The organism is Brevibacterium sp. RIT 803 (assembly GCF_016892625.1).
Classification (GTDB): domain Bacteria; phylum Actinomycetota; class Actinomycetes; order Actinomycetales; family Brevibacteriaceae; genus Brevibacterium.
The window spans coordinates 804,438-919,780 of sequence record NZ_JAFEMW010000001.1; the positions used below are offsets into that span (position 1 = coordinate 804,438).

Below are 115,343 nucleotides of genomic sequence, written 5' to 3' on the forward strand. Positions count from 1 at the left end.
TGAGCAGAGATCGCCAGCCGTGTCTCAATATGAATTGTCTTTCTGCTCCCGGACGATCGTCAGCTGGTGACGCGACTGGCCGTCGTCTGGGTCGTTCGCAAAATCCTCACTTCTTCCTCGGACTTCTGTTCTTCAGAAGCCGCAAGCAATCTGCTCTTGGAACCTCAATCTTCCGCGTGATTTCGAATCCGTCAAGAGGGACCCAGATTCTTTAAGGCGGCATTCAGCCCCACCGTGGCCAGAAAATAGATATTGCCTGTTCAAGTACCCCACGAGATAGGAACAAGCCGTCATGTGAGGACATGACTGCCAACTAGCCTGACACTCCGCGCCGGAGGTGCCCCACAGCATGCACCGGTCAAGGTATCGATTCGTCTGTGAACCTGATCAAGTCATCTGTAAGTCATGAATTTCGGGTGTGGCGTCGCCACAACGAGAATTCCCGCATTCGACGGCACCCGTGGACACCGTCGAATGCGGGAATTCAGCCAGCCGTGATCACCCGGCCATGGTCAGTCGGCCAAGGCCGTGGCCGCGTCATAGCGCAGTATCGCTGCTATCCCGTCCTCGACGTCAGCGCTGATGAGGCCGACATCGGCGGATGAGAGAACTGCGTCGGCCAGGATCGCTCCTTCACCTTCAGAACCGGCATCGTAGTCAAGGAGCACTGTTGCCACAGCTCCGCGCTGAACGGCTTGAGAGACCTTTTCCCGTCCTTCCACCGCAAGGTCGTGGGCCTTGCTGTAGGACAGGTTCTCCGTGTCTTCGGTCTGCTTCGCCTGGACGCGATCGGACGCCAGCGATTTCAGGGCATCGTAGAGTGCTTCTTCCCCAGCGTCGTCATCCGTGCCTCCCTGATCGGTTTCCTCGAGGAGTTCGGTAACTTGGGCCGAAAGCTCAGCTTTGACAGCAGTGCGGCCCTGGACCTCGCCAGCCACCACAACGAGGGCTGGTTCACGAGCGCGAACAATCTCATCGACGTGGTCAGCGACTGCCCGAGCGTTGTCTTTGACGATTTCATCGGCGCGACGCCGAATCTGGTTGTGCGACAGCGCGCCCTGACGTGGTGCGTGAATGTCCTCGTCGTTGTCACCGCTGATGCGTGACTCATCCTGCTGCTTCGCCTCATGTTGAGGGGACACCCTCAGCTCACGGATGGTCGCGCCCTCCTGATTGGCGATGACGAGGACCATATCGACCAGACGGCATCCCTCACGGACATAGGCACCCAGCTCGGGGACCTCTCCGTAATGTGCAGAGTCACCGGTGCCCAATGCAGCATCCCAGTGCTCGTCGAGAACAACCCCTTCTGCATTCGCCACGACGATTCGCCCATCGGTCTGCACTTCAGTAATGTCTTCGACGATCAAGGTGTCGTCGAGGTGCTGAAGGATCTCGTCTGCCGCGCCGGCGTCCGTGAGGTTGGCACGAAGCTCGTCCCAACGCAGCCGCACCTGCTTCTCGGCATCGGCACCGGGAGAACGTCCTTCCAGATAGACGGTGGCGAAGGGACTCTGGTTGTCATACACAGTGCGTAGATTCTCGAGGTTCATCATCAGCTCCGTTCGTACTCGGTCCCACATATGTGGGACCTGTCCCCAGGCTTGCACCTCTCACGGATGCTTGTAAACAGCCTGCCCCGATGGAAAACAGAAGATCCAAAGTGAGAATCCTGCGGTGTTCCCCTGCTCAGGTGAGGGCTGCGGTGTCGATGAGATGTTCGGCAATCGCCAGCGCCGAGGTGGCTCCCGGAGAGGGCGCATTCCTGACGAACATCGTGGCTCCCGCACGATCGATGACGAAGTCATCGACCAGGCTGCCGTCCCGGTTCATCGCCTGAGCGCGAATTCCCCTAGTGGCCCGGTGGCCGTCGGCTCCGGAGAGGGCGGGGACGTAGCGGGCGGCCTCGGCGACGAACTTCTCGATCGAGAGGACGCCGCCGATCTCACGTGCGGCCGTTGCCATGTTGCCGGCGGCGAACTTCCAGAATCCCGGATCCGTTGCCACCGCCAGGGAGTCCGGGACGTTGAGGCCGAGACCCCTGTATCCCTCCCGGGAGAAGGAGAGGAAGGCGTTGGGTCCGATCATCAGTCCGCCGTCGATGCGGCGGGTCACGTGGACGCCTAGAAACGGGTACTTCGGGTCTGGGACCGGGTAGATGAGGCCGTTGACGACATCATTGAAGCGCGGCTCGAGGATGAAGTACTGACCGAAGAACGGCACGACGCTGGGGCTCTTGTCTTCGCCTGAGCGTGCTGCGAGTCGGTCCGCCTGCAGGCCGGCGCAGGCGATGACCTGGTCATATTCCTGCGAGTCGATGCCCGAGTGGACCATCGCGGTGGTGCCGGCGCTCCCACTGCGCTGCTCAATCCTCTTCACTTCCGTAGAGAAGCAAACCCGACCGCCGCTACGACGAAAATCGGCGACGAGTGCTTCCGTCAGCCCGCGATAGTCGATGATTCCGGTATGCGGTGAGTGCAGTGCGGCCACGCCCTCAGCATTCGGCTCGACCTCGAGAAGTCCGTCGCGGTCCAGCAGTTCTACGTCAGGGACACCGTTGGCTCTGGCGCGAGCATGGATTCCGTTCAGCCGCTCGACTTCAACATCGTTCGTCGCGACGACGACCTTTCCGCACCCTTCGAATGCAACGTCGTGTCCGCGCGCGAAATCCAGCAGAAGCGAGACGCCTCGACGACAGAGCAGCGCCTTGAGACTTCCAGGCTCATAGTAGAGACCGGCATGGACGACGCCCGAATTGTGCCCCGTCTGATGCGCTGCGGGATGGTCTTCCTTTTCGTACAAGGTGACGTCTGCACCGTCGTGTTTCTGGACCAGACCGCGAGCCACAGCCGCGCCGATGATGCCAGCGCCGATCACAGCAAAACGCTTCTTCACGCCCACACTTCAACCCCTTCGTCTGCTGCTTCGGTTGTGATGACCCTATTGCGGCACTGTGCACCGCGCAAACAGGCCACAGACAGACTTCTCCCAGCCCAGCAGCCGGGGTTCAGGTCTCGAAATGACCGCACTTTCTGCCGATGGTCGCGATACGGTCTCATATCCAACAAACTTGTCATGATTTAAATTACTAGCAAGTCACTTCAGTAGTTACCACAGAATGACAATGCAGCATGACCTTGCCGACTTCTCTCGAGCCACCTCTCGCGAGGAGGCGGCGTCCAGGCGGTATCAATCAAATACGCTATGACCTGGCAAGACGTTCATACGTCCTGACCAGAGCGCCAAGGCCACCTCCAGCAGATGCACCAGAAACTACAGGACTGCAGAACCCTCTGAAGCTGAACTTCATTGGGAATTCACTAACTCAAGCGAGAACGCCCACTTAGGTTTATAACGAGATTGTAACTTTGTTCGTGATTTCGTGATTACTTTTTGGTTACTACGTATTGTTGTGAGGGATCTGCCAGGAGACTGCCTGTTTCCGTCCAGCGGATGTTCAAGTTTCGAACGATGTGGAGAACCATGAAGATGCTCCGAAACCGGCATACGACCGGTCGTAAAATTGCTGTCGGCGGCGTTGCCGCCGCCACAGCGCTAGGGCTCACCCTGCTGACAACGTCACCAGGTAACGCCGAAGAACAGAATCCTGCTGAAGATGCCGAGGCATTTGGTCAGCTGATCGACGCTGACCTGCTCAACGCACAGGCAATCGAGGCTCTCTCTGCGTACAGCAGCTCACCTTCGAGCACTGACGCAGACAGCACCCCTCTGAACCTCGAAGTGCTGCAGACCCTGGGACTCGAACTTCCAGGTATCGGCATCCCTCTCATCAGCGAAGAAGGTGGAGACGGGCTCCTCGATCTCGGCAACGCCGGAGCACTCAACGCTTACGGTCATGCCCCGGCATACAACGAGGCCAAGGCCAGTGCCGGTGCCGTCGGTTCCGATGGTGCTCTCAACCTGGACGACATCAACAACGGAGACTTCGGCAACGCCAACGTCGATCTGACCTCGGTACTTGGCCAGCTCGGTCTGGACGGAATCACCGACCAGATCGTCGACGAACTCAGCCTTGAGCTCGGGGCCATCGCCTCGACAGCTGACAACGACGGAACCACCGACACTTCCGAATATGTTGTCGCTGACGGCATTCTGACTGTCTCCAGCCCTGCAGTTGGAGACATTTCCGGCGCCCTTACTGAACTCGTAGACGGAACCGGCGAAACTCTTCAAGATGTTATCGGCGACGAAGGTCTAGTCAATGCCCTGGCCGGAATCGGTGTCAATGTCAACGTGGGTCTCGCCGCTGTCAACATCGGCGGCGCGGACACGACCGTGTCCGTCGAGGTTCGCGATGCTCTCAACAGCGTCGTCGAGAACGTCATCAACGAAAAGCTCGAAGACGAATCGGGCATCGTCTCGATCGACCTCGCCACAGGCGACATCAAGATCGACCTCGCCAAGGTCGTCAAAGGTGAAGAGGGAACGGACCTCAATGGTCTCGACCCGAATACACAGGTGCTGACCTCTGACACCATCTCAAAGATCACAACAGCGGTGGCTGACGCCCTCGGTACATTGACCGGCAAAGTCACGGAGACTCTGACCGACGCGCTCAACGATGTTCATTTGAAGATCGAGCTGCCAGCGAACATCTCCCTACTTGGCGGCAGCGCGGCTAGCGGCTCGGTGATTGTGGATGCCACTCTTGGTCAGCTGGCCGGGACAGATGACACCGACCCAGTTATCACGACAGAACTCGATCTGCTGGGGATTCCGGTCGGAACACTTCTCAATGCAATTACCGACCCACTGATCACTGCTCTACTCGACATCACAGAACCCCTCATCGGCGGAATCCTCACGGCCACAGTCGAAGAGCTCTCCGCTGGCGTCACCGATATCGTCGATCCTCTGCTTGACACCCTCGACCCCGTCTTCGGAGCGCTCAACCAGGTTGTCGATCTGACGATCAACGAGCAGCCGACGCTGAAGGATCCTGCTCAGGAGAGCCAGGTCAAGGGCAACAACGGTCCCGGCTTCACTGTCAGCGCAGTGAGCCTTGAACTGCTCCCGGCTGCTGAAGCCATCGACATCAACCTTGCTTCTTCATCTGTCCGTGCGACTGATGAAGCACCAGAGGTCCCTGGCGACGAAGATGCGAACACGAACGCTGCAGCTTCGGCAGCAGCCTCGGCAGACGCTGATGACGATTCCAACGCCTCGGCTGAGGTAGCAGCTCAGGCTGCTGCCCAGGCCGATGCAACCACCGACGAGACTGCAGCAGCCGATGCCAGCGCAGAAGCAGCAGCCGAGTCGGCAGCGACCGAAGACGCATCCTCGGAAACCACCGCAGATGCGACCACCGAGACAAACGCCTCGGCGACCGTAGCAGCAGAGGCAGCGTCGAACGCTGACAACACGGACGCAGCCAACGCAGACACAAATGCGGCGGCAGACGCTGACCCGGCAGCAGCCGCCAGCGTTGCTTCGAATGCGGACTCGTCTTCGGAAGCGTCGGCTGCGGCCGCAGCCGACGCAGATGACTCGGCAGTGGCCGACGCCTCCAACGAATCGGACGTCAACGCCAATGCTTCGGCCTCGGCCGCAGCCTCGGCCGACGCTGACAACAACGACAATGCCATCGCAGAGGCAGCCGCACAGGCCGCCGCTACCGCAGACGCTGACACCACTGCTTCTGCAGCCGCGGATATCGACGCTTCGGCAGCAGCCGAATCCGCAGCGACTGAAGATTCCTCTTCGGAAGCCTCAGCAGACGCAACGTCTGATCCGAATGCTTCAGCACAGGCCGCAGCAACCGCGGCTGCTAATGCTGATGACTCAGAGACGGCAAACGCTGACACCACTGCAGCAGCCGACGCCGACCCTGCAGCTGCAGCCTCGGCGGCATCGAACGCCGACTCTTCGGCAGCGGCATCCGCAGAAGCAGCGTCAAGCGCTGACGCGGATGGTGCTGAAGCTGAAACCTCGGCCTCATCAGACGCAGACCCAGAGGCATCTGCCTCAGCTGACGCTGATCCTGAAGGTGCAGAAACCGCTGCAGCAGACGGAGCCGAAGCAGAAGCTACAGCTTCCGCGGACGCCGACGGTGCAGAAGCCAGCGCCTCGTCGGATGACGACGCGGATAAGGCATCTGCATCCGCTGATTCCGATCAGGCAGCCTCGGCTAGCGCCGGAGCATCCTCGGATTCCGAGTCCTCGGCCAGCTCTTCGAGCCAGTCGAACGCTTCTGCTAGCTCAGCCGGTGCCAGCACCAACGCCTCAGGCAGCAGCGACGGCGGAGACCTGCCACGGACAGGCGCCGACGGCGTCCTGACCATGGCTGGCATCGCAGCCCTGCTGATTGCAGGCGGTGCAGCGGCGATCTACGGAACCCGCCGCTACCGCGCCTCGGCAGGTCAGCACTGATACACATAACACTCAGCCACTGAGCTGAGCGCCTAAGCGGCGGGGTCGGAGTGAAAGCTCCGGCCCCGTCGTTTTTGTGACCTGCAACATAAATAGTCGTTACTCATAAGTAATTACCGACACGCCGCTCATGACAATTTCGTCATATTACGCTCTGTGACTCGACCCACAGAAGTCGGACTTTAGTTCGACCAAAAGTATTGCCATTTCACACACTGAGACACAAGGGGCCCTGGCTGCGCGGGCGCGCCGAACGCGATCCCCGACATCTCAAGGAACCACCTCGGCTACACCAAAAAGTGTTCATCCGACACCTCTGAGCATCGTTCATTGATCATTCACTTGTACCCCACCCACCTGCGAGCACACAGGTCCCGTTACAGTTCCGTTACTTTTCACATTACTTTCGCATTATTTGCCAATGACCTTGTAGGGTGAAATCCGTTCGGCCGAAAAGCACCATGTCCCTTGTACGCAAACACCGTCGGTCGATCCTCACAAATGGAAGTGGAGAAGTATGAAGAAGCTCCGTAACGGGCAGCCGCCCGTGCGAAAGATCGCCGTCGGTAGCGCAGCCGCAGTCACCGCCCTGGGGCTGACTGTCATGGTCACCTCACCCAGCGCTGCAGCCATCGAGCAGGACCCAAACGAAGACGCTGAGGCGCTCGGCCAGCTGGTCCAGTCGGATCTCCTCGACGATCAGCTCGTCGATGCTGCTGGTGCATACAGCAGCTTCCCCAGCAATCCTGAGGAAGCCAAGACCCCTCTCAATGCAGAAGCACTGAGCGCCATCGACCTGGATCTGGGTGACGGTATCTCACTGCCAGTCATCAGCCAGCCGGGCGGCGAAGGCCTCCTGAAGCTCGGCGAAGCCGGAGCGCTCAACTCCTACGGCTACGCTCCTTCGGCAGACAGCGCCAAGGCCAGTGCCGGTGCAGTCGGCAAGGATGGCGCCCTCAACGTGGACGACATCAACAACGGTGAGTACGGAAACGCTGAAGTCGACCTCACCCAGCTTCTGGGACAGGCCGGCATCGACGGAGTCACCGACAACATCGTCGACGAGCTCTCGCTCTCCCTCGGCGCGGTTGCTTCGACTGCAGAGGCAAACGGCTCCGAGGACCCCTCCTCTGAATACACCGTCGCCGACGGTGTCCTGACCCTCTCAAGCCCAGCAGTCGGCGGACTCTCCGACTCCCTCAACGAGGTTGTCGACGGAGCCGGCGGAACACTCGAAGACGCCATCGCCAAGGAAGGCCTCGCCGACAAACTGGGCAAGGCCGGCATCGACGTCAAGACAGGCCTTGCCGACGTCAGCCTCGGCGGCGAAGACACCACCGTCAACGTCGAAACCAAGGACGCACTCAACGGCGTCGTCGAAAACGTCGTCAACGAGAAGCTCCAGGACGAGGCGGGAATCGTCTCGATCGACCTCAAGAACGGCGACGTCAAGATTGACCTCGCCAAAGTGGTCAAGGGTGAAAACGGTGAGGACCTCAATGGCCTCGATCCCAACACGCAGGTGTTGACCTCCGAGACCATTGGTAAGATCACCGACGCAGTTGCTGATGCCCTGGGTGCACTCTCAGGCAAGTTCAACGACACCGTCAAGGACGCGCTCAACGATGTCCGCGTCGAGGTCTCCCTGCCGGCCAAGGCCACAGCGGTGGGTATCCCCGCAGCTGATGGCAAGGTCGATATCGATGCGACCCTCGGACAGCTCGCCGGAACCGGCGAAGGCGACCCGAAGATCACAACAGACCTCAAGCTCGCCGGAATCGACATCGGCACACTGCTGAACTCGATCACCGGGCCGCTGCTTGAACAGCTCCTGGCTGTCACCGAACCGGTCATCGGCGGAGTCCTCGACTCCACAGCCGACTCGGTCTCCGGCGGACTCACCGACATCGTCGATCCGATCCTCTCCGGTCTCGATCCCGTCTTCGAGGGCCTCAACCAGATCGTCGACCTGACGATCAACGAGCAGCCCACGAAGCGTGACCCTGCCGAAGACAGCAACGTCAAGGGTGCTGACGAAGACGGCTTCACCGTCAACGCCGTCAGCCTCGAGCTGCTGCCAGGCGGCGTCCCCGCAGCGGGCGGCGCACAGGCCGCTCCTCAGGCAGCCGACGCACTTGCTGACATCAACCTGGCCTCGTCCTCGGTCCGTGCGACCGCAGCCGACGAAGCACCAGGCGATGACGCAAACGCTGATGACACCGCTTCCGCTGATGCCGATGATTCGGCCTCCGCAGATGCAGACGACTCCGCAGCAGCAACAGCTGATGCAGACGATTCTGCAGCAGCAACCGCTGACGCAGACGACTCGGCTTCCGCTACCGCAGATGCTGATGACTCGGCAGCCGCCAACGAAGAGGCCAACACAACGGCTGACGCTGATGACTCGGCTGCTTCCGACGCTGACGTGAACGCATCGGCAAACGCGGACGACTCCGCAGCTGCTACCGATGACGCCAACGCCTCCGCTGACAACAACGACGAGGCAAACGCCTCGGCGAACTCAGCTGATGACGCGAACGCCAGCGACGATGCCAACGCATCGGCTGCCGCTGACGGTGGCGACCTGCCCCGCACCGGTGCCAACGGCACCTTGGCTCTGGGTGGGCTCGCTGCCCTCCTCGTCGCCGGCGGTGGAATCGCGATCTACCTGACGCGCCGCCACCGTGCAGGCCTCTGAGACTGAGTCTCATGGCCGTGTGAACGGTTGATACCACGCGAAAGGCGGGGTCGGAGTGAAAACTCCGGCCCCGCCTTTCGTCTGCCTGAAATCGTTCGTCAGACTGAAAGCGTCAGCACCACGAACGCACGTGCTAGAGTCCGCGTCCGGCCTCCCACGGCTCTTCCGAGGAACCGGTGATCAAAGCGTTGACGGACATGGCCTGCGCATCGGTGAATGAGGCGATGTAGTCCACGACCGCTCTGGCCCTCCCCAACCTGACGATGGCGCTGGCGCCTTCCTCGCCGAGGCTGGACGGATCCCTGTCATAGAGATCCTGGTATTCCTGTGTGGCCGCCTCAACCGAATCGAGGAGGCGCCGAGGAATCGTGGTCGCCTCGTCGGGATCGCGTAGCCATTCGTGGAAACCCTCCACCAGGGAGGCGATGATCCGGGTCTGCCCTCGCTGATACACCGCAAGATCTGAACGTTCGAGTACGAACCTCGAGTGGACGAACTTCAGCACCACCACGTCATGCCAGGCGGTGTCGGACAGACGCACATGCCCGCTGCGGACATGTGGCCGCGCATCGACGACGATGGAGGCCTTGAGCCGATCGATCCACCGCCTGGTGAACGCGGTGACAGCCCGGTCGGCCTCCAGTCCTCCGTCATAGGGCACGGCCAGCAGACCCTCGACAAGATCCCGGTTGACCCGCTGCACCGACTGGCGGAACGCATCCTCATCGGCGATCCACGGGTCCTTCTCCTGAATGTGGCGCCACATCGACTCGAGCGCATGGCCGGGCCTGCGACGATCCAACTCCGTGTCATGCAGCTGCGCCAGCTCACGGCAGTCGCTGAGCCACCGGCCCAGCTCGGCAGAGACGCTGGTGTACTGCAGGATGTTCGACCGGTAGAAATCGTCGAGGTCATGCACCGCATAGGCGATGTCATCGGCGACATCCATCACCGCACACTCCAGCGTCTGCTGGTACCGGCCCATCCGCGGGAACACCGACAGTGCATCGTGCATCTCGGCCGTCTCGGTCGCGTAGGCAGAGAACTTCATCGCCCCCTGCGACACCTCATCACCGACTCCCCTGGGCATCTCGGCCGAGCTCAGTCGCTGATGCTGCGTCCAATCGCTGCGCGCCCACGGGTACTTCAGCACTGCGGCCTTGACCGCCCGAGTGAGGTTGAGCCCACGCGCCGTGGCATCACAGCTGTCAAGAGCTGTGAGAATGCGGAAGGTCTGCGCATTGCCTTCGAAGCCGTCAGGCAGGCGCAGCACCGATCGTGAGACACGGTCAAGCTCCTTCTCGCCGAGGTGGCCGAACGGAGGGTGCCCCATATCGTGGGCTGCGGCGGCAGCCTGAACCACCACCGGATCGCACCCGCCGAGTTCAGCGAGCAATGATCGGGTGCGCTCATCGGAGTTGTTCAAGGTAATGGCGATCGACCGGGCCACGGCAGAGACCTTGAGCGAATGCGTCAGCCTGTTGTGAATGACTGTGCCAGAACCGGCCTGCGGGATCACCTGGGTCACGGCGGCCAGACGTGAGAAGAAGGGGGAGAATCGGATCCGTTCGATATCGACACGGAACTCGTCCTCGCCAGGTTGGCCCGCCTCGGCGACGTCACGCTCGCGTCCACCGTCTTTGTGAAGTTTCAGTCTCTCCGTCATGATGACCCCAGCCTACAGAATCGCTGACCCGACGTTCCGTGCCCTTCCGCTTCTCGTCTTCCTCCCCCTCGGCCTCATCGTCATGATCCACAGGATCTGATGGAGCGGCCTGTATTCGGCCCAGCCGCTCTCAGCCGGTGCGTGTGAAGGAGTTGCGCCCGGTGATCGCCAGCCACATTCCGGCGGCGATCATGGCCACGCTGGTGACCGCCATGATCACGTCGCCGACGTTGGTGAGTCCGTCGCCGCGCAGCACCGTGCCGACTGCGATGAGACCAGCGATGCCGAACACGGCGACTGCAATGCCGACGATCCTCAAAGTCGACGGAGTTCGTCCGCGCGCAAGCATGAACAGGTAGCCGCCCAATAGGCCCAGAGACGCCACGCCGGCGACGGCTTTGACCATGGTTGTGCCGGGTTCATCGTCGAGAGTGACAAGACAGAATACTCCGATGCCGCCGAGGAGAAGGATCGGCAGGGCGAACATCATGATCACCGTTTCGACACCCGAAACGAATGTGAACAGCGGGTCGTTGATTGGGACCGCTGAAGCCGATACCTGGGTCTCAGCGTTGTTCCTGTGGCCCACGATATGTTGCTTCTGCTGATGTTTGAGGCGGCGGTCGTGACGGACGTGGACGACGATCGTGAAGATCGGCCATGCGATGAGAACGAAGAAGCCGACAAATCCCACGCCCAGGGCGAAGCCGGGCAGAGCCGCTGACAACAATCCGCTGACGAAGATGAAACATGCGCCTGGGAAGAACATGCTCACCAGGTGGCCCGTGAACGTCAACCTGAGCTCCACGATTCTCTCGTCCCTACGGCCCTCTGCTGAGCGGCCCGGCACAATCGTAACCGCCGGCCACCTCGGCGGGGCACTCTGGCCACCTCGGCGAAAGCACCGGGAAATGCCTTGAGACTTACGTCACAGTGGCGTAGCGTCATAGGCACGACAGGAGGTGAGTTCAGTGACTGGAGTCAACGAAGATTTCTATCAGCCTGGGACCCATCCCGGCGACATCATCGACGTCTGGGATGAGGAAGCCAGCGAGATGGTCAAGCACATGATCATCCTCGACGAGTTCGGAAACGGCACGAAGACGCGTCCCCTCTACGACGACGAAAAAGAGGAAGCCGCGGAGTAGCCGCCCTTCACCACCACGCGCGCACGGTCTCGGTGGGACCGTCTACTTCCGTGAACCCTGCGTCGACGACCCTCACGGGCCGATCGCTCTTCGCCCATTCCGCCTTCGTGGGTGTGACCACGCGCAGACTGAATTCTGCTTCGCGCCACTGATCGCGAACCTCGGCGGGCATCTGCTCGTAGGCCAACTGTGCACCGTGGCCGCACTGCGCCGCAGCCTTCCCCGTCGTCAGCGTCACCAATGGTGAGAGTTCGATCGTCACGACGGCCATGTCCGCGGTCACTGAGGTGCCTCCCTCATCGGGGAACTCGGTGCCGCCGACCTGCAGCTTCTTCAACTCCTTCGGCAGCGGCTCGACCGGACCCGGAGGGAAGACAAACGCCTCGGCGGGACCGAAGTCATCCGTGCCGCCGAACGTCACCTCAACGCAGCCCAAGGCTCGTGCATCGTCGAGCTTCTGCCCGTCTCCGCGGCGAACGACCTTGCGGATGGCCCCGTCACGCCAGTACTCGACCGCTTCGTGCCAGTCACCTTCCGACTGTGACCGCGGGTCGTCGAGGAAGGCGACGACGGCGCGTGCAGTGGCTTCGACGACGTCGATGTGGCGGGCGATGTTCGTCTTCGACCGCCGGACCACGATCGGCAGTGACCACGGAACCTCGTGGTCGGACTCGTGTCTTCGCATGTGCTCGGTCATGATACCAATCCTAGTCGCCGGCAAGACGGCAATCCGGTGAGCCACCGTCGGCGAGTAGCCTTGAGCTGCGAGATGCTGTCGACGAAAGGCACTGACCATTTCCCCTAAGACCCCTGCCGTCGATCTCACCGCGGCTCTGCTGGCCACAATCCCGACGGACATCGTCGACGCCATGTCTGACCAGATGAAGGACGTGCTCGCAGTCCAAGCCACACGTGCCGAAGCCTGCCGCCAAGTCGGGAAGGATGCCGTGCGTGCGATCACAAACCCGTCGGAAACACCTGCCCGCTTCATCGAATCCCGCGCGGAGTACCGTGCGGAGCGTTCCACCTGGAACGAGGGTGGTCCGACGATGGCCCGCACCGTCGATGACACAATCTCCGCGGCCGGAGTCGACGTACCCGTTCGGATCCACTATCCCCGCGCCGAGGCGGTTGTGCCGGGAATCGTGTTCCTCCACGGTGGCGGGTTCACCGTTGGTGACCTCGACACCCACGATCGGATCATGCGCGTCCTCGCCGAGTCCAGCGGCGCAGCTGTGGTCGGCGTCGACTATTCACTCTCCCCCGAAGTGAAGTTCCCGCAGGCGCTGCATGAGAGCGCCGGCGTCATCGATCACCTCGTCGGCAACGGCAGGTACTTCGGGGTGGACGGCACTCGCCTCGCGATCGCCGGGGACTCGGCAGGTGCCATGCTCACGATTGGTTCTGCGCTGCTGCTGCGCGATGCTCCTGAGGACATCGGGGCATCGCCTGAGAGCTTCTCCTCCATGAAGGCGCTGATGTCGTTCTATGGGGGTCACGGACTCAGCGATTCTGCCAGCCGTCGGAACTTCGGCGGCAGCTGGGACGGTATGGGCACCGACGACCTCGGCAGCATCATGTCCGAGTACTTCGCCTCAGCCAAGGACACCGAGTCGCCCTTCTACAACCACCTCGGCGCCGATCTTGCCGGGCTGCCACCGGTCTTCGTCACCGCAGCTGGACTCGATCCGCTGCGAGATGACAGTCGCGCCCTGGCAATGCGACTGCGACGGGCCGGAAATGACGTGGTCTACGAGGAGTACCCGCAGGTGCTGCACTCATTCCTGCATTTCGGTCGCATCCTCGACGACACCACAGACGTGCTCAACAAGGCTGCATCCTTCGCCGCCGACCGGCTGCAGCTACGGCGCTGACGGCAGCTGCGATGCTTGCTCTCGGCGCACCGGGCGTGGGGTATCCGGGAGTATGAGATGGCTGACATTGAGCAACCCTGTCAAAGCGACACCTCTGAGGCATGTATGCTGGTAATACCTGTGAACCCGTCCTCGGGTTCCCTGCGTCGACAGTACGCCTCGTCTCTGCGGCCGTGAATCAATATCCGGCGCGTGTTTCCGAAGCCGATTCCTCTCGGCGATCGAGAGCGCCAAACGGCGTTCCCACACCTTGTCCGGAACCGGCTCCCATCACCATTTGGTGGCATCGGTGAGTCCTCCGGCATGTCGAAGGGCTATCCCATCACTCCCCCACATGACTCCAGCAACAACGCCGTCTCTTCCTCCACCAGGCAGCGACGACCAGCCACACCGAAGGCCGCAAACCCCGAGTCGGCGAATGCCGTCGCGGACAAGACAGATGCCGCTCCCGTCACTTTCACTGAGCTCGGCGTTCCTTCTATCCTGACCGATCGTCTTCGCGCGGAAGGCAAAACCGAGGCCTTCCCCATCCAGAAGGACACACTTCCGGACACTCTCGCCGGCCGCGATGTGCTGGGCAGAGGCAAGACCGGCTCCGGCAAAACACTCGCCTTCGCCATTCCCATGGTGACGCGCCTGTCGGAGTCCGGAGCTGCCGGCCGGAAGAAGGGCCGCCTTCCACGCGGCCTCATCCTGGCACCCACGCGTGAGCTCGCAACCCAGATCACGAACGTGGTCGATCCCCTGGCCCAGGCCTACGGTATGTCGACGACAACCATCTTCGGCGGCGTCAAGCAGAGGCGCCAGGAAATCGCCCTCAGTGCAGGCGTCGACATCGTCGTGGCCTGCCCGGGACGGCTCGAGGACCTGCTCCAGCAGGGCCTGATCTCCCTGGACGACATCGAGGTCACTGTCCTCGACGAGGCCGACCACATGGCCGATCTGGGCTTCCTGCCCGGTGTCACCCGCATCCTCGCCAAGACCCCGGAGCACGGCCAGCGGATGTTCTTCTCTGCGACTTTGGACAACGGCGTGGACAAACTGGTGCGCCGGTTCCTCCACAACGAGATCCGCCACTCCGTCGACGATCCCAATTCGCACGTCTCCGCCATGACGCACCACGTCTTCGAGGTCGCCGATGAGGACAAGAACGATCTGATCCAGCGGCTCGCATCCGGCACCGGCCGCCGGATCCTCTTCACCCGCACCAAGCACCGGGCGAAGCGATTCACCCGGCAGCTGACCGCGCAGGGCATTCCCGCCGTGGATCTCCACGGCAACCTGTCCCAGGGGGCACGAGATCGCAACCTGGCAGCGTTCAGCGAGGGGAACGTGCGCGTGCTCGTCGCCACAGACGTCGCCGCCCGAGGCGTCCACGTCGACTCCGTCGAACTCGTCGTCCACGTGGATCCGCCGACCGAGCACAAGGCTTACCTGCACCGCTCAGGTCGCACAGCACGTGCCGGCAGCTCCGGCGAAGTTGTGACGATCATGCTGCCAGGTGAGCGCAAGGACACGATGGTGCTGCTGCGCAAGGCAGCCATCAAAGTGACTCCGCAGAAGGTCACAGCGGAATCCCCTGTGGTGACCGACCTGGTGGGCGAAACCGCTGACTATGTCGATCCGCAGATCGCAATCCAGGCCGCGGCAGAGAAGCAGAAGGCTGAGCAGTCGCAGGGCGGACAGCGCTCATCCGGGCGTCGCCGTGGAGGCCGCGGCGGAAACAGCCGACGCAGTGGTGAGAACAGCCGCGGCGGAGACAACAGTCGCAGCGGTGAGAGCGGTCGCGGTGGCCAATCAGGCGGCCGCAACTCCAGAAACGCTTCTGGCGGTCGCACCGCCAGGAACAACTCGCAGGGCAGCCGCTCGGGTGGAAATGCCCAGGAGGGACGGCCCGCGGCGAACGGCCGTGGCAGTCGTTCAGGTGCGGGTGCTTCAGGCAACCGTCGCAGCGAAGGCACCCGCAGCAGCACTCGTGGGAACACCGGCAACCGACGCGGATCCGATAACCGAGGCACGAGTGCCGAGACTCGGGGCCGCCACCGCAGCCAGGGCAGCTCGGGCGGTTCACGCACGGTCTACTCAAGCAACAGCTGAGCCTACTTACACACAGCTGAACAACTCACCTCGGGCAGAGCACATCTCTTGTGCTCTGCCCGAGGTGTCAGCACCTCGGCACATCCGCGATCAGCGGGTGGGTGTACTCATGCTTCGGGATCTCCCCCACCAACACGGCCACGTGTGAACCAGGAGGCGATGCCTGGCCGGAGCAGTGGCTTCTTTCGAGTGTCTACGGCGCTCCTGTTGCAGCTTTTCCTCCAATGCGGTTCGCCAACATGATCGGAATGATCGAGACGATGACGAGGAAGGTCGCAATGACGTTGACGATCGGAGCCTGGCCTGGCCGGAACATGTTGTCGAAGATCCATATCGGCAGGGTCTGCACGCCGGTACCGGCAGTGAACTGCGTGACGATGATTTCATCGAATGACAACCCGAACGCCAGCAGACCACCGGCGAGCAGAGCACTTCTCAACTGAGGGAAGGTCACCAGGCGGAACGTGGTGAAGGAATCGGCCCCGAGGTCCATCGCCGCGTCACGAAGATTCCCGGAGAGTCGGCGCATTCGAGCGAACACATTGTTGTAGATGGTCACAATGCAGAACGTGGCGTGTGCCGTGATCACGGTGAGCAGACCAAGCTTCCACCCCAGCATTGTCGTGAACGCATTATTCAAAGCGATACCGGTGATGATCCCGGGCAGAGCGATCGGCAAGACGATCAGCAGATTCACGCTCTCTTTGCCGAAGAAATCGAACCTGTCGAGAGCCAGGGAAGCCAGGGTGCCCAGGATGAGCGCGATCACCGTCGCACATGCTGCCACTAGAAGGCTCGTTCCCAAAGCCGACAGTGCACCTCGGTCGCTGAATGCCCTGATCCACCATTCGAAGGTGAATGACTTCGGTGGCCAACCCAGCGATTGGCTGGAGTTGAAGGAGTTGATGACGACGATGAGCAGAGGAACATAGACAAAGGCCAGGACCGCACAGACGATGATGCTGAGAACGGCTTTGACCGGCAGGGGAATTCTCATGGAGTGTCCTAAAGATTCTTCAGTGCGCCGGTACGGCGAACAGCGGTCAGATAGATCAGGATGACCGCAATCGGAATGAACGCCGTGGCCGCGGCCAAAGGCATATTGCCACCGGTTCCGACGTTGGAGTAGATCAAGGTTCCCAGAAGCTGCTGCGATCCGCCGACGATCTGCACGGCAATGTAGTCCCCCAGAGTCAGCGAGAACGAGAAGATCGACCCGGCGATGACCGATGGCCACACCAAGGGGATGATCACCGCAGTGAATGTCTTCCACCCCTTTGCCCCCAGGTCACCGGCTGCTTCGATGAGGCTGTTCGGGATCCGTTCGAACCCGGTGTACACCGGCATCACGACATAGGGCAGCCAAATATAGGACATGGTGATGATGGTGGCCGCGATTCCCAGTCCGGGCGAGGCTCCGATCGAGTCGAGCAGACCGTGAGGCGAGACGATTGTGCGCCAGGCATAGGCCTTGACCAGGTACGCGGCCCACAGCGGCATGAGGAACGCGACAACCAGCGCGCCTCGCAGCCGTGGGCCGGCAACCTTCGACATGAAGTACCCGACGGGCAGGGCGATGAGCACGTCGATGACCGTCACCGAGACTGCGATGAGGAGGGTACGCACCGTCACCGCCCTGTACAGGGCCTCGGTGAACACCGCTTGGAAGTTGCTCAATGTCCAGTCCTGGACGACTTGACCAGTGAAGCTGTCGGTCGACCAGAACGCTGTGACGAGGAGCAGGAGCAGCGCAATGATGTAGATGAGAATGAGCCAGGCCAGTGGGGCCGCGAGAAGCACGGTCAGCGACAATCGCTTGTGCGAGCCGAAGAAGCTCGATAGGCGTCGCCCCGCGGTTCTCGGCGGAGGTTGAATTCGGCTGTCTGTATTACTGGACTGGCTCATTCCTGATCATCCTTTGATCTGCTGCCACGCTTTGGTCCACGCGGCGTAGTCTGTGCATTTGACGTCGGTTCGCCCGTCAAGGCACTCACTGATTGGTGTCGTCCAATACCAGATACCCTCGGCGTACTTTTCGTCTCCGGCATGGTAGGTATCGCAGAAGTTCGGATCTTCGGCTTCTTTGCAAGCACCTGGGTTGTTCGGAGCTTCGCCGAAGTACTCAGTTGCCGCTGCCGAACCCTTGGCGCTGGACATGTAGTCGAGCCACTTGTACGAACAGGTGGTGTGCTCGGAATCCGCCGAGACCATCCAGGTGTCGCTCCAGCCGGTGGTCCCCTCATCGGGGATGACGGAACCGAACTTCTTCGGGTCGAGCTCGTTCATCGTCACCTGCCATCCTGTGCCAGCGACAACCGAGCCGTTTTCGAAGCCCTGCAGAGACTTCAGATAATCCGACCAGTACTCCGCCACATTCGGACTCTGCTTCTTCAGCAGTTCGACGGCCGCATCCAGTTGCTTCTCATCAAGCGAGTACGGGTTCTTGATCCCCAGCTCCGGATTGTGATCCATCAGGTAGACCGCGGCATCAGCGATGTAGATCGGCGAATCATAGGCTGTCACTTTGCCCTTATGCTCGTCGGACTTGTCGAAGACGACGTCCCACGAGGTCGGGGCCTTCTTGAACTCCTTCTTGTTGTACATCAGAAGGTTCGCCCCATATCCGTGCGGGACTCCGTAGCTCTTGCCGTCAAGTGAGTTCCAGTCACGGTTCTTCAGGAAGTCGTAGACATCTTTGTAGTTGGGGACGAGATCATTGTTGATCGGCTGCACGTCGTCCGCGGCGATGAGTCGCAGAGAAAGGTCCCCGGAGGCCGCGACAACATCGATCCCACCCTGCTTCATGAGGTTGAACGCTTCATCACTCGTACCGTAGGTCTGGGATTTCACATTGCAGCCGGTCTCCTTTTCGAAAGGAGTCACCCAATCCGCATCGGGATCGTTCGACCCGTCCTCCACATACCCCGGCCATGCCAGGAGCGAGACCTCGCCCTCGGCCTTGCCGAGTTCCTTCAGCTCCGTGGCCCCGGAAGCAGATTTCTCACCTGAGGATGTTCCGCAACCGCTCATCCCGAACGTCAATGCCAGCGCCGCAATGAGGGCCGCGCCTCCTTTGGCGCGCTTTGTCAGTGTCATCTTCACTGTTCTCCTTAATCAAGTGCGACGTGTGCCGCTGATTGTTCGTCCGCCCGGAGTCTCCGAACGTCAGATTCATTGAAATCGAGGCTCACCTGCTCGCCGAGGCTGCGGCTGGGAGAGTCGGCAGGTTCGAGGACAGACACTTCGATGTCGTCGACATCGATGATCGTCCGATGGTTCGCGCCGATGAACATCCGATTGCGAACAGTTCCAGTCAGCCGCCCAGCATGCTCATCTCCTGCCGATGAGACGCGTAGATTCTCCGGTCGGATCGTGTACATTCCGTTCAGTCCCAGCAACCGCTGAGAGTGCTCTTCGTCGAAGAGGTTGGATGTTCCGACGAATGATGCGACGAATTCCGTCGCTGGTGCACGGTAGAGGTTCTCCGGTGTATCAACCTGCTGGATCTTCCCGTCACTGAAGACCGCGATTCGGTCTGAGAGGGTCAGTGCCTCTTCCTGATCATGGGTGACGAAGACGAAGGTGATGCCGAGGTTGCGCTGCAGATCCTTGAGCTCGACCTGCATCTGTTCGCGCAGCTTCTTGTCCAGGGCACCCAAGGGTTCATCCAGCAGGAGAACCTTCGGATCCACGACAATGGCACGGGCGAGGGCAACACGCTGCCGCTGTCCGCCGGAGAGCTCACTTGGCCTGCGACGTTCAAACGCGCCCAATCTCATCCGGTCGAGTGCCTCTCGCGCCAGTTGGCGGCGGCGAGATTTGGACACCTTGCGGATGCGCAGGCCGAATTCGACGTTCTCGATCACGTTGAGATGTGGAAAGAGCGCATAGTCCTGGAACACGGTGTTGACGTCGCGGTCGTAGGACGCGAGGCGTTGGACTGGCTTGCCGGAGAGCTCGATCGTGCCAGCTGTCGGTTCATCGAAGCCAGCGATCAACCGCAGCACCGTGGTCTTACCGGAGCCGGATGGCCCGAGCATCGAGAAGAACTCTCCTTCAGTGATATCCAGATCGACTCCATCGACTGCGGCGACATCACCAAACCGCCGCTCAACACCCCGGAGGGAGATCGCGGTTGCCGCGGTTTCTGTCATGGTGCGCTCCTCAAACCAGGTGATTGTGTCGTAAATCATACAAACACATGAAACCATATGTTTCAAGGTTTTATCAGCTTCCACTCGGATACTGGACATATGGAAGATAGCCGTACACATTCTTCGGTCACTGCGGCCATCTATGCCCCGATCGGAGAGAAAGCGCTGGTTTCCAGGATCCGGCAGCGTCTCGAAGATGCCATTGCGACGGGAGTTCTCGCCCCAGGCGACCGACTCCCCGGGGAGTCGGCTCTGGCATCGCGGTTCCGAGTCTCGCTCGTCACCGTCAGGGAGGCCCTACAGCATCTGAGGGCCACCGATCTCATCTATACCAAGCAGGGACGCGGCGGTGGCAGCTTCGTCGCAGTCGATTCCAGCCACGCACATGCCTTACTGGAACGACGAATCGCTGCGCTCTCCCGTGCAGAGATCACCGATCTGGCAACCTACTACCGAACTATCGTCGATGGTGTGCTGCGGACGATCTCCGCCATGGGTCTCGAACAGAATCTGGGCGCCGTGCGCGAGACCTTTCTTCGTTCAGACCCCACCGACGGCGCTGAAGCTCGGTCAGTACAAGGTGGTTTGGATCTTCGGCTGGCAGGTGAGTCCCAATCAGTTCGTCTGGTTCACGAACAGATCCGAATCCAGAATGATTTCGGGGCGCTTCTGTGGATCGGGTTGGACGATCCAGACCTGCGAAATTCCATCCGCATACTCAATGGGACAATGCTCAATGAGATGATCTCAGGTGACACGGACGCTGCGATCCAGGCCCGTGAGGAAGCTGTTACCATCTCACTCAGATGGCTGTTGTCCAGACGCAATGACGCACAAAGGCACGAACGTGAGAACAATCAGCAAAACGCCTGAAATGACAAGGCTGGTGGATGTTATCACCGCTTGGCAGGCTCAAATTCCAGAGACGATCGAGAGGGTATCGAGTGTCGCAATTGAATCGCTCTCGACCGCTCCTCGAACACTGGAGGCTCGACTGGAGGAGGTCGTCTTCGACGCGCTCAACTCCACGAGCAAATTCGCCGGCGCAGGAATAGTCAGCGTCCACCCTGCTGTGCTTGACCAGTCTCGGTCGCTGCTGTGGTGGGTCACTCAACGCGAGAACGGTCGTGTGGAGCCCTTGCCTCTTGACGCCGATCTCACCGAGCTCGGCACCTATCAGGCCGGCTTGGAGGACATCGAATGGTACCGAGTACCGGCAACGACGAGACGCCCGCACATGACCGGCCCCTTCGTTGACTACATGTGCACGGACCAGTTCGCATTCACCTTCACCGTCCCGCTGGAGATATCCGGCGACTTCTATGGGGTCGCGGGAATCGATATGACGGTCCGCAGCCTCGAGGAAGAAATCGAATCACTCCTCGAAGATGTCAGCGATGAGGCGATCTTGTTGTCCAACAACGACTTGGTCGCCATCAGCCTCGACCCCCGGTTTGCCACCGGCAGCAGGCTGAAGCCCGCTCAACTCGAATCGTATGTGCTCACACCCGTGCCAGGAACTTTCCTCTCCATCGCGGCCCCTCGCTGAGCCTACTTACACACGGCGGAACAGCTCACCTGGGGCAGAGCACATCTCTTGTGCTCTGCCCGAGGTCTCAGAACTTCGGCACGTCCGCGATCAGCGTGCGCGTGTACTCGTGCTTCGGGGTCTCCAGGACCTGGGCGGTCGGCCCGTAGTCGACGATTGTGCCCTTGTTGAGCACAGCGAGGTTGTCCGCGATATGGCGCGAGAGCGCAATGTTGTGCGTGACGAACAGCATCGCCAACTGGTGTTCCTGCCGCAGCGTGCGCAGTAGCCCGATGATCGAGGCCTGCACGCTGACGTCGAGCGCCGAGGTGATCTCATCGCAGACCAGTACCGAAGGCTGGTTGACCAATGCTCTGGCGATCGCGGCTCTCTGCCGCTCACCACCGGAGAGGTCACCTGGCCGACGGTGATAGAAGCTGCGACCCAGACGTACAGAGTCCAGGGCCTCTTCGACCTTCGCCTTCCGGCTCGCGGCAGTGCCCTCACCGCTCATCTCCAGGGGAACGGTCAACGATTGACCGATCGAGCGCCTTGGGTTGAGCGAGGAGAACGGGGACTGGAACACGTACTGAATGCCGACCCGCTGCTCGTTCGTCCGCTTCCGCGTCGACTTCGCCAGCTCCTGACCGCGCAGCCGCACGGCACCGGAGTAGTCATCGTTGAGCCCGGCGACGCACCGGGACAGAGTCGTCTTACCCGACCCTGATTCCCCCAACAGCAGCGTGCAGTCGCCAGGTTCCAGCGTGAGGTTGATCCCGTCGAGGATCTGCGCCTTCCCGTAGGCCAGTGCCACATCCGTGACCTGCAGCAACGGTGCACTCGCCGAGGTGGCTGCACCGCCCGCTGAATCCGCGGACCCCAGCGCCTGCGCACCTTCGCTCGAGTCCTCAGACTTCGGCTCCTTGTCCGAGACCAGAATGTGCGTGGCCTTGGATTCGGGCTCAGGTTCCGCTGCCGCACCTTCGCCGATGGTCTTGCGACCGGCAAGGTCCGGTACTGCAGACATGAGCATCTTCGTGTATTCGTGCTGCGGGTCATGGAGCACGGACTCCACCGGGCCCTCTTCGACGAGGTCACCGCGCAGCATCACTGCCACCCGGTCGGAGATGTCCTTGATCACCGCAAGGTCGTGGGTGATGTAGAGACCGGCGACATTGTTCGCCACAGTCATCTGCCGAATCGTATCGAGGACGACGGCCTGCGTGGACACGTCGAGGCCTGTGGTGGGTTCGTCGAGGATGAGCACGTCGGGGTACATGGCAAAGGCCATGGCGATGCCGATGCGCTGCTGCTGACCGCCGGAGAGCTGGTGCGGCCACCGCTTCTGGTAGGACTTGTCACCGGGCAGTCCGACATCGACGAGAACTGCGGCCACCCGCTCGGTGCGTTCGGCCTCGGAGTTGCCGAATTCGTGGATGTCAAGGACCTCACGGATCTGCTCGCCCACCCGCATCGCAGGGTTGAGCGAGAGCGCAGGGTCCTGGGGGATGTAGGCGATCCGCGACCCGCGCAGGGACCGCACAGCCACCTCGTCGAGCTCGACCACCTCGACGGCGGTGTCATCACCGCGAGGCCACAGGCTCACGGACCCGGAGGCGAACTTCAGCCCCTCCCGGAAGTGGCCCATGCAGGCCAGACCGGCTGTGGTCTTACCCGATCCCGACTCCCCTACGAGGCCGAGGATCTCGCCGCGGCTGAGCGCGAAGTTCACGCCGTGGAGGATCTCACTGCCGGCAGTCGTCGCGATCTTCAGATCGGTCACACGCAGAACGATCTTCTCATTGGGAAGGTTCGCATCATCATGATGGACGGTGGTTGTCTCGGTGGTCATCATGCCTCCACTGACGTCGATGCGGTGGCCCTGGCGAAGGAGTCCGCAAGCAGGTTGGTGCCGATGGTGAGCAGCGCGATGGCGATCACCGGCAGCAGCACACCCCAGGGTTGGATGCTCAGCGCGATCCGGTTCTCGTTGATCATCAGACCCCAGTCAGCCGCGGGCGGCTGCAGGCCGAGTCCCAAGAACGACAGAGACGCGATGTAGCCGATCGAGTAGGTCAGGCGCAGCCCGGCCTCAACACTCAGCGGCCCGGTGATATTGGGCAGCAGCTCACGCAGCAGCACCTTCCACCGCGGCATCGCATACATCTCTGCGGCGAGGATGTAGTCCTCGGTGATGACGCCCAGAGTTGCTGAGCGTGCGACGCGGGCGATGCGCGGGGCATGGGTCACGCCGATGACGGTCACCAGCACCCACCCTTGTGGACCCAGCACGGTGATGGCCAACAGCGCGAACACCAGCTGCGGGACGGCGAGGATGACATCGTTGAGGCGCATGATGATCGCATCGAAGGTCCCGCCCACATAGGCTGCGAGCATGCCGATGATCGCGCCCAGAATCATGCCGAGCGCGGTGGCGAGGACCGAATACACGATGAGGGTGAGTCCACCGGCGAAGAACCGGGAGAGCACATCGCGGCCGAGGTTGTCCGAACCGAAGAGCCCATGTGGGCTGAAGGGTTTGGCGACGAATTCGGTTGCCGTGTTGCCGGTGGCCCAGGGCAGGAGCAGCGGTCCGCAGAAGGCCAGGAGCAGGACGATGATGGTCAGTGTCAGACCGATCTTGCCCTGCTTCTGTGCCAGCACGCGCTTGAAGAACGGCGTGTAGGTGGTCTGTGATTCCTTGGGCACCTCACCACCGTCGACCGCGGCGGATTTGAGGTCGTCGAGGCTATTCGTGTTCGTGCTCATGCTGCACTCCTCAGCTTCGGGTTGGTGAGGATGCCGACGACATCGGCCGCCAGGTTCACCACGACGTAGACAGCGGCGACAAGCATCGAGATCGCCTGCACGACCTGCACATCACGGTAGGTCACCGCATCGATGAGCGCTTGGCCCAGACCCGGATAGCGGAACAGGAACTCCACGACGACGACGCCGCCGGCCAGCCACGCCAGTTGGATCGCCACGACCTGCGCAACCGGTCCCAGAGCGTGGGGCACAGCATGGCGCATGATGACACGCGTCTCGGGTACGCCCTTGAGTCGGGCCATCTCCACAAAACCGGAGTCGAGGACTTCGATCATCGTCGCGCGCATCATCCGCACAATGTAGGGAGTGACGACGAGGATGAGGGTCAAGGTAGGCAGGATGAGCTGCTCGGGTCGACCCCACACGGGTTGGCCCGGCGGAGCCAGGGTCACGGCCGGCAGAATCTGGAAGACGGAAGTCGCGAAGATCGCGATGAGGCCGATGCCGATGACGAACTCCGGCATGGCTGCGAAGACGAGGCTGAGGCCGGTCATGGCCTGATCGCGTCGGCCACCGCGGTGCAGTGCCTGGTAGACACCCAAGCCGATGCCCAGAGGCACTGAGATGATGGCGGCCGCGGCCATGAGGATGAACGAGTTTCCGACTCGCTCACCAAGAAGCTGCGCCACGGAACCGCCGCTGGCCGTCGAGGTGCCGAAGTCGCCGACGAAGAGTCCTCCCAGCCAGGAGAAGTACCGCTGCCAGGCAGGCTGGTTGAGACCCAACTGCTCGTTCAGCGCCGCGATGCGCTCGGGAGTGGCCTGCTGGCCGAGAATGGCTCGGGCCGCGTCGCCGGGCAGCAGCAACGTGGCGCCGAAGACGAGGAGGGAGACTGCGAGGAGGATGAAGGCGGAGAAGATCAGCCTGCGTCCGATGACTTTTCCGAACATGTCACACCTTTCCGATCCATACGCGGTCGAACCGCCAGCCGCCCAGGGGCCGTCCGGTGGAGTTCTTGACCAGCCCGCCGACGTACTTCTGGAAAGCATCGACCTGGTTGGCGAATCCCCACACGATGTAACCGCCTTCGTCGTAGAGCATCTTCTGCAGCTCGTGTTCGCCGTCGCGTCTCTTCTCGACCTCGGGAATGCCGCGGACTTTGTCGAAGACCTTGTTGAAGGCGGGCTCGTCCCAGTGGGTTTCGTTGAACGGCGACTCTTCGAGAGCGCAGGAGATGACCTGCGGCAGGAAATCTCGGGTGTACCAGAAGTCCTGCGCGAAGTCCCACTGCAGATATTCCTCGCCGAAGAACGTCGTCGCGTCGACCCTGCGGATCTTGACCCGGATACCGGCCTCGGCGGCCTGCTGAGCGAAGACCTGAGCAGATTCGACGGCACCGGACTGAATCGGAGCCGTCACCAACTCGACATCGAGACCATCGGGATAGCCCGCCTCGGCGAGGAGCTTCTTGGCTTTCGGAATGTCCTGCTTGCGCTGTGGGAACTCGGGATAGTTCTCGCTCAGCGGCCCGAACATGTCGTTGCCGACGGTGCCGAAGCCGGACAGGACCTGTTCGATCATCTGCTCCCGGTCGACGACGAGGCGGAAGGCCTGGCGCACCTTGACGTCGTCGAAGGGCTTCTTGTCCACCCGCATGGTCAACGGAAGCCACATGCCGGTCTCGGAGTTGAGAATGGCCATGCGTTCATCGGCGGCGATGACCTCGACCAGTGCCACTGGGATCTGCGCGATCGCGTCGACCTGGGTTGAAAGGAGCGCGTTGATGAGTGCATCTGAGTCGTTGAAGTTCAGCAGCTGCACCTCGTCGAGGTACATCTTGTCGTAGTCGAAGTAGTGCTCATTGGGCACGAGCACCGTCGACTGGGCCGGGGTGAACGATTTGAGTTTGAATGGCCCCGAGCACACGGGGTTCTCCGGGTCGTAGCCTTCAGGGACGATCGCCGCGGTGTATTCGGCGACTGCGTCCTTGAACAGTCCGTTGGCCTCGCTGAGGTGGAACTCCACGGTGCGGTCATCCTTGGCGACGACTTTGTCGAGCATGGAGAAGTTCGCTGCCGCGGTCTTGGGATCATCGGGGTCCGTGATCCGCTTGAAGGTGAAGATCACATCGTCCGGGGTGATCGGACTGCCGTCGGAGAACTTGATGCCCTGCTTCAGGGTGCACGTCCACACGGTGGCGTCGGCGTTGGATTCGAAGGACTCTGCCAGCAGCGGCACAACCTGAGAGTCGTCATCCCACCCGTAGAGCGCGTTGTACAGGTTCACGGCGCGGCAGACGTCGCCGCTGTTGACCGGAATGTGGGCATCGACGGTGTCCGCGGAGTTGCCTCCGGTGACTCCCACGCGCAGGCTTCCGCCCTTGATTGGTTTCCCTGCGTCGGCGGCACCGACGGAGCCGCCCCCGCAGGCGCTCAAGCCGGCGAGTGCTGATATCGACAGCCCCGCCCCCAGCGCTTGTCTTCGATTCGGTGTGTTCATGTGCCTTCTTCCTACGACTGCGGTCCGGGTCGTACGGGCGTCAGTGCGTCGTGCCCGTTGTGTTCTGCCGTCGTCCGTTTGTCAGTGACGGCGATGATGTGTGCATTGAGGTAGTCGTCGAGCATCTGGAGCGCCTCATCGTCGGTGATCCCCATCTGTCCCGTGCTCCGTGCAACGCCGAGTCCGTCGATGAAGACGCTCAGGCCCTTGGCCATGAGGATGGTGTCCCCGGCCCGGATGGTGCCGGTGCGCTGCCCTGCGAGGACGACGGAGGCGAAGAGATCGAACCATTCGGCGTAGACATCGGTGAGATTGGTTCGCGCTTCGTCATCGACTGATGCCCTGGACCAGCTCTGCACCCAGATGGACCAGACGCGGCGTATCTTGTCATCGACGCCGGCGTGGACCTGTGCGAATCGGCGCAGCGTGCTCAGAGGGTCATCAGGGTCGATGAGACCGCGTGTGGCGGAGAGGATATCCAAGGTGTAGCGCAGCGTTGCCTGCAGCAGCTGAGCCTTGGTTCGAAAGTGGTAGTTGATGGCCGAGGCACTGAGTCCACATGCATGGGCGACGTCTTCGGTGCGCACATTGTCGATGCCCCGATCAGCGTAGAGCTCCCAGGCAGCGGCGACGATTCGGCGCTGATTGCGTTTGCCCTTCGGCACCCAGTCCTCGCCAGATACCTTCGGCTGGTTCTGCTGCGGAGCTCGCAACTCCGCAGGATCCGCCTCGAGTCGGGCTTCCTCCGGGCTGGGGCGCCCCGCCAGGTTCCGTTCATCCGAGTCGTTCGCAGAGGAGTTCGGAACGATCTTCCGCCGAGGTGGTCGGGCGGTCCGTCCGCTGGTGAGCCAGTCCGTGCTGACGTTTGTCAGGCCCGCGATCCCCGAGATCTCTTCGATCCGAAAGTTGCGTGTTCCGGCCAGGGATTTGGACAGTTTGCTCGGTTCGATACCGATGTTGCGAGCGACTTCGCTGTGGCTGATTCCGGCAGATTTGATGGCACCGCGGACGCGGATCAGCAGGGATTCTCGGCTGTCGCCTGCGCCATCGCTCGTCTCAACCACCTCTACATTCTGCACAGGTGTTGCGATTTTGGCAATACTTACTTGGATTTTGGGTAGTTTTTTGTGACCTCCCGAATTGCCGGCGCCAACTGCGGACGTCGTTTTTGCGGGCATCATTGTTGAGGTTCCTCGGTGCGTTGCCTCAACCTGGCGCATCTCACAGGCTAGAGTGCATCCCAATAGGCAGGGCCTTGCAAGGGTGCATCGACCGGTCTATCCGCAAATTGAGGAGGAGCCCATCTTGTGGTTCTCACCCAGGTCGATCCGATCTGCGATCACACAGCACCTCACCCCTGAGCGCAAACACTGGATCTCCAAATTGCGCCACGGCGAACACGCCTGGCAGCAGATCATCAGCAGCCCACCGGCGAATCAGGCATCCCAGATCAGTGATGTCTACGACGCACGATCGGCCCAGGCTTCGAGCTTGGCCGACGTCCGCCGGGCGCTGTGGTTGGCCGCCGTCGACTTCGTCGAACTGCCCGATACTACCCCTTTTCACCCCACGATCGTCGTCGCCGCCCCTCACGCCTCGGACGCGCTGTCGGCGATCTCGAATCAGCTCTTCGGCTCTCGGACCGACGAATCGTGGAGCATGCACCTTGCCGACGGCAGCGACCGCACAGTCAGTGTCGCTCAAGCGACGAAGAACCCAGACCGCCTGGCTGCCATCCGCTGCCTCCGCCACTGTGTCGCCCCCAACGGCCGGGAGCTGAGCACGGTGAAGGAGACTGTCACCATCGAAATCTGGGAGCACCTGGGGCCAGGCGTCGCTCGCGCTGACGGGGCCGTGCACCTGCCAGGAACTCTGCGACGCAAACAGCCGCAACACGACCTCGTGGTCGACTACATCACCCCGAGCGTCTGGCAGAATGCGCTGACGAACGGCTCGATCCTTCGACTGCCTGCACCACATCTCAAAGCACTGCACCAACCCGTCGACATCGTCTACACCTGGGTCGACGGCGGGGATCCTGCGTGGAGACGACGAATGCATGCTGCACACAAGGAAGTCGATCTCAATTTCACGGAACCGAGCGCGCTCGCGGAATCGCGATTCACCTCACGAGACGAACTGCGTTACTCACTGAGATCCCTGGAGTACTACGCCTCGTGGGCACGACACATATTCATCGTCACCGACAATCAGATACCACCGTGGCTGAACACCGAGCACCCACAGATCACCGTCATCGACCATCGCGAAATCTTCACCGATCCTGAGGTGCTTCCAGTCTTCAACTCGCACGCGATCGAGTCCCAGCTTCACCACATCCCGGGCTTGAGCGACCGATATCTGTACCTCAACGACGACTGTTTCTTCCTGCGCCCCACTGAGCCCGAACTGTTCTATACCGGCAACGGCTTGGCCAAGCATTTCCCCTCAATCGTTCCAGTCGATGTCGACGGGTGGTCGCCACGAGATCTGCCGATAATCTCAGCCGCGAAGCAGGGACGCGACTACTTGCTGGAGAGATACGGGAGGACTGTGACTCACCGTCTCAAGCACACTCCACATGCTCAGCTCAGACCGCTGCTGGAAAAGATGGAACGCGATGCACCGGACATGTTCGCTCAGGTTGCCGCCTCCCGGTTCCGAGCGCCCGATGACTTCTCCATCCCAGCGTCTTTGCACCATTTCGATGCCTATGCGCAGGGCAGATCGGTCGAGGGTAGCATCGGATATCAATTCGTGGATCTCGCGCGAAAAGATCTGACCCTGCAACTGGGTCGTATCGCCCGTCGCACCGATCTCGACGTCTGCTGCATCAATGAGACCGATCTTCCGCAGACCGAGGCAGATCGCGTCGATCGGGAGGTTCGCCGTTTCTTGACCGACCGGTTCCCAGTGCCGTCAAGCTTCGAGCTGACTGCCGGCGATGACTCACCCGTCGTTGCCCGAGCGGTCAATTGCAGCCCGACCACTCATCTGGATCGGCAGAACTACGCATTCACACAGGAGAAAGCAGGTTGATGTGCGAAGTGGTCTAAGCACGACTCTGGTGGGGTTGGTGAAACCGATTGTCATCAGAGTTTCGGGCGAGAACAGGTATCTCAAGCTTCGTCGGTCGGGGCTCGCGAAGCTGCGCCAGCTGAACAAGCGCAGACGCAAGACGAAGCGCCGCCAGTCCGAACGGAACGGGTTCACCCTCGAACATGATGTGGCCCGTCACGCAGACCTTCTGAATCTGCTGGTTCCGGCAATGACACCCGCGCAGGCTGCGCTGGAGAACTTTGAGTATGTGGCCGATGCGCTCGACTCACGAAAGATCGAGTGGTGGCTGGTCGAGGACTATGCTGGCCGCGGCTACCGGATCGGTGTGAGAGAAGAAGCCAAATCACTCGTAGCCGCAGCCCTGATGCGACCGAAGACGAACGTTCCGATCTACGTCAAGACTCCCCAGTCGACTGCAGTCGCCCTCACCGAGGTGGTCGACCTCTGCCAGGACCCCGCCGCCCGAATCATCAATGTCACCGCACCGAAGAAGGTGACCGAGACCAACTGGGCCTTCGGCTTCCGCTATGGCTGCTCGATCGAGTTCTGGACGGAGATCATCTCAGACTCCAGGGTGGTGATCGAAGCTCCTGCGGAGAACCGTGCCGCCAAGCTCATGTCCGACGCTGAGTTCACCCTGGAGAAGACCTCGACCGGCTCAGGACGAGAATGCCGCACCCCTGCGGTGCTCAATCGCACCATGCTCGAAGACATCACGTTTCCGATCGATGCCGTGTACACCTGGGTCGATGGTGCCGACCCCGAGTGGATCGGATCGAAGCGCCGGCTGGAAGCCGATCTCGCAGGCGATGAGTACCACCCGGAGGCTAATCATGAAGCCCGCTTCGAGTCGAAGGACGAACTGAAGTATTCGCTGCGATCGCTGGAGTATTTCGCACCCTGGTTCAGACGGATCTACATCGTCACCTCGGGCCAAGTACCTACCTGGCTTGATGTTGATCATCCGAAGATCCGCATGATCAGCCATGCAGATATCTATGACGATGCAGATCATCTCCCGACGTTCAATAGCAACTCGATCATCTCTCGTCTCCACCACATCCCGGACCTGAGCGAACACTTCATCTACCTCAACGATGATGTGATGCTGGGGAAACCGGTTCGCCCCCACGACTTCTTCCTACCCACCGGCCTGGCAAAAGCGTTCCCATCCAGGAACCATCGACCGTTCGGTGCACCGACGGCAGAGGACGGCCCGCACTTCAACCTCACCAGGAATATCCGACGGCTGCTGGAGTCTGAATTCGGAATCACAGTGACCCATGCAGTCAAACACACACCGTATCCGCTGCTCAAAAGCGTGCTGTTCGAGATGGAGGACAGATTCCCAGACGCATTCGAACACACCTGGTCCAGCCGTTTCCGACACCACGAAGACATCGTTGCCGACCAGCTGTACCACTACTATGCGCAGATCGTCGGTAGAGCCGTGGCCACCTCGATCACCTATCGCTACATCAATATCCGTGACGACAACTACCGCTGGGTGCTGCGAGACACGCTGCGTCTGCGCAACCGTTCAACGATGTGCCTCAACGACGCACCAGTGGATGATGTGGAACCTCTGACTGACGAAGAAGTCGGAGACTTCCTTGAGTCGTATTTCCCCTGCAGAAGCTCCTTCGAGTCCTGACACTGAGCCTGCCCGAAGCGTTCGTCTCTGCCTCACTGGGGTTCCCAGCTGCACTGACCAGGGTCGGGTGAGGGAATTCGCTTATACTCTATGTCCGCTTACACGCTCGCGAATTGAATCCTCAATGGCAGCGATGAACAGACTTGTCGATTCACCTGCAGTAGTCGCGCCGAAATAGTGAGCCTTCAGGCGCCGCCGTGCGTCGAGAAGAGCATCATCACTCAGAGAATCCTCGATCATCTGAGGAAGTCGGTTCAGGTTCGCCTTAGTCAAGGCTCCCAGGCCGGTAGCCAAAGGAGATTTGAGCCCCGGGCTCGCGGCCTCAGTGTGCCGGTCTGTGAGGATCAGCCCTTTATGCGGATGAAGGAACAGGAAGTCGGGGCCGACGCTGGAGACATCGGTGATGAGCACATCAGTATCCACGAACAAGTCAAGGATGCTGCCATCCGTGGAGACGACATGAGCACCACCCCCTTCATCGGCATTGTGGAGCATTGATCGGATTGCCCGGTCCGCGTCCACTACTGCCGCATCGTGCGTCGCCGCAACACGAGGATGCGGTCTGTAGACGACCCTCACATCCAGGGCAGTGAGTGCTTCTACGATCTGAGGGCCGAGCGTATCGACTGACGTGAAGTTGTTGGCTTCGTCCTCGCCTTGCCAGGTCGGTGCATACACCACGGTCCGACGGTTGTCGTGGGGCAGAATCGATTCGAATTTCCCATCAAGCGGTGGTCTTCCAACGGTCACCATCTTGTTCTTGCCCAGCCCCCACAATGCCTGTTCACAACGCGCTATCGCCGCAGATCCAGCAACAAAAACTTTGTCGTAAGCCTTGAGCTGGTTCGATATCGAACTCTTCTTGTCGCTCTCCCCATGATCGACGTGCACATGGACGATGGACGTGTCTGCCATCGATTGGAAGTTCCGCATTCCGTTGTTCACATAGATGGCCAAGCGATAATCATTGTCGGCATACAACTCTGCGAGGTCAGGATAGGAGATCGCGAGCACAGAGGGAATTGATGTCAGTGACTTCGCAGCTTTGAAAGCTGACCGTTGGCGAAAGATCAGAATGACGGGCCTGGATTCGTTCAGTGCCTCCAGCGCAGGGATCCACTGCTGCAACTGGTAGAGCTGGTCGGGCCCATCACCGAAATAGCCGATGACGTCAGCTGAGGAGCGATCTCCTCTGACCTCGATTCCGAATCGGTCTGCCGGTCCACTGCCCCGTAGCCATGATTTGAGAAGCTCTCCCAGAGGTGAGCGCGAGACCCGTCGCGCACAGTTCTGGGCGATTCTTTTGATACTGCTGAATGGGAATCCTGTCATTGAAGCACCACGGCCCCTTCGAAAAGCGGCGATTCCCGCGGCAACCCTGCGTCGCGGGACGACTCCCTGTTCACGGCAATTCTCAGGCCCAGATCAAGCATGTATCTCGCTCCGTCATGCATTGTAATTGGCATCGATCATTCCGCGAGCTGTGCGGAGAAATGTTTCGGCATAGTGCTCTGCCTCGAAATCGCCGAGGTAGTACTTGCGCATGTTGTCGCGGTCACCACGAAGCGGGTCAGTTCCCAGCAATTGGTCGATTGCCTCATCAACGTTCGACAGGTCCCCTTCGATGACGTACGACGCCTTCGATGCTGGGGCCTCTGACTCAAGTTCCTCAGCCGACCTCCCCACAGAGACGATGGACAGTGGTTTACCGGATTGCAGGTAATCACTGACGACCGCGGAGACATCAGAGATCATTGCGTCTGAGATATTGAAGCACTCTTCGAGCGACATCTCCTTCTCGGCAATTGGCCCCCAGACATGTGCTCGCCCAGTGCGCTGAGCATCTGCTTCGAGGAGTTCCTGGATCTCGGCGATGAGGCTGCGCGCCACACTGTATTTATAGTTCAGGCTGTGGGCTCGGAAGATGACGGTGCACCCGCGATCAAGTAGGTTCTGCACGATCTGTTTGCCCCTCGGCAATGAGTACAGTTCTGAGTCCTGGTAGGCGCCTCGCCAGGTCGGCGCGTAGAGAACCGTCTTATCGGCAATATCAGCAATGTCACCGCGTGCAGGTTCAATCTGTTCGACTTGCGGTCGCCCGACGATGGCGAACTTTTTCCTGGGGATTTCAACTCCGTGCCGCGCATAGCGATCAATTCCAGCCTGTCCGGCGGCGTAGATGTAGTCATAGATCGCGTGAACCGGGTTGAAGCAAGCAGGCTTTTCAGAGTCTCCGTGGTTCAGCCATACGTGCGTCATTTCCCGTCGTTCGATGAAATGCGTGTTCTTGCCCGCGTTATTCACGTAGAAGGCCACACCCAGCTTCGGTGTGATGACATCTTCGAGGCTGCGCAGCGTCGGTCGGTTGATGACCGGTGCTTCGGTCATCTGTCCAGCTGTGCGCATCATCTTCAGGCTGCGGGTCACGACGATGTAGCGTCTGCCGATCTGGTCGAAGTAGGGCAGCCACATACCCAGCTGATAGGAGATGCCCATGTTGGAGCCGAAATACACGGCGAATTCGGCTCCGTAGTCATCAAGGATCTGCGGCAGCTGACTGTCGAGACGAAGGCTGCGTAGGCCGCGCTCGATACCAGTGGACAGCAGGGTGACTCCCAGCAGCAATGGCAACAACGAGAGCAGGAATACAACAAGCGGAGCAGATCCGAATATTGCCAACAGCCAACCGATCAGTGTGACAAGAGTTGTTCCCACCGCGACGAATCCCCGACCGATCGGCTGTGTGCCACGTGTGTCGGCATCGGGAAGATTGCGAGCCTCAAGGCCAGTGACCCTCCAGGCTCTCACGAGGCTGGTCTCGAGCACGATAGTCAGCACCACGATTGCTGCAGCAGCTGAGACTGCCCACGAAGGCCCGTAAATCGAGTTCCAATAAGCGGCCAAGGACAACGCAAGCAACGCTCGAGGCGCGTTGGCTCCACGCAGTATTCCAGCGAGTCGGCTGCGTGATTTGAACCTGCGCCTATGGATGAATAGGAAAGCCGCGCTTCCCACAGCTCCGGTGATACCGGTCAATATTGCTGGCGCCTCAACCATGGTCAGGATGAAGACCAGTGACGCGAATCCGGTGGGGAGGAGTGTCCTTCCCCCTAGCTTGCGGTAAATCAACGACAGAGTGTCTTTCGCTGACTTCGTATCCGAAAGGTCGTCATCGTCAGACTGCTCTTCCGAGTCCGCGATTTGTGTTGTCGGTGCCGCATCTGCACCATCTTCCTCAGTGTCATCCGGTCCGACAACGTCGCTGTCGATTTCACCGACGTATTCGTTCTCGACGTTGGAGGCCATTCGAGCGGCCGCTGAGATGAAGTTGCCTGCATACCCATCGGCCGAAAAATCGCCCAGATAGTAACTGCGATAGCGGAGGCGCTCCTGCCGTTTCGGGTCAGAAGTCAGCAACGAATCCATGATCTCGTGGAGATTGCTGAGGTCTCCATTGAGAACATAGGCGGCTCGAGCGATTGGGTACTCCGCGATGAACTCGTCTCCACTTGCGCTGACAGCGGCCATGGCGAATGGCTTGCCGGAGTAGAGGTAGTCGGAGACAACGCTGGAAACGTCGGAGAGCATCGTGTCCGAGAGATTGACGCAGTCGATGATTCCAATTTCAGTTTCCGCCGCTGCGCCGAAGATGTGCGCAGTCCCCGTTTCATCCCTGTCAGCGGCCAGCAAGTCATGAATGATGCCGATCGTTTTCACGTCTTCGGGGAACTCATAACTGAAAGGATGAGGGCGGAAGATCACTCGCAGTTTGCGGCGCAGCAGTTCCCGAATCATCTCGGGCGCGACCGGCAGCGAATACAGCATCGTCTCTTCAACGTGGCCCCGCCATGTCGGGGCGTAGAGCACAGTCTGCTGGACCGATTGCGGCGGGAGCTCAGTGGCTACGTCGACTGCTTCGAGCTGAGGACGCCCGACAATCTCGAATTTGTCCTCTGCAATTGTCACACCATGAGCGACGTAACGTTCGGTTGCCGCTTGACCTGCAGCGAAGATTTTGTCATACATGGCATGCGTCGGGTTGTACGACGGAGGTTTGTCGGAATCGCCGTGGCCCAGATACACATGCGTGTATTCCTGATGTCGGGTCATCGCACCGTTGCCGGACGATGCATTGACGTAGAAGACTGCACCGAGTGACGGAACGAGCATCTTCTCCAGATCTGAAGACTTTCGACAAACAATGACCGGCGCATCTGTGTGCTCAGCCAAGATCCGCGCCGGAGGGTTATTGCGAGTGATGATCGCAAACTTCTTCCCGGTGCGCTCCAGGTACGGAAGCCACATGAGGATCTGGTACGACGCATCGTCTGGCCTCGCCGTATAGATATAGAACTCGGGCGCATACTCCGACACAGCTTCAGCAACCCTTGACTTGGCGTCAGCGTTTCGCCTGATCCGGATGTAGGAAACAACCGCAAGGGCAAGGTAGGCAAAGTCGAGGATCAATGCCAAGGTCAGCCATATTCCGGGAGTTACCTCCGCCCAAGCAAGGATCGCTCCCGTAGCTATGACAGTCGCAGAGAAGGTGACTAAGGGGCGGTCGACACGACCAAGGTCGGAATAGACACGCACTCCGTGAAGGTGAGCAATGAATGGTGCCGAATTGTGAGTGCCCCGGGCCAGAAGACTCTCAAACGAGATGGGCGCGGCAAGCAGGACCCCTGCCATCGCAGCCATCCAGACCACCTCAGGTTCTGAAGTGCCGCTTGCAAAGGCCAGCGCGACAGCAGCAACTGCCAAAGTGCGAACTGCTGCGCGGTGCCCGAGTCGAGAACGTTTCGCCCACAGCCGGTAGGTGTCCCAGAGCAGCACCGCGAGAACACCGCCGAGGAACAGCAGGCTCGGCTGAGCGACCGTCACCAACCCCCCGCAGAGCGCTGCTCCGAGTGCAGAGAGTCCGTAGGAGAAGACTGAACTCAGTGAGGTACGCAGGAAGCGGCTGCGGCGCGGATCCGACTGCGACTCCTGAGTCTGATCACTCTGCATTTTCGGCATAACCGGTAAGGGGGTCCTCGCGACGAACATCGACCACGTGTCCAGTCTTGTCGGCAATGAGTATTTCGAGCGATGCTTTCGCCACTGTCTGCGAATCCAACAACGATCCTGGGTCTTCGGCGCCGAAGGCCTGGGTACGCATCGGAGTGCCGGTCCGCTCCGGATTCACACAATTGACTCGGACATCGTCTGCTGCCCATTCGTCTGCAAGCGCCTGGGTCAAGTTGACGGTCGCAGCCTTTGCCGAACTGTAGAGGCTGTAACTCCCGCGCCCACGCGTGTATGAACTGGAAGTGAAGAGAAGAAGAGATCCGCGGCTCTTTACCAACTCCGGATAGAACGTCTGCGCAAGCAGGATCGGTCCGATGTAGTTGATCTCGGTTGCAGCATAGATCTCGTCGTCTGACGTTTCATCGAGCCGGCCCAGCGGCAGTACACCGGCCGTGTTGACCACGAAATCAATCTGACCAGTTTCAGCCAGAATTTCGTCCCGAGCCTTGATGAGATCGTCTCGCTTATTGATGTGAGTTGAGGTCGTCGACCGGGAGAAGCTCTTGACCGTCGCGCCGTATTTCACGGCAAGTGCGGCTATATCCGCACCGATGCCATAGGAGCCACCGAACACGGCCATTGTCTTGCCGGCCAATGCCGTGCGGAGAACGTCTTCTGTGACTTCATGTTCGCTGCGGCTCGGAAGCTGAAATAATTTGTCCGCAATATAGATGTCGATCGGTTCGGTGACCTTCATATTGCTGTCATCCCCTGCCACTACCGCCACTGGCACTTCTGGGGTGTATCGAAGCACGACAGTGCAGTCATCTGTAGCCACAAAATTGGGGTCCTGAGCCGCTTTGTCATAGGCATTCTGAATAGTGGAGAGTTTGAAAGCCTGCGGTGTCTGTCCACGCCTCAGGTTTGCCCGTGGCGGGACATCTTTGATGACCGGATAAGAGCCGACTCCGTCTTCGACCTCGATGATCGTGTCGGCCGACGGAATCGCCACATCGACTGCATCATTCTTCTCCAGAGCATCAATGACATCGTTGATGATCGACGGAGCGAGCAAGGGGCGAACAGCGTCGTGCAGGATTACGTTGCAGTCCGCGTTGTAGTCTTCAGCAATCGCGCTCAATGCCACTTGCGTAGTTTCATTTCGGGTCCCCGAGCCTTCGAGCACCTGTGTTACCTTTTCGAAGCCGTTCTTGCGCACGATCTCATGTACACGGTCCAAATGTCCCTGCGCCATGAGCACGATGATCTCGTCAATCTGGGGATGCTCGTTAAATATCGACAGCGTGTGTTCCATGATCGGCCTACCAGCGATTTTGATCAGCTGCTTGGGCGTATTGAGACCGATGCGGGTACCGACGCCTCCCGCAAGAACGACTGCAATATTTCGCGTGTTTGTCACTTCACAAGCTCCCAGAATTCATAACAAAGTGGTAGACCCCTCTCGGGGCATTAGGATATTCTAACAGTCAACTCTAGTTGAACTGCGCGCTTTCAGGCGGCGGGCTCACGCCACTACGAAGCTGTTTGATATTCAAGTAATCTTTCGTCAACTGAAGCGGAGAGCCCCACGGTCCACCGCTAATGCAGTCTCCACAATGGCGAGTCTGAGTATCGAGTCCACAGCTCGTCATTTGCCAGAAGACACTGACTGACCAAGTTCCAAGCGTTCATGCTGACTGTGCCCCCGCCATGTATCCTCGATCAAAGTAACTACAAGTTGCCCGCGGAGTCAGGCAACACACTCGGACACGGAACAGCTGAAAAGCTTTCGTACCAGGAAAACACCGCACCGCTTTCATATTTTGGAGCCCCTATTGGCTGAGTCCACCGACACGGACCAAAACGTCGATCGCGATGGTCGGCAGGAGATCGACGTCAGCGTGATCATTCCCGCATACAACTGCGAATCGCTCGTTGAGGAGACGATCCGCTCGGTGACGAGCCAGGAATTCCTCGATCAGCGACTGGAGATCATCGCAGTCGACGACGGCTCGACCGATGCGACATTCTCGGTGCTCAGTCGACTATCTGAACTCATAGACGAGCTGACCGTATTCACCATCCCCAACAGCGGTTCAGCCTCGGCGCCCAGGAACGTTGGGCTCGATCACGCTCGCGGACGATACGTATTCTTCCTCGACGCCGATGACAAGCTGGCGCCAAACGCGCTGAGGCGCCTCGTTACAGTTGCAGACGACACGAATTCCGGTGTCGTGCTCTGCAAACTAGGTGAGTTTGGTTCTCAGAAACGAGCAAGCAATGTTCCCACCCAGGCATTCAAGAAAACTGTCTACGAAGTCGATTACATCGATTCCAAGGCATACACAACGCTGGGCGCTCTCAAGCTGTATCGACGCTCCATATTGCAAGAGAACGACATTCGGTTCCCACTCGGATATACGATCGGCGAAGATCAGCCATTCGCGATGGAAGCCTACTTCCACAGTCCTCATGTATCGATTCTCGCCGACAGGGTCTATTACTGGGCACGCGGACGGGACGACGGAACCAACGTCACTAGCCAAGGGCAGTCGGCCCGAAAACATTATCTGAAGATAAAGACACTCATCGGAGTGATCGCAAACGGACCAGAGACTGGAAGCAGAAGAAGCACACTCCTTCGCCGGCCACTTACTGCGAACGCTGGCGTCCGCACCGTGTTCGGCAAGCCGTGGTTGCTGGATTTCGGCAGGGACGAACGTCAGAAGATGGTTACTGAATTTCAAGAGCTGATTACGCCCCTATGGAATGACGAGCTGCGGGCAAGCGGAACTTTGGAGTCACAGCTCCTCATTGATCAGTTAGCAGCTGGAGACATCGAGTCGCTCGAGGCCATCAGCAATAGCATGGCGAACAACGAACCGATTCCGCTGAAGTTCGATGAGTCGCAATCACAGTTCTTCTACCAATCTGCCCGTGGCTCCCAGTTCGACAATCTCAACCTGAAGCTCAACACACGGGGACAGGCAATCTGGCGCACGGGTTCCGACCTTCACCTACGCGGTTCGCTTGGGATCGACGGCGACTCGCGGGGGCCAGACACCGCACAGATGGTCTGGACTCACCGCCGGGACTCCGTGGACAAGCGTTTCACGGTGGATCTGACACATACCGCCAACATCGGAGAGGGTGGCAGCGTCCAATTCGAAGTTGCGATCCCGATAGACCAGCTGGATCGCCCCGGCGAGTGGGACGCGTTCGTCGAGGCAAGCTGGGGGACATTCACATTGAGCTCGAGGTTCGGCAAATCCAAAGCTCCGTCAATCAACACCAGCCCAACGTTCGTTGGCTCCCCTGTTTGCGCTGCAATCATCTACACGCGATTTGGCAATCTCACCATCGACGTGGGGCCCACACAGAAATACCTTTCTCCAGACAACACGGGAATTGCCGAAGTTGCAGGGAAACTCACGCTATTCAAAAATGAAGTCGCCACACTACGTGGCGATCTTGAATATTTTGCCGGGGCGAAAGTTCAATCGTCCAAAAGAACCCAGTTAATCGATGCTGAATTCGTGAAATACAGTGGCGACTGCGCATCTGTAGTTATTCCACGATCGGTCTTCAAACACGGCCCCTATATAATTTCACTGATCGATGTTGAAGGTAACCTGCACACCATCGACGACTCGTCCAGCAAAAGAATCAGTCTCCGTCAGCTGCGGCACGGAGCCAGTTGATTCACACATGCCTTTCACCCCGACGCCGCGAGTATGAAAAGGATTCTGTCTGAATGAACATAATCTTGACCAAGTCAGCAAAAGCACGTAAGCAGCGCCTTGGCCGTTTGCAGACAGATCTGGAAGCGGCGCTGATGACAGACGAGCAGTTAAGCCGCATATGGTTCTGGAAGAACGAGACGCTGGTGCTGGAGTACTCAACCAGTTACGGAGTGAAATACGCGTTCGACATCAATTGCACGGCTAGCGGCTACAATCTGCAGATCGTCGGAAGAGGCGACCCATCAAGATACGCTGTCAGGCAGAGAATCGGTGTGATCTCCAAAGCGGTCAAGGGGCATCCGAACCGGATCCTGGAAACCTGGCCGTTGACGGTTGACCGCAGAACCCTAGTACTTGAGCTTGTCACCGCGATTCGTCGCGTACAATCACTGATGTCTGTAGTCCAGGAGCATCCCGATCGCTACGTCCCCGGATATTGGTGGGACCAACAGAGCAACTTCGGTGATCAGATCGGTCCGTGGTTGATCGAGATGATCACCGGCAGACCTGCGTTCAATACGATTGCGTTGCCCAATGCCGGACATGCAGTGATGACAGCGGGTTCCATTATCACCGGTATGAATAGGCCCGGTATGTCGGTTTGGGGATCCGGACTCATCGCACCCATTGATTCCGCCACCGCGCAGCGTTTGAAGTCTCGGCGGCCCCACACGATTCGTGCGGTGCGAGGAGAACTCACTCGAACAGAATTGGTTGAGCACTTGGGATGGGATGTCCCTGAGCTGTTCGGGGATCCTGCCCTCCTGCTGTCGACCTTCTATCGGCCACACGCATTGGCCTTGGGAGAGCCTCGACCCGCCGTGGTTCCCCATTACGCGCACAGAAGTCTCTTCGAGGGCCACTCCGAACGGCGCGAGTTCGACATCATCGATGTCAGGAAATCGCCTGAGGCCGTCGTCGCTCAAATTGCGAATGCCTCAACCATTGCATCAACCTCGCTCCATGGACTGATCATTGCCCAGGCCTATGGCGTGCCTTGGATCAGACTTCGGATTTCTGACCAACACCTTGTTGGTCAGGATTTCAAGTTCGAAGATTTTTACTCAACGATCTCCAGGGACCAGGTTGCCGAAATTTCTCTGTCTAAAGATGACGTGTCGAATGCCGATCTGCGTGAAATTCTGAAATCGGCGAGCATTCCCGACTCCAGATACGACGTTGCATCGCTCATTCGCGCATTCCCTTCAACCGATATTCCGCAGCTCCCCGGTGACTACGCGTCATATGGGCCCAGCGCGGTGTGAGCCGCTGGGAATTCACCACCAGCTGACCGTCGGCATGTATTGGACCCGTAGCTCCATCTTCTATTCTAATTGTGTTGGCCTCTCCATCTATAGCGGTGCCGTCTCCGTCGACGTAAGTCAGTGTGTCTGTCGGTCCCCAGCTCACACTGCACCTCCTGATGCGAAGCGTCGATCAGGTTCACATTGAACGAACAGTTCCTCTTGTCTTTGATCCGTATGATGAAGCATGAAAATATTTGCCGGGGTAAGCGATTTACCCGGGGAAGCTACTGGCCCCGTTCCGTTCTTGAAAGGTCCACTGTGAAAAACCTGGTTCGTAAGACAGCTCTGAAGGCTGTGCGGTCGTCTGCATGGAAGAAGACCAGCAAATGGATCAGGGGCACAGAACGCTGGAAGCAGCTGGAGGACGAATACGATGGGAGCTATGTCAAGGGCGACGTCGTCGTCTACTTCGGTGATCGTAAGCCCAAGTTCTACCAGCTCAGTCAGTGGATACCGGTTCTCGAAGAGCTCCACCGGAGGCACAGAGTCGTCCTCGTGCTCCGCAAGCCCTCCTCATTGCTTCAGGCTCGTGAGATCACGCGCCTGCCCATGGTCCTCAAACGTAGATTCGATCCACTCCACACCTTCTACCATGCCAACGATTTCAAGCTTGCACTCTATGTGAACAACGGAATGTCGAACTTCCAGTCCCTCGGGTTCGCACCCATGGTCCACGTTCACGTCAATCATGGTGAGTCCGACAAACTCAGCATGGTCTCCAACCAAGCGAAGTCGTATGACAAGGTCTTCGTAGCTGGCGATGCCGCAATCAACCGGTATCGCAAATCACTTATCGATTTTGATGAGTCCGCTCTGACCAAGATTGGGAGGCCTCAGTTGGACATAGACAGGGTTCCCGAGTTGGAGGCCTCGTCGACGAGGACCATCATGTACGCACCGACGTGGGAGGGCGAGAACGACGCGAACAATTATACGTCCGTCGACCTGTTCGGCCCCAAGATCATTGAAGCCGCACTGGGCCTCGGCGATACTCGTGTCATCTACAAGCCACACCCCCGTGTTGCAGCCTCCAATAAAACCGCCATGGCGGAATCGAATGCACGCATCATAGAACTCATCGAGACCGCCAACGAATCCATCATCGACGAATCTCTGCAGCATCAGATCCTGATGGAAGGTGACATCCTCGCGATGTTCGATGCCGTCGACCTGCTCGTTACGGACATCTCCAGCGTCGGTCTCGACTACCTCTATATGCGCCCGGAGAAGCCTCTGGTGCTGACAGATCGCCGTGACGATACAGCAAAGCTCAACGACGAGGCGCCAGTCAGTCAAGCTACGCCCATTATCGACGGAACGACCGTGAATCAGACAGAGGCTCTGCTGCGAGAGCAGCTGACGAATGACGGGTCGGCCGAGGCCCGCCAGGAGCTACGCCGCCACTACTTCGGTGAAGGAAAGAAGGGCGCGTCGACCGTGCTCTTCGCTGATGCTGTCAGCACGCTGATTGCCAACAGAACGTCGGATATGTCCAGGTATCATTTCGAGAGCACCAACGCCGAGGCTAGCGACGAGTAGCTGTGGCTTCTCGTCTCAGTCCAGAGGCCGGGGACGCACGGAGAAGTTGCCGAGATTCGTCGCGTACCACTCTCGGGCACCGACGTTCTTCGGAGCGTAGTCCTTCGGCGGTCGGATTCTTCGCTTAGCGTTCCATGGATCCTGTGGGCGTCGCAGGCATACATCGAAGGTCTCGCCCTTCGACTCGGAGAATTTGTCAGCATCGATGTCGAATACGATCTTCGTTCCACGCCCAAATGCCCGGCGTTCGACAACCGGCTCAGTGCACAGGAAGTAGTTGTTCCGCTTCCGTCCAACCAGTACGAGCTGCAGGGGAGCTGCGGCCGATTCCTGGATTTGGCCGAACTCGAGTTCGATACGTGAGCCTTGCGCAGATGGGGTAACTCGCAGTGCGTTCGCGTTGATCGCTTGGACGGACTCCCGAGGGCCGATGTTCGGAAGTGACGCAGGTTTAAGCGCTTCAAGCACCGTTTTCCAACGCTGGTAGCCGACTCCTGGAAGATACTCTTCGACCGTCGTCATCGCGGCCCTCCGCATCGCGGCGATGCGTTCCGGGCCGAGCCCTAGGAACGCTTCAATCTGATCGGCCAGTGCCCCGATGTCACCTCGGGGAGTGACGAAGCCGTTGTGTCCCTGCTCCACCAAATCTCTGGGACCGTAGGTGATGTCGTAGACGATGGGCACACATCCGGCACCCATTGATTCCATCATCGCCAGCGGCAGCCCCTCGCTGGTACTGGTCAGAGTGGAGAAGGACGCGGATTGCAGTCGTTCAGGAACGTCGTTGACGTATCCAGGGAGTTCCACGCGGTCCTTGACGCTGAGATCCGCAATGAGCTGTTCGAGCTTTTGACGTTCGCCGCCTTCTCCGAGGACTGTGAGCGTGATGTCCACTCCTCTGTCCTTCAGTAGCGCTACAGCTCTGATCACATGATCAACCCGTTTGAGCGGAATGAGGTTAGCGATCATCACAGCGCTGTTCACTTGGCGGTCCGTCGGTGCTTCGGCCAGAACAGCCCCGGACGGCAACTCACCTGTCAGGAATTTGATGTTCGATCCGCAGATTCCCGTGGCCGTGACCGCCTCAGCTTGCTGTTGAGTCTGAATCCCAACAGCGTCGAAGCGGTCGAAGTTGCGCATAGTCTCCACTCGACGACGAAGAAACTCCCCGTGCGGTCCGTTCCAGGGATGGCGAAGATGAGAGCCGTGCATGAACAGGACCAGCGCGAATGTACGATCCGAAATCTCGTGGACAAACTCACTGATCTTCTTGTCATCGACGATGAGGACGGCAGGCTCGTCAATGATAGTCGCCGTGATCCAGGCATTGTAGAAGTCTCGTGGTCGATTCCATTCAGCGATCGGGTCGCCCGCTGCCGAGTGGAGAACGAAACGACGACCGATCTTGGGATCCTGCACATCAGTGAGCAACAGGCTGTTATCGCCCCGCAGGTAGTCACGACGGACGATACCGCTGGTGCTCGAAGTGCGGAACACATCGTAGAACTCGGTGATGCTCTCAACCTCACCGTCCGCCTGAGGCACGGGGACTGTTGGAGTCTTCCCACCCAATGAGGCCAGCTCAGAATCAGACCGGTCACGTAAGTCCTGCCAGATGTTGACCAGCTCGACGTGCTCGTTTATCCGTCCTTCTGAGAGCAGCCGGGTCCGTGTCGTGTCTACATCCATTCGCGGACTGAAAGTCAACAGCGTCTGCGACAGCGGATGACCATATTCCTGAAAACTGCGGATCCGACGCAGTGCAGCCGTCGTCATCCCTCCGATAGATTCCGGGATTCCCCAAACAGCGTTGTAGACATGCACCGCGTCGGTCCCAATGGGAACCTTGTGGTCGACCGTCTCCCGAGTGACCTCAGGAGCGCCATGGAACAGTCGATTAATCAGGCTCACTGTTTGCTTCCTTCCTCAGTTCCCACTTGTGTCATCCTTGACCACGGCTGGTTTCACGACGGCAGAGCCATATGACCGTGATGACGAACCTGACGTCGCCAGTTCACGATCTTGGGGCTGTTCGCAGTCTCCCAGTGAGCGCGAACGTTCCAATCGGTGTCGAGTTCGATATATCGCCCGCCCACCGAGATCTGGAGTGAGTCAACATAGTTAATGCCAACATTCTTCAACAGGCCGATGACTCTTTCTGCTATGCCCTCGCTGCGAAGACGAGCAAGATTGAGCACGGAAACCTGTGGATCGAACAGTACGAAATCTTCACTCAGCGTGCTGTGACTGGCGAAGACGAAGTCCAGCGCACCCTCGTAATCATCCTTGAATGAGCTGGCTACCCGTCGCATGAGGGTGAGACCGCTGGTCCGAGCCTTCCTCACGTCTCTTTTCGCTGCGAGAAGAGACGTGCCCAAGTCGATACTCGCAAGTTCTGCGATGTCCGCAGTCACCTCAGCCGCGGCTGGAATGACGACAAGCTTCTCATTGTCGGCAAACAGCGTCGGGAGGAGGGCCTGGACCAGCTCGTCTGTCTCGTTGATGCCAGGAATGGACACAGGGTCAAGCACACGGATCGTGCCCTTGGTCAGTTGAGACCGGATGCCATCGGCTCGATCCGCGGTGAGAGCACCCGATGCCACCCACAGCCGATAAGGACCGGAGGCATGATCGTCTATGGACTGTGCAGCCGTGCTCACCAGATGCTCCTCGCCCTTGTTCACCGACAGATAGACATCAGCAGTCCCTGCTTCGGGCAGGGGGCGTTCGGCCGCGCCGGTCGCGGCAGCGATTTCAGCGCTCGTGACGTCGGGCAGATGGGCCGTGGCGAGGTATTCGTCCGCAACGGCCATATCGGCTTCGGTAATCTCAGTCCACTTGGCATAGACCTCGTTCTCCGAGGCTCCAGAGGCGATGAGTGGGATGATCACTGAGAGTTTGTCCAGGATTCCGGTTCGGATCGCATCGAACTCGGCGTCATTGATCCCGTACAGTCCGCCGAACCGAGAGTCCGACTTGTTCTTGGGTTCGAACTCTACCTCGGCACCCACCGAACGCGCAGGAAGGTTGGCGTGCAGCCGCGACGTCAGCACACGCTTGTACTTGTAGGCGTAGTCGCCAACCCAGCTCAGCGCCAACTCGAGGTTCTCCGGGAAAGTCTTGTCTCGGATCGCGGTGACAGTCTGCTTCTTCTTGGGCCCTTTGCCGCCCTTCATCCAGTCGATCCGCAGTGTGCCGGTTCGACGGTCAGGCTCGCGGGCCGGGAACACCGTATCGATGGTCGTGGTCAGACAGCCTGAGAAGAAGGCAGGGACTCCGACGGCCCGCAGCACTGCCACCGACTGCCAGTCCCGGCAGCCCACGGGCCCATACTTCTTCAGATAGGCGATGGCATCTGGGGTGAGCATTTCGGGATACCGGATGAACACCGACAGCAGGATCGGGCGGAGGTTGGGATGGAACGGAATATTGAATGATTTTCCGAATATGTCGTGCATATACCATCCGAAGGAGATATACCACGTGTCTTCTGGGATGTCTTGGTAAACGTTGCCGTCACGATAGACCTCGACCAGGTTGAGCTCAGCCTCGGGGCCCTCGTACTTCCTTTCGGCTTTGACTGATTTCCGCAGCTTCGAGAAGAGCTCCGTCAGCCCGCTGTCTCCCGTGAAGCTCAGATTCTCATATCTCAGGAGGTGTCCAAGTGAAGCCACCGTCTGTATGTAATCACCGATATTGCGTGAGCGGATGCCGGGCTGGTCGTAGCTGAGCACACCGAAGTTGCGCTTCCCAGGTGTCGTCGGAAGAGGCTGCAGGTGCACTCCGCCGGGAAGCCAATCTCGCATCCTCATGAGTTCGTAATGGACGGACGCCTCAAGGTTATCGGCTCCCCATGCGAGGCGACTCTCGATAAGGGTGCGGACATGTTCGAAGGCATCGATGCAGAAGGCGGATTCGGCTGTGCGCAGCACAGCCTTGGAGGTCCATCGCTCAGTGTCGCCCGTCTGGTTAGAACGTTCGATGAGAGGAAGCGCTTCATCACCAAGTGTGTCAATGGCGGTTGGGTAGTACTCCACAGCCGCGGCGGTGATGAGTTCTCGATCCTCAACGCGTTCGAATTCGGCCCAAGCAACGTCCGGATCAGACGAGCGATGGTATGCCATTCCCAATAGGACTCGGCCGATCTGATCGTGTTCGGGCCGACGGCGCAGGTTCAATCCGATCGAAACAGCCTCCCCATGGAGACCAGCGTCGATGAGCGCTCTGCCAGCTTCGACCATTGATCCGCCCAGTGACGACCCGCTGATCAGAGCTTCAGCCAATACTGAATCCGCCTTCAGGCGTGCGAGTTCACGGAGCTTGGCCTCGACTTCCTTCTTCGTCGGTGCGACCGTCCAACCGTCGGTATCATCGGAGGTACGACCTTTGAGACCGGTTGCCAGATTTCGATAAGAACGAGCCGTGTCAGCCGCGATCTGCTTCGAGCCGCCAACGGACTTCGAGGTTCCTTTGGCACCTGCTTCGCCACGCTCTCGAATGTATCTGGTTCCGGAAGCCCTCTCCACAGCAGGAAGAGCACGCCGAGCGATGCCGTGGACCACGGGTTTGACCAGCTCTCTTCCTTTGCTGATGAAACGGTCGGTCGCTTTTCGTTGATTGCTCACTCGCCTAGTCCTTTGCAGAGGTTTCGGTGGTCCGTCGGTTGTCACGATCAATCGGTTTTACACTATCCAATTCGCCTGATGAATCGGCAAGAGATCATTCTGCTGATCATTCAGTCGAAGGTATCCAAGCCGGTCTTACGCAGCCTGTCATTGAACTGAGGAGCCAGAGTCTCCGCATATGTGGCGGTGATGTGCGCCGTGTCGAAATAGGTGATGACCCCGCCGATGACCGGTTCGCACCGCCCGTCCGGACAGAACCAATCTTCGGGATAGATGATTGACATATGCTTCGAGTCGACCTTCTTGGCTGACGCGGCAAGAGGATCCATCCAGTGCCATGATTCGGGAGTTCCCGAGCACTCTTCAAGCTCATCCTCATGCTTGGCAACGCAGTCAGGCACTTGAATATCGTCCCCTCCTGGATAAGGAGTGTCTCTGACGACAACAACATCTAGCTTTGCGTCGACCCAGCTCTGCAATATGTTCTCATGTCCCTCTGGCGCCTTCTTCTCCGTCTCTTCCCACGACATTCCGTCCAGTGGTGTCGACTGACGTTCTGAAGTGACCACCGCGTCGAATCCGCCGCTTGTTGTGCGATCGACTACCCAATCAGAATAGTCTTGGCAGCCCTTGACTCCCTCTGGGGTACCCAGGTCCTGCGGAAGAGTCGAGATGCTGCAGTTCGAGGCCAGGAAGGTAGTGATAGTCCAGTCGTTTTTCTCAGCCAGCCTTTCAAGAGTCGGCAGCCAGTGGCCCGCGTGCGAATTGCCGACTAGTGCGACTTGCTTCTCGCCATCACCATACGTGCATTCGGGGCGATCCGTGTATGGCTCGCTCGCCCAGCACCCGTCTGCATAAGCCTTTGATTTGTCGTTCTTAGCGGCAGCCGGTTCCATTTGCAGAGATTCCGTATCATCACATTTCGGGTTGTTCTTCGCGCTGGGAAGCAATGCTGCCGCGCCCAGACAGGAATTCGGGTCAGACATCGCAATTTCGAGATTGTCTTTATTCTGCTCGACGATCCGGTCCGAGACCCACATCTGGCTGAGGCCGAGCACGCCGACAAGCGCCATGGCCACAACCGCAAACCCAAAGGTTCTTTTCGGGGTGCTCAGGACCGAGGTCTTTCGGAAGCGATTTTCGACCCAGGTCGTGGATGCCCACGCGACAACGATCGAAACGAGAATGATCACTGCCTTGTCCAAGCGGCCGAGGTTCTCCGTAGTTCCGAGCTTCTCTGACAAATAGGGAACTAGGACGATGAGCGGCCAATGCCAGAGATACACAGAGTACGAAATGTCACCCAGGAACTGCACCGGTCGCAACGACAGAAGCGGGAGCACGGAGAAGCGTCCACGCGAATCCGCCAGAATGACCAGCGCTGTCGAGACCACAGGGACTAGGGCGACATAACCGGGGAACGGCATGTCTCCACGGATCAGGAATGTACCTGCGACGATACCTGCCAGTCCGACCCACCCGATCAGTGAGCTGAAGGGGAGCCGCTTCGGCCGAACATAAATGACGAACACTGCCACAAGTCCACCAGTCGCCATCTCCCACATACGAGTCGGAGTGATGAAGTAGGCGATAGCCGGCTGCACGATCGTGTACCAAACTGAGAACGTCAATGAAGCGAGGAAGACGGCGACGACGGTGAAGCCCACGATTTGCTTTGGGCGTCCCACTTTCTTACCGACCAGAAATGCGAGACCGATGAGCATGGGCCAGACGAAGTAGAACTGTTCCTCGACCGACAGCGACCAGAAGTGCTGAATCGGAGATTGAGCGTTGTCTGCCGCAAGGTAGTCAACGCTTGAACTCGCGAAGTCCCAGTTGACCACGTAGAGCGCGGCGGAGAATATCTGTCGTCCGGTATCGACCCAGATCGATTGTGGAGCCACTAGATAAGTAGCCACTCCCACGACGAAGAGCACGAGCAGAGAAGCCGGGAGCAGACGCCGGATCCGTCGAGCCCAAAAGTCAGTGACATCCCGCCAGCTCTTCGGCGGAGACTTGATCAGGTGGCTGGTGATGAGAAAACCGGAGATGACGAAGAATACGTCGACGCCGACGAATCCGCCTACGAAACGATTCGGCCACAGATGGTAGAGCAGGACGATGCCGACGGCCAGGGCACGTAGCCCTTGAATATCGGCACGGAATCCTGACCTGCGCGGCTTAGGGTCAGTGCTCGGTGGTTTTTCAACATGCGTGGATGTCAACTGCATTTATCGCTTCCAAAACGTTTCTCAACCGGTTGGATCGGACCCGGCTGCGGTCACTGTCGTTCCTCATGCCTGCGGAGCGTTGCGCGGCGCTGCGTATCGATTCTGATCGAGTGAAATGAGAATTTCTGCAGAACCCTGTGCAGAACACAGAGATACGCGCGCGTGCTCGGCTCAGATGACGGGAGGGCGTCCGTGTCGCGACATCCTCAACACGCCTCGTTTCGAGAGTTTCCGTCGGTCTTCGTCCTCTGCCCACGGATCAAGTCTCCAACCCGCACGCCACCCTTCCATCCATGCCCGCAGCTGATGTGGCTTGTTCGCCCATTTCAAACACTGCATCAGTGTCCACGAACCGACGTAGGCCCAGCTGAAGGGCCACGGCAGGTTGCGCCGGGCCAACCAGACGCGGTTTCTTGCATTCATGTAGAAGTATTCGTCATGCCGTCTGGGATCGATCACCGGGTGTGCCACTGCCAGGTCACCCATGTACCAGACTATGTAACCCGCGTCCCACACTCTCCAGGCAAGTTCGATGCCCTCGTGGGCGTACCAGAATGGTCCCGGCCAGCCGCCGCATTCGTCGAATGCCTTCCGCTGCATGCAGACGGCGCCTTCCCAGACTGAGAAGACGTTGGAGGAGTGCTCGGCTTCGCCCTTCTTCAGACGCGGGATCCATCGCTTCGGAGCATCCGGCCCGCCAGGCTCTTCTACCCGAGGTTGGATCAGACCAATTCTGGGTTTCGTCCGCATCAGTTGAGCCATGCGCATCAGCGTGGTGTCGTCCGGTAACCATGCATCGTCATCGAGGAAGAATAAGAATTCGCCTTTGACGTGCGGAACTCCAGCATTTCGCCCGGCAGGGATCCCCAAGTTCTCCGGTAATCCGAGAGTCTTGACCTCGGCTGGTATGCCCTCGGGGTCCCAGCCATTGCCTACGCAGACGACGTCGAGTTCGACGCCTTTCTGCGCCAGCAAAGATTCGAATCCGCGGTTGAGGTCGTCCAATCGCTTCCCCTGTGACAGAACGACAACACCGAACGAGTATTTGCGGCTCTCTTCGAAACGCTGTGACAGAATGCGCGAGGTATCGGTCATGACAACCTCCTCGAGGCCATGATCGACATGAAATGTCCGATGACAGATAGGAGACACAAGGGCGCCAGAATAACGACAAGCCAACGCTCACCGAACAGAGGAGCAGCACCAGCCGACGCCGCAATAATGGTGACGATGCTCGCAACCAAGGCGAGGAGCGACATCTCCACAGAATGATAGATGCGATGGAACGGTACGAATCGAGCTGCTCTTTTGAGCTTCGCAACAAACCCCGGGTTCAGCGCGGTCGCCGCTTGTGAGTCCGCGAGTCTGTCCAGACCGTTGAACGCTCTCGAGACATGAACCATGTCATTGAGTGCTTTGTTCAGCAGAACGAATCCAGCCAGGACGGTTCCGGCCAGCAGGTAAGGGTAGGTTCCGGCGGGATCGTCCCCGAGGTTCTTCCACTCCCCCACCGCTCGAACGCCCAGCGCTACAGCGACTAGGCCTTCTGTAGTGTAATGCCCGACTTTGTCGAGAAAAACGCCCTTTGCTCCGCTGGTCCCACGCCATCTGGCCACTTCACCATCGCAGCAGTCGATGTACATCTGAACCTGCGAGAAGAACACCGCCAAGACTGCTCCCCAGATCCCGGGAATCAGCAAGCTGGCGGCAATGCACCAGCCGGCGAGGATCATCAGACCTGTGACTCCGTTTGCGCTGATCCGCGTACGCACGAGAATCATCGTGAAATAGATCGAAAAGTGTCTGAGATAGAGCTGCGCGCTCCAGTGCTCAGCGTTCTTACGGCTGCGGACCTCGATGGGCTGAGCTTTGGCTCGAAGCTCAGACAAGGTCGGGTGCCTCTGCGGTTCCCGTGTAGACACACCCGCTCCTCTCTGCTTCAAGGCAAGTGTTTAATGTTGTGAGGCATTCTACTTTCACCGCATCGGATGCCCGTGAGAATGCGCAAGGGTGAAACGAATAAGGATGGCAACCAAGCGGTCAGGACTTGCCGAGCTCCGTCTTGATCCGAGTCGTGGAAATTTCAGGGGTGCGGGGCAGATACACGACCTCGCATTTATCTTTGAGGAAGTCGAACTTGCCTTCCCAGTCATCGCCCATAACAAAGGTGTCGATATGGTATTTCTCGACGTCCGTGACCTTCTGCTCCCAATTGTCCTCCGGGATGACAAGATCAACGTAGCGAATCGCCTCGAGCATGTGCTTGCGCTCCGCGTAGGAGAAGTAGGACTTCTTATCCTTACCGGCGTTGAACTCGTCGCTGGAGAGTGCCACGACCAAGTAATCACCCTGTTCCTTGCACCGTTGCAGCAAACGGATGTGACCATAGTGGAGCAGGTCGAAGGTGCCATAGGTAATGACTCGGCGCATCAGTCCTCATTTCAATCGTCCAGGAGAGCACAGTCCAGCGTGACTGGACACAGGTACCCAAAGAATTTCATCGTAACTTTACCATTTTGTTACCTGGGGGCTGAATTCACTGCGACGACCAGCCGCTGCTCGGGGCTCCCTCATACGGTGTGTCTCTCAAGGCCTGCCAGTCAGGTTGCGGTTGCGTTCGGCTATGACTTGCTTGGTGGCCGAATAGAATCGGTCGATTTGTGCCCCCTGAACGGTTGAACCCAGATAGTACTCACACAGTTGCGCAGCCGTCTCGACAGAATCCGTCTGGTTGGACAAGAGATCGATGAGGCTATCTTCTGAACCTTTGCCGATAGTGGGAGTGCGTTCGAACAGGCCGCCAGGCAACACCATGGAGTCAGACTGGCAGGGCTTGATCATCACCAGGGGTTTACGAGTTGATAGCCAGTCAAAGGCCACAGATGACATTTCAACCAGGGCGCGATCGGCTACGTCGAACTGCCAGGAAACATCTGATGTGACATCCAAAAGCCCCCTCGGATCCGAGTCAATGATGGCACAGACTTCGTCCAAAGCTTTTTTGAAGTTGCGGTCCCGCACTCCCGTACGCGGGTGTGGGCGGAAGATCACCCGAAATCCTGCAGCCAGCATGTTGGAAACGAGCATGGCCCCATTGTCGGCAAGTGTGCCATAGGCCATCGATGGCGAATCGCCTTCCCACGTCGGCGCATAGAACACGGTCATGCCTGCAGGAGCTTCGGCGTCGAACTCACGCCATGCCTGGGCAGTCTCACGCGGGCGGTCAAGTTGGGGACGACCGACATCGCGTAGACGCTTCGAGTCCAGGCCCACTAGGGAGTGCTCAATCCTCACTCTCGCCGCTTCCCCCGCGGTGAATACATAATCGTAGGCTTTGAGCTGGTTGGAGATCATCGAGATCTTCTCGCTCTCACCGTGGCTGAGATGCACGTGGGCCGGGTTCGGATAACGCAGGGCCTGAAAATTCGGAGTTGACTGGTTGACATAGAAGACGGTCCTCAACGACGAGGACATCATGAACGAGTCAAGGCCCTTCGTGAGACGCGAGAACCGAACTGGGAGTTGGGTGACATTCCTCAAGTGCTTCGCCACCATTGGGCTGCGAACGATGATTCCAAATGGCTGATCACCGTGGCCTGATCGCTTCAACTCGGCTTCCAGCTGCTCGAACGGCCAGAGCCACTGTTCAAGCTGATACACCGAGTCCATCCCGACGCCGAAGTACGCAGCGGCAATGAACTCGTCCGTGTCCTGAGGATAGAAGTCAGCGGAGAGCCTTGACTCGTGAATGCGGTCGCGGAACTTTCGCGCTCCAAGCTTGGCCGCCGATTGGGCGAAATTGGCGCCTTTGACCGCTTGATGCGACAGGTCTTCCGGGAGATTGGTCATAGGACTATTGTGCACGTGCAGATTCGAAGACCCTGAACCGACTCTGCTTTTTTACGCAACGTGACTTGGTATTATCATCAGTCGAGCTGAGCGAAGAGCTGTGCTCGCGGCCTTTCTCGGCAATCTCCGAACTTTTGTCCCGTTCCACCGATTTCAGTGGACCGGGACCAAGAAGATCAGCCGAATATCACTTGGGTGAATTCGTCGACGACCTCTTTATTGTAGGCATCACCGTCGAATGGTGATGCCTGCACTTTCCCATCAAGGTATGCCTGCATCCCATCTGCCAGTGCCGCCTCATCTGTATCGACGATGAGTCCCCCGCTGCCTTCCATCGCGCTGTGCACCGACCCGAACCTAGTTGTCACGATGGGCAGCCCGAGGACTCTCGCCTCTAGGATCACAATTGGCTGTCCTTCATAGTCGCTGGACATGACAAAGCAATCGCACGCGGACATCACCGAGTAGGGATTCCGCAGTCGACCGGTGAACTCCACCGATCCAGCCATACCCAAGGAGACTGTCAACTGTTTAAGCTCTTTTTCCAACGGACCTTCGCCGATGATGACGAGCTTGGCCCCTGACGTCTCTCGTGCGACCAGAGCAAACGCACGAATCAGCCGAGCATGATTCTTTTCAGGCGATAGGCGGCCCACTGTGACAAATGTTGCTCCGGCTCCACTACCGACAAAGCTTGACAGGCTCTGCTGGCGATTGGCCTCAGAGATGATGTCTTCGAACGAATATGACTCTCCCAAAGCCTTGACTGCATCCCCCAGGTTCCTCAACGAACAGTCTCCGGCAGCAGGGTTCTCGATCAAGGTTCCACCGCTGCCAGATCGGATCCGTTCAACATTGATCGTGTTGCGGGCACTGGTGAATTTATCACTGGGGGCATACATACCGAGGTTCGTCCGGTTGATCTCATTGAGGTCCGGCGAAACTGAGACCAAGGCATCGAAATCACGGTAGAGCTTGAAAACTCCAGTCAGGTTCTGGAAATGGGGACGAGACCCGTTCACTTCCCGTTCTGCGTCGGCCTCGAGGTCGTTATGCAGCCAGATTGCCTTCTTTGCGGCCGTTGCATGCGCCACGATTCGCGTCCAGTACGAGGAATATCCACTGAAATCAACCGCTGCATCGAATTCGGCATGACCGAAGATCCGTCGCCATTCCCAATCCCACACTGCTGTGTCTTTGTCGCTGTCCGGCATATCGCCTACCGACGCTTTGTCCAGCTCCTGCATACTGCCCAACAGAGGCAGCTGGAGAATACTCGGATCTCGGATCAGCTGTCTGACATGCCTAGGAATCATTGCAGCATTTTCTTTTCGGTCCCTTTGATTGGACCGATAGAAGAACGCTGTGATGTCGTATTCACTGCTGTCTATACTGTTCAGAAGATTCAACGCAGATGATGTAATCCCATTTGTGATCATCCCGCCGAGATAGATGACGATCTTCTTGCGGCCGTCGCTGAAACCTCTTTTGACGTTGTAGCCAGACTCGCGACCACCGAAGACGATATCGAGAACTCGCATACCAGCTTCCCCGTCGTCGTGGGGAGTCAGTTCTGTTGACAGTTTCGCATAACGTTCGCACTCGTCTGGGAATGCGGATTCGAAACCGCTCTGGTCGCGCAGCTTCGCAACATTTTCGTTGAGTTCTTCAACTGATCGGGAGACAGGGCCTGGCAACTCTGAGGTCTCAAGATATACTCCACGGTCGCTCGCATAACTATCTGAATCCGGAATGTGGAAGGCGACGGGTCGTCCTGTAGCCAGATAGTCAACAAAGATACTCGAATAGTCCGTGATCAACAGATCAGTGATGGCGAGCGCTTCATTTGCCGGCACGTCGTTGTGGATCAGGAAATCGGAGAATTCAGGGTCCTCAACCAACTGATCGAAGATGACTTGATGCGCCTTGAGGAGTATGACCCAGCCGTCGAGCTCCGGGTTCGCACGCAGTGCTGCAAGCGTGGCCTTCAAACGGCTGGCGTCAGCGCTTGGCCTGTAGAACGATTCTCCTCGCCAGGTGGGGGCATAGAGCAGAACCTTCTTCCCCGCTGTCTCGATACCTCGGTCCTTCAACGACTGTCTGGCCACGGCACCGGCATCGGCCTTGAACATACGATCAGACCGAGGATAGCCTTCTTCGATGATGGCACCTGTATACACATTATTCAGCTTGTATGCGTTCAGATACATCTGATTGGTCATAAAGGAGTTCTGGGACAGCAGATAGTCCGCAGACATGAAATTCCGAAGCACGTTCCTCGCACCGTCTGCACCGCCTTCGATGTCATAGCCCATCTTCTTCAGCGGAGTGCCGTGCCACATATTGATGTAGGTCTGATCAGGTCGCTTGACGAACTCGGCTGGGAAGGTCGCGTTGTTGACGAGGTACTGACTACTCTCGAGCTTCTCGAAATAGGCCGTTGACTTGTATCTGACGAAGTTCACCCGCGGATGCTCCGCGAACTTTGCACGGAACTGTGATGACCACGCCTTGTCGGACAGCACCCACGTGTGGTGGAAACGGTCGAAACGCGGGTCCTCAAGCATCTGCCCGAACAGAGCCTCCGGATTGCACAGAGCCCCATTGCCTGAGAACGACTCCCATATGACGGTGTCTCGCTTCAGCGGTCCGACCAGAGCCTTTGAGAACGCCCTAGACCGAACGGCACTCGACACCGATCGCTTGTTCTGGCGCAGCTGACGTGACCACTGAACTCTCTCTTTGCGCAAATAGGCAGACATTGCAGACGGAAAGACGTTCAGAAGAACACGCTTGGTCCGGGGTCCTATTTGCAATTTTCTCCATTCGATAGATATGACCGCGGTCACGGCCTGGGGATTGACGATCGAAGTTTCTGTATTCAGAAGACGCCAAGTATTGTATCGACAGAGCAAACGTACACCGACCAGACACTCCATAGACGCTTCAATTTAACCAACTATTTACGTACGCTCTTGCGCCTGGGTACGGATCTCCATATCCATGCCCGAAGAGTTGATAAAGGGAATCACACGTGTCAGTAGATGAACCAGCCGCACCAAAGAGGCTTCTGCAGCACCGCAAGGTGACGGGCCAAGAGTTCTGGAGAGACAAGATTCGGGACCCAGAAGATGTGAAGACGCGGCAAGCAGAGTACGTGAGCTCCCTACCGACTGATTCCAATGTTGTATTCTACGAGAGCATGTCCGGTGCAAGAATGATGGACTCCCCATACGCTCTCTTCCTCCGCCTTCACAGCGCTCGCGATTTCCGGAAGCTCCATCACGTATGGTCGGTCAGGTCGTCGGACCTGATACCCGATGAGTTCAAGGACGACCCTCGGGTCACCTTCGTCACTCGTGGCACCGATGCTCACCTCTACTTCCTTGCGCTTGCCGGCTACATCATCGGCAACTCGCTCCTGCCCGAATACTTCGTTCGCAAACCCGACCAGAAATACCTCAACACCTGGCATGGAATCGCCTATAAGACTCTCGGGCGTACAGCTGCTTCGCCCCTGGGCGCGGCAGGAAGTGTCTACAATCTCCTTCAAGCGACCCATGTTCTGACTCCTTGCCCTTACATGACCGAGGCCGAGCTAACTCGGTTCTCGCTTAGAGGGGTCTTTTCAGGTTCTATGGCCGAGATCGGCTACCCACGCCAAGATCTGACGTTGAATATGTCCGAACTGAGCGCACAACGACTTCGCGGGAACCTGGGATTGGATCCGACAAAAAAGACCGTTCTCTACGCACCCACCTGGCGCGGGAACAAAGGGTCTGCACGATTCGACGGCGATCAGCTTCAAAGAGATATTGAGGCCCTAGCGAAGCTCAACGCAAATGTCATCTTCCAGGCGCACCACATCATGCTTCGCCACATCAAGAACGTGGACTACGGCAACATCATTGTGCCACCGACCACGATGACTGCGAACGACCTTCTTGCAGTTGCCGACCTGTTGATATCTGACTATTCGAGTATCTTCTTCGACTTCCTGGCGACAGGCAAACCCATCGTCCACTACCTCTACGATTATGCAGAATACGCCGAAGAACGAGGCCTCCTACTCGACCAAGGTGATCTACCCGGCCCAATTGTCGCAACCGCTGACGAATTGATTTCAACGGTCACGAGTCTGATTTCCGAACCGTACCAACCAACGACTCGATATCAGCAGGCCAGAGAGAGATTCTGTCCTCATGACGATGGGCAGGCCACTCTTCGCACCATTCGTTGGTTCATGTTTGGCGACGTTTCAGGCATCAAACAGGTTGACGCACGTCCCCGGCCGACAACCGTCTTCTGGGGTGGACGACTCGACAAAACCAAGAAGACTCAATCCTTCCTAGACGCCTTGGACACTGCGGCGAAGTCGGGCGACAGGGATGTCACGCTCTTCGTGGCACATTCTGTAAAGTCGAACCCTGTCGCGATGGAGCGAATCAGGCACCTGGATCCTTCTGTGTCGATCGTGGCGCGCAATGATTTTGAAATGATCATGACCACACAGGAAAGACAAGCTCGTCAGGGCGCAGACATCGCCCAGATGCCAGAGGACCGAGTGAAGGAGAGCTCTGCATGGACCCGCCTGAAAGGTGCCTTCGCCCGAAAAACCCCGGCGACCGCACCAGAACACGATCTTCTCGAGACGATGTACCAGCGCGAATATCGACGAGTGCTGGGCGACGCGCAGTTCGATGAGTTGGTCGAGTTCGAAGGTCTGTCCGGTTTCTGGAGGAAGCTGGCTCAGCATGCCCTCAAATAGGAAAGTCTCTGAATTCGAGTCTGGTACCGTTCTGCTGTGATCCAGAACATACTGTGGCTGACTCTTGAGACGAGCCCCGACGACATTCCTGCGATGATTACTGAAAATGACGGCTTGCCTCGATACTTTCGCATCGACACATCTCTCGCAGCGAAGCCCGACCACGACCTCATGAAGCTGGCTTTGAAGAACCGGGATGCGAAAGACCTACTGATCCGACTCACCAATCTGGGTTACTCCCTGTATTACAACACTGCAGACGAGAGCAGGTTCATCCGGCACGATCGTATTGTGCACCACTGGCCTGCCGTCAAAGATGAATCGTTCCAGGTCTCTGACGATGGGATCGTGCACCAACTCGAATTCCCGGAGTCAGGGACGATTTCGCGCCTCGTCGTCATCTTCTCACCGATCAATTCCAAACCGCGACTGATCCGCTATTTCCGCCCGTCCTTTGCCACATTGATGAAGTACGTCCCCCGCGACACGGCAATCCTTCGAGTCGCTGATGTCGGAGGTGTCAAAGGAGCCTTCTACTTGGACACCAGCTTCATGCCAGACAACAGCTCCAGAATCCGACGGCTCATACAGAGCACGGTCGCTGAACATGGCATCGAAGCTCCCAATGTCGTTCTCTTCGGCGCTTCCAAGGGTGGCACCGGGGCTCTGTATCACGGGTTGACGGGCGGCTGGAAGTTCGTTTCGGTCGATCCGATCGTCACTGACAGTTGGTATGAGCAGTACGAAAACGATTACCACTTCACTGCGCAGGGAGTCTTCCCTAGGCCGAAACAAGAAGTGTTCACCGAACTCGTCGGACGAATCTCATCTGAACGGCGCGGTGAATCGCTGAACTCGGTGATAGTGACATCGTCGAGATCACCCCAGTACCCCTATACATCCGAGATCATTCATCCCCTTCGAAACAGTCTGAGTGTGCTCGACAGCGGTAATCCGAATATTCTCAAACACCCGGATGTTGCGCCCAAGACCATCTACGCGCAGGTGATGGCCATCAACACACTCTTACTCGGTTTCAGCCTTCCCCTTGGAGAATCGGCGGTTCCCTGAGGATAGTGAGTGCCTTTTACAGCATGCCGGGTCATGGGATTTTGTAGGAGTGAGAGACACCACCTGTTGTGCACCATCGACTCCGATTCTGCGCTCAGCTACGTTTGAGTCTCAGTCGACCGAAAGATTCACCATGGAACGAGTACGCAGACACAAGTCCGAACCGATCTCCAAGCGCAGGCGTAGCATCGTCGCCTTACGCGAATCTGAGAAGCCGGTGCTGCTCAGTCGCCGCATCGTCGACAGCGAGCCCGGCGATCTGTCGACCTCGTCGACCTTCGCCGAAGCCCTTGCCCAGCAGCCGACGGATCGCTCCCCCACTTCGCCATCATTTACGCAGGTCGTCGTCCCCAAGTCCACGCCGGAGCTTCTCGCCGAAATCGCCTCGGTGTGGGAGCTGCACCCGGTCCTCGTCGAAGACCTATTCCATGCAAACCAACGCCCCAAGATCGATCGCTACGACGATGTTCTCTTCGTCGTCCTCAAATCCGCGGTCTACATCGACTCGGCCGAGGAAGTCGAGTTCAAGGAATTCCACCTACTGATGAAGGACGATGTTCTCGTCATCATCTGCCAGGACGATCGGTTCATCGACGGATCACCTATCCCCCAAAGCGTTGAAGACATGCATGCCTATTTCAGGGATGAGAAACGCCAGTGGGCCTCGGACAGGGAGCTTCTCTCTTTGGGTCCCGAGGCGCTTGTCTACCGGCTGCTCGACACCGCGGTCGACACCTATTTCCCTGTCTTGGACGGCCTGCAGGACGACAAAGATGGAATCGAACGACAGGTCTTCAGCGGAGACACCGCGGCAGCGGCACGAATCTATCTGCTCAGTCAAGAGGTCATCGACGTCCTCCATACAACGACGCACCTCAACCGCCTCACCCAGAGACTGGGCAACGGTGCCGCCAAATATTCGATCCCAACCGAGCTGCAGGCTTACCTCGACGACGTCACCGACCACCTGACTCGAGTCCTCGCTGAGGCAGCTGAACTGCGCGAAGCCCTGTCACAGATCCTCAATGTCAACTCCACGCTGGTGGCTCAGCGCCAGAACGAAGATATGAAGAAGATCTCAGGATGGGCCGCAATCCTCTTCGCTCCCACTCTGATCGGAGCGATCTACGGCATGAACTTCGACGATATGCCGGAACTGCATTGGGCCTTCGGCTATCCCATGGCGCTCGGATTGATGGTAGGACTAGGCGTAGTCCTTTACATCGTTTTCAAGGTGAAGAAGTGGATGTGAGGACGAGTCGGAGTTGCACCGAGGCTGGAGAAGCTGACCACTGAGGTTGGCGTGCTTGGTTGTGTACAGGCGGACTGAATCTCCCAGATTGCATATGTTCGAGTTATCGCTCTCTATTCGAGCTCGATTGAAGCTGCGACCAGAGACGAGATCTACTGAAATATCGAGATAACCATTGGGAATAAGCAAGAGGCGACTTGTTGGGATCGTTGCACGAATGACGCCGTGATCAAATTTCGCTTCCACGCGGCCATAGAAGTTTCCGGTACGCGATTTCCAGGAAATGTAGACGCTGTCCGGCTTGTACTCCTCGAGGCTCTCGAGGTCGATGATGACATCGATATCTTCATCAGTCGATGTCGCTTCGGTGAGTGCCGCACGCAGCCGATCAAGATGGACGATGGGCTCGAATGACTGTTCGTTCAACACCTCGCCCCAGCGCCGAATGATGGGGGCCTCATAGAAGTCGGCGGCTCGGTCCATTGCGGCACGCCGCATCTTCTCAACCTCGTCTTCGGGCATGGAGAGGAATCTAAGTATTGCTTGAGCCAGTGCGTCAACGTCTCCGGGTGGAACGAGGAACCCGTTGACACCGTCTTCGATAATGTCGGTTGGTCCGTAGTCGATGGCGTAGCAGATGGGGATACAGCCAGCTGACATGCTTTCGAGGACAACGAGTCCCTGGCCTTCCGAACGACTGGTCAGGAGGCTGTAAGAACTCGTATGGAAGTTCATCTTCGCCCCGGGCGTATGTCCCTGCAGGCGGACAGAGCCTGCGACGCCGACCTCGTCGATCAAGTCTGTCAATGTGGACCGTTCATCTCCCTCGCCGTAGACGTCAAGAGTGACGTTCGGTGTCTGAGCAGACGCCTTGCCGATGGCACGGATAGCGTCATCGACGCGTTTCGGCGAAACCAAGCGCGCAATCATGGCGCCTTGTTCACGGACCCTGGGCGTTGTCGGATCGCCGGTGAGATTCTCCGTCAGGTTCGACACCGTCCTGAGTCGGTTCGATGAGAGTTCGGCCTCGTCCATGTCGTGACGCTGCCGATCGGTGAGCGTCGTGACGACATCAAACGAATCGAGGTGACGCATATAGCGAATCTTTCCGCTTGTCAGCTCACCGAAGTTGCTGCCTGTGGGATCACCGAGGAAATGACTATGTACGACCTGGCAGAGGATGACATTGTCGCGTCGATAGTCGAAGATGAGCCCTCCGGCGAATGACGAATCAGAGATCAGATACGAGGGCTTATCGTCGATGACCTTGTCGAGCCACGCGTGGTACAAGGCACGAGCAGACGGCCATTGGGCGATGACGTTGCCCTTATGGTCGAACAGGCTGATTCGCCTGCCGCCGATTTGCCCACGTTCATTCATATCAAGGCGGTCACTGAGCAGAAGCGCACCACTGTCGTGGTAGCGGTCAACCTGAAGCACCGCCTCATCTGAGTTTTTCCGGAACTCGTTCCAATCCGCTCCGCTGCGGTCAAGTACATCGTCGACTGCTTCATGATCCACCTCAGAGGTGCCGACCATCCGGCGCAGTTTCCGATCAGACCAAGAAGTGAGATCCTGCCAGATATTGCGCACGCGCACACGGCGATCTATTCGCCCCTCATCTCGGAGCTCTCTTTCCCGATCTTGCCCCTTGAGGTCGGCACTGAATGTCAATATATCGACCGATCGATTGTCCTGTCGGGCGAAGGCCGAACTGCGTTCCAGGGCGACCGTCGTCATGCCTCCGAAGTCATACGAGATGCCCCACGTGAGCGTGTAGTAATGCCCTTCGGGAAGGGCGCCTTTGTGTGGAAAACGATGGGGATATGGCTGGTGAAGTGGAGGAGAATTGAGGATGAACTTCATGAATATAACTATAGATGTCGCATATGCAATTCACTCGGATCTGACGAATCTCCTCCAGTGGGCGCGGCGACTTCGAATTCGGTCTCGATGTTCGCCGAGATTGCGGGCAACCAAGGGCTGAACACGCTGGTCATCGACCTGTATATCGCTCACCGAGCAGAAAGTACGGATGTGATCTTCATTACCAATTATCTGCTAACACCGAATTCGCATACTTTTATCGTCGGTAATCGCAATGACGGTCCAACGACCGTGATCGATCGTTAGCCGCCTTTTCTTCTTACCCCCTGCCTCTGTTCACCGGGCGGTCGCCACCCGATCACTTGGCGATCGTAGCGTCTCGAACATGTCTACGACTGAGCCGAAGAATTTCCGTCCCCGTCCGTCATCGATCCTCGCTGCCGCAGTCCTCACCCTGGCTGCAACCGTCAGTACCGGAGTCGTCTCGGCTTCCGCCCTCGGTCTCGGCTCGCCGTCTGAGTCCGCACCGTCAGCACCTGACAAGGTCTCCGAAATCGAATTTCCCGTCACGGTCTCTCACCGCGGCGGCGCCGACGTCTACCCGGAGGAGTCCATGGAAGGATTCACCGCCTCCGCGAAGGATGGATTCCTGCCCGAGATGGACATTCAGTTCCTCGAAGACGGCACCCCGGTCCTCATCCACGACGACACAGCCGATCGCACCCTCAATGGTGTCAGTGGCAAGATCCGCGATCTCAGTCGCGAGGAATGGGACGCTGCAACCATCAAGCACCCACAAGGTGGAGAGCCGGCCCAGACGGTCACCCTCGATGAGGCACTCGACGAACTCGGCGGGGAGGTCGTCATGGTTCCCGAGATCAAGCCAGGGGCCACCTCGGCGGAGGTCGATCAGGTTCTCGACGTCTTCGACGAACGTGGACTCAAGGAATCCCTCATCGTCCAGTCCTTCGACTTCGAAGCGGCGAAGACAATCGCGCAGCGCGGTTACACGTCGCTCTACCTCACCGGAGCAAAGCTGCCGACGGAATCGTTCGATGAGATCTCCGATGCCGGCATCGAATGGGTTGGACCCAGTAAGAATCTGCCGACACGAGACCTGCGCAAACTCGACAAGGCAGGCTTCCACGTTGCGCCCTATACCCTCGCGACGTCGAAGGACGGGCACCGCCTGCCGGGCTGGATCGACGGCTACTTCACCGACGACGCCTGGACGAACTAGCGGGCGATGCCCCGAACCAGCGGGCAACGTCTTCGGCCTCGGAAGGTCAGCAGAGTTCTGTTGACCTTCCGAGGCCGAACTCGTGAGACCCGGGCAAACGACTGAACGCGAACTGAGTCCGCGGAGACACAATATGACGCGTTCATGATGTCCGCGGTGGCGAACCGCTAGAATCGGCTCGTCACCCACTTCTCTCCTGAGGAGTTGCAGTGACGTCCAACGCAGCGATGCCGCACAAGCGACCTTGACGGGCCTCAACAAGGAAGTCGACTCCTCGTCATGCCGCCAGGCCTCCTCTTCACCTCAGTGACCCGACGGCGTATTCACCGATGAAGAACGCCGTTGCACGAGAGAGGACCGCCCGCATCGCCTGCAGCAAACTCCCGTTACAGCTAAGGAGCACAATCGATGAATACCCCCATCAAAGTCGCCGTCACCGGTGCGGCCGGTCAGATCGGCTACAGTCTTCTCTTCCGCATTGCCAGCGGCGCTCTCTTCGGCCCGCAAACTCCAGTTCAGCTGCGCCTGCTGGAAATAACACCAGCACTGACTGCCCTCGAAGGCGTGGTCATGGAACTCGAGGACTGTGCCTTTCCCACTCTCGACTCGGTTGAGATCGGCGATTCGGCCGAGCACATCTTCGACGGCGTCAACCTCGCCCTGCTCGTCGGCGCTCGCCCCAGGTCTCAGGGCATGGAGCGCAGCGACCTCCTTGAGGCCAATGGTGCGATCTTCACTGCCCAGGGCAAGGCCCTCAACTCAGTCGCCGCCGACGATGTCCGCATCGGCGTCACCGGGAATCCGGCCAATACCAATGCGCTGATCGCCTTGCACAATGCGCCCGATATCCCCGCCGAACGTTTCAGCGCACTGACCCGCTTGGACCACAACCGCGCCCTGGCACAGCTGGCCAAAAAGGCCGCAGTATCGGTCGCCGACATATCCAGGATGACGATCTGGGGCAACCACTCAGCCACCCAGTATCCCGACATCTACCACGCAGAGATCGGCGGGGTGAATGCCGCTGAGGTCATCGGCGACCAAGCCTGGATCGAGAACGATCTCATCCCCACGGTTGCCGAGCGCGGTGCCGCCATCATCGAGGCGCGTGGATCTTCCTCTGCGGCCTCTGCTGCCGCGGCGACGATCGACGCCGCCCACGACTGGCTGTACGGCACGCCCGAGAGCGACTGGGCCTCGATGGCGGTGGTCTCCGATGGTTCCTATGGGGTGCCTGAGGGGCTGATCTCCTCCTATCCCGTGACAACTTCGGACGGGAACTGGGAGATCGTGCAGGGACTCGATATCAACGACTTCAGCCGCAGGATGATCGACGCCACCACTGCTGAGCTCGCCGAGGAGCGTGAGACGGTGACCGCTCTCGGTCTGATCTGAGTTCTTCGGCTGGGTGCTGATATTCTCAGCCTCAGATGACCCTGTGACCGAAGGTACCCATGAGCACCGAGAATGTCTCGCCGAATGCGGCTGATCCCAGTGTGGAGTACATGGGTGCGCTCATCCACCAGTTGCGGGGATCGGCGGGAATGACCCTGACCGACCTCAGCCGCGTCGCCGGAGTGAGCCAGGGGTTGCTGAGCCAGATCGAACGTGGTCGTGGCAATCCTGCATATCTCACGCTGCTCAAGATCGCGAGGGCCTTCGATGTGCCCGTCGGCCGGTTCTTCACCCAGGGTGAGGAACCGGCCGACAATCGCGTGGTCCGCGCCGACAAACGTCGTCAGCTGCAGGTCACCGATCGCGGACTCGTCTACGAGCTGCTGACGCCGACGATGAACGGCGCACTGCTGGTGCTCAAAGTGCGGGTCCCATCGGGGTACTCCAACGAGTCGGTGCCCTTCAACCATCACCGCGCCGAAGAGTGCCTGTTCGTCCTCGAGGGAACCTGCTATTTCCAGGTCGGCGATGACGGATACACGCTGGCAGCCGGTGACAGCATCACCTATTGGGGCGATCAGCCGCACTGGTTCCGGATCCTCGGTGACGCCGAGGCGGTTCTCATCGCCACGATGACTCCCCCGGTGTTCTGAGGTCCGTTTCCAGGCGTGGGCGAGACTTCAGTCGCTCTTCTTCGTGCGCCGGCTGCTTTCACGCTCGAGGGCCTCGACGAGTTCCTTCTTGGTCATCGTCGAACGTCCCGGGATCTTCAGCTTGCTTGCCTGCTGGTACAGGTGGTCCTTCGTCGCATTCGCGTCCACCCCACCAGCGGTCGGGCGATCGGTGTTCTTCCCGCCCTTGGCTTGGGCATCTGATGGCCCCGGTGAGGATTTCGGTTCCCATCTGTCACCGACCTTTTCGTGAGTGTGCTTGAGCGCATCGTAGGCCACCTGGTGCGCGCGCTCTTCGTCGCCGTACTCCTCCATTGCGGAATCGTAGGTCTTGGCGAAAGTCCGCTGAGCTTTGGCATCCGAATGTCGCAAGGTTGCTGGAAGCTCTGACTTCTTCGGGACTCCTGAACTGCTCATCTTCGGCATGGTGACCACATCTCCTCACGAACGCGAACGTCACGGTTATCCCGACGGTAACGCAGATCACCCGCCCATGTCAGTACCCGTTCCGCACATCGTCTGCGTCGATATCGCTGCGCAGACTTACATATCGCTGGTGTTCTGTGCCCAGCGGAATTTCCCCGAACCGGTGACTCTTGTCCGCTGTCGGACAGGGGCGTACGTTTGACGCACGAGGACAGTGTCGCGCACGGATGCCAGCGCACCGGCGCAGGAACGGCAGCCGAGCTCGGCTCAGAGCTGCACCGCGGTGCTGCAGAGAGGACCCGTCATGGATGAGGAGTCGTTCGACAACCTGATGGTCTCCGCCGATGCCGGTCTGATTGTCGTGACCACCGCGGCAGAGGGCGAACGGGCGGGCTGCCTGGTGGGTTTCCACTCGCAGGCGAGCATGTCTCCTCAGCAGTACGGTTTCTGGTTGTCGAAGGCCAATCACACCTACCAGGTGAGCCTACGGTCCACGCATTTCGCGGTTCACTTCCTCACTGCCGAGGATCTCGCCATGGCGCAGCGCTTCGGTGCCCGATCTGGTGAGGACACCGACAAGTTCCGCGGACTCGATGTTCACCTCACCGAGCAGGGAGTGCCGGTGCTCAGTGCTCTGCCGAACCGGGTGATCGTTGAGCGCATCACCATGCTCGACGACGGAGGAGACCACGTCGCCATCACCGCTCGGGTGATCTCAAGCGAGACCAGCGGGCCCTTTGCGCCTCTGCGCCTGTCCCACATCGGTGACCTGCCTGCGGGCCGCGACAATGCCGAACGGGCAATTCAGCCCTGATGCCCTCAACGGTCCGGCTGCAGAGGCAGCCTGCATCACGGCAGGGCCGATTCCCACTTCAGACGCTGTCAGTGCGTGGGCTGGCCTCCATTGACGTTGAGGGTCTCACCCAGGACGTAACTCGACTCCGCCGAAGTGAGGAACACATAAGCCGGCGCGAGTTCCGTCGGCTGACCGGCTCGCCCCAAGGGAGTGTTCTTCCCGAATTGGGGCAGTGCTTCCTTCGGCTGACCCTCAGAGACCTGCAGGGGCGTCCAGATCGGGCCGGGTGCGACCGCGTTGACTCGGATGCCGCGTGGAGCCAGCTGAGTGGCCAGTCCTTTTGTGAAGTTGTTGATTGCAGCTTTAGTCGACGCATAGTCCAGCAGGTGGGTAGACGGAGAATATGCTTGCACGGACGTCGAGTTCACAATCGTTGCGCCGGCGGGCAGATAACCCACTGCTGTCTTCGTCACTCGGAACATGGCGCGAATGTTGATCTCGAACGTATTGCCCCATTGCTCGTCGGACAGATCTTCGATCTCCTCGACTGCAATCTGTCGTCCGGCATTGTTCACCAGGGCGTCGAGTCCACCCAAGCCGTCTGCCGCATCATGGACCACCTGCTGGCAGTAGTCGGAATCTGACAAGTCCCCGGGAAGCGGGACCGCTGTACCGCCTGCCTCGCGGATGACGTCGCAGACATGGCGTGCGTCCTCCTCCTCGGCAGGCAGGTACGACAGGGCGACATCTGCTCCTTCTCGGGCGAAGGCGATAGCGACTGCCGAGCCGATGCCGGAATCAGCCCCGGTGATCAGCGCTTTGCGCCCCTTGAGCCGACCGGTGCCGCGATAGCTCTGCTCACCACGGTCTGTCCCTGGAATCAGGTCGACGTCGAGGCCCGGCTCAGGCTGATCTTGTTTGGGCGGGGAGATGTCTGGAAATCGTGTCACCGGATCTTGGAAAGTCAGTTGGTCGCTCATGCGCTTGATCCCCTTTCGGCTGATCCCGCTTACGCAAGGATCAGACTCGTTTCGCTCTCGATCAGCACGGTACTCTGGGAAGCTTCAGCACCGCCCAGTGCCGCCACATTAACAGGATCCGCGGAGTCTCGTAACCCCTGTCGTGACCGACGGTTCTGCGGTGAACATGCTCCACCCCCTCCTCTCTCAGGTGGTGACTTGCTCAGGGCCGATGTCGTCCCGGAGCCCGCGCCATACGGGATGACGCAGCCGACCAGCCTCGGTGATTCCTCCGTATTGGACCTCCCCGACGAGGCTGGGCCGCACCCAGTTCGCATCACGTGACTCGGCGGCAGGAACCTCCAAGGAGGGTGTCTTCCGGCTCAGGCGATCGAGCTGTGCCCGCAGAGCCTGCAGCTGATGGTCATCGAAGCCGGTGCCCACACGACCCAGATAGACCAGGTCTTCCTGATCGTGGGCCGCCAGCAGCAGCGAAGAGAAGGTCTCGGAACGCTCCCCCTTGCCGGTGCGCCACCCGACGATGATCACGTCTCGAGTCGAGGAATGTTTGAGCTTAGCCCAGGTCCGAGTTCGACGGCCCGGAAGATAGGTGCTGCCGATCTGCTTCGCCATGACTCCTTCGAGGTGGAGGTCACGACTGGCCTCCATCGCTTCGTCCACGGTTCCTTCGAAGGCTGCCGGCACATGGATGTGCTCACCCTCGGCGACCACGTCATGGAGACGTTCGCGTCGTTCGAGATACGGGGTCTTCAGCAAGGAAGCGCCGTCAACGCTCAACACGTCGAAGACCATCAGGTACACCGGTGTGCGCTCACGTTCACGTTTGATGTCGCTCTCATGCGTCAGTCCCATTCTGCGCTGCAGCCGCCCGAAATCGGGGCGACTGCCTGGGCCCAGCGCGACGATCTCTGCGTCAAGGATGCAATCAGCGTCCACGCAGTCGGCGAGCTCGATGAGTTCGGGGTAGGCCTTCGTCATATTGTGACCATTGCGGCTGGTCAGCGCGATCGACCCGGACGAATCATCGGTGCCGGCACGCACGGAGGCGAGCGCACGGATGCCGTCCCACTTCATTTCGAATGCCCAGTCGTCGGACTGTCGGCGAACGGAGCGAAGGCTCCCGATACTGGCCAGCATCGGTGCCATGTCAGTGGGCTGGACATCGCTGGAACCGGTGCGTTCGGGGTCGGCGGACCCGTTTCGCTGGGAATCCGGGTGCTCAGTCGAAGGTTTGTCCCGCCGTGGCGAGTTCTTAGATGAGTTCGAAGATGAGTCTTTGGTCAGGTGGATCATCCAATTCTTCTCAGGTTCCTTGTTCGGCCCGTGCTCACCGGTGTTGAACAGTGCGAACCGTCGCTCTCCCCCGAGCCCGCCGTCTTCGGCCCCATGGAGAACAGCGATGATCTCGCGGCCGTCTTTCCATTTCTCGAGTTCGTAAGTCCCGGAGTCCCAGATCGTGACCTCTCCGGCGCCATACTGGCCTTTCTCGATCGTGCCTTCGAAGCGTCCGTATTCACGAGGGTGATCCTCAGTCTGGATGGCCAGGTGATTGTGCTTCGGATCGGTGGGCGGTCCTTTCGGCAGTGCCCACGAAACCAGCACACCCTCGTGCTCGAGTCGGAAGTCCCAGTGCAGGGTGCTGGCGTGATGTTCCTGGATCACGAAGGACAGCTCGTCCCCGCTGGTGCCGTGGCTTTCGGGCACCGGTTCGCTGGTGCGCTTCGGGTCACGCTTGGATCGGTAGATGTCGAGACGATCGCGGGGCGCCGTCGATGAGATCGACGATTCCTTCTTCGAAGCAGCTGCGGGCCGCGCCGAGGTGGGTGCTGGATCTGCGGAATCGCCGGCAGTCTTCGCCAACGGCTCGAGCAGATCGCCGAGGTCGTCGATCCGCTCAAGGACCTCCTCGAAGCGCAGCTGCTCGACAGCGGGCGGGTCGTCGAGTTCGTCCCAGGTCCGCGGTGTCGCCACTGTGGGGGTGAACCGGCCGCGCAGAGAATAGGGGGCCACTGTCGTCTTCGCCGCTGAGTTCTGAGACCAGTCGATGAGCACCTTGTTCTCTCGCAGCGTCTTCTTCATGGCTGAGACGATGAGGTCCTGATGATCGGCTTCGAGGCTGCGCGCCAACTCGTGGGCGACGTCGGAGATCTGCTGGCTGGACGCTGATCCATCGAGCGGTGCATAGAGATGGATCCCCTTGGAACCGCTGGTCACGGGATAGACGTCGAGATCCATCCCAGTCAGAAGCTCCCTCACCAACTGTGCGACCTCGATGCAGTCGGCCAGTTCACGTCCCGGGCCGGGGTCGAGATCGAAGACCATTCGATCAGGATGTCTTGTCGTCGAGTCGATGGTGCCAGGGTCGGACGATCCCTTCGCGACCTGCCATTGGGGGATGTGGATCTCGAGCGAGGCCATCTGGGCAAGGTAGGTCAATGTCGCACGATCCTGGACCAGCGGGTACCTTTTGGATCCGGTGGAATGACGGATGGAACGGGAAGTGATCCACGATGGTGCGGATTCGGGGAGGTTCTTCTCAAAGAAAACGTCACCCGGTTTCTCCTGGGTGCCGACACCGTCGACCCAGCGTTTGCGGGTGGCGATGCGATCATGGGCGTGCCGGGTCATGTGCTCAGAGATGCGAGCGTAGTAGTCGAGCACCTCACCTTTGGTCGTGCCCGTCTCCGGATAGAAGACCTTATCAAGATTGGTCAACGTCAACCGATGCCCGTCGACGGTGACCTTCTGCTCCTTGCGTGGCATGGACACCTCCTGTGGTCTGTACGCTACTCGCTTGCGACGACGGAGACGAGGGAAAGGGCAGGACGACCTCGGCGATGGCGACCTGCGAAGACAGAACGCACAGCAGGAGCGATCTCAGGGGGCGAGCCAATGGGGGTAGCCAAGGTGCTGGGACTGAGTTTCAATGGATGCATGAGAGCCATCTGGACCGGATCGATTGCGTTTGGTCTCGTCAACGTGCCGGTGAAGCTGTACTCGGCCACAGAGAACCACGATGTCAGCATGCACCAGGTGCATGAGAAGGACGGCGGACGCATCCGCAATCAACACCGTTGTCAAGAGTGTGGGAAGGTCGTTGAGTTCGATGACATAGTCAAGGCCTACGACGACGGCGACAACCGCGTGATTCTCACGAAAGACGATTTCGAGGCCCTGCCCGCCGATGAGAATGACGACCTTGACGTCCTCCAGTTCGTCCCCAACGATCAGATCGACCCGATCATGCTGGAGAAGTCGTACTTCCTGGAGCCGACGTCGAAGACACCGAAGGCCTATCTTCTTCTGCGGCAGACGCTCGAAGACACCGACCGCACGGCCATCGTGAAGATCACGCTGCGCACCCGCACTCGACTGGCGATCCTGCGAGTGTGTGGAAAGGTGCTCATGATCCAGACATTGCGCTGGGCCGATGAGATCCGTGACGTCGACTTCAAGGGAGTGAACTCCCAGGCGAAGATCTCTAAGAAGGAACTGGAGATGTCAGCCAAACTTGTCGAATCATATTCGGAGGACTTCACACCTGAGGAGTTCAACGACGACTACCAGGATGAACTGCGCAAGCTCATCGACGCGAAGATCGACAAGGGAGAGACCCTCGACCTGGAGAAGGCCTTCCCTGACGAAGACGAGGACGAGGAGCCCGGCGGCGATGTCATCGATCTGATGGACGCGCTGCGCAAATCCGTCGACACCTCACGCTCATCGAAGAAGGGCTCGAACAGATCCGGTGCGAAGAAGACATCTGGAAAGTCGTCGTCGGGGAAGTCGTCGTCGGGGAAGTCGTCGTCGGGGAAGTCGTCGTCGGGAAAGTCCTCGTTGGGGAAGTCGTCGTCTTCGAAATCAGCTGCCAAGAAGAAGACCGGATGACGCGAAGCAAGAACGGTCAGAGGAGCTCGCACGGCACTCCGTGCGTGCTGACTAATCGTCACCGCCCTGCCCGCACAGCCACGATAGAGCGAAAGGAAGAGCAATGAGCAAAGAGAACTCCCACAAGACCGAAGAATTCAAGGGCAAGGCGAAAGCCGCTGCCGGAAAGGCCACTGATGACGACTCTCTCCAGGCAGAGGGAAAGGCCGACGTGGTCCAGGCCAAAGGCAAGCAGGCCGGCGAGAAAGCCAAGGACGCCGCTCGTGGCGTCGCCAACTCGCTCAAGGACTCCCCCGAGCGCTGAGTTGCAACTGGCCTGAGAATGCGAGCGGCAGTTCAATGCCGCTCCCATTCCTGTGCGTCTCATGCATCGCAGAAAGGACGCCGCGAAAACTGCTTGGGCAGCACGACTGCGGTCAGTTTGGCTGACTGATCACCAACAGGAGCTTTCCATTGGCGAGCTTCGTCTCGAGGCCATCGCACTCTTCTGAATCGAAGCCGAATCCGCTGAAAACGGTTCTGAGCTCAGAGTCTTCTTCGTTGTAGCGATCGGCAACGAGGTCCGCGATATCGGCAGGCTGGAATGTTGCATCGCCGACGATGCAGTCGATGCGTTCGTCATCGTGGGCGAACACATGGAGACTTTCCTTCGGAACCCCCTTCGATGCTTGCTTCTTCAGCTCGTTCAGCAGCCCGATATCGTCCTGAAATGCCTTCACCGTTGCTTTCATTCCAGTTCAGCTCCTCGTTCGAACCAGTGACTACCCGCAGTATCTCACCAAGCGTCTACCGAAGTCACTGCACGGTCAGATCTCCCTGCGGCTGATCGGCTTCGGTGAGAGCTGTGAGAAATCGAACGACGACCTCGCGCTCGTCACTGCTCATCGCGGCAGCGGCGTCGAAGCGCCGTGCGTGTTGGCGACCGATCGTCTCCCGCGCCGCTTGAGCCGTCTCCGGGGTCACCTCGATGCATATTGTCCGCTGATCTTTAGGATGCGGCGCGCGTATCAGGTGACCTGCCGCGACGAGGCGATCGATGAGCTTCGTCGTCGATGCGCTGGAGATCCCAACCTCACTGGCGATGTCCTTCGGAGTGACGACCCACCCCTGCTTCTGAGCGTGGATGAGCATCCGGATGGCGCGCATGTCACTGTCATTGAGATGCATATAGCGCCTGGACGCCTCAGACAGTGCCCGATCAGCTTCGCGCCACCGGCGCAGTGCCTCCATGATGGAGTTGCATTGAGTGATTTCGGCCCGCGACAAGTGAGAACGATCGGAGAATTCGGGATCGTTCAAGAAATAGTTCAGATCTGAATCCGGACGAATTCTTCTCTCTGCGGTCGACACCATCACAGCTTACCGTTGCTATGCTAGATTGAACTCTCGCCTGGCTAACGAAAGTGGTGTCCACCAATGGAAATGGTTGTTCTCGTCGACCACGCCGGTGATCCTGTCGGCGTCCAGAGCAAGGCTGATGTGCATGGTCAGTCCACTCCTCGTCACTTGGCGTTCTCGTGTCACGTCGTCGACGGACAGGGGCGTCTCCTTGTCACACGGCGTGCGCTCGAAAAGCGGACATGGCCGGGAGTCTGGACGAATTCCTTCTGTGGACATCCCGGTCCCGGCGAAAGCCTTGATGACGCGGTCCGTCGGCGCGCCGAATTCGAACTCGGCCTGAGCGTCGAGAGCATCACGTGCGCCCTTCCCGGCTTCGGCTACGTGGCGCGAGATGCTTCGGGCATCGAAGAGAACGAACTCTGCCCCGTCTTCATCGCCCGCGCCGTTTCCGCCTTAGCACCGAACCCCGCCGAGGTGGCCGAGACTCGGTGGACGACCGCCCCGGAGCTGAGATTGGCGATCGCCTCGGCCCCTTGGGCTTTCAGTCCTTGGCTGGTCGCGCACTTCCCTGATCTCGAGCCGCTCATCGCCGAGCACATCGTCGAAGTGGAGGACGATGACTGACTCAGCCGCTCCCATTGGTGCCGTCGCATTCTCCTTCGAGGACAGGCTCGCACAGGTGCTCGCGGAGGGACGGAAGCGCTCCCGCACATTCTCCGCGCAATACGGTCAGTTGTGGGGCTCCCTCACACGCATGGCCACGGGCGGAAAGCTGATCCGACCACGACTGCTCCTCGACGCGCATTCAGCCTTGGGCGGCATGAACGAACGCGCCGCCGTAGATGCGGCCTGCGCCATGCAGCTGCTGCACATCGCCCTCGTCATCCACGACGACGTCATCGACAATGACACCATCCGTCGCGGTGAAGCCACGATCTCTGGAGAGTTCGCGTCTGAGGCAATGTCACGCGGTGCGCTGAGACGCGATGCCCACGCGTGGGGAGATGCGACATCGATTCTTGGTGGCGACCTCATGCTCACGCTCGCCCATTCGCTCCTCGCCCGTCTCGATGTCGATGACACCAGACGCCGGGCCGTCCTCGACATATTCGATGACACGATCATCGAGAGCGCTGCCGGCGAACACTCCGATGTGTGGATGAGCCTGCATCTCGAAGCAGCGAGATCTTCCGAAGTTCTGGCCATCGCCGATCAGAAGACCGCCGTGTATTCGTTCCAAGCACCGCTGCTCATCGCAGCCGTGCTGGCCGGCGCCAACAGGCCCCTCGTCGACGAACTGGCAGCCATCTCAAGGCAGATCGGAGTGATCTACCAGCTGCGCGACGATGTCCTCGGGCTCTTCGGCGACGAAGGACAGACCGGGAAATCCAATGTCAGTGATCTCCGTGAGGGCAAGGAGACCCTCTTGATCACTTTTGCTCGTTCCGATCCATCCTGGCCCGAGGTTCGGGCCCTCTTCGGGGATAGGATGCTGAGCAATGCCGATGGTGATCGGCTGCGCACCGTCATCGAGGAGTCAGGAGCACTCGTGTTCGTCGAATCAATGATCTCTCAGCGCTGCGAGGAGCTGTATCGACTCATCGCCGATGCAGCCCTGCCGCCGGCGTTGAGCCGCCAACTGATCCAGCTGACCTCCGACTGCAGCTCTCGCAGCGCATGAGCGCGGTGGGCATCCGAAAAGCCGTGGGGGCGCACGGCAAAGCCGAACCGCGGGTCGAGTTCGACGGAACCATGTGGAAGATACGCTCCTACGAGGCCGCCACCACCATGCTGCGTGCGCGCCATCGGACCACTCAGGCAGGATTCACCGCTGAGAAGATCCCGCGCGGCTACTTTCGAAAGCATCCCATACTGATCTCTGATGGTGACGATCACGATGCGCAGCGCAGAGAGGTCGCTCGCTACTTCGCCCCCGCAGTGGTCTCCGCGAAGTACGGAAATTTCATCCATGAGCGCGCTCAGGCCCTCGTCGACCGCGCCGTCGCGAACGGCGGACTTCGCCTCGATGAGGCGGCTCTGAACTATTCGGTCGAAGTTACCGCCGAGATCGTGGGACTCACCGAGTCCTCCATCGATGCGATGGCCAAGCGTCTCGTCGGGTTCTTCAAACAGCCACCTGTCGACCTCGCCGCTCCCGCGATGGGCCGAACGCGTCGCCAATGGGCCCAGGCTGCTGTCAACGGCCTTATGCCCATTGGCCGGTTCTACGTCCGCGATGTGCGACCGGCGATTCGCACCCGGCGCAGACGACGCCGCGACGATGTCCTCTCGCATCTGCTGTCCGCCGGCTACAGCACAGCGGACATCCTGGTCGAGTGTGTGACCTACGGCACCGCCGGCATGGTGACGACCCGCGAATTCATCACTATGGCCTGCTGGCATCTGCTGACAGATGACGATCTTGGCCGTCGCTACGCCGAGGCCTCGCAGCCCATCCGACTGGAGATCCTCGAGGAGATCATCCGCCTCGATCCGGTCGTCGGCCACCTCTATCGCCGGGCTCAAGCCGATATCGAAGTCTCAGACAACGGGTGCCCCCACACTATCTCCGCAGATGACCTGATCGATGTGTGTGTGAGAGAAACCAACACCGACCCGCAGGCGATGGGAGCAGCCCCGGACACGATCGTTCCCGGGCGCGAGCTGGAACGAGGGAAGGCCGCGACAGGGCTGAGCTTCAGCGACGGAGCCCACGCGTGCCCCGGCCAGCCACTGGCTCTCTACGAAACCGACGCTCTTGTGCACAAGCTCCTGGCCACTCGCCCACGCCTCCTCCGGGAGCCCGCAATCAGCTGGGACAACGTGATCGAGGGGTACCGTCTGCGTGGCCTGGACCTGAGCCTGATGGAACGGTCGCGCCCAGCAGCCGCCGGCCGGTCCACTCCGCAGCGCGGACGCGACAAGCCGCAGACCCCAGCTGTTGATCACTCCGGCCTGAGAATGACGCTATGAGCGCTTTCGAATACCTGCTGCTCATGGGTGCCTGTCTGCTGATCACGCTCCCCCTCGAACTGCTGTTCTCCGCCCGGGTCTATCGTCGCCCGAAGCTCCTCATCAGATCTCTCATCCCGATCATCCTCGTCTTCTCCCTCTGGGACATCTTCGCAATTTCTCGGAACCATTGGACGTACAATCAGCAGTTCGTCACCGGCATCCACCTCGGCAACCTGCCGCTGGAGGAACTCGTCTTCTTCATCGTCATTCCCGTCTGCGCCCTGCTGAGCTACGAAGCGGTCGGCACCGTAATCAACTTCGTGGCCGGAAAGTGCGGGACCAGGCTTGCCGGAAAGTCCGGGAGCAGGAAGGGCGGAGGCGATGATGCCTGAATACACGGTCATGACGGCGATCGGCATCGTTGTCGTCATCGGTCTCGAGATCTTCGTCTTCCGCAGCGGAATCTTCCGACGGACGCAGTACTGGGCCGCGCTGGCCATCTGTCTGGCATTCCAGTGCCTGGTCGATGGGTGGCTGACCAAGCTGAGAGACCCCATCGTCATCTATAATCCGTCTCAGTTCTTGAACGTGCGTTTTCCCTGGGACATCCCGATCGAAGACTTCGGATTCGGATTCGCCATGATCACCGCGGTGCTCATGCTCTGGCAGTGGCAGCTCAACCGATCACGCAAGGACGCCGCATGAGACCACGAGACCGATTTGCCGAGCACATCTCGGCACCAAAGGGACGTTCGCGGCCACTCAGGCCCAAACGGGTCACCGTCATCGGAGCCGGCATCGCCGGGCTCGCCGCGGCGGCGATCCTGGCCGAACACGGCGCCGACGTGACCGTGATCGAGAAGAACGACCACCTCGGCGGTCGTGTGGGTGCCTGGCCGATCGACAGCGAACGGACGATGAGCCGAGGATTCCACGCCTTCTTTCGGCAGTACTACAATCTTCGCGATCTGCTGCGCCGGGCGGACCCCGAGCTTGGCTGCCTGCAACCCGTCGACGACTATCCTCTCGTCCATCGCCGAGGCTCTATGGACACGTTCGCCTCGATCCCCCGCACCCCTCCGTTCAACCTCCTCGGGTTCGTCTGGCAGAGCTCCACCTTCCCGATCAGACAACTGCGCGACGTCGACATCGCGGCCGCGGTCGAGCTCATCGACGTCGAGTTCCCCGCGACATACCAACACTACGACGGTGAGTCCGCCGCCGAATTCCTCGACCGACTGCGGTTCCCCGATGACGCTCGCCATCTGGCTCTCGAAGTCTTCGCCCGCTCCTTCTTTGCTGATCCCACAGAGTTCTCCGCAGGTGAGCTCGTCGCAATGTTCCACACGTATTTCGCTGGTTCGGCAGAAGGCCTGCTCTTCGACGTCCCCGTCGATGACTACGACACTGCGCTGTGGGCGCCACTGGGCGAATACCTCAGGTCACTGGGAGTGACGATCCAGACCGGAACGACTGTGACCTCGATCGTAGCCACCGTTCCGGGCTGGACCATCTCGACGACAGACAGCGAGGTGCGAAGTGATGCGCTGGTCATCGCCGCCGACCCCTCCGCAGCCCGCGATCTCCTCGACTCAAGCCGCGACTCACTCGTGCACGCCGCGCCGGGGTCTGAGGAATGGCTGGACAGCTTCGCCTCACAGACCAACGCCCCCGCCTTCGCGGTACTCCGGCTCTGGTGTGAGGGAACCGTGGCAGATCATCGCCCGGCCTTCTTGGGCACCAGCGGCTATGACGTTCTCGACAATGTTTCGGTCCTCGAACGTTTCGAGGCCGGCGCCAGCGCCTGGGCACAGACCCACGGCGGTTCGGTTCTCGAACTCCATGCCTATGCTCTCGACATAAAAGCACGGCTTTCGGACCGCGATAGGGAGACCATCGTGGCTCGACTGCTGACCGACCTCCATCAGGTCTACCCCGAGACCGCTTCCCTGCTCATCGTGGACCAAGAGCTGCTCATCGAAGCCGACTGCGGGCTCACCGACACGCGCCCCTGGGATGAGAGGCCAGAACCCTCCACACCGATTCCGGGGCTGGTTCTGGCAGGAGACTACGTGCGCTGCAACACCCCGGTGGCATTGATGGAACGTGCCGCCACGACCGGCTATCTGGCAGCCAACCAGCTGCTCTCCTCCTGGAGGGTCGAGGGAACAGACCTGTGGTCACCGCCGACTCGAGGCCTACTTAGGCGGGGAGTGCTCGGGCGCATCAGGGGCCGTCCATGATCATGTGTCGTCCGGGACCATTACTGCGAATCGTCGAGAGGATCTCATGAAAGCTCCATCGAAACCCTATCTCCTGCCGACTGCCATGTGCGCAGCAGCAGCGGGAATCGGGGCGCTGGGGACGAAAGTCGGCTCCGACTGGTACAAGAACCTGAACAAACCGGCGTGGCAACCCCCCGGTTGGGTGTTCGGACCTGCATGGTCGACTCTGTACACTCTGACGGCAGTCGCCTCCGGACGGGTGTTGATGCGACTGCCGGACAGCCGGGCACGTCGAATCTACCTGAGTGAACTGGGCGCGAACATGGCAGTCAATGTGGCATGGAGCTGGCTGTTCTTCTCCGCCCGCCGTCCGGACGCGTCCCTGATCGACTCCGCCATCCTCGAAGCCTCAACACTGAGACTCCTGAAGAGAGCCGCCGCAGTTGACACCGCCTCAGCGCTTATGCTCGCACCCTATGCGGCATGGGTGGGATTTGCGACTGCGCTCAACGGGGAGATACTCCGCCTCAATCCCGACGAAGTTAGCCTTTCACCAAGGCGCATCGGAGCGTGCAGACTCTGATGGCCACTGCAGCTGACCACCTCACGCTGGTGTGGTTCCGTGACGACTTGCGCGTGGACGACCATGAGGCCCTCACCGCCGCGCGTGCCGATGGCCGCGTCATCGCCATCTGGATCCGCGAGGCCCGCGATGACGAGGGCCTCGGCCCCCGCCCCTTCGGCGGGGCATGCCGGTGGTGGACGCACGAATCGCTGAGAGTCCTCCAGGACGAGCTCGACGGCCTCGGCATCGATCTGATTTGCGCCGCCGGCCGCGCGGAGGAGATCATTCCGCAACTGGCCAGCAGCCTCGGCGTCGCTGCCGTGCGCTGGACCCGTCGCTACGCACCTGCCTCCCGTGCTCTCGACAGTCGTATCAAGACGTTACTGAGCGATCAGGGGTTCGCAGTGCATTCCCACACCGGTTCTCTCCTCGTCGAACCATGGACGGCGGCGCCGCAGAACGGTGATCACTACAAGGTCTTCACCCCGTTCTGGAAGGCCGTCGCGGGACGCGAGATCGGCGATGTGCTGCCGAGACCGGAAGGACAACCAGCACTGAGCCGGACCCTGCTCAGCAGAACACGTGAGTGCCCTGCCGTGACGGACCTCGACGGAGTGGGACTCCTCGACGGCACAGAGACGGGATTCGGAGACCTCGCCGCGACCACAGGGCCTCGCTGGTGGCAGAATACCGTCGCCCACCACTGGTCGCCAGGGCTGCGAGCTGCCGCGGACCAGCTCGATGATCTGTCTGCGAGCATTGACGGCTATAGCACCAGCAGGGACGTTCCCTCTGATGCGAGGAGTACCTCGCGGCTCTCGCCCAGGCTGCGCCACGGCGAACTGTCCCCACGACAGCTGCTCCATGCGGCACGGCGAGCTGATTCGATCACGCAGGAGGACCGGGCAGCGTGGATCCGTCAGCTCTACTGGCGCGAGTTCTCCTGGCACCTGACCTACCACTACCCAGAGATCGACTCCGCGCCGATCAGACCCGAGTTCCAAGTCTTTCCCTACGAGGAGGATGAGGAAGCCCTCGCCCACTGGAGATCGGGAAGCACCGGGTATCCACTCATCGATGCGGGAATGGCGCAGCTGTGGAAGACCGGATGGATGCACAACCGGGTGCGCATGGTCACGGCAAGCTTCCTCACCAAGAACCTGCTCCAGCATTGGTGGCACGGTGAACAGTGGTTCTGGGACACCCTCGTCGACGCCGATGAGGCCAACAACCCGGTCTCGTGGCAGTGGGTCGCCGGGAGCGGTGCCGATGCCGCACCCTATTTCCGCGTCTTCAACCCGGAGAGGCAACGCGAACGCTTCGACCCCGACGACGAGTTCGTCGACGACTGGCTGCCCTACACGCCGGAAGCGGCTCCCCCTCCCCTCGTCGAACTCAGGGACTCAAGGCAGGCCGCGCTGGGCGCCTACGATCAGATGAAGAGCATGTCCACCAGCGTTGGCACTGCCGATGACACCGAGTGATCGTGATGCTGAGGAGAATTGATATGACTGTGCAGACGACACGAAGGCCATGGTCCACACGCGTTGACGAGGCGATGGGAGTAAGAGCATGAAGGTGCTTCTGGCCGGATGTGGCGACCTCGGAACCCGGTTGGGTCTGAGACTGGTTCACAGCGGCCACGAGGTCATCGGGCTACGACGACGACCGGAGCGCCTGCCACCCTCGTTCGAACCCCTCGCTGCTGATCTCAGCCATCCCGGCGGCCTCACGATCAGCGACGTCGATGCAGTGGTGATCACTCTCACCCCCGATGACTACACCGACGAGGGCTATGACCAGACGTATCGGCGCGGGGTTGAGGGGTTGATCGGTGCGTTTGACTCCACGCCCGAGCGAGTGATCCTCGTGTCCTCGACTCGAGTCCTCGGCCATGCAGCGCCGGGCGAGGTCGCGAACGAGAACACTGTGCCCCGGCCTGATTCGGGTCCTGCCCGCACACTCTGGGAAACCGAAGAACTCATCAGGGAGACGTTCTCTTCCGCTTCGATCGTGCGTGCAGCCGGAATCTACGGCCGTGAGCATTCACGGTTCGTCGACGGGGTCCGATCGGGCCGAGCTGTCAATCACCGACGGTGGACGAACCGCATCCATCATGTTGATCTCATTCGAGCTTTGGAAGCTCTCCTGTTCAGTTCTGACCCGCCTCAGCTGCTGCACGCCGTGGACGCTCTCCCTGTCCAGCTGGGCGAGGTCGTCGAATTCCTGGCCGCCGCCCTGAATGTCTCGACTCCACCAGATCTGCCTGCAGAACTCGAGGCAGGCAGACGAATCGACAACGCCCGGTTACACGATTTCATCGGGAATTTGGAGTTTCCGACGTTTCGGGTTGGATACTCGCACCAGCTGGGGTTCACGATGTGAGCTGCCGCGACGAATCGGGCGCCAGTTCTGCACTTTCGTGACAGGGTTCCGACGTTGCGCCCGTACGTCCCGAAGCTACGGGCATACACTGAGGCATGGCTGAATACAAGACAGGCGACACGGTGACAATCACCGGCGAACCCATGAATGGAAACACCGGCAAGATCGAGCTCTTCGACGAGAAACGCGGCAAGTACCTCGTTCGCGTGAACGACCTCGCGCAACATTACTACAGCGTCGACGAGCTCGAGCCGTCCAAAGCCTGAGAAGCTGCCACGTTCCCGCATACATTGTCGACGGGCAGCGGTCCCGGGCTCGAGTCACCTCGAATGCGTTTGAGGACCAGTTCGGCGCTGATCAGACACATCGGCACACCGACCCCGGGAGCGGTTGTCGCACCCGCGTAGTAGAGCCCCTCCACCTTCTTGGAGGCGTTCTGCTGGCGGAACATTGCGCTCTGGCGCAGCGTGTGGGCGGGTCCGAGCATCCCCCCGAGCCACGAATTGTATCGGCGTGAGAAATCCGTCGGACCCTGTGTCTGCCGAAATCTGATCCGATCTCTCAGGTCGGGGATCTCGGCCCATCGGGCGATCTGATCGATGGCTCGATCCGCGGCACGTTCGATGAGCGGATCTCCCTGCCCATCACGGCCACCGGCGCCGAGTCCGGCATCAGCAGGCACAGGAATGAGAATGAAGAGGTTCTCGTGGTTGGGTGGGGCCACCGTCGGATCGGTGTGGCTGGGTTTGCACACATATGCCGATGCTGGCGAGGAGATCTTCTGCGCAGGCCCGAAGATGTCATCGAAGTTCGTCGACCAATCGTCGGTGAAGAACAGCGAATGATGAGGAAGCTGCGGTATCTCGCCGTCGACTCCGAGGAAGACCAAGACGGCTCCCGGACCACTAGTCACTCGCTCCCACCAGCTCTCGGGGTAGCTCCGATCGATCTGGTCCAGCAGCTGCGTCTCGGTGTGGTGGAGATCAGCGGCGGAGACGACGAGGTCACTGCGGTGGTCGTGATCCCGGCCCTCTTGATCCGTCCAGACGAGGCCGGTGACTTTCCGACGTCGACCTTTCTGTGGGACGGCAGATATGTGCCTGACCGCGGAGCCTGTGTGCACTCGGACTCCTGACTCATCTGCGAGTCGGGCCAGGGCGTCGACGATCGACTTGAACCCTCCCATCGGATAGAGGACCCCGTCACTGAGGTCCAGTGCACTCATCAGGTGGTAGAGAGCCGGCGCCTTCCTCGGATCTGTGCCGAGGAAGATGGCCGGATACTGGAGGATCTGTCGCAGCACCGGGTTGTGGAACGACTGAGAGGCGTGGTGTTCCAGGGAGGTGGTCAGCAGTCGAGCCAACGCGGGAAGCGCTGTAAGCAGCTCTGTCCGGAGAATCGACTTCGGTGAGGTGAAGGGATTGTACAGGAAGTAGTCGAGCGCCAGGTCTTTGGTGCGACCGGCCGAGGCCAGATATCTGCGCAAGCTGCGGCCGCTGCCACGTTCGATTCGTTCGAAGGTGTCAAGAACCGCGGCACTGCCGTAGGGGATCGTGACCGGCTGCTCTCGCTGACCTTTCGTGACGGGACTGAATACGGTGTAGGCGGGGTCGAGAGTGCGCAGGTCGAGTTCAGTCGCCGCAGTCGTGCCGAGAAGATTGAAGAAATGTTCGTAGACCTCCGGCATCAGATACCACGACGGTCCAGTGTCGAATCGATAGCCGTCTGATTCGATCGAACCGATGCGCCCGCCCAGAGTCGAGCTCTGCTCGAAGAGATCGACTGTGTGTCCCTCACGTGCCAACAGAGCTGCAGCGGCGAGACCGGCCGCACCTCCGCCGACCACGCTTATGCTCTGACCCCTCATCTGGTCTCCCTCGCCGTGACCAGCAGCGCCTTTGCCGTGAGCTGAGCCTTACTCGCGTTCGGAATGCGCACCCGCTCTCGGTAGAGGCGTTCGACCGGAGTGTCCGCGATCTTGTCACTGAGAGCGGTGAAGAGCGCCGCAGCGCTTCGCACCGCGGCTCTGGCGTCTTTGGGCAACAGCGCGATCGTGGCGTCGGCTCGGGCCAACTGCTGCCGAATCGTTTCCACCCACCGGTCCTTGTCGGCCTCCGTGAGTCGGGAGTCGGCACTGAGATAGCTGCGACCCAACCGCAGACTGTCATCTGCCAGGTCGCGGAGGAAGTTGATGTTTTGGAATGCGGCTCCCAGCTGGCGAGCACCGTGCTCCAGCTCCTCGGTCTGGGACGGAGTCCTGGACCGATTGCAGAGGAAGACCTTGAGGCACATGAGTCCGACCACTTCGGCCGAGCCGTAGACGTAGGTCCGATGTTCGTCCTGGTCGAAGCCACGGACCGAGGCGAGCGCCTGATCGGGGGTGTCCAGGTCTGCTCTCATCGAGGCGAAGAATGGCTCGATGAGGTCGACGGTGATTCCGGTTGCCCTCGCAGTGTGGGCGAACGCATGGATGATGAGGTTGTCGCTGATGCCGAGTTTCAGAGCGGTGCGAGTCGCGTGGACGAAGTTCTCGAGCATCTCATTCTGCTGCCGGGAGTCGAGGCCCGCATCGGCCGCAAGTCCGTCGACGATCTCATCGGCGATGCGCACCAAGGCATAGATGTTGCGGATGTGATGGCGATGAGCGTGCCCGAGCAGCCGCGTGGCCAAACCGAATGACGTCGAATAGTTCGAGATGACGACCCGGGCTGCCTGCTGCGCGGTCCGATTGAAGACGTCGTGAGTTGGTGAGCTGCTCACTTCCTCGGCCTCTCTCCCGCTTCAGTCCGCGGTCCGGCAGCTGCGGTGGTGCGACCGTGTAAAGTCGCGCCCCCGCTGCCGAAGGGGGATGTGCGGCATCTGCCTCGAGGGAACATAACTGCTAGCTTAGCTAACGATTACTCGGATGGGCTCAATTTCACCGAGATTTCTTCGCCGCTCGGGCGATGTTCTTCGCCATGGCCGGAAATATGAATCGGTGGAACGGCGAGACGAACCCCCAGTACAGCTGGCCGCGAATGCCCCTGGGTATGAAGATTGCTCTTTGCCTCAAGTCGCTGCCACGGCCGGCCCTGCTTGTGGTGAATTCGAGCCACGCCCTACCAGATACTCGCATTTCCGCTCTCAGCAGCAGTCGATGCCCCGGCTCAAGCTCCTCGACTCGCCACCAGTCGACAGGGTCTCCGACTCGAAGACGATCTGGAAGTCGCCGCCCTCGATTGAGGCCGGCGCCGCCGACGATCTTGTCCCACACTCCCCGTACCCGCCACGCCAACGGCCACGAGTACCAGCCATTTTTCCCACCAATGCCTTCGACAACCGGCCAAAGCTGTTCGGGAGTCAGATCAGGGAAGTGCAATGTCCGATCATCGGTGAAAACGCGCTCTCCTGCCCATTCGGGGTCATTGGGCAAGGGCTTCGCCGCCTGGGCAAGCCCTCCGGTGTCGGCGTCCCAATTGGTGTCGACGGCCCCTTCGGCCTCACGCAGCAGCGCCAGCCGCACGGACTGCTCAAAGTTGAGCAGACCCTCGGGCGGCGGAGGGATGACTTCGTCGACATCGCGGTCGGCGGTCACAGCGTCCTCCTGCAACGATTGGACGAGCGGCAGGGTCAGCGTGAATGGCAGTGGAGTGACGAGACCGACCCAGATGCCCGACAGTGTCGGCGCAGGCAGCGGCAGAGCGAGCACGTGCCGGGGTTTGAGACCGGCGATCCCAGCGAAGGTCTTCATGATCTCGGCGTACTCGAGGACGTCGTGCGATCCGATGTCGAATGCGCGATTGACATCGTCGTCGACATCGACGGCGCTGAGGAGGTAGTAGAGCACATCACGGACGGCTAGCGGTTCGACCCGGTTGGTGACCCACCTCGGCGCCGGCATCAGCCGCAGCGTCATAGCGAGGTGACGCACCATCTCAAAGGAAGCCGATCCCGATCCGATGATAATGCCCGCCTGGAACGCGATGGTGGGGACCTGCGAGTCGATGAGAATGCGTCCGACTTGGGCGCGAGAGCGCATGTGCATGGACAGGTCCGCCTTGTCAGGATGGAGCCCGCCGAGGTAGACGATGCGTCGAACCCCGGCTGCCTCGGCCGCCTCGGCGACCCGCCGGGCCGTCGCAGCCTCCTTCTGTTCGAAATCCTGCCCTGAGCCCATCGAATGAACAAGATGATGGATGACCTCGACTCCGGTGGCGGCCTCGACGAGGCCGTCCCCGTCGTCAAGATCAACACGATGGACGTCGACCTGATCCACCCACGGCACCTGCTCGAGCTTCTGTGGTGATCTCACTGCGACACGAACATGGTGACCGGCCTGGAGCAGGCGAGGAACGAGTCGTCCCCCGATGTAACCGGTGGCCCCAAGCACGAGAACAGTTCGAGGATGTGGGGAAGGAACGATGGTTTCAGGATGGGATTGTGCCATGCGTCAGTCCTTAGGAGTCATCAAGCTCTGAGCAGCAATCATGCCATAGCGGATGGAAATCCACCGTGCGCATCCATCACCACGGGTTCGCCTCCTGCCACTTCTCAAACCAGTAGCGATCCCCCTGGCAGTGAGACTTGGAGGGCTTGAAGCCCTTGAGTGCCGAATGCTCCCCCAGCCAGGTGCGCACCAGACCGGGCACCTCCTCCATCTGATCCCGCCAGTCATCGAGCGCAAGAAGGAGCACGGCGCCGTCCTTTGCGGGGAGCCGACACGAGTAATTAGGCAGCCCGTCGGTGTTCTGCGAATGCGTATAACTGATCTGATCGCAGCCAGTCGTGCGGTAGAAGCGAATGAACTCACCGCAGACAACTGAGCACAGCGACTTGAAATCCTGATACTGCGAGAGCCATTCCGGTCGGTGATATTCGCTCATGCGTTCTATTATGCTTCCGCTGTGCGGTGTTTGTGAATCCGATTGTGGAATACTCGCTGCTACCAAGATGTCGACGATCCCGCCGAAATAGGGTTGCTTCCAGCCCGTGAAACAGTTTCTCAAGGCAGCGAGAAACGGCGCCAGTCATGTGAACCTTCTCGCCGCCTTCGCGATGTTCTTCGCCATGTGAGGGAAGACTTTCCGACGCAACGACGAGACAGCCGCCCAATAGATTCTGCCTCGAACCCCCGATGGATTGAACATGGCTCGCTGTCGAAACGAGCAACCGTCTGGCTGGTCAGTCATCGTGAACTCGAGCCAGATGTCGCCCGAGACTTCCATTTCTGCACGCAGCAGCATTCGGGACGCTGGTTCCATCTCCACAATCGTCCAACAGGCAAGGGAATCGGCTACCCCCAAATCAGCCGGAAGGCGGGGATCACGGTTCGGACCGGTACCACCGAAAAAGCCGTCCGCCAGATCTCTCAGCTTCGATGACGGTGGCCGTGAATACCGCCTGTGATCGTCACCGATTCTGGCAATGATCTTCCACAACTGCTCGGCACGAAGATCGCGAAAGACAAAGGTACGATCATCTTCGACCAATTGATTCCCCGCCCAGTGGGGATCACTGGGCAGCGAATCAGCGGCCCCGCTCAGATCACCGGTATCGACGTCCCAGTTTGCACCGATTGCCCCTTTCGTCTCCCCGGCCCGGCAGAGGGCCAGTTCGACGGCTTGTTCGTAGGTAAGCAGGCCAGCAGCGGGAGCGGGAATGACGGAGTCAATGGCGTGGTCGTTGGCAACCGCGTCTTCTTGCAGAGACTGCACGAGCGGCAGCGTGAGCTTGAATGGAAGAGGAGTGACCAGCCCCACCCAAAGCCCCGACAGAGCGGGTGCAGGAAGCGGCAGCTTGAACACATGCCGCGACTTGAGGCCCGCGATTCGACTGAACAATTTCATCACCTCGGCGTAGGTGAGAACGTCACCTGAACCGATGTCAAAGGATCTGTTCACACGACTTGTTACTGCGACCGCTGAAACCAAATAGTAGAGGACATCACCGATTGCGATGGGCTCAACCCGGTTCGAAACCCAGTTAGGTGCAGGCATCCAGCGCAGCTCTGTTGCCAAATGTCGAATCATCTCGAATGACGCGGAGCCTGACCCTATGATGATCCCGGCTTGGAGCACGAACGCGTCGACGGGAGAGTCGAGGAATACCTGTCCAACATTCGCTCGTGAGCGCATATGCACGGACAGGTCGTCAGAGTCGGGGTGGAGTCCTCCGAGATAGATGATTCGATTGACGTGGGCGAATTCCGCAGCGGAAGCGACACGCAAGGCACAGCGTGTTTCACGAGACTCGAAGACAATTCCGGAATTCATTGAATGAACCAGGTAGAAGACAACGTCGACACCTGACATCGCTTCGACTAGACCTTCACCATCGTCGAGATCGACCTTGAAGATCGTGACTTCGGTCGACCACGGCACCACGGCGAGCTTTTCGGGAGAGCGTGCGGCGACGCTGACTGCATGACCGGCCTGTATGAGCCTTGGAACCAAACGGCCACCAACATAACCGGTTGCTCCAAGAACCAGAACCCGTCGTGGGTGCTGCGCTGTCTGGATCATACTGCGAGTGTAATCCCCTCGTTCCGATGATTCCTTCTGAGCGCACAGTGGATTGCTGATCGAGGCGATCGGCTGAAATTGACATCGGAGGTCGGCACGGCTGGGCGATCCTGCACTATGAAATACTTGTCTTCATGCAACGTGCGACTCTGAAACGCCGAACGACGATGTGGCCGGCAGAGATTCTCGACCGAATCGCCGATGAACAGACGTCGCGTGCGGACGAAGCGACTGTATCGATCCACTCGAGCCGCGCCGAGGGGCTCAGTCTGACTGCATCAATGCCTCTGTCCGGCAATCAGATGCCGACTTCAGCACAGAGATTTCTGGGTTCCGATGCCAGAGTCATCCAGCACATGCGATCCGCCCCTGCTGCAGAGACGGCGGCGGCTGCCAATTTGAATATCGACGCAGAGTTCCCTGGGGTGCCGCTCGACGTCAAAGTAGAGATCACGTTGCTCCGACAGGACGATGGCTTCACTGACGTTCAAGCGGTGATCGAGACCGCCTGTTCGCTCCCACTCGTCGGCAGGGTGATCGAGTCCGGGGCTCACCCTCATGTCGAGGATATGATCACTGCGAGCCTCGACCGACTTGCGGATGTCTAGCGTCCTGACGTTCACTCGGTGTCACCCAATCCCAGTGTCTAGACTAGGTGAAGTCGATCCACGGCGAGCCCACACGGCCCGACGATAATAAAGACAAGAGACAACAGTGAGGTGAGCGGTGTCGAACATCGAGAAGTCGGCAGTCTACGACGTTGACTCGAGCGACCCACAGCAGAAGCTCATCGACCGATCGAACATGTCACCTGAAGCTGTTGCTCAAATCGGCGAACTCATGTCCGCTTTCGGACAGCTGCGCGAAGCAGAAGAAGCCATGTCAGAGGCCGCTCAACGATACATGAAGCTCAATGCCACAGACATGAAGGCCATCCATTACCTCATCGTCTGCCAGCACCGAGATGCTATCGGTACGCCCGGAGGTATCGCAGAGCATCTAGGCATCTCCGCCTCTGCAACTACGAAACTACTTGATCGTTTGGAACACGGACACCACCTCACTCGAGCGCCTCACCCGAGTGACCGTCGAGCTCAAGCGATCAGCATCACACCTAAGACCTATGCTGTGGCGATCGAAACTGTTGGACGTCAACAGTCCAGACGCTTCCATGCCGCAGCTCGGTTGACGTCCGCCGAACGTGAAGTGGTCATCCGTTTCCTGCGTGAGACCAGGAATGACCTCACTTCCTCTGCATCAGACTGAACCGCAGCCGTCGCGATGGACGGGAGAATCGACCTTCACCGACACTACCCTCCATCGCACATGCTGATCGCTCGAATTTCTGCTCAGTGTTTGCTGGGCTTGGCCAGGCGAGACGGCCACCATAGACGATCCCCAATCCACAGCGACAGCGCCGGCACCAACAGCGTCCGCACGATCAATGCATCGAGCAGGACGCCCAGCGAGACGATGATCGACAATTGGAGGAGGAATTGAATGGGAATGACGAGCAGGGCCATGAAGGTCGCAGCGAGCACGATTCCTGCACTTGTGATCACTCCCCCGGTCACCGACAACCCCCGAAGAGTACCTTCCCTGGTTCCGTGAGTGAAGGTCTCTTCGCGAACCCGAGTCATCAGGAAGATGTTGTAGTCGATTCCCAACGCCACGAGGAAGACGAATGCGTAGAGCGGTACCGAAGGATCTGATTGCGGCTGCCCGATCAGGCGGAAGATGAGAGCGCTGACTCCCAAAGCCGTGCCGAAGCTCACGACCGTCGTCGCCAACAGCACTACCGGGGCGACCAGTGACCTCAGTAAGAGTGCGAGCATGATGGTGATGACAACAAGAACGATGGGTATGATCACCGCTCTGTCTCGTGACGACGTATTGTTCGTATCGAGATCAACAGCTGTGCTGCCACCAACCAGTGCCTGGGTCGAGGACAAATTGTCCCGCAGGTCCTCGACGGCGCCTTCAGCTTCGAGTGAGTCGGCAGGAGCGGACAGAGTCAGGGAGAACATGATCTCACCGCTGATCTCCGTCGGTTCTGCTGCTGGAGGCCCCGACTGTGAACTATTACTCGCCTGGCCATCGGCGTCAATAGGCGTCGTGCCAGACGAAGAATCCTGGGCGACCAGAGAGAGATTGTCGATACCGTCTGTCGACGAAATTGCCTCAGCGACCTCTTGCCGCTCGTCACTGGGTGCAAGGACATAAGCGGGATTACCCGAGCCTCCGGAGAAGTGACGATCAATGACAGCCTGGCCATCGCGCGCCTGACTGTCACCGAGAACAAACTCGCTCTGAGGTACTCCATTGGCATCGAGTAATGCCAGGCCTGCGCACCCGATGACGAGGACCAAAGTGACCCCGGCGACAACCCGACGGGGGCCATTGGCGACGAAACGACCCACCCTCGGCCAGAGCCCCGTGGCATCCGGGCCGGTGAGCACAGGGTGTTCGGTTCCGTATTTGGGTCCCCGCGGCCAGAACGCCACTCGCCCGAAGGCGGTGAGCAGCGCCGGGAGGAAAGTCAACGTGGCGAGCATGGCGCAAGCAATTCCCACAGCGGCAACCGGCCCCAGTGCAGAGTTGGATCCGAGGTCGGACAGGAGAAGGCACAAGAGCCCCGCAATGACGGTGCCTCCAGAAGCCAGAATGGGTTCGAGTACGCCGCGTGCCGCCTTCCACACGGCGAGGAAAGGGGTTGAGCTTTCCCGCAGCTCTTCTCGATAGCGGGCGATGAAGAGCAGTGAGTAATCGGTAGCGGCACCAATGACCAGGATGAAGAGGATGCCTTGCACCTGCCCATTGAGCGTCACGATCCCTTCACGAGCCAAAGCGACATTGATGAGCACCGCTGCGCAGAGAGCCGTGAGCGAGCTGATGAGGACAAGAATCGGCAACAGTGGTGATCGGTAGACGATGACGAGAATGACGAAGACGACACCGAGGGCGACGAGGAGCAGGATTCCGTCAATCCCACCGAAGGCCTCCTCCAGATCGGCCGTAAAACCTGCGGGACCACTGACCCAGAAATCGAGGTCGGAGAGCTCCTGCCCGGCTTCTTCCTCTAACTGGGTGACAACATCGCCGATCTCAGCGTCGGAGGGAATCGAAACGATGAGTTCCGCTGCTTCCTTGTCCTCTGAGGAGATGACCGGCGAGGACTGCGCACCGGAAACGACTTCGGACGATTGATCGGCGAGGCTATCGAGTCCATCTCGGTCGGCGTCCGTGAGTCCTCCTGGGCGTTCAGCGACGATGATCGCGGGGATTGCATCAGATCCGGTGAACTTCGCGATTTCGTTTTGGACCTTCGTCGATTCTGCGCTCGAGGGCAGGAACGATGATCGATCATCGTTCGCGACTTCGTCGATCGATCCGAAGCTCATACCACCAAATCCGAAAACCGACAACCAGACGAGGATGAGCACGGCAGGGACGAGGATGCGCACGCCCTGTCGTGGATGACGCGAAGACCGCAACTTTTCTTTCATATGGCTAGTATTTCACCTGGTGTACTTAAACGACAAGTGCTCGAGGGAGGCATCGCTTCGTCACCAGGGATTCGCCAGCTGCCACTGCTCGAACCAGTATCTGTCGCCCTGATAGTGGGACTTGGAAGGCTTGCAGCCCTTGAGGTCCGAATGCTCGCCCAACCAGGTGCGCACCAGGCCAGGCACCTCTTCCATCCGGTGGCGCCAGTCGTCGAGCGGCAACAGCAGCACCGTACCGTCTTCCGCCGTGAGGCGGCACGAATAGTTCGGCAGCCCCTCGGTGTTCTGGGAATGCGTATAGCTGATCTGCTCGCAGCCCGTGGTGAGGTAGAAGCGGATGTACTCCCCCGAAACGTCTGAGCACAGCGACTTGAAGTCCTGGTACCGACTGAGCCATTCCGGTCGCTGATATTCGTTCATACGTTCTATTATGCTTTGCTTTCGGTCAGGCGTGAAGCGTGCGCGTCAACGCGGCTCTCAGCAGCTGTCAGTCTGAGGATTCCGAGAAATTTCGCGAATCGTCAATCCAAACGCACGAACCCTCCGAACCAGTTCTGCTTGCCCGGTGCAGATGATCTGCACGCCGTGTCAGGAAAGGACAGGGACAATGTTGAGCCTCAAACGCACAGGTCTTCGGACCATCGGCGGTGCCGCAATCGCAGCTCTCGCCGTGATGGTCGGAGTCTTCGCCGCCCCCGGCGCAGCTTCGGCAGCTGAATCACCACAGACAGATTCTGCAGACACCTCCAGCTCACTGATCGAAGGACCGCTCATCGATCTCGGAGATCTGATGAACCTCATCGGCTCGATCAACATCGGACAGTTCCAGTAACCGTCCTTCTGCCGTTTCAGCAAGACCGCATCACACTCTCGCGTTCGAAAGACACAATGACTGAAGACTCCCCCCGCATCGAACTCACGTCCGCACAAAGAGGCATCTGGTATGCCCAGAAGATCGAACCCGACAACCCGACATTCCAGATCGGGCTGTACGTTGAAATTCTCGGGCCTCTGGACGTCGATGTCATGCGACGTGCCGTCGGCACCACCGTAGCCGAGGCCGATTCGCTCAACGTCGTCTTCGGCGAAGACGAGCAGGGAGTCTTCCAAAAGCACGGCTCGCCTCGCAGTCACCTACACTTCCATGATCTGCGAGGCGGGTCGGTCGACGAATCCATGGCAAAGGCCCAGGCCCTCATGGAAGCCGACCTCGCCACCGTTCACGATACCGAGACCGGTGAGCTGCTCAGGTCTGAGCTGTTCCACCTCGGCGAGGACCATTGGATCTTCTACCAGCGAGCCCACCACCTCCTCGTCGACGGCTACTCTGCCGTGCTCATCCTGCGACGCGAGTCGCAGCTGTACGGCGAGCTGGCTGATCCTGCCGCACAGCCATCGGATTCGCCCTTCGGCAGCCTGGAGGCCCTGGTGGCCGAGGAGGCGGACTACCGGGCGTCACAGCGTTTCCGCACGGATGCCGACTTCTGGTCACAGACCATCGCCGAGTCGGAGACCGCCACGGGCTTGGCGGGACGTCCGCCTGCCTCGGCGAAACAGCTGGTCACAGCCAACGCCGACATACCCCCGGAGCTGGCCAGGCAATTGGCGAGTGCCCAGTCGGCACCGACGTTCATCCTCGCAGCGGCTGCGACCTATCTGCACAGGATGACAGGTCGGAAGACCGTCTCCGTGGGCCTGCCGGTGACGGCCCGGCGCAGCGCACTGGCCAAATCAGTGCCGTCGATGATGTCGAAGATCCTGCCGCTGCAGCTGACCACTGCACCCGAGACCACCTTCCCCGAACTCCTTGAGAGCACGGGTTCCGCCCTGCGCTCGACACTCATCCACCAACGATTCCAATATCAGGAACTCGATACCGACACGAGCTACATCGGGCCCTCGGTCAACATCTTCCCTGCCGTCGATGACATCAGCTTCGGTCAGGCTCAGGCCTCCCTTCATCTTCTGTCCACGGGGCCCGTCGATGATCTGTCGATCATCGTCCACGGCCTGGGCGCGGACCAGAACTCCTCCGGCAGGGACTCACGAACTGCGATCGTTCGGCTGGAGGCCAATGCCGAGCTCTACTCCCAGGAGAGCCTCGCCGATCACCTCGGACGCTTCCTCTCCGTCCTCGCCCAGCTGGATCCCGGTCACGCTCAGTTGGAACCCGGTCACGCTCAGCCTCTGGGCGGATTGTCTCTGCTCGACGACAGCGAAGCAGACGAGGTCATCGCCGGCGGACAGGGCCGAATCCAGGACATCCCCCACCACACCGTGGTCGACGAATTCGTCAGCCACGCGCATCAGACCCCCTTCGCCTCCGCTGTCGTCGCCGATGACGGGCATCTCAGCTTCTGCGAACTCGATCGCCGTTCGACACAATTGGCCGGCCATCTTCGCCAGCAGGGCGCCGGCCCAGGCACACGCGTCGCCGCACGCATCGGACGGACCACGGCGATGCCGGTCGCTGTGCTCGGGGTCCTCAAGGCGGGAGCTGCATTCGTTCCCCTCGATCCCGATCATCCGGCGGCCCGAATCGAAGCAATGGTCGCCGACGCGGCCCCGGCCCTCGTACTCAACTCCTCAAGCGTGCCCGGCCCTGACGGAGAGACCACGATTCTCACAGACCGACCTGTCATCGACCTGGATTCGGACGAGCTCGCCGCTGCACTGTCGTCCAGGACCTCGCAGACGGCGCCGGGGGCCACTCCGGCCCCCGACGACCTCGCCTATGTGATCTTCACGTCCGGGTCGACCGGCCGGCCCAAGGGCATCGGCGTCGAACATCAGTCGCTGCTCAATCTCTTCCTCAGCCACCAGGAGACCATCTTCGATCCAGCCGCGGAACGCCTCGGTCGCGGGCTGCGGGTGGCACACACCGCAGGGATCTCATTCGACGCCGCATGGGACCCGCTGCTGTGGCTCTTCGCCGGGCATGAACTCCACCTCATCGACTCGCTCACCCGCCGCGACCCAGAGGCCCTGACGGCCTACTTCACCACCCATGGCATCGACTCCATCGAGACGACGCCCTCGTTCATCAAGGCTCTGCTGGCTCATAGCAGCTTCGGCGCGGACGGCCACCCCAGCGTCGTCGCGTTGGGCGGAGAAGCAGTCGACAGCGGACTCTGGAAACAGCTGGCCGCGCGTGAAGGAATGACCGCCTACAACCTGTACGGACCGGCAGAGACCACCGTCGACAGTCTGACCGCAACCATCGCTGCCGACACGTCGCCGATCCTCGGCCAGTCCGTCACGAACACTCGGCACTACGTCCTCGATTCCCGGCTGGCCCCTGTGCCCGAACAGGCCACCGGAGAGCTCTACATCGCAGGGCTCAACCTGGCGCGCGGCTATGTGGACCGTCCCGGTACGACATCTGAGCGCTTCGTTGCCGACCCGTTCGCCGACGATGGTTCGAGGATGTACCGTACCGGAGACATCGTCCGCCGGCCCCTGAACGGCGGCATCGAGTTTCTGGGCCGCGCCGATGAGCAGATCAAACTGCGCGGCTACCGAGTCGAACTCTCTGAGGTGGAACTCGCCCTGCAGTCTGATCCCAGGATCAGTTCGGCCATCGTCGAACTCAGGCAGAACCAGGCCGGCTATGCTCAGCTGCTCGGTTTCGTCACCTCTCCTTCGCAGCTCGATACCGCCGAGGTGCGCCGCAGTATGAAGACCCGTGTCCCGGACTACATGGTTCCCTCGTTCATCATGCAGATTGAGAGCATTCCACTCACAGTCAACGGCAAACTCGACCGCCAGGCCCTCCCCGAACCGGAATCGGCACGTTCCGAATCCGAAGCGCCGAGAGACTCCCAAGAACGGATCGTGGCCGAGGCCTTCAGCGACGTGTTGGGCATCGACTCCGTCGGCATCGACGATGACTTCTTCGAACTCGGCGGACACTCGCTGCTCGCCACCCAATTGGTCGCCAACCTGCGCACGAGCTTCGCCACCGCACCCGCCCTGCGCGAGGTATTCCAACACCCCACGGTCCGCGAGCTCAGCGCCCGCTTCGACCCGAAGGCCACCACCGACGATGCCGGTCATGAGCTCGTCGCCGCAGACCGACCCACCCAGGTACCACTCTCATATGCCCAGGCTCGTCTGTGGTTCATCAACCAGTTCGATACAAGCTCCGCGGCGTACAACATTCCGCTGACTCTGCGCATGCGCGGACGACTCGACGCCAATGCACTGCAATCGGCCATCAATGACGTCATCGTGCGGCATGAGAGCCTGCGCACCGTCTTCCCCTGGACGGCTGGGCAGCCCGAGCAGGTCATTCTCAACCCGGCCAACGCCCGCATCGCTATGTCCACGGTCGGCGTCAGTGAAGGGCTCGTCCACCACACCGTGGAAGCTGAGGCCACCCGAGGATTCGACGTCTCCATGGAACTTCCGATCAGGGCCCTCCTCATCAGGCTCAGCGAGGATGATCATGTGCTGATGCTGACTCTGCACCACATCGCCGCTGATGGCTGGTCACTCGGCCCCCTGGCCAGAGACCTCTCCACCGCCTATCGCGCTCGCGGGCAGGGTCGGGCCCCGGCCTTTCCCCCTCTTCCTGTGCAGTACGCCGACTACGCCCTGTGGCAGCGAGAGACCCTCGGAACCGAGGAGGATCCGAACAGTGCGCTCTCGCACCAACTGGCATTTTGGAAGGACACGCTGGCCGACGCACCCTCGCAGCTGCGCCTTCCCGCTGATCGGACCAGAAGTGCTGCGAACTCAGGATCTGTCTCCCGTGCGATTCCGGTCGACATCGGTCCCACGGTCCATGCCGGGCTGCGCAGACTCTCCTTCGAGCGCAACGCCAGCCTGTTCATGGTGCTGCAGGCGGCATTCGCCGTCCTGCTGGACAAGCTCGGTGCGGGCAGTGACATCCCCATCGGCACCCCAGTCGCAGGCAGAACCGAGACAAAGCTCGACGAACTCGTCGGGTTCTTCGTCAATACGCTCGTCCTGCGCACCGACACCTCGGGCAATCCGAGTGCTGCCGACGTCATCGACCGAGTCCGCGGATCCAACCTCGCGGCCTACGCCAATCAGGATGCCCCGTTTGAGCGCGTCGTCGACGAGCTCGACCCACCGCGTTCTGAAGGTCTTCACCCCCTGTTCCAGGTGATGCTGACACTGCAGAACACGGAGCCTGTCGATATCGACATGGGCGACCTCAACGTCGAGCCGGACTCCGGCCCGCAGGTCTCGGAGGCGAAGTTCGACCTGCTCCTCGATCTGGCCGAACGCCGTGGTGAGGCGGCCGGGATCAGCGGCTCCTTGGAATTCGACTCCGCACTCTTCGACGACTCCACTGCCCGCGGGATCGCCGCCAGGTTCGTCGCCGTGCTCGAACAGTTCGCCACCGAACCGAACCGTCTTCTCGCAGACGTCGAGGTACTCAGCCACGCAGAGCTCGACACAATTCGCCAGGAGAGCCGCGGAGCCGATCGCGAGCGAGTCGAGACGACGATCATCGACTCGCTCGACACCACTGTCAACCGTCACCCCGAGCGGACCGCACTCGTAGCCGAGGACACCGAACTGAGCTTTGCTGAACTCGGGGACCGCGTGCACCGCTACGGCCGCGCGCTCAGCCGCCGAGGTATAGATCCCGGTCAGCGGGTCGCGATCGCTCTGCCACGATCCGCCGATGCCATCATCGTGCCATTGGCGGTGCTGAGCATCGGAGCCATCGCCGTTCCCATCGACCTCAGCTACCCGCAGGAACGGATCCGGCTGATCCTCGACGTGAGCGACCCCGTCGCCGTCGTCATCGACTCCCCCGACGTGCCGGTGCGAGCGGGCACAGCCATCTCCACCGCGGATCTGCATGCCGACCCGGCATTCGCTCGCGGAGACGACTATCGTCCGAATCTCGATGACCGCGCCTATGAGATGTACACGTCCGGGTCCACCGGAACACCCAAGGGCGTCGCTGTGCCCCATCTCGGGCTGGCCAATCTCCTGGCTCACCACCGGGAGACGATCTTCGCCGAGGCAGGCCTGGGTGAAGAGTCGATCAGAGTCGCACACACCGCCGGTCTGGGTTTCGACGCCGCCTGGGACCCGGTGCTCTGGCTCGTGGCCGGAGCGAGCCTGCACATCGTCGACGAGGATGTGCGCCGAGATGCCGAGGCGCTCGTGGAATTCTGTCGTGAGCAGCAGATCGATGCGCTCGAGACCACACCTTCATTTGTGCGTCAGCTGATCGCCTCCGGTCTCCTTGACCGAGTCGAAGCCCACGAACACGACGCTGATCGCGTCGATCACGCCGACGGCCGTGGCGAGACACAGCACCGCAAGGCCCGTGTGCTGACGATCGCTCTCGGCGGAGAACCCGTGCCTGATGACCTGTGGCGTGAACTGGCCCAGCACACAGGTGCGCGAGCCTATAACTTCTACGGGCCCACCGAATTCACCGTCGACTCCGTCACAGCGACGATCGAAGGAGAGCACACCACGATCGGGCATCCGGTCAGGAACGTTCAGGCTCTGGTCCTGGACCAGCATCTTCGCGAAGTTGCCCACGGCGTCGTCGGCGAGCTCTATCTCGCAGGAGACGGAATCGCCACCGGCTATGTCAACCGCATGGCAGAGACCTCGGTGCGGTTCGTCGCGAACCCACACGGCGACGGCGAGCGCATGTACCGGACAGGTGACCTGGTCCGTCGAACCTCGGACGGACGCCTCGACTTCATCTCCCGTGACGACGACCAGATCAAGCTGCGCGGATACCGGATCGAGCTCGGAGACGTCGAAAATGCGCTGACCGCCTGCCCGGGCGTCGACCAGGCTGCGGCCGTAGTCGACAACCCGCAGGACCCGCAATCGGCACGACTCGTCGGCTACTATGCCGGCGACGTCGAGGAGAGCGCCATCCGCGACCACCTCGCCCGCTGGCTTCCGGCACCGATGGTCCCCCGCGTGCTCATCTCAGTCGACTCGATTCCGCTGACATCTCACGGCAAACTCGACCGCAGTCGTCTGCCGGTTCCGAACCTGACGGGGGGCCGGTCCTCCCGCGCCGCCCAGACTCCGGACGAACGCACCATGTGTGAGCAGTTCTCGCTCGTGCTCGAGGCCGAGCACATCGGACTCGACGACGACTTCTTCGAGCTGGGCGGTCATTCGCTGCTCGCCGTCTCGCTCATCGGTCACATCCGTGAGGCATTCGACGCCGATCTTCCGCTGCGAACGATATTCGATGCTCCCACTCCCGCGGCCCTGCTGGGCCGCCTCGATGGCTCGTCCCGCAGCCTGCCGACCGGACTGGATGAAGGCCGGTCAGCACGCACCGAAGAGGTGCCCACCGCTGACCCCGGTGCCACCTCGGGGCTGCGCCTGTCCGAGTGGAAACGCTCTTCCCAGAGTGTTCGCCCTCACGCGATCCCCTTGTCTTTCGGGCAGGCGAGAATGCACTTCCTCAATCAGCTCGACACCAGGGCCTCCGACTACACCATCTCTCTCGCGGCTCGTTTTGAGGGAGACCTGGACCCGGATATCCTCGCCCAGGCTCTCAATGAGGTCATCACTCGGCACGAGATCCTGCGTACCATCTATCCGACCATCGATGGCAGACCTGTCCAGCACATCCTGCCGCCAGAGGCCGGACACGGCATCCTCGATCGCCGCACCACCCCGTCGCCGGCCGCGACCACAGAGGAAATGGCCCGGGAAGCCGCCCGAGGATTCGACCTCAGCACCGACCTGCCCCTGCGGGCTGTCCTCTTCGCCGAAGGAGGCCAATGGGTCCTTCATCTCGTCATGCACCATATCGCCACCGACGGAGCGTCCTTGGGCCCACTGACTCAGGACCTGGCGACCGCCTATGCCGCACTGCGCGGATCCGCCCAACCGATGCGACGAAAGCTCGACGTCCAGTACGCTGACTTTGCTCTGTGGCAGCGTCATGTGCGTGAAACGCAGACTCTTGTCGGTGAGGATCGTCCGCTCCTGGACCACAGAACCCAATTGTGGACCGAGCGCTTGGCGGGCATTCCGTCCGAAACGCCGCTGCCCTCGGACCATCCTCGTCCGCATACCGCCCGTCAAGCCGGCCATCACCATCACTTCCGCCTCGACGACCGCACGACGCAACGACTGACCGCCATCGCCGCCAAGGCGGGGGCCAGCCTGTTCATGGCACTGCACGCAGTGCTCGCCGGGTTCCTCAGCAGAATCGGCGGCAGTGAGGACGTCGTCATCGGCTCGCCGAGCGCCGGACGTTCGGACCCAGAGCTCGAGGACATGGTCGGGCTCTTCGTCAACACCGTCCCGATCCGCACCGATGTCTCCTCCCAACCGGATTTCCACACCCTGCTTGCGCGCACCCGAACCGCGGTCATCGACGCACTGGAACTTGACGACGTACCATTCGAGCGGCTGGTCGAAGCCATCAATCCGCCCCGGGTGCTGGGCCGCCATCCTCTGTTCCAGACCATGCTCTCCCTGGAGAATACGGCCTCTCCCCTCCTCGACCTCCCGGGAGTCGACACGAGCATCGAACCGGAGGTCGAGACCGGAGACGCGAAGTTCGACCTCTCCTTCACTTTCCGCAGGGCCGCCTCAGGCAGGTCGACTCCCGAAGCCGGTCTGGACGTCGTGCTCGACTACAACTCCTCGATGTTCGAGACCGCGACGATCAGCGACATGTGTGAGAATCTGTCCAGGTTCGTCGCCGAACTCGTGCAGAAGCCCGAGAGGTCGATCTCCGACATCTGCCTCCTCGAGACTGCAGAGGTCACTCACGCGAACAACCAACTCGCCGGCCCGGTCCCCTCGGGTTCTCTTCCGATGGTCCTCGATGTCTTCGCCACCACTGTGCGCCAGCTGCCCGATTCCACCGCGGTGGAATCAGCCGACACCTCGCTGACGTTCAGGGAACTCGACGAAGCCTCCGATCTGCTGGCCCGCGAACTCGTCAGGTCCGGTGCCGGGCCCGGGTCGACGGTGTCCGTGCGGCTGAGCCGCAGCGTAGGCATCATCGTCGCCACCCTGGCCGTTCTCAAGTCCGGTGCTGCCTACAACCCGATCGACATCGACTACCCCGCAGGTCGCACGACTGCGATCTTGGCCGATGCGACACCGAGCATCGTCTTGGCCGAAACAGGAACCGCGGAGGAGCTGGCACCTGTCCTCGCCGAGGCCGGGATCACCCCGCCCATCGTCGAGATCTCGGCCCTCGACGGCACAGTCGACGATGCCCGATCGACCTGGCCGTGGCCGGTCTCGGTGGCTGCGGCACCGGAACAGATGCCTCCGAGGGGACAACTCGATCCGACGGCCTATGTGACCTTCACTTCGGGCTCGACTGGACGGCCTAAGGGCGTTGAAGTCGGCCACGATGCGCTGGCGAACCTGCTCGCCTCCCACCGCGCCACCTATCTGCCGACCCCGGCCACCGGTGCCGAGCAGGTCACGGTGGCTCACACCACCGGTATCGGCTTCGACGCCGCATGGGACCCCCTGCTGTGGATGATGGTCGGACACCGCATCCACATCACCTCCACACTGGTCCAGCGCGACCCACAGCAGCTGGCACACCTGCTCCGCGATCTGCGTATCGGGTTCTGGGAGACCACCCCCAGCTACCTGCGTCAGCTCAGAACAGAACCGGACTTCCTGGAACTGATCGACCAAGCGGCCAAGGCAGACGACCCTGTGACTCTCGCCCTCGGCGGTGAGGCGATCGATGAGGACCTCTGGGGGTGGCTGCGCGAACGCCCGGGCATCAGCGCCTACAACCTCTACGGCCCCACCGAAACCACTGTCGACGCCTTTGCCGGGCCCGTCGCCGCCTCCGCGACTCCGGTTCTCGGCTCGGCGCTGCAGCACATGCGCGGCTATGTGCTCGACGAACGACTCCACCATGTGCCAGCCGGAACGACTGGAGAGCTCTATCTCGCCGGGCGCCAGTTGGCACACGGATACCGAGGCCGCAGCGGACTGAGCGCCGAACGCTTCGTCAGTGATCCCTACGGTGAGCCCGGTGAACGCATGTACCGGACCGGGGACCTCGTTGTTCGTCATCACCACGGCGACCTCGGCTTCCTGGGGCGCAGCGACAACCAGATCCAACTCCGCGGGTTCCGGGTCGAACTCGGCGAGGTCGAACGCGCGCTGCGCTCGGCCCCGAACGTCAAGGACGCACTCGTGAGGCCATTCGGTGCTGATGCCGCCACCATGGCGCTGGTCGGCTATGTCGTTGCGGATGGGACCAAAGCCCCGGGGGCGGGAGAGGAGCGTGCAGACCTCGCCGATGAGGCTCGGCGACATGTGCGGTCGATGGTGCCGAGCTATATGGTCCCGCCGCGGATCGTCGTCATCGACGAGGTCCCACTGACTGCGCACGGCAAGATCGATGAGGCAGCCCTTCCCGACCCATCACAGACAGAGCTCGGGTCGCGTTCGGCACCTCGCACGCCACGTCAGGAGACCGTGGCCGCCATCTTCGCCGAGGTGCTCTCACTGCCCCGCGTCGGGATCGACGAGTCGTTCTTCGAACTCGGCGGCCACTCCTTCCTCGCCCGACCGCTCATCGCAGCCGTCAACGAGGCCCTCGGTGCCGAGCTCTCGGTCCAGTCCCTCTTCCGCTCGCCGACAGTCGAGCAGTTGGTGGACGAAGCTGGCCAGGAGACCGCTGATTCGGTCAGGGACAGCCTGCAGCGTCTGCTTCCGCTGCGTACGACGGGCACAAAGGCTCCTCTCTTCACGGTGCATCCGGCCACCGGCATCAGTTGGGGCTTCGCAACGATGCTCCACGGCCTGGATACACAGCGTCCGCTGATCGGCCTGCAGATGCCGGGACTGGCACCGGAGGATCCGGAGCAGATCACTGCTCACACGCTGATCGAGCTCGCCGACGATTACATCGCGCAGATGAGGTCGGTGCAGCCGGAGGGTCCGTATCACCTGCTGGGTTGGTCCTTCGGCGGCATTCTGGCGCACCGCCTGGCCGCGCGGCTGCAAGAGCTCGGTGAGGACGTTGCCTTCCTCGGGATCCTCGACGCCTTCCCCGACGGTCAAGCTGCCAACGAAATGGTCGTGGGTCCGGAGCTGTGGGCCGACTACCTCGGCGCCAATCATCCTGGCGTTCGGGTCGGTATGGAAGACCTCGACGACGAACGGGTTTTGGAGCTGCTGCGCGAACTCGACGATCCGCTGGGCAACGTGTCGACTGAGACCATGAAGGCGATGACCGACGGGTTCTTCACCATGTCTCGACTGATCCGGGAAGCTCCAGCGGAGAGATTCGTCGGCGATGTCGTGGTCTTCACAGCCACCCAGGATGTTCCGCCCGGCACCCCCGCTGCCGAATCATGGCGGCCATATGTCACTGGTCACATCCACGTCACCGAAGTCCCGGCACGACACGCAGACATGCTCACAATGCCTGCCCTTCGAGAAATTCTTCCCGTAATGGCAATCCACTTGGACGATGACGCCGAACCACAGACGTAAGCGTTATATCTCACCAGCAATCGACAGGAGATGAGGAAAAGTGCAAAACCCCTTTGATGACACCACAGCCACTTTCCGTGTACTCGTCAACGACCTCCAACAGCATTCCCTCTGGCCGACGTTCGCCGATGCGCCCGCTGGGTGGGTCATCGCCTTCGGCCCGGCTCAACGCGATGAATGCCTCGAATTCGTCGAGGCGAATTGGACGGACATCACTCCGCGCCGGCTCGCCGAGATCGCGTCATAGTGATCCGCATTGACCAGCTGAGGAAGAACTACGGCAGCTTCAGAGCCTTGGACGGAATCGATCTGCAGGTCGACCAGGGACAGATCTTCGGGTTGCTGGGGCCCAATGGGGCAGGCAAGACCACCACGGTCAAGGTTCTGTCGACGCTGATCCGTCCCGACTCCGGAGACGCGATCGTCGCGGGGAACTCGGTGACAGCCGATCCCACCGCCGTGCGCCGCAGCATCGGACTGTCCGGACAGTATGCGGCAGTCGATGAGAAGCTCACCGGCTACGAGAACCTCCTCATGGTCGCCCGCCTCTACGGGATGAGCCGCACCGAGTCGCGAGCTCGAGCGCGCGAACTGCTCAGGGAGTTCGCCCTCGTCGACGTCAGAGACAAACGAGCAGGCGCCTATTCGGGTGGCATGCGACGGCGTCTCGACCTGGCCTCGGCTCTGGTCTACAGGCCACCGGTGGTGATTCTCGACGAGCCCACCACCGGCCTCGACCCACGAGGCAGGCTGGACACCTGGGACGTCATCTCCACTCTTGTCGGCCAAGGGACCACCGTGCTGCTGACGACCCAATACCTGGAGGAGGCCGATCAGCTGGCGGATCGCATCGCCGTCATCGACTCCGGTCGAGTCATCGCAGAGGGGACCTCGAACGAACTCAAGGTCAGCCTCGGCGCCGAACGCATCGCACTGACTCTGGCCAGCCCCGATCTCCTCGCCGAGACTCTGCGCATCGTCGAGCGTATCCTCGGAGGCTCGGTCACACCGCAGCGCGATTCCACGGGTCAGCGCCTCACAGTCCCGGCCCCGCAGGGACAGAAGACTCTGCTGGAGGTGCTCGGCGCCCTGGACCGAGCCGGTGTCCTCGTCACCGAGGCGGCACTGTGCCGTCCGACGCTCGACGACGTCTTCCTGGAGCTGACTGGAAGCCCGGCCAGTGCGGAACCATCGCCTCAGCCGCAGTCGGAAGTCGAGGTGGGAGCATGAGCACCATCACCTCGGCGGCACGCGACAGCTCCGTCATCGCCTGGCGCAATCTCCTCAACGTGGGTCGAACCCCCGGAGCCCTGGTCACCGGCGTCGTGCAACCGGTGATCTTCGTGTTCCTGCTCGCATTCGTCTTCGGCGGCAGCCTGGGCGGCGCACCCTATCGGGAGTTCCTCATCGGGGGAATCTTGGCCCAGACGCTGACCTTCAACTCCTCATTCACAGCCGTCTACCTCGCCAAGGACCTTCAGCTGGGGCTCATCGACCGGTTCCGATCGCTGCCGATGTCCCGCGTGGCAGTCATCCTGGGCCGGACCACCTCCGACTTGGCCACCGGTGTGATCTCCCTCGCCGTCACCATGGTCTGCGGACTGATCATCGGGTGGCGCATCACCGAAGGCCCATGGTCAGCGCTCCTCGGCATCCTGCTCCTGCTCCTCTTCGGATTCGCCATGTCGTGGATCGGAGCGTTCATCGCATTGACAGCGCGAAGTGTCGAGGTGGCTCAGAGCCTCGGCCTGATCTGGCTCTTTCCGGTCACCTTCCTCTCCGGTGCCTTCGTCTCGGTCGATTCACTGCCTGGACCGCTGCAGGCGATCGCCTCATGGAATCCCGTCACTGCAGTGGCAACCAGCGTCCGAGAACTGTTCGGCAATGTCTCCCCCGCCGGGTACACCTCAGGCACCGGATGGGCGGCAGACAACCCGATACTCTACGCCGTGATCAGCTGCGTGGCAGTCATTGCGATCTTCTCCACCGTTGCGGTGTCCCAGTACCGGGGGATCAGCAAGAGATGACCGCTGCCGGGATCGAGTACCTGGTGTGCGACATCAGCGAGGTGCGCGAGACTCAGTCGGCTCACCCATGGCTCGCCTCACTGCTCTCACCGGCTGAGGTGAAGCGCTCCGATCGCCTGCGCCACGCATCCGATCGGATCGCCTATCGCTGCGCACATCTCGCCTTGCGCCTCGTCGCTGCTCGTCGACTCGGCGCCGATGTTCGCAGTGCCGGTGACCTGGAGTTCACGCGTTGCTGCCGCAGCTGCGGTGGCCCACACGGCAAGCCCCAGGTCTCGGACGCAGAAGTCAGCCTGTCGCGTTCGGGAACGATGGTGCTGGTCGGCTCCGCGCCGCCGTCCTCACCCATCGGCGTCGACATCGAAGGTCTTCCGAGCGAGGTCTTCCCCGGATTCGATGACTATGTGCTGGCCCCGAGTGAGCGCACTTCCGAATGCACGAACTCAGATCGGAGGCGTCTCGAACTCTGGGTAGCCAAGGAAGCTGCGCTGAAGACGACTGGACATGGTCTGAGTGTGGAGCCCAACAAGCTCGAAGTGGTGCGAACCGAAGTGGTCCGAACCGGTGAGGAAACGTCATCTCTCGACGGCAGCGGCGCTTGGGCATCGTCGATCAGAGCCCCCGACTATCCGGACATCGATGGATTGAACCTGGCTTCCGTGCCCTGTCGTCCTTCTCATGCGGCGGCACTCAGCTGCGCCGACCGGCTGCCTGTCACAGCGTTGACCCTCTCGGACCTTCTCATCCAGTGACGGGGCGGCCCTCACGTGGGGGTGCCGGTGAGCATACCGGCGATCAATCCGAGCACCGCGATGACGGCCAAGACGATGAAGAGCACACGTTTACGCATGCGTCCTATTCTACTGTGGACGCATGTGCAGTCCCGTCACTTCCGCTCAATGGGCAGTCAATTCCAGTCTGCCGCGACGATTGCGCCGGAGGTGTCCCTGCCTGATCGCTTCGCGCACCGAAGAGTGGAAACGCCCCGGGCCCCAATGGCGGGCACCGATGGCGCGGTAGAGCTCCGTCTCTGAGACAGGCTGCATGTCGCCGACGTAGTCGATGATGCCCTGCACCTCGTTGGCTGAGACCTCGGGTGGGACATCGCGTCAGGACACCGATGGCCACGGGGAGTACATCCCCGCCGAACCGGGGCCAGGACGCAGCCTCTGCCTTCGGCTCTGCGGCACCTTCCCCTCCCCCGCCTCAGAAGACTTGTTCTCCTCGACCTCATCCTTGGCCTCGTCGGCGTCCTCGGCTGTCAGGGGGCGGGCGATGTCCTCGAGGTTCGCGCCTTCGGCCTTGACACCGAGGAAGATCTCGGCGACCCCTCCCAGAGCCATGACCCCTGCGCCTATGCAGAATGCCATCGCGACCAGCGACCGGTCACCTGACTCGATCATGTTGCCGAAGAGCAGCGGCCCTGCGATGCCACCGACGGCGGTGCCGATCGCGTAGAAGAAGGCGATCGCCAGGGCCCTGGTTTCCATCGGGAATATCTCACTGACGGTGAGGTACGCGGCGCTGGCGCCGGAGGAGGCGAGGAAGAAGCAGACGACGAGAATGATGAGGAAGACCCAGGCGTTGCCGATGTCCGCGTTGAAGACGAACGCGAGGACCACTGCAACGACCGCTGATCCCAGATAGCTGAACGCGATCATGGGTTTGCGTCCGATAGTGTCGAAGAGCCTGCCCAAGACAACGGGCCCGGCGAAGTTGCTCAAAGACCAGAGAATGATGAAGATCGGCACACTCGCCGCGGCCACCCCGTAGAAGCCGTTGAAGATGCCGCCTAGGTTGAACGTGATTCCGTTGTAGAGGAAGGCCTGACCGACGAAGAGGAGCAGGCAAAGAATCGCCCGCCGCGGATAGAGCTTGAATGCGACCCTCGCCAGTTCGGCAAAGGAGATCGTCTTGCGTTGGCGGATCGTGATCGTCTGATCCGGTGCCGGAAGCTTGTCCTGAGTCGCTTCCTCGATGTCGGTCTCGATATTCTCAACGATGCGTTCGGCCTCGTCCTGCTGTCCGTGGATGAACAGCCAGCGTGGACTCTCCGGCACGTCCTTGCGCACAACGAAGACGAAGATCGACAGCAGTGCGCCGACGGCGAAGGCGAGTCGCCAGCCGATCATCTGCGGCAGGATGTCGGTGTTAAGAAAGAACAGCGTCGTCGCGGCACCGCCGGCAGCACCGAGCCAGTAGGACCCGTTGATGATGAGGTCGATGCGTCCGCGCACCCGGGCGGGAATGAGTTCATCGATGGCAGAGTTCACGGCCGCGTATTCGCCGCCGATTCCGGCACCAGTGAGGAAGCGGACGAGGAAGAAGTACCACGGTGAGAAGGAGAACGCCGTGGCCACAGTGGCGACGAGATAGAGGACAAGGGTAATCAGGAAGAGTTTGCGGCGACCGAACCTGTCGGTGAGCTGACCGAAGACAATGGCGCCGACGCACGCCCCCAGCACGTAGATGGCCCCCGCGGTGCCGATCTGTCCGGCGGTCATCGAGATGCCGCTGCCTTCCTCTGTCATTCGGGCGGCGACATTGCCGACCATTGTGACTTCGAGTCCATCGAGGATCCACACGCTGCCGAGGCCGACGACAACCATCCAGTGAAATCGAGCCCACGGGAGTCGGTCTATCCGAGCCGGCACATCGGTTGTGATGGTTCCGAGTTCAACATCCTTGCTCATCAGACACCTCGCTGTATCAGTTCGCACCGGCTACCTGTCTGCGCCATCTATCGGGAAGCTTAAGCAGACTCCACACAACAGACAAGACCTGGTGTGACTGTCTGAGGGAGAGTATCCTCCGCTGTCCGGAACAGTCGCATCAATGGCCGGATCAGGCTGCTCTGTTCGCTGCGCGAATGAGCACAACAGCGAGCAGCGCGCAGAGCAGGTAGACCAGTCCGACAACGGCCCAGCCCAGCGAGAAGCCACCGGGTGAGCTGACCAACAACCCCATGGCAACAGGGCCGAGCGCGAACCCGGTGAACATGCCGGCGGTGACCATTCCACTTGCCGACGCCATCGCGGTCGCGGGAATCGACCGCATGAGAGCGCTCATGAGTACCACAGAGACGCCGAGTGCCGAGGTGCCGTGCAGTGCCGCCGCGATCCACAGCAGCCACGCCCAGCCGGTCACACCAGCGGCGAAGAACAAGGCGGCACCGGTGACGGCGATGAGCGCAAGAAGCAGCAGCACGCGAGGCCCGGAAGCACCGCGGGCCATCTGCCTGGCCCAACCGACTCGGGCGGCCACACCGATCGCACCGGCCACCGCGGCGGTGACACCGCCGAGCACGAGTGGAAAGTCCAACTCGCGCACGGAGAACAGCGGCATATAGACATTGGTTGCCTGGACCCCGATGCCGTTGAGCAGGCCGAAGGCCGCCAGTGCCCACATCATGCCCGGGTACCGCGGCGAGGTGGCTGGTGCCGGCGTCACCGGTGCGGCAGGATCAGCGTTGGCGTCGTCAGCCTCGGCGAGATCGGGTTCACCGGGATCAGATTCGGCAACCGGTGCCGACGTCTCGGCCAACAGCGGTGCGGCACGCAGCGCACGCCAGGTCATCACCATAAGGACGAGCGGGACGAGTGCGATGGCCAGGGCCGCGCCCCGCCACCCTGCGGCCGCGGCCAGCAGCGGAAAGACCACACTGACCACCAGCTGGCTGACCTGCACCCCCGACTGCTTGATTCCCACCCAGCCGATCCGCTTCTGCACCGGAACGCGTTCGAGGAGGATCCGGTTGGTGACCCCGTTGGGGAAGGACTGTGCAATGCCCGACAGGGCTGCAGCGACGAGCAGCATTCCGAATCCCGCCGGGACCGCCACCAGCGCCAATGCCGCGGCGGCGAGTGCGAACACAATGATCATGAGGGACAGGTCCGAATGCCTGTCGGCGACACGTGCCAGTGTGGCGTTGCCGATGGCCGCACAGGCGAAGCAGGCGGTGGCCAGGAGACCGAATTGAGCCTCCGAGATGCCGAGGTCGACGATGATCGAGTCGCTGACAGCACTGAGTCCGTAGAGCAGCAGCGGTCCGGCACCGACAGCGCCCAGCAGGACCGTCAGCATTCCCCTGCTCGGCCCCTGTTGTTCTGCTCCGTTCACCTACTGCTCTCCTCACACCCAATCCAGCATGTTATCCGGCGATGCGATTTCGGTGGAATGAGTCCGACTGGTGGCAGCAGCGGGGTCAGATCAGATGTGCAGCGCGGCGCTTACCTCAGTGACCTGTTCAGCGCTGCGTTCACCTCGTCGGCGTTCGGAGTGGAGATGAGCAGTTCATCGAATCCCCTGCCCTTGGAGCCGTCGGTCAAGCGGATGCGCAGCACCGGTTCACCGGCCTTCATCGCCACGAGACGACGTGTGCCGTTCGGGTGCCGATAGGTGCCGAGCTTTCGGTAGCCGGAGATGTTCAGACCAGATCGCAGACCCAGAAACTCCGACGGCCACCCAGTGACTTCGGAGGTGCGGATCGCATCAAGTGGTACGGAATGGAAACGACGTCCGGCCATCAGTCGCTCCCACCCGGGAAAGACGATCGTCAGATGATTGTTGTTGACGGTGACCTCGGTCATGGCGAGTCCTTTACCTCAGTTGGGCGGGGTAGCCCATGAAGTCAGCGTATGCACCCACCTGCCGGGCCACTTCCCCCTGAAGACTGAATCGCCGCTCCTTCCCGCGGCGGATTCAGGCCCGACGGACTCTCCACAGAGCTGACAAAAGCCCCGCGCCGCGCCCACCACATCGATGACGTCTCGTGACTAAGAGATGACCGCTGATGCCTGTCCCCCGTCGCCCGGGCGGCGTATTCTGATGGTGAGTCTCTGACCATCTGTCGGGTATGGCTGACCCCCGAGGCGCTCGCTCACGGTCTGACTCACAGGATCTACGACGATGCCCTGCAACGGTGCAGCGGCCTCACCCTGGCAGTCGGACAGGAGAAGCGTCATGTTACTCGAACGAATCTACGATGAGGACCTCTCTCACGCGAGTTACTTCATCGGATGTCAGGCCACCGGCGATGCCATCGTCATCGACCCCAGTCGGGACATCAGCGCCTACCTGGAGTTGGCCGAAGCCAAGTCAATGCGCATCACCCACGTCACCGAGACGCACATTCACGCCGACTTCCTCTCCGGTACCAGAGAATTGGCCGATTCCACCGGCGCCACTGCCCATCTGTCCGGTGAAGGCGGAGCTGACTGGCAATACGGTTACGAGGGCGAACGCTTGACTGACGGTGACACCATCACCGTCGGCAACTTGGTGCTGCAGATGGTGCACACTCCGGGGCATACCCCCGAACATCTCTCCTTCCTGCTGACCGACACCGCCACAGCGGAGGAGCCCGGGTTCATGTTCACCGGCGACTTCGTCTTCGTCGGCGATCTGGGGCGACCGGATCTGCTCGACGAGGCCGCCGGTGGGGTCGACACCCGCTTTGAGGGCGCCCGGCAGCTCTACGAGAGCCTGAGAGGAAAGCTGCTGCCGCTGCCCGACTACGTTCAGCTCCTCCCCGCACACGGTGCCGGAAGCGCCTGTGGCAAGGCCTTGGGCTCCGTGCCCACGACCACGGTCGGCTACGAACGCAGCTTCTCCTGGTGGGGCCACCATCTTGCCGCCGGCGATGAGCAGGGTTTCATCGACGAGCTCTTGGACGGTCAGCCGGATGCTCCGTCCTATTTCGGTCGCATGAAACGTCAGAACCTGGAAGGGCCTGCGATTCTCGGTCCACAGTCGGTGCTGCCAGAACTGAGTGTCGCCGCAGTCTGCGAGGGCCTGGCGAACGCCACTGTGACCGTCATCGACACCAGGGATCAGCACGATGTCCACGCGGGCACGGTTCGGGATGCGATCAACATTCCGGCTTGGAACAAGCCTGCCGTCCATGGGGGCTGGGTGCTGGATCCGGAGTCCGATCCCCGGCCTCTCGTGCTTCTGGCCGACGGCTCGGACACCGCGCACCACCTGCGGAGTCACCTCATTCGGGTCGGCATCGACACAGTGGAAGGCTATGTCACCGCCACCGACGGACTCCCCGCAGCTGTCCCCGATCTGGTGGGGCCGGAGGACCTCGACTCGACTGATTACGAGATGCTCCTCGATGTACGCAATACATCGGAATTCGCGCAGGGCACGATCCCCGGCGCACAGCAGCTGAGTGCAGGCCGAGTCCTCTGGCATCAGGATCGACTGCCAGTTTCGGGCACGATCGTCAGCTTCTGCCAGAGCGGGGTGCGCAACTCGGTGGCGTCCAGCGCTCTGCGGCGAGCCGGGCACCGAGTCATCGAACTCGAAGGCAGCTATCTTCGCTGGCAGGCGGCTCAGCAGAAGCAGGGGCTCCAGATGCAGTGACCCGATAGGCCACATTCAGCATGCCGGGGCTCAGGCCGGAGCTCAGGCCACCCGCTCCGGATACGAATAGGCATTGAAACGGCCCCTGCGGTTGAAGCCGATGACACTCACGCCCACGCTCTTGCCATGATCGACGGCCAGGGCCGAGGGAGCGCTGACGGCCGACATCATCGGGATGCCTGCCATTGCCGACTTCTGCACCAGCTCGAATGAGGCACGCGCTGAGACCTGCAGGACCGTTCGGCTCAGCGGCAGGCCACATCCCTGGTGTGACATCGCCCAGCCGATGACCTTGTCGACGGCGTTGTGACGACCCACATCTTCACGCCCGATCAGGAGTTCCGGCTCGTCGTTCGGGTCCTCGCCGACGGCGAAGAGTGCAGCGGCGTGGACTCCCCCGGTCTTGTCGAAGACGTCCTGCTGAGTACGCAGACGCTCGGGCAGTTCACCGATGCGCGCTGCCGAAAGCAGGGGCGGGAACCGGTACTCCTCATCGTCATCCTCGTCGAGGTGGCAGGACGCTGGGATCAGGGGGTAGGCGGAGGTCTTCGTCACCGCGTCGATGGCCGCGGTGCCGCAGATTCCACACGAAGAGGAGGTGTAGACGGATCGGGCGGGGGCCGCCTCGGCGCTCCAGATTCCGGGTCGCAACCGCACCTGTGCCACGTTGTGGTTCCGGGTCCCATCGGGAGCCAGCCCTGTGGAGAAGTCGATCTCCTCGATGTCGGCCATGGTCGTGATGATCGCTTCAGAGAGAAGATAGCCGGCCACAAGTTCGATGTCGTTGCCGGGTGTGCGCATGGTGACGGAGAACTGCTCCCCGTTGAGGCGGACCTCCAACGGCTCCTCCCCAGCCAGGGAGTCGGGCCCGGCGGAGATCTCTCCGGTGGCGTCGAATCTGTGGACTCGGGCACGAACTGCCCTGCGTTGAGCCATGGTGATCAGACCCGTGGTCCGTGGTCGGTGGTGTCCTCGATGGAGGTTTGGATGTGCTCGAGGAGATCGTCGATGACGGTGATGCCGTCCCTGACACCACCCTTCGAACCGGGGAAGTTGATGACGAAGCTGCGGCCGCGAACGCCGGCGACTCCGCGACTCATCACCGCCGAGGAAGTCGTCTCCAGACCCTTGCGCCACATTGCGTAGATGAGCCCCGGGGATTGTCGGTCGAGGAGTTCGGCGGTGAATTCCGGGGTCCGATCATCAGGTGCCAAACCGGTACCGCCGCTGGTGACGATGATGCGTGGGCGTTCGTGTTCGGAAGTGTCGACGAGGAGGGTGCGCAGCGCCTGGCCGACGGGCTCGCCGTCGCGGACGACGATGGCATCGGGAGTGTCATATCCGCGGGTGCGCAGCCAGTCGACGAGGATCGGCCCGGTGGTATCGGCCGCCTCTCCCCTGGCCGCCGAGGTGGAGGCGATGATGACCGCGGCTGACCGGCCCTCACCGAGGAGGTCGTCAGTCTCACCGACTGCTGAGTTCTGGCTATTCACGAATCAATCCTTCTTCCCAGCGCACACACGAGCTCTGCCACCCATTGTTCCACGAAGAGCTAGGGGCCGAACCAGAATCCGAGCGCCTCTGCCAGGCCCTCCGTGTTCGGCCCACTCGAGGTGGACTGCCCGACCCACGCCACATAACCGTCAGGACGGATGAGCACGGCGGTGGGAGCGGTTACCTTACCGATCACCGGCAAGTCCCACTCACCGTAGTAGCGCGCGTCGACGCGGTCGACCTGGTCCGCCCATGTCGTGCTGTCGATGCCGCTGGGATCGCCGAGGTTGAGCAGAACCGGGCGGCCCCTGTGGAGAAGCGTGTACGTCCGAAATGCCCCTGCCGGGCTGTGGAGATCCAAGTCGGGCACGCGGCGTCCCACCAGCGGGTGCGCCTCGCCATCGGAGATGTCCGTTCGGCTTGTGTAGTGGATGGCGAGTCCGGAGAGGTCACCGGCAAGTGATTTGCGGGGTCCGTCCATGTGAAGCCAGCCGTCGATGACTTCGTTGAGGGCTTTGACGCGGTCGTCCATCCGCATCAAGGACGTCTGCGCCAGATTATGGTGAATGACCTGAGCCCCGACGGCGTGACGCTCCCGGTGATAGGTGTTGAGGAGGTTCTCTGACGACGTCCCCTTGACCACCCGCGCCAGCTTCCACCCTAGGTTCACCGCGTCTTGGACGCCGGTGTTGAGGCCTTGGCCACCGACCGGCGAGTGGACGTGTGCCGAGTCTCCAGCCAGCAGCACCCGTCCGGAACGATAGCTCGCGGCCTGACGCGCCATGTCGGTGAAGCGACTGATCGAGCCGGGATTGCGGACACCGAAGTCGGTCCCCCACGCATCGATGAGCCCGGCACGCAGGTCCTCGAGGTCGGGTTCTGTGTTCTCCTGCGGTTGCCTCTCGGAGATGACGAGGCTCACCCGACCGTGCGGGAGCTGGCTGAATGCCTGCGTACCGAATTCATGATGGTGGACGCCCCATTCGGGGTCCTCGGTCAGTTCGACGTCGGCGATGAGGCTGCTCATGGTCGGCTCCCAGCCAGGGAAGTCGATGTCTGCAGTCTTTCGGATCAGACTTCGTCCGCCGTCGCAGCCGACGATGTAGTCGGCTCTCAGAATCCGGCCATCGGAGAGCCGGACATCGACTCCGTCGCGATCCTGATCGAATCCGGTGACTTCGACACCGTAGTCGATTCGCACCCCGAGTTCTCCGACCCACTCGGCCAAGATGCGTTCGGTGTGCTGCTGTCCCAGCCCCAAGCCGTAGGGGTGCCGGGATGGAAAATCGATGATGCCGAGTCGAGTGTTTCCGAATCCCAGCACCTGCGAAATTTGACCCGCGTCCAGGAACCGATCGACGATGCCTCGCTGATCGAGCATCTCAAGGGTCCGCGACTGCAGGCCCAGCGCACGCGTTCCGACCAGGTCCTGGTTTGCTCGTCTCTCGACAAGAACGCTGTCAACCCCTGCCAGAGCCAGCTCTGCGGCCAGCATCAACCCGGTCGGCCCGGCACCGACGATGATCACTTCAGTCACAACTGCTCCACTCTCTCAACGCGAGGTACCAGTCTGCCCCGCAGACGGGGCCTTGCCGCAAGTCCCCACCTGCACTATAAGGGAAATAGAGGCAAGGAACTTTGACTTCCTTGCCTTCGTCATCTGTCGCTACCTTCTGTCACTTCGCCACGATGTAGATTGACCATCAGGCAGCACCGCCGACACACTCGGCCCGACAGCACTGGAGGCACCATGGAAGATCTGTCACTGAGCACGTTGATCTGGCTGCGCATGGTCCGCTTCGTCCAGAACAGCAATCAGATGTCGAATACTCACCTGCGCCGCTTCGACCTCACCATCGCCCAGTTCGAGATGCTCAGCCATATCCGCGCCTACGAACCGGTCACCCAGTCGGATCTCGCAAAGGGGCTGACTGTCACCGGCGGCGGTGTCTCTCGAATGGTCTCTCGCCTCGAAGGCGAGGGGCTGATCTCACGTGAGCAGGATTGGAAGACGAAGTTCATCTCGCTCACCGACGCCGGCCGGCAGCGGCTCGAAGCGGCCTACCCCGCCCAAGTGGCCTTCCAATCCGCGCTCTTCGACGAAGCCCTCGACGAGGATGAGAAGACGCAGCTGCATGCGCTGATGAAGAAACTCTACGAACACAGCGTCACACGTCGTGAGACGGAGGAAGCGCTCTAAGGAATATTTCTCCAGAAACATCAGTTGACATGGCAAACGATACTTTTCGGAGTCGACGCTTGCACCGACTCCACTGTCACTGAGGAGAAGACATGACCGCACCGACCGACCACCCGGAACCCGTCACCAGCACCGAACCCGTCGCTCACACCGAG

At 60.3% G+C, this 115,343-nt stretch carries 87 protein-coding genes (1 of these 87 only partly in view); 43 read left to right on the forward strand and 44 right to left on the reverse strand.

Annotation, left to right across the window (positions count from 1 at the left end; genetic code table 11):
• Positions 1 to 512 precede the first annotated feature (512 nt).
• Positions 513 to 1,553: a baeRF2 domain-containing protein gene (locus JTF07_RS03715; RefSeq protein WP_204232946.1), complete on the reverse strand. Its 1,041-nt coding sequence runs from the start codon at positions 1,551 to 1,553 to the stop codon at positions 513 to 515.
• Positions 1,554 to 1,689: 136 nt separating this feature from the next.
• Entirely contained in the window at positions 1,690 to 2,895 is a 1,206-nt protein-coding gene (gene lhgD, locus JTF07_RS03720; RefSeq protein ID WP_353843861.1) for an L-2-hydroxyglutarate dehydrogenase, read from the reverse strand.
• A gap of 588 nt (positions 2,896 to 3,483) precedes the next feature.
• Between lhgD and JTF07_RS03725 the strand changes: the two genes are divergently transcribed.
• Positions 3,484 to 6,390 carry a choice-of-anchor G family protein gene (locus tag JTF07_RS03725; RefSeq protein WP_204232948.1) on the forward strand — a complete coding sequence of 969 codons (2,907 nt, stop codon included), beginning with the start codon at positions 3,484 to 3,486 and terminating at the stop codon, positions 6,388 to 6,390.
• A gap of 517 nt (positions 6,391 to 6,907) precedes the next feature.
• Positions 6,908 to 9,088: a choice-of-anchor G family protein gene (locus tag JTF07_RS03730; protein ID WP_204232949.1), complete on the forward strand. Its 2,181-nt coding sequence runs from the start codon at positions 6,908 to 6,910 to the stop codon at positions 9,086 to 9,088.
• A 133-nt stretch (positions 9,089 to 9,221) separates the two neighbouring features.
• Here JTF07_RS03730 and JTF07_RS03735 read toward each other — a convergent pair whose 3' ends face one another.
• Entirely contained in the window at positions 9,222 to 10,754 is a 1,533-nt protein-coding gene (locus JTF07_RS03735; RefSeq protein WP_204232950.1) for a deoxyguanosinetriphosphate triphosphohydrolase family protein, read from the reverse strand.
• 130 nt (positions 10,755 to 10,884) lie between these two features.
• A complete protein-coding gene (locus tag JTF07_RS03740; RefSeq protein ID WP_204232951.1) occupies positions 10,885 to 11,550 on the reverse strand; it encodes a hypothetical protein in 666 nt (221 codons plus the stop codon).
• Between the two features lie 166 nt (positions 11,551 to 11,716).
• On the opposite strand from JTF07_RS03740, the gene JTF07_RS03745 reads away from it, so the two are divergent.
• Positions 11,717 to 11,902, forward strand: a complete 186-nt coding sequence (locus tag JTF07_RS03745) for a hypothetical protein (protein WP_204233640.1) — start codon at positions 11,717 to 11,719, stop codon at positions 11,900 to 11,902.
• A 7-nt stretch (positions 11,903 to 11,909) separates the two neighbouring features.
• Here JTF07_RS03745 and JTF07_RS03750 read toward each other — a convergent pair whose 3' ends face one another.
• A complete protein-coding gene (locus JTF07_RS03750; RefSeq protein WP_204232952.1) occupies positions 11,910 to 12,599 on the reverse strand; it encodes an aminoacyl-tRNA hydrolase in 690 nt (229 codons plus the stop codon).
• 172 nt (positions 12,600 to 12,771) lie between these two features.
• Here JTF07_RS03750 and JTF07_RS03755 point away from each other — a divergent pair, with 172 nt between their 5' ends.
• A complete protein-coding gene (locus JTF07_RS03755) occupies positions 12,772 to 13,776 on the forward strand; it encodes an alpha/beta hydrolase fold domain-containing protein (protein WP_204232953.1) in 1,005 nt (334 codons plus the stop codon).
• Positions 13,777 to 14,079: 303 nt separating this feature from the next.
• On the forward strand, positions 14,080 to 15,873 hold the full coding sequence (locus JTF07_RS03760; protein WP_204232954.1) for a DEAD/DEAH box helicase: 1,794 nt from the start codon (positions 14,080 to 14,082) through the stop codon (positions 15,871 to 15,873).
• A 193-nt stretch (positions 15,874 to 16,066) separates the two neighbouring features.
• On the opposite strand, the gene JTF07_RS03765 is transcribed toward JTF07_RS03760, so the two are convergent.
• From JTF07_RS03765 to JTF07_RS03780, 4 genes are read right to left on the reverse strand one after another with little or no spacing between them, the layout of a single operon-like run.
• Entirely contained in the window at positions 16,067 to 16,870 is an 804-nt protein-coding gene (locus tag JTF07_RS03765) for an ABC transporter permease (RefSeq protein ID WP_204232955.1), read from the reverse strand.
• Positions 16,871 to 16,878: 8 nt separating this feature from the next.
• Positions 16,879 to 17,778: an ABC transporter permease gene (locus tag JTF07_RS03770; RefSeq protein WP_204232956.1), complete on the reverse strand. Its 900-nt coding sequence runs from the start codon at positions 17,776 to 17,778 to the stop codon at positions 16,879 to 16,881.
• Between the two features lie 6 nt (positions 17,779 to 17,784).
• Positions 17,785 to 18,969, reverse strand: coding sequence for an ABC transporter substrate-binding protein (locus JTF07_RS03775; RefSeq protein ID WP_204232957.1), 1,185 nt, complete (start codon positions 18,967 to 18,969; stop codon positions 17,785 to 17,787).
• Between the two features lie 14 nt (positions 18,970 to 18,983).
• The gene (locus JTF07_RS03780; RefSeq protein ID WP_252199253.1) at positions 18,984 to 20,027 is read right to left on the reverse strand and encodes an ABC transporter ATP-binding protein; all 1,044 of its coding nucleotides are present in this window, start codon (positions 20,025 to 20,027) and stop codon (positions 18,984 to 18,986) included.
• A gap of 99 nt (positions 20,028 to 20,126) precedes the next feature.
• Here JTF07_RS03780 and JTF07_RS03785 point away from each other — a divergent pair, with 99 nt between their 5' ends.
• Together JTF07_RS03785 and JTF07_RS03790 are read left to right on the forward strand one after the other, a co-directional pair.
• Entirely contained in the window at positions 20,127 to 20,900 is a 774-nt protein-coding gene (locus tag JTF07_RS03785; RefSeq protein WP_204232959.1) for a winged helix-turn-helix domain-containing protein, read from the forward strand.
• A gap of 13 nt (positions 20,901 to 20,913) precedes the next feature.
• Positions 20,914 to 21,576: a cache domain-containing protein gene (locus JTF07_RS03790; RefSeq protein ID WP_204232960.1), complete on the forward strand. Its 663-nt coding sequence runs from the start codon at positions 20,914 to 20,916 to the stop codon at positions 21,574 to 21,576.
• A gap of 67 nt (positions 21,577 to 21,643) precedes the next feature.
• On the opposite strand, the gene JTF07_RS03795 is transcribed toward JTF07_RS03790, so the two are convergent.
• The 5 genes from JTF07_RS03795 to JTF07_RS03815 are packed head-to-tail and all read right to left on the reverse strand — an operon-like array spanning position 21,644 to position 27,887.
• Positions 21,644 to 23,407 (reverse strand): ABC transporter ATP-binding protein, encoded by a 1,764-nt coding sequence (locus tag JTF07_RS03795; protein WP_204232961.1) that lies wholly within the window; start codon positions 23,405 to 23,407, stop codon positions 21,644 to 21,646.
• The gene (locus JTF07_RS03800; RefSeq protein ID WP_198396709.1) at positions 23,407 to 24,324 is read right to left on the reverse strand and encodes an ABC transporter permease; all 918 of its coding nucleotides are present in this window, start codon (positions 24,322 to 24,324) and stop codon (positions 23,407 to 23,409) included. Before JTF07_RS03800 ends, JTF07_RS03795 begins: the two co-directional genes overlap by 1 nt.
• The gene (locus JTF07_RS03805) at positions 24,321 to 25,274 is read right to left on the reverse strand and encodes an ABC transporter permease (RefSeq protein ID WP_204232962.1); all 954 of its coding nucleotides are present in this window, start codon (positions 25,272 to 25,274) and stop codon (positions 24,321 to 24,323) included. The genes JTF07_RS03800 and JTF07_RS03805 overlap by 4 nt, the downstream gene beginning before the upstream one ends.
• Before the next feature lies 1 nt (position 25,275).
• The gene (locus tag JTF07_RS03810) at positions 25,276 to 26,823 is read right to left on the reverse strand and encodes an ABC transporter substrate-binding protein (RefSeq protein WP_204232963.1); all 1,548 of its coding nucleotides are present in this window, start codon (positions 26,821 to 26,823) and stop codon (positions 25,276 to 25,278) included.
• An 11-nt stretch (positions 26,824 to 26,834) separates the two neighbouring features.
• Positions 26,835 to 27,887 carry a TetR family transcriptional regulator gene (locus tag JTF07_RS03815; RefSeq protein WP_353843862.1) on the reverse strand — a complete coding sequence of 351 codons (1,053 nt, stop codon included), beginning with the start codon at positions 27,885 to 27,887 and terminating at the stop codon, positions 26,835 to 26,837.
• 241 nt (positions 27,888 to 28,128) lie between these two features.
• Between JTF07_RS03815 and JTF07_RS03820 the strand changes: the two genes are divergently transcribed.
• Both JTF07_RS03820 and JTF07_RS20785 read left to right on the forward strand, forming a co-directional pair.
• On the forward strand, positions 28,129 to 29,862 hold the full coding sequence (locus tag JTF07_RS03820; RefSeq protein WP_204232964.1) for a stealth family protein: 1,734 nt from the start codon (positions 28,129 to 28,131) through the stop codon (positions 29,860 to 29,862).
• 37 nt (positions 29,863 to 29,899) lie between these two features.
• A complete protein-coding gene (locus tag JTF07_RS20785; RefSeq protein ID WP_204232965.1) occupies positions 29,900 to 31,537 on the forward strand; it encodes a stealth family protein in 1,638 nt (545 codons plus the stop codon).
• Positions 31,538 to 31,618: 81 nt separating this feature from the next.
• On the opposite strand, the gene JTF07_RS03830 is transcribed toward JTF07_RS20785, so the two are convergent.
• From JTF07_RS03830 to JTF07_RS03840, 3 genes are all read right to left on the reverse strand, one after another.
• A complete protein-coding gene (locus JTF07_RS03830; RefSeq protein ID WP_204232966.1) occupies positions 31,619 to 32,869 on the reverse strand; it encodes a CDP-glycerol glycerophosphotransferase family protein in 1,251 nt (416 codons plus the stop codon).
• A gap of 114 nt (positions 32,870 to 32,983) precedes the next feature.
• Positions 32,984 to 36,553 carry a CDP-glycerol glycerophosphotransferase family protein gene (locus JTF07_RS03835; protein ID WP_204232967.1) on the reverse strand — a complete coding sequence of 1,190 codons (3,570 nt, stop codon included), beginning with the start codon at positions 36,551 to 36,553 and terminating at the stop codon, positions 32,984 to 32,986.
• Complete coding sequence (locus JTF07_RS03840; protein ID WP_204232968.1) at positions 36,534 to 37,964, reverse strand: D-ribitol-5-phosphate cytidylyltransferase; 1,431 nt, start codon at positions 37,962 to 37,964, stop codon at positions 36,534 to 36,536. Before JTF07_RS03840 ends, JTF07_RS03835 begins: the two co-directional genes overlap by 20 nt.
• A 415-nt stretch (positions 37,965 to 38,379) precedes the next feature.
• On the opposite strand from JTF07_RS03840, the gene JTF07_RS03845 reads away from it, so the two are divergent.
• The 3 genes from JTF07_RS03845 to JTF07_RS03855 all read left to right on the forward strand — a co-directional run bounded on the left by JTF07_RS03845 (position 38,380) and on the right by JTF07_RS03855 (position 43,133).
• Positions 38,380 to 40,245 carry a glycosyltransferase family 2 protein gene (locus JTF07_RS03845; protein WP_204232969.1) on the forward strand — a complete coding sequence of 622 codons (1,866 nt, stop codon included), beginning with the start codon at positions 38,380 to 38,382 and terminating at the stop codon, positions 40,243 to 40,245.
• A gap of 65 nt (positions 40,246 to 40,310) precedes the next feature.
• A complete protein-coding gene (locus JTF07_RS03850; protein ID WP_204232970.1) occupies positions 40,311 to 41,552 on the forward strand; it encodes a polysaccharide pyruvyl transferase family protein in 1,242 nt (413 codons plus the stop codon).
• A gap of 300 nt (positions 41,553 to 41,852) precedes the next feature.
• Complete coding sequence (locus JTF07_RS03855; protein ID WP_353843863.1) at positions 41,853 to 43,133, forward strand: CDP-glycerol glycerophosphotransferase family protein; 1,281 nt, start codon at positions 41,853 to 41,855, stop codon at positions 43,131 to 43,133.
• A gap of 15 nt (positions 43,134 to 43,148) precedes the next feature.
• Here the strand turns inward: JTF07_RS03855 and JTF07_RS03860 are convergent, their stop codons facing one another.
• The 8 genes from JTF07_RS03860 to JTF07_RS03895 form a co-directional block, all read right to left on the reverse strand.
• Positions 43,149 to 45,044 carry a glycosyltransferase gene (locus JTF07_RS03860; RefSeq protein ID WP_204232971.1) on the reverse strand — a complete coding sequence of 632 codons (1,896 nt, stop codon included), beginning with the start codon at positions 45,042 to 45,044 and terminating at the stop codon, positions 43,149 to 43,151.
• Between the two features lie 53 nt (positions 45,045 to 45,097).
• Complete coding sequence (locus JTF07_RS03865; RefSeq protein WP_204232972.1) at positions 45,098 to 47,758, reverse strand: glycosyltransferase family protein; 2,661 nt, start codon at positions 47,756 to 47,758, stop codon at positions 45,098 to 45,100.
• A 110-nt stretch (positions 47,759 to 47,868) separates the two neighbouring features.
• The gene (locus JTF07_RS03870; protein WP_204232973.1) at positions 47,869 to 49,989 is read right to left on the reverse strand and encodes an acyltransferase family protein; all 2,121 of its coding nucleotides are present in this window, start codon (positions 49,987 to 49,989) and stop codon (positions 47,869 to 47,871) included.
• Between the two features lie 171 nt (positions 49,990 to 50,160).
• Positions 50,161 to 51,084, reverse strand: a complete 924-nt coding sequence (locus JTF07_RS03875; RefSeq protein ID WP_204232974.1) for a glycosyltransferase family 2 protein — start codon at positions 51,082 to 51,084, stop codon at positions 50,161 to 50,163.
• Positions 51,081 to 51,878: a CDP-alcohol phosphatidyltransferase family protein gene (locus JTF07_RS03880; protein WP_204233580.1), complete on the reverse strand. Its 798-nt coding sequence runs from the start codon at positions 51,876 to 51,878 to the stop codon at positions 51,081 to 51,083. Before JTF07_RS03880 ends, JTF07_RS03875 begins: the two co-directional genes overlap by 4 nt.
• A 151-nt stretch (positions 51,879 to 52,029) precedes the next feature.
• The gene (gene tagD / locus JTF07_RS03885; protein ID WP_092106519.1) at positions 52,030 to 52,419 is read right to left on the reverse strand and encodes a glycerol-3-phosphate cytidylyltransferase; all 390 of its coding nucleotides are present in this window, start codon (positions 52,417 to 52,419) and stop codon (positions 52,030 to 52,032) included.
• Positions 52,420 to 52,575: 156 nt separating this feature from the next.
• A complete protein-coding gene (locus tag JTF07_RS03890; protein ID WP_204232975.1) occupies positions 52,576 to 53,838 on the reverse strand; it encodes a CDP-glycerol glycerophosphotransferase family protein in 1,263 nt (420 codons plus the stop codon).
• A 176-nt stretch (positions 53,839 to 54,014) separates the two neighbouring features.
• Positions 54,015 to 56,777: a CDP-glycerol glycerophosphotransferase family protein gene (locus JTF07_RS03895; protein ID WP_353843864.1), complete on the reverse strand. Its 2,763-nt coding sequence runs from the start codon at positions 56,775 to 56,777 to the stop codon at positions 54,015 to 54,017.
• Between the two features lie 95 nt (positions 56,778 to 56,872).
• Here JTF07_RS03895 and JTF07_RS03900 point away from each other — a divergent pair, with 95 nt between their 5' ends.
• The 3 genes from JTF07_RS03900 (at position 56,873) to JTF07_RS03910 (ending at position 60,929) form a co-directional block, all read left to right on the forward strand.
• Positions 56,873 to 58,606, forward strand: coding sequence for a CDP-glycerol glycerophosphotransferase family protein (locus JTF07_RS03900; protein ID WP_204232977.1), 1,734 nt, complete (start codon positions 56,873 to 56,875; stop codon positions 58,604 to 58,606).
• A gap of 171 nt (positions 58,607 to 58,777) precedes the next feature.
• Positions 58,778 to 59,677, forward strand: coding sequence for an XcbB/CpsF family capsular polysaccharide biosynthesis protein (locus JTF07_RS03905; RefSeq protein ID WP_252199531.1), 900 nt, complete (start codon positions 58,778 to 58,780; stop codon positions 59,675 to 59,677).
• A 133-nt stretch (positions 59,678 to 59,810) separates the two neighbouring features.
• Complete coding sequence (locus JTF07_RS03910; protein WP_204232979.1) at positions 59,811 to 60,929, forward strand: magnesium and cobalt transport protein CorA; 1,119 nt, start codon at positions 59,811 to 59,813, stop codon at positions 60,927 to 60,929.
• Here JTF07_RS03910 and JTF07_RS03915 read toward each other — a convergent pair.
• The gene (locus JTF07_RS03915) at positions 60,882 to 62,468 is read right to left on the reverse strand and encodes a glycosyltransferase (protein WP_502710955.1); all 1,587 of its coding nucleotides are present in this window, start codon (positions 62,466 to 62,468) and stop codon (positions 60,882 to 60,884) included. The genes JTF07_RS03910 and JTF07_RS03915 overlap by 48 nt on opposite strands.
• Between JTF07_RS03915 and JTF07_RS21020 the strand changes: the two genes are divergently transcribed.
• The 4 genes from JTF07_RS21020 to JTF07_RS03935 all read left to right on the forward strand — a co-directional run bounded on the left by JTF07_RS21020 (position 62,442) and on the right by JTF07_RS03935 (position 66,044).
• Positions 62,442 to 63,062: a hypothetical protein gene (locus JTF07_RS21020; protein ID WP_502710956.1), complete on the forward strand. Its 621-nt coding sequence runs from the start codon at positions 62,442 to 62,444 to the stop codon at positions 63,060 to 63,062. The genes JTF07_RS03915 and JTF07_RS21020 overlap by 27 nt on opposite strands.
• Before the next feature lie 79 nt (positions 63,063 to 63,141).
• Entirely contained in the window at positions 63,142 to 63,996 is an 855-nt protein-coding gene (locus tag JTF07_RS03925; RefSeq protein WP_204232982.1) for a glycerophosphodiester phosphodiesterase, read from the forward strand.
• Positions 63,997 to 64,404: 408 nt separating this feature from the next.
• Positions 64,405 to 65,391, forward strand: a complete 987-nt coding sequence (locus JTF07_RS03930) for a malate dehydrogenase (RefSeq protein ID WP_204232983.1) — start codon at positions 64,405 to 64,407, stop codon at positions 65,389 to 65,391.
• A 59-nt stretch (positions 65,392 to 65,450) separates the two neighbouring features.
• Positions 65,451 to 66,044 carry a helix-turn-helix domain-containing protein gene (locus tag JTF07_RS03935; protein ID WP_204232984.1) on the forward strand — a complete coding sequence of 198 codons (594 nt, stop codon included), beginning with the start codon at positions 65,451 to 65,453 and terminating at the stop codon, positions 66,042 to 66,044.
• A gap of 27 nt (positions 66,045 to 66,071) precedes the next feature.
• Here JTF07_RS03935 and JTF07_RS03940 read toward each other — a convergent pair whose 3' ends face one another.
• A complete protein-coding gene (locus JTF07_RS03940) occupies positions 66,072 to 66,488 on the reverse strand; it encodes a ChaB family protein (RefSeq protein WP_204232985.1) in 417 nt (138 codons plus the stop codon).
• A 304-nt stretch (positions 66,489 to 66,792) separates the two neighbouring features.
• Between JTF07_RS03940 and JTF07_RS03945 the strand changes: the two genes are divergently transcribed.
• Complete coding sequence (locus tag JTF07_RS03945; RefSeq protein ID WP_204232986.1) at positions 66,793 to 67,302, forward strand: flavin reductase family protein; 510 nt, start codon at positions 66,793 to 66,795, stop codon at positions 67,300 to 67,302.
• A gap of 68 nt (positions 67,303 to 67,370) precedes the next feature.
• Here JTF07_RS03945 and JTF07_RS03950 read toward each other — a convergent pair whose 3' ends face one another.
• A complete protein-coding gene (locus tag JTF07_RS03950; RefSeq protein WP_204232987.1) occupies positions 67,371 to 68,264 on the reverse strand; it encodes an SDR family oxidoreductase in 894 nt (297 codons plus the stop codon).
• A 186-nt stretch (positions 68,265 to 68,450) separates the two neighbouring features.
• On the reverse strand, positions 68,451 to 71,027 hold the full coding sequence (locus tag JTF07_RS03955) for an ATP-dependent DNA ligase (RefSeq protein WP_204232988.1): 2,577 nt from the start codon (positions 71,025 to 71,027) through the stop codon (positions 68,451 to 68,453).
• Between the two features lie 171 nt (positions 71,028 to 71,198).
• Here JTF07_RS03955 and ku point away from each other — a divergent pair, with 171 nt between their 5' ends.
• Positions 71,199 to 72,152: a non-homologous end joining protein Ku gene (gene ku / locus JTF07_RS03960; protein ID WP_204232989.1), complete on the forward strand. Its 954-nt coding sequence runs from the start codon at positions 71,199 to 71,201 to the stop codon at positions 72,150 to 72,152.
• Between the two features lie 103 nt (positions 72,153 to 72,255).
• Positions 72,256 to 72,456, forward strand: a complete 201-nt coding sequence (locus JTF07_RS03965) for a CsbD family protein (protein ID WP_204232990.1) — start codon at positions 72,256 to 72,258, stop codon at positions 72,454 to 72,456.
• 112 nt (positions 72,457 to 72,568) lie between these two features.
• On the opposite strand, the gene JTF07_RS03970 is transcribed toward JTF07_RS03965, so the two are convergent.
• Both JTF07_RS03970 and JTF07_RS03975 read right to left on the reverse strand, forming a co-directional pair.
• Positions 72,569 to 72,883: a general stress protein gene (locus tag JTF07_RS03970; RefSeq protein WP_204232991.1), complete on the reverse strand. Its 315-nt coding sequence runs from the start codon at positions 72,881 to 72,883 to the stop codon at positions 72,569 to 72,571.
• A gap of 64 nt (positions 72,884 to 72,947) precedes the next feature.
• Positions 72,948 to 73,382, reverse strand: a complete 435-nt coding sequence (locus JTF07_RS03975) for a MarR family winged helix-turn-helix transcriptional regulator (RefSeq protein WP_204232992.1) — start codon at positions 73,380 to 73,382, stop codon at positions 72,948 to 72,950.
• 192 nt (positions 73,383 to 73,574) lie between these two features.
• On the opposite strand from JTF07_RS03975, the gene idi reads away from it, so the two are divergent.
• From idi to JTF07_RS04025, 10 genes are all read left to right on the forward strand, one after another.
• Positions 73,575 to 74,117 (forward strand): isopentenyl-diphosphate Delta-isomerase, encoded by a 543-nt coding sequence (gene idi / locus JTF07_RS03980; RefSeq protein ID WP_204233581.1) that lies wholly within the window; start codon positions 73,575 to 73,577, stop codon positions 74,115 to 74,117.
• The gene (locus JTF07_RS03985) at positions 74,110 to 75,174 is read left to right on the forward strand and encodes a polyprenyl synthetase family protein (protein WP_204232993.1); all 1,065 of its coding nucleotides are present in this window, start codon (positions 74,110 to 74,112) and stop codon (positions 75,172 to 75,174) included. The genes idi and JTF07_RS03985 overlap by 8 nt, the downstream gene beginning before the upstream one ends.
• A 5-nt stretch (positions 75,175 to 75,179) precedes the next feature.
• On the forward strand, positions 75,180 to 76,466 hold the full coding sequence (locus JTF07_RS03990) for a cytochrome P450 (protein WP_353843865.1): 1,287 nt from the start codon (positions 75,180 to 75,182) through the stop codon (positions 76,464 to 76,466).
• Complete coding sequence (crtYc, locus tag JTF07_RS03995) at positions 76,463 to 76,840, forward strand: lycopene cyclase domain-containing protein (protein WP_204232994.1); 378 nt, start codon at positions 76,463 to 76,465, stop codon at positions 76,838 to 76,840. Before JTF07_RS03990 ends, crtYc begins: the two co-directional genes overlap by 4 nt.
• Complete coding sequence (locus tag JTF07_RS04000) at positions 76,830 to 77,153, forward strand: lycopene cyclase domain-containing protein (RefSeq protein ID WP_204232995.1); 324 nt, start codon at positions 76,830 to 76,832, stop codon at positions 77,151 to 77,153. Before crtYc ends, JTF07_RS04000 begins: the two co-directional genes overlap by 11 nt.
• Positions 77,150 to 78,691 (forward strand): FAD-dependent oxidoreductase, encoded by a 1,542-nt coding sequence (locus JTF07_RS04005; RefSeq protein WP_204232996.1) that lies wholly within the window; start codon positions 77,150 to 77,152, stop codon positions 78,689 to 78,691. Before JTF07_RS04000 ends, JTF07_RS04005 begins: the two co-directional genes overlap by 4 nt.
• A 46-nt stretch (positions 78,692 to 78,737) precedes the next feature.
• Positions 78,738 to 79,256, forward strand: a complete 519-nt coding sequence (locus JTF07_RS04010; protein WP_204232997.1) for a TspO/MBR family protein — start codon at positions 78,738 to 78,740, stop codon at positions 79,254 to 79,256.
• Positions 79,256 to 80,722: a cryptochrome/photolyase family protein gene (locus JTF07_RS04015; protein ID WP_204232998.1), complete on the forward strand. Its 1,467-nt coding sequence runs from the start codon at positions 79,256 to 79,258 to the stop codon at positions 80,720 to 80,722. The genes JTF07_RS04010 and JTF07_RS04015 overlap by 1 nt, the downstream gene beginning before the upstream one ends.
• Before the next feature lie 88 nt (positions 80,723 to 80,810).
• Positions 80,811 to 81,623, forward strand: a complete 813-nt coding sequence (locus JTF07_RS04020; protein WP_204232999.1) for an SDR family oxidoreductase — start codon at positions 80,811 to 80,813, stop codon at positions 81,621 to 81,623.
• Positions 81,624 to 81,718: 95 nt separating this feature from the next.
• Entirely contained in the window at positions 81,719 to 81,889 is a 171-nt protein-coding gene (locus JTF07_RS04025) for a transcription termination/antitermination protein NusG (RefSeq protein WP_204233000.1), read from the forward strand.
• On the opposite strand, the gene crtI is transcribed toward JTF07_RS04025, so the two are convergent.
• From crtI to JTF07_RS04050, 5 genes are all read right to left on the reverse strand, one after another.
• A complete protein-coding gene (gene crtI / locus JTF07_RS04030) occupies positions 81,853 to 83,490 on the reverse strand; it encodes a phytoene desaturase family protein (protein ID WP_204233001.1) in 1,638 nt (545 codons plus the stop codon). The genes JTF07_RS04025 and crtI overlap by 37 nt on opposite strands.
• Positions 83,487 to 84,383, reverse strand: coding sequence for a phytoene/squalene synthase family protein (locus JTF07_RS04035; protein WP_204233002.1), 897 nt, complete (start codon positions 84,381 to 84,383; stop codon positions 83,487 to 83,489). Before JTF07_RS04035 ends, crtI begins: the two co-directional genes overlap by 4 nt.
• A 157-nt stretch (positions 84,384 to 84,540) precedes the next feature.
• Complete coding sequence (locus JTF07_RS04040; protein ID WP_204233003.1) at positions 84,541 to 86,049, reverse strand: SDR family oxidoreductase; 1,509 nt, start codon at positions 86,047 to 86,049, stop codon at positions 84,541 to 84,543.
• Between the two features lie 76 nt (positions 86,050 to 86,125).
• Positions 86,126 to 86,485 (reverse strand): hypothetical protein, encoded by a 360-nt coding sequence (locus tag JTF07_RS04045; protein ID WP_204233004.1) that lies wholly within the window; start codon positions 86,483 to 86,485, stop codon positions 86,126 to 86,128.
• 144 nt (positions 86,486 to 86,629) lie between these two features.
• Positions 86,630 to 88,123 carry a DUF2867 domain-containing protein gene (locus JTF07_RS04050; RefSeq protein ID WP_204233005.1) on the reverse strand — a complete coding sequence of 498 codons (1,494 nt, stop codon included), beginning with the start codon at positions 88,121 to 88,123 and terminating at the stop codon, positions 86,630 to 86,632.
• A gap of 134 nt (positions 88,124 to 88,257) precedes the next feature.
• Between JTF07_RS04050 and JTF07_RS04055 the strand changes: the two genes are divergently transcribed.
• Together JTF07_RS04055 and JTF07_RS04060 are read left to right on the forward strand one after the other, a co-directional pair.
• Positions 88,258 to 88,731 carry a DUF2505 family protein gene (locus JTF07_RS04055; RefSeq protein ID WP_204233006.1) on the forward strand — a complete coding sequence of 158 codons (474 nt, stop codon included), beginning with the start codon at positions 88,258 to 88,260 and terminating at the stop codon, positions 88,729 to 88,731.
• A 118-nt stretch (positions 88,732 to 88,849) separates the two neighbouring features.
• Positions 88,850 to 89,389, forward strand: coding sequence for a MarR family winged helix-turn-helix transcriptional regulator (locus tag JTF07_RS04060; protein WP_353843866.1), 540 nt, complete (start codon positions 88,850 to 88,852; stop codon positions 89,387 to 89,389).
• 83 nt (positions 89,390 to 89,472) lie between these two features.
• Here JTF07_RS04060 and JTF07_RS04065 read toward each other — a convergent pair whose 3' ends face one another.
• Both JTF07_RS04065 and JTF07_RS04070 read right to left on the reverse strand, forming a co-directional pair.
• Positions 89,473 to 91,629: an MMPL family transporter gene (locus JTF07_RS04065; protein WP_204233007.1), complete on the reverse strand. Its 2,157-nt coding sequence runs from the start codon at positions 91,627 to 91,629 to the stop codon at positions 89,473 to 89,475.
• A gap of 60 nt (positions 91,630 to 91,689) precedes the next feature.
• The gene (locus tag JTF07_RS04070) at positions 91,690 to 92,049 is read right to left on the reverse strand and encodes a hypothetical protein (protein WP_009884245.1); all 360 of its coding nucleotides are present in this window, start codon (positions 92,047 to 92,049) and stop codon (positions 91,690 to 91,692) included.
• Positions 92,050 to 92,236: 187 nt separating this feature from the next.
• Here JTF07_RS04070 and JTF07_RS04075 point away from each other — a divergent pair, with 187 nt between their 5' ends.
• From JTF07_RS04075 to JTF07_RS04100, 6 genes are read left to right on the forward strand one after another with little or no spacing between them, the layout of a single operon-like run.
• Positions 92,237 to 92,461 (forward strand): hypothetical protein, encoded by a 225-nt coding sequence (locus JTF07_RS04075; RefSeq protein WP_009884246.1) that lies wholly within the window; start codon positions 92,237 to 92,239, stop codon positions 92,459 to 92,461.
• A 56-nt stretch (positions 92,462 to 92,517) separates the two neighbouring features.
• Entirely contained in the window at positions 92,518 to 103,098 is a 10,581-nt protein-coding gene (locus JTF07_RS04080) for a non-ribosomal peptide synthetase (RefSeq protein ID WP_204233008.1), read from the forward strand.
• A 40-nt stretch (positions 103,099 to 103,138) separates the two neighbouring features.
• Positions 103,139 to 103,345 carry an MbtH family protein gene (locus tag JTF07_RS04085; RefSeq protein WP_096159599.1) on the forward strand — a complete coding sequence of 69 codons (207 nt, stop codon included), beginning with the start codon at positions 103,139 to 103,141 and terminating at the stop codon, positions 103,343 to 103,345.
• Positions 103,345 to 104,328 carry an ATP-binding cassette domain-containing protein gene (locus JTF07_RS04090; protein WP_204233009.1) on the forward strand — a complete coding sequence of 328 codons (984 nt, stop codon included), beginning with the start codon at positions 103,345 to 103,347 and terminating at the stop codon, positions 104,326 to 104,328. Before JTF07_RS04085 ends, JTF07_RS04090 begins: the two co-directional genes overlap by 1 nt.
• Positions 104,325 to 105,125 (forward strand): ABC transporter permease, encoded by an 801-nt coding sequence (locus JTF07_RS04095; protein WP_204233010.1) that lies wholly within the window; start codon positions 104,325 to 104,327, stop codon positions 105,123 to 105,125. Before JTF07_RS04090 ends, JTF07_RS04095 begins: the two co-directional genes overlap by 4 nt.
• Complete coding sequence (locus JTF07_RS04100) at positions 105,122 to 105,877, forward strand: 4'-phosphopantetheinyl transferase family protein (RefSeq protein WP_204233011.1); 756 nt, start codon at positions 105,122 to 105,124, stop codon at positions 105,875 to 105,877. Before JTF07_RS04095 ends, JTF07_RS04100 begins: the two co-directional genes overlap by 4 nt.
• 357 nt (positions 105,878 to 106,234) lie before the next feature.
• Here JTF07_RS04100 and JTF07_RS04105 read toward each other — a convergent pair whose 3' ends face one another.
• The 3 genes from JTF07_RS04105 to JTF07_RS04115 form a co-directional block, all read right to left on the reverse strand.
• Positions 106,235 to 107,818: an MFS transporter gene (locus tag JTF07_RS04105; protein ID WP_204233012.1), complete on the reverse strand. Its 1,584-nt coding sequence runs from the start codon at positions 107,816 to 107,818 to the stop codon at positions 106,235 to 106,237.
• Positions 107,819 to 107,969: 151 nt separating this feature from the next.
• Positions 107,970 to 109,244 carry an MFS transporter gene (locus JTF07_RS04110; protein WP_204233013.1) on the reverse strand — a complete coding sequence of 425 codons (1,275 nt, stop codon included), beginning with the start codon at positions 109,242 to 109,244 and terminating at the stop codon, positions 107,970 to 107,972.
• A 110-nt stretch (positions 109,245 to 109,354) separates the two neighbouring features.
• Positions 109,355 to 109,714: a hypothetical protein gene (locus JTF07_RS04115; protein WP_204233014.1), complete on the reverse strand. Its 360-nt coding sequence runs from the start codon at positions 109,712 to 109,714 to the stop codon at positions 109,355 to 109,357.
• Between the two features lie 373 nt (positions 109,715 to 110,087).
• Here JTF07_RS04115 and JTF07_RS04120 point away from each other — a divergent pair, with 373 nt between their 5' ends.
• Positions 110,088 to 111,494, forward strand: coding sequence for an MBL fold metallo-hydrolase (locus JTF07_RS04120; protein ID WP_204233015.1), 1,407 nt, complete (start codon positions 110,088 to 110,090; stop codon positions 111,492 to 111,494).
• 42 nt (positions 111,495 to 111,536) lie between these two features.
• On the opposite strand, the gene fdhD is transcribed toward JTF07_RS04120, so the two are convergent.
• The 3 genes from fdhD to JTF07_RS04135 are packed head-to-tail and all read right to left on the reverse strand — an operon-like array spanning position 111,537 to position 114,525.
• The gene (gene fdhD / locus JTF07_RS04125; protein ID WP_204233016.1) at positions 111,537 to 112,430 is read right to left on the reverse strand and encodes a formate dehydrogenase accessory sulfurtransferase FdhD; all 894 of its coding nucleotides are present in this window, start codon (positions 112,428 to 112,430) and stop codon (positions 111,537 to 111,539) included.
• A 5-nt stretch (positions 112,431 to 112,435) separates the two neighbouring features.
• Positions 112,436 to 112,987 (reverse strand): MogA/MoaB family molybdenum cofactor biosynthesis protein, encoded by a 552-nt coding sequence (locus JTF07_RS04130; RefSeq protein WP_204233017.1) that lies wholly within the window; start codon positions 112,985 to 112,987, stop codon positions 112,436 to 112,438.
• Positions 112,988 to 113,046: 59 nt separating this feature from the next.
• Complete coding sequence (locus JTF07_RS04135; RefSeq protein ID WP_353843867.1) at positions 113,047 to 114,525, reverse strand: FAD-dependent monooxygenase; 1,479 nt, start codon at positions 114,523 to 114,525, stop codon at positions 113,047 to 113,049.
• 213 nt (positions 114,526 to 114,738) lie between these two features.
• On the opposite strand from JTF07_RS04135, the gene JTF07_RS04140 reads away from it, so the two are divergent.
• Together JTF07_RS04140 and JTF07_RS04145 are read left to right on the forward strand one after the other, a co-directional pair.
• Positions 114,739 to 115,188, forward strand: coding sequence for a MarR family winged helix-turn-helix transcriptional regulator (locus tag JTF07_RS04140; protein ID WP_204233018.1), 450 nt, complete (start codon positions 114,739 to 114,741; stop codon positions 115,186 to 115,188).
• A gap of 92 nt (positions 115,189 to 115,280) precedes the next feature.
• Positions 115,281 to 115,343, forward strand: the 5' end (the start) of a protein-coding gene (locus tag JTF07_RS04145) for an LLM class flavin-dependent oxidoreductase (protein ID WP_204233019.1). It continues 1,134 nt past the right edge of the window; the window shows 63 of its 1,197 coding nt (coding positions 1-63); its start codon is at positions 115,281 to 115,283; its stop codon lies beyond the right edge, outside the window.

What these genes read in the sequence shown, in the direction of transcription:
- JTF07_RS03715 (WP_204232946.1), bottom strand. Translation starts at nt 1,553, where the DNA reads ATGAACCTCGAGAATCTACGCACTGTGTATGACAACCAGAGTCCCTTC.
- JTF07_RS03725 (WP_204232948.1), top strand. Translation starts at nt 3,484, where the DNA reads ATGAAGATGCTCCGAAACCGGCATACGACCGGTCGTAAAATTGCTGTC.
- JTF07_RS03730 (WP_204232949.1), top strand. Translation starts at nt 6,908, where the DNA reads ATGAAGAAGCTCCGTAACGGGCAGCCGCCCGTGCGAAAGATCGCCGTC.
- JTF07_RS03735 (WP_204232950.1), bottom strand. Translation starts at nt 10,754, where the DNA reads ATGACGGAGAGACTGAAACTTCACAAAGACGGTGGACGCGAGCGTGAC.
- JTF07_RS03750 (WP_204232952.1), bottom strand. Translation starts at nt 12,599, where the DNA reads ATGACCGAGCACATGCGAAGACACGAGTCCGACCACGAGGTTCCGTGG.
- JTF07_RS03755 (WP_204232953.1), top strand. Translation starts at nt 12,772, where the DNA reads ATGTCTGACCAGATGAAGGACGTGCTCGCAGTCCAAGCCACACGTGCC.
- JTF07_RS03760 (WP_204232954.1), top strand. Translation starts at nt 14,080, where the DNA reads ATGTCGAAGGGCTATCCCATCACTCCCCCACATGACTCCAGCAACAAC.
- JTF07_RS03765 (WP_204232955.1), bottom strand. Translation starts at nt 16,870, where the DNA reads ATGAGAATTCCCCTGCCGGTCAAAGCCGTTCTCAGCATCATCGTCTGT.
- JTF07_RS03770 (WP_204232956.1), bottom strand. Translation starts at nt 17,778, where the DNA reads ATGAGCCAGTCCAGTAATACAGACAGCCGAATTCAACCTCCGCCGAGA.
- JTF07_RS03775 (WP_204232957.1), bottom strand. Translation starts at nt 18,969, where the DNA reads ATGACACTGACAAAGCGCGCCAAAGGAGGCGCGGCCCTCATTGCGGCG.
- JTF07_RS03780 (WP_252199253.1), bottom strand. Translation starts at nt 20,027, where the DNA reads ATGACAGAAACCGCGGCAACCGCGATCTCCCTCCGGGGTGTTGAGCGG.
- JTF07_RS03785 (WP_204232959.1), top strand. Translation starts at nt 20,127, where the DNA reads ATGGAAGATAGCCGTACACATTCTTCGGTCACTGCGGCCATCTATGCC.
- JTF07_RS03795 (WP_204232961.1), bottom strand. Translation starts at nt 23,407, where the DNA reads ATGACCACCGAGACAACCACCGTCCATCATGATGATGCGAACCTTCCC.
- JTF07_RS03800 (WP_198396709.1), bottom strand. Translation starts at nt 24,324, where the DNA reads ATGAGCACGAACACGAATAGCCTCGACGACCTCAAATCCGCCGCGGTC.
- JTF07_RS03805 (WP_204232962.1), bottom strand. Translation starts at nt 25,274, where the DNA reads ATGTTCGGAAAAGTCATCGGACGCAGGCTGATCTTCTCCGCCTTCATC.
- JTF07_RS03810 (WP_204232963.1), bottom strand. Translation starts at nt 26,823, where the DNA reads ATGAACACACCGAATCGAAGACAAGCGCTGGGGGCGGGGCTGTCGATA.
- JTF07_RS03830 (WP_204232966.1), bottom strand. Translation starts at nt 32,869, where the DNA reads ATGACAGGATTCCCATTCAGCAGTATCAAAAGAATCGCCCAGAACTGT.
- JTF07_RS03835 (WP_204232967.1), bottom strand. Translation starts at nt 36,553, where the DNA reads ATGCCGAAAATGCAGAGTGATCAGACTCAGGAGTCGCAGTCGGATCCG.
- JTF07_RS03870 (WP_204232973.1), bottom strand. Translation starts at nt 49,989, where the DNA reads ATGCAGTTGACATCCACGCATGTTGAAAAACCACCGAGCACTGACCCT.
- JTF07_RS03875 (WP_204232974.1), bottom strand. Translation starts at nt 51,084, where the DNA reads ATGACCGATACCTCGCGCATTCTGTCACAGCGTTTCGAAGAGAGCCGC.
- tagD (WP_092106519.1), bottom strand. Translation starts at nt 52,419, where the DNA reads ATGCGCCGAGTCATTACCTATGGCACCTTCGACCTGCTCCACTATGGT.
- JTF07_RS03890 (WP_204232975.1), bottom strand. Translation starts at nt 53,838, where the DNA reads ATGACCAATCTCCCGGAAGACCTGTCGCATCAAGCGGTCAAAGGCGCC.
- JTF07_RS03895 (WP_353843864.1), bottom strand. Translation starts at nt 56,777, where the DNA reads ATGGAGTGTCTGGTCGGTGTACGTTTGCTCTGTCGATACAATACTTGG.
- JTF07_RS03905 (WP_252199531.1), top strand. Translation starts at nt 58,778, where the DNA reads ATGAAGCTGGCTTTGAAGAACCGGGATGCGAAAGACCTACTGATCCGA.
- JTF07_RS03910 (WP_204232979.1), top strand. Translation starts at nt 59,811, where the DNA reads ATGGAACGAGTACGCAGACACAAGTCCGAACCGATCTCCAAGCGCAGG.
- JTF07_RS21020 (WP_502710956.1), top strand. Translation starts at nt 62,442, where the DNA reads ATGATCCACCTCAGAGGTGCCGACCATCCGGCGCAGTTTCCGATCAGA.
- JTF07_RS03915 (WP_502710955.1), bottom strand. Translation starts at nt 62,468, where the DNA reads ATGGTCGGCACCTCTGAGGTGGATCATGAAGCAGTCGACGATGTACTT.
- JTF07_RS03925 (WP_204232982.1), top strand. Translation starts at nt 63,142, where the DNA reads ATGTCTACGACTGAGCCGAAGAATTTCCGTCCCCGTCCGTCATCGATC.
- JTF07_RS03930 (WP_204232983.1), top strand. Translation starts at nt 64,405, where the DNA reads ATGAATACCCCCATCAAAGTCGCCGTCACCGGTGCGGCCGGTCAGATC.
- JTF07_RS03935 (WP_204232984.1), top strand. Translation starts at nt 65,451, where the DNA reads ATGAGCACCGAGAATGTCTCGCCGAATGCGGCTGATCCCAGTGTGGAG.
- JTF07_RS03940 (WP_204232985.1), bottom strand. Translation starts at nt 66,488, where the DNA reads ATGCCGAAGATGAGCAGTTCAGGAGTCCCGAAGAAGTCAGAGCTTCCA.
- JTF07_RS03945 (WP_204232986.1), top strand. Translation starts at nt 66,793, where the DNA reads ATGGATGAGGAGTCGTTCGACAACCTGATGGTCTCCGCCGATGCCGGT.
- JTF07_RS03950 (WP_204232987.1), bottom strand. Translation starts at nt 68,264, where the DNA reads ATGAGCGACCAACTGACTTTCCAAGATCCGGTGACACGATTTCCAGAC.
- JTF07_RS03955 (WP_204232988.1), bottom strand. Translation starts at nt 71,027, where the DNA reads ATGCCACGCAAGGAGCAGAAGGTCACCGTCGACGGGCATCGGTTGACG.
- ku (WP_204232989.1), top strand. Translation starts at nt 71,199, where the DNA reads ATGAGAGCCATCTGGACCGGATCGATTGCGTTTGGTCTCGTCAACGTG.
- JTF07_RS03965 (WP_204232990.1), top strand. Translation starts at nt 72,256, where the DNA reads ATGAGCAAAGAGAACTCCCACAAGACCGAAGAATTCAAGGGCAAGGCG.
- JTF07_RS03970 (WP_204232991.1), bottom strand. Translation starts at nt 72,883, where the DNA reads ATGAAAGCAACGGTGAAGGCATTTCAGGACGATATCGGGCTGCTGAAC.
- JTF07_RS03975 (WP_204232992.1), bottom strand. Translation starts at nt 73,382, where the DNA reads ATGGAGGCACTGCGCCGGTGGCGCGAAGCTGATCGGGCACTGTCTGAG.
- idi (WP_204233581.1), top strand. Translation starts at nt 73,575, where the DNA reads ATGGTTGTTCTCGTCGACCACGCCGGTGATCCTGTCGGCGTCCAGAGC.
- JTF07_RS03985 (WP_204232993.1), top strand. Translation starts at nt 74,110, where the DNA reads ATGACTGACTCAGCCGCTCCCATTGGTGCCGTCGCATTCTCCTTCGAG.
- crtYc (WP_204232994.1), top strand. Translation starts at nt 76,463, where the DNA reads ATGAGCGCTTTCGAATACCTGCTGCTCATGGGTGCCTGTCTGCTGATC.
- JTF07_RS04000 (WP_204232995.1), top strand. Translation starts at nt 76,830, where the DNA reads ATGATGCCTGAATACACGGTCATGACGGCGATCGGCATCGTTGTCGTC.
- JTF07_RS04005 (WP_204232996.1), top strand. Translation starts at nt 77,150, where the DNA reads ATGAGACCACGAGACCGATTTGCCGAGCACATCTCGGCACCAAAGGGA.
- JTF07_RS04010 (WP_204232997.1), top strand. Translation starts at nt 78,738, where the DNA reads ATGAAAGCTCCATCGAAACCCTATCTCCTGCCGACTGCCATGTGCGCA.
- JTF07_RS04015 (WP_204232998.1), top strand. Translation starts at nt 79,256, where the DNA reads ATGGCCACTGCAGCTGACCACCTCACGCTGGTGTGGTTCCGTGACGAC.
- JTF07_RS04020 (WP_204232999.1), top strand. Translation starts at nt 80,811, where the DNA reads ATGAAGGTGCTTCTGGCCGGATGTGGCGACCTCGGAACCCGGTTGGGT.
- JTF07_RS04025 (WP_204233000.1), top strand. Translation starts at nt 81,719, where the DNA reads ATGGCTGAATACAAGACAGGCGACACGGTGACAATCACCGGCGAACCC.
- crtI (WP_204233001.1), bottom strand. Translation starts at nt 83,490, where the DNA reads ATGAGGGGTCAGAGCATAAGCGTGGTCGGCGGAGGTGCGGCCGGTCTC.
- JTF07_RS04040 (WP_204233003.1), bottom strand. Translation starts at nt 86,049, where the DNA reads ATGGCACAATCCCATCCTGAAACCATCGTTCCTTCCCCACATCCTCGA.
- JTF07_RS04045 (WP_204233004.1), bottom strand. Translation starts at nt 86,485, where the DNA reads ATGAGCGAATATCACCGACCGGAATGGCTCTCGCAGTATCAGGATTTC.
- JTF07_RS04050 (WP_204233005.1), bottom strand. Translation starts at nt 88,123, where the DNA reads ATGATCCAGACAGCGCAGCACCCACGACGGGTTCTGGTTCTTGGAGCA.
- JTF07_RS04055 (WP_204233006.1), top strand. Translation starts at nt 88,258, where the DNA reads ATGCAACGTGCGACTCTGAAACGCCGAACGACGATGTGGCCGGCAGAG.
- JTF07_RS04065 (WP_204233007.1), bottom strand. Translation starts at nt 91,629, where the DNA reads ATGAAAGAAAAGTTGCGGTCTTCGCGTCATCCACGACAGGGCGTGCGC.
- JTF07_RS04070 (WP_009884245.1), bottom strand. Translation starts at nt 92,049, where the DNA reads ATGAACGAATATCAGCGACCGGAATGGCTCAGTCGGTACCAGGACTTC.
- JTF07_RS04075 (WP_009884246.1), top strand. Translation starts at nt 92,237, where the DNA reads ATGTTGAGCCTCAAACGCACAGGTCTTCGGACCATCGGCGGTGCCGCA.
- JTF07_RS04080 (WP_204233008.1), top strand. Translation starts at nt 92,518, where the DNA reads ATGACTGAAGACTCCCCCCGCATCGAACTCACGTCCGCACAAAGAGGC.
- JTF07_RS04095 (WP_204233010.1), top strand. Translation starts at nt 104,325, where the DNA reads ATGAGCACCATCACCTCGGCGGCACGCGACAGCTCCGTCATCGCCTGG.
- JTF07_RS04100 (WP_204233011.1), top strand. Translation starts at nt 105,122, where the DNA reads ATGACCGCTGCCGGGATCGAGTACCTGGTGTGCGACATCAGCGAGGTG.
- JTF07_RS04105 (WP_204233012.1), bottom strand. Translation starts at nt 107,818, where the DNA reads ATGAGCAAGGATGTTGAACTCGGAACCATCACAACCGATGTGCCGGCT.
- JTF07_RS04115 (WP_204233014.1), bottom strand. Translation starts at nt 109,714, where the DNA reads ATGACCGAGGTCACCGTCAACAACAATCATCTGACGATCGTCTTTCCC.
- JTF07_RS04120 (WP_204233015.1), top strand. Translation starts at nt 110,088, where the DNA reads ATGTTACTCGAACGAATCTACGATGAGGACCTCTCTCACGCGAGTTAC.
- fdhD (WP_204233016.1), bottom strand. Translation starts at nt 112,430, where the DNA reads ATGGCTCAACGCAGGGCAGTTCGTGCCCGAGTCCACAGATTCGACGCC.
- JTF07_RS04140 (WP_204233018.1), top strand. Translation starts at nt 114,739, where the DNA reads ATGGAAGATCTGTCACTGAGCACGTTGATCTGGCTGCGCATGGTCCGC.